Origin of the sequence: Burkholderia sp. BCC0322, assembly GCF_902833045.1 — a bacterium.
In the GTDB taxonomy this organism is placed as follows: Bacteria; Pseudomonadota; Gammaproteobacteria; order Burkholderiales; family Burkholderiaceae; genus Burkholderia.
This window is the reverse complement of record NZ_CADFDU010000007.1, coordinates 228387-313571: the sequence shown is the minus strand read 5'-3', so window position 1 is coordinate 313571 and position 85185 is coordinate 228387. Positions and strand designations below refer to the sequence as shown.

The window sequence follows — 85185 nt, the reverse complement described above, 5'->3', positions numbered from 1 at the left end:
CGCGCCAGACTGCCGCACACCACCAACCCTGCTTCCCTCTCCCGCGCCGCGTTTCCGTTAGCGCGAAAGAGGCGTGATTCTAAGCACCTGCCCCCAACCACGCAAGCCCCTTTGTGAAAATATTTTGAAAAGGCCCCCGTGCGCTGTCGCGCACGGGGGCTCGACGGGCCGCGCGATGCGGCTGACCTCCCGGTCGCCAGCAACACTTCCCTCTATATATAGAAGTGCGTCACTTGCCGCCCACCACTGCCTGCAGTTGCTCGATCGACACCGCATCGGCCATCGCCGTGTAGCCGGCGTCGCTCGGATGAATGCCGTCCCCGCTATCGTATCGACGCTGCAGCACGCTCGGGCGCACCGGATCGCGCAGCACGGCATCGAAGTCGACCACGCCGTCGAACCCGCTACCGCTCCGGATCCACCGGTTCACCTCAAGCCGGATCGCCTCGCGCCCCGCCGGCAGCCCAGCCGGCGTCAGCGTCGCGCCGAAGACCTTCACCCCCTGACGGTGCGCCGCTTCGATCAGCCGGCGGTAGCCGTCGATCAAAGATGCAGCCGTGACCTGCGTATGCGGGTGGTCGCAATCGAGCCCCGCGCGCGGCGGCATCGCCGCAAAGTTGATGTCGTTGATCCCGATCAGCACGATCGCGGCCTTCACACCCGCGCGCGACAGCGCATCGCGTTCGAATCGCGATGCCAGCGACGTGCCGTAGCACGCCGAATCGCTGAGCAGCCGGTTCCCGCTGATACCAAGATTCGCGACGCCGATCGACTCCACGCCGGAGGCGCTCAGCCGACGCGCCAGTGCGTCCGGCCAGCGACGGTTCCGGTTCACGCTCGAGCGCAGCCCGTCAGTGATCGAATCGCCGATCGCCGCTACGCTGGCACGCGCGGAGCCGGCCTCGACCGCGAGCTCGCTCACCCATGCGTATTGGGTAAAACGGGCGCGAAACGCGGCGGCGCCCGGATCACTCACGTGCCCCCCCGGTGCAGACACGTAATTGAACTGGTTCGACACGCGGTGCCAGACCGTCATCCGTTGGTTCGGCCCCATCTGGAGGCTGATCGCATACGGCCGCCCGGCCGCCACGTCGATCGCCACCGGATCGCTTTCGAGTTCCTGGCCCGGCGCCAGCGTCACGGACGCCTTGCCGCCGAACCGGACCGGCACCGCCGCGCCCGCAAGCGCCGCCCCTTCCCCGGCGCGCGCGAAGCTCGCCGCCTCGACGACCAGAGGCGCACGGCCGTATGCGTTGCTGACGCGGATCCGTGCGGCACGCCCCGACACCGTCGGATACACGATCTGGCGCACGGCCCGTCCGGCCACGTCGGGCGCACGATAAAGCGGCGGCGGTGCGGCAAGGTCGGGAATCGGCTGCAACGCGGTCGCCCACGCGGCCACCCACCCGGCCGGCGCGGCCGAGGCCGAGGCCACGAGCGGCGAGACAAAGACGGCCGCACCCAACATGGCCGCGGCGATACTGCTTCGGAATGACATCGGCAAAATCCTCATCGGAAAGCGGGCATTGTGCCGCAGAAGACGCGAACCCCACGCACCAGACCAGCATCACGTCACCCGATCGCGCCCCGACGTGCCTCGTTTACCCGAATCTCGCCGCAAATCCGCAAGAAATTTATTAACCGACCGGTCGGTTGGTTTATACTTCGCACATTCAACCTGACGAGAATCTCGCCATGTACACGCAATCCCTCGACATTCCCGGCAACGTCGCGCCGCTCGACGCCGCAGCCGAGTCGCCCGAGCAGGCGCGGTTCGATGCGGTCATGGCCGCCGACGGCAAGATCGAACCGCAGGACTGGATGCCCGACGCCTATCGCAAGACGCTGGTTCGCCAGATCTCGCAGCACGCGCACTCGGAAGTCGTCGGCATGCTGCCCGAAGGCAACTGGATCTCGCGCGCGCCGAGCCTGAAGCGCAAGGCGATCCTGCTCGCGAAGGTCCAGGACGAAGCCGGCCACGGCCTCTATCTTTATAGCGCGGCCGAAACCCTCGGCGTATCGCGCGATTCGCTGATCGACGCACTGCACGCCGGCAAGGCGAAATATTCGAGCATCTTCAACTACCCGACGCCGACCTGGGCCGACGTCGGCGTGATCGGCTGGCTCGTCGACGGTGCGGCGATCATGAACCAGATCCCGCTGTGCCGCTGCACGTACGGCCCGTATGCGCGCGCGATGATCCGCGTGTGCAAGGAAGAATCGTTCCACCAGCGCCAGGGTTTCGACGCGCTGCTGTCGATGATGAAGGGCACCGACGCGCAACGCGCGATGGTCCAGCAGGCCGTGAACCGCTGGTGGTGGCCGGTGCTGATGATGTTCGGCCCAAGCGACGCCGATTCGGTCCATAGCAATCAGTCCGCGAAATGGGGCATCAAGCGGATCACGAACGACGACCTGCGGCAGAAGTTCGTCGACGCGACGGTCGACCAGGCGAAAGTACTCGGCGTGACCCTGCCCGACCCCGACCTGAAGTGGAACGAGGCGCGCGGCCATCACGACTACGGCACGATCGACTGGGACGAATTCTGGCGCGTGGTCAACGGCGACGGCCCGTGCAACAAGGAACGCCTCGCGACCCGCGTGAAAGCGCACGAGGACGGCGCATGGGTGCGCGAAGCCGCACTCGCCCACGAGGCAAAGCGCCGCGCGCGCGCCGAACAGCACGCCGCCTGAGCGGCGGCACACCATCGAATTCAGGATTCAGGAGAAAGTGATGAACAAGGAATGGCCGATCTGGGAAGTGTTCGTGCGCAGCAAGCAGGGGCTCGACCACAAGCATTGCGGCAGCCTGCACGCCGCCGACGCGTCGATGGCGCTGCGCATGGCGCGCGACGTCTACACGCGCCGCCAGGAAGGCGTGAGCATCTGGGTGGTGCCGTCGTCGGCGATTACCGCGTCGGATCCGAACGAGAAGGCCGAGCTGTTCGAGCCGGCGGGCGACAAGATCTACCGTCACCCGACGTTCTACACGCTGCCCGACGAAGTCAACCACATGTAATGCCCGCGCCATGACGATCACGCCCGAACACCTCTCCTACGTGCTGCGCCTCGCGGACAACACGCTGATCCTCGGTCAGCGCAACGCCGAATGGTGCGGCCACGGCCCGATCCTCGAGGAAGACATCGCGCTCACCAACATGAGCCTCGACCTCATCGGCCAGGCACGCATGCTGTATACGCACGCGGCCGAACTCGAGCGCCAGCTCACCGGCGCAACGAAGACCGAGGACGACTACGCTTACTTCCGCACCGAGCGCGAGTTCGCGAACTTCACGCTCGCCGAGCTGCCGCACTACGGCCCGGTCGCCGGCACCGCGCACGCCGACAAGGACTACGCGGTGACGATCGTGCGCAACTTCCTGTACTCGGTACTGATGCTGCACGTGTGGACCGCGCTCGAAACGTCGACCGACACGCAGCTCGCCGCGATCGCCGCGAAATCGGTAAAGGAAACCCGCTATCACGTGCAGCACGCACGCGAGTGGCTCGTCCGCCTCGGCGACGGCACCGACGAATCGCACCGTCGCGCGCAGGACGCGCTCGACTACCTGACGCCGTACACGCGCGAATTCTTCGCCGCCGATGCGATCGACGACGCGGTCGCGGCCGCGGGCATCGCCCCCGCACCGGCCACGCTCGAAGCGGCATGGCGCGCTGACGTGGACGACGCGCTCGCGGAAGCGACGCTCACGCTGCCGGCCCCCGTTCAGCATGTGACGACCGGCAAGCAGGGCGAGCACTCGGAACACATGGGCTACCTGCTCGCCGAAATGCAAAGCCTCGCACGCCAGCACCCCGGCGCGACCTGGTAATCCCGACGCCACGGAGCCCGACGATGTCCGTCCAGACCGCCCCCGCTCATGTCGCGCCCACCGTGCACCGCGACGATCCGCTGCTCGCCCGTGCATGGGACGTGCTCGAAGCCGTGCCCGATCCCGAGATTCCGGTCGTGTCGATCCGCGAGCTCGGCATCCTGCGCGACGTCCGCCGCGCGGACGACGGCCAGCTCGAGGTCGTGATCACGCCGACCTACTCGGGCTGCCCGGCCATGTCGCAGATCGCCGAGGATATCGCCGCCGCGCTGCAGGCCGCCGACCTCCCGCCGCACCGGATCGAGACGGTGCTCGCGCCCGCGTGGACGACCGACTGGATCACACAGGAAGCGCGCGACAAGCTGCGCGCGTACGGCATCGCGCCGCCGGTCGGCCAGTGCGGCACCGCCGCGCCGCGGGAAAGCGTCGTGCGCTTCGTGCCGCGGCCGGTCGCGGCGCCCGCGTGCCCGCGCTGCGGCTCCGCCCGCACCGAGCGTCTCGCGCAATTCGCTTCCACGGCCTGCAAGGCGCTGTATCGCTGCGTCGACTGCCGCGAACCCTTCGACTACTTCAAACCTTATTAATCGATATGGCGACCCCGCAATTTCATCCGCTGCGTATCCGCGACGTGCGGCCCGAGACCGCCGACGCCGTAACCGTCTCCTTCGACGTGCCGCCCGAGCTGCGCGATGCGTACCGCTTCACGCAGGGCCAGTTCGTCACGCTGAAGACCCACATCGACGGCGAGGAAACGCGACGCTCGTATTCGATCTGCGTCGGCACGACGGACTACGACCGCGACGGCGAACTGCGCATCGGCATCAAGCGCGTGCGCGGCGGCCGCTTCTCGAACTTCGCGTTCGACTCGCTCAAGCCAGGCCACACGATCGACGTGATGACGCCGGACGGCCGTTTCTTCACCCACCTGAACGCCGATCACGGCAAGCAGTACGTCGCGTTTTCCGGCGGTTCCGGGATCACGCCGGTGCTCGCGATCGTGAAGACGACGCTCGAACTCGAGCCGCGCAGCACATTCACGCTGATCTACGGCAACCGCAGCGTCGACGCGATCATGTTCGCGGAGGAGCTCGAGGACCTGAAGAACCGCTACATGGACCGCTTCGTCCTCTATCACGTGCTGTCGGACGACCAGCAGGACGTCGCGCTGTTCAACGGCGTGCTCGACCAGGCGAAATGCGCGGAATTCCTCGACACGCTGACGCCGGCCGACGCGATCGACGAGGCGTTCATCTGCGGCCCCGCGCCGATGATGGATGCGGCCGAAGCCGCGCTGAAGGCAGCCGGCGTGCCGCAGGCGAAGGTGCACGTCGAGCGCTTCGGCACGCCGCTGCCGCAGGCCGGCGCGCCGGTCGTCGAAATCACCGACCAGACGCCGGCCGCCGACCTGGAAATCGTGCTCGACGGCAAGAAGCGCAAGCTGCGGCTGCCGTACGAAGGCGTGAGCCTGCTCGATATCGGCCTGCGTGCGGGCCTCGCGCTGCCGTATGCGTGCAAGGGCGGTGTGTGCTGCACCTGCCGCGCGAAGGTGCTCGAGGGCGAAGTGCGGATGGAAAAGAACTACACGCTCGAAGCGCATGAAGTAAAGGACGGCTTCGTGCTCACGTGCCAGTGCCACCCCATCAGCGACAAGGTCGTCGTGAGCTTCGACGAGCGTTGAGCGACGTCGCGTCGCGGCACCGGACGGTTTCTCGCCGTCACACATCTCGCTTACACTAGGGGCCGCCGGCCGGCTGGACATCGCAACGTCCGCCCGGCCGGCGGTTTTCTTTTGTTGACGACAGGCCGATGAGTACCATTCATGTGATTCAGGGCGGCACCGCCGCCGCGTCGCTGCGCGAGGCCCTCGCGCAAGCCGGACGCGACGAGCGCGTCGTCGGATTGCTCGACGATCTCGGCGTCGGGCCGCTCAAGGGTGCCGACGAGACGCCCGACACGCGCGCCGCCTTCTGGCAGCGCGTGCTAGGCGACCAGATTCCCGACTGGAACGCAGAGATCGAAGGCGAGTTCGCGCGCCTCGACCAGCTCGCGACGGATACGGGCCAGGTGGTCGTGTGGCATGCGCCGAGCGTCGGCGACAAACTGCTGCTGCGCCGCGTCGCCTATCACCTGCGCAACGTCCCGCAACGCCTGAACGAAGTGCGACTGTCGGCCGCCGACCTCGTCTCGGCGCAGCGCGCGGCGCTGTCGCGCACCGACCAGGCGTGTGCGACCGGCATGTTCTCGCCCGCCGAACTGGCGCGGAAGCGCCCGATGGCCGCGCCGATCTCGGTGCTGCGCATCGGCCGCCTCGCGCTCGAATGGCAGGAGGCGAAGCACCAGAACGCCGAGTTGCGCTACTGGGTCAGCAACACGATCAAGAGCGGCCACTATGCGGACCTCGACACGCTGATCGTCGCGCGCGCGGAAGCCGACTGGCGGCCCGCGGGGCGCCTCGTCGGCAGCATCATGGCCGACGCCGACCGCGGCGGGCTGTTCGTCAGCGACTCGATCGCCTGGTGGCGCTGCCGCGAGCTCGCGGCGGCCGGCCGGCTCGAGCTGCAGGACGACGCGCCCGACGCCCTCTCTTCCACGCAGGTGCGCGCAGCCCGCGCGGCCACCACGCACCGCTAATCTTCCGCATTCGACCATGGCCCGTACCCGAGCGCCCGACCACGAATCCCAGCGCGAGCAGATCCTCGATCTGGCCGCCGAGAAATTCGCGCAGACGAGCTACCCGAGCACGTCGATGTCCGATCTCGCAACGGCGAGCGGCACGTCGAAGGCACGCCTCTATCACTATTACGAGAGCAAGGAAGCGATCCTGTTCGACCTGCTCGACCGCTACACGAAGCGGCTGATGCTGATCATCGCCGAGGTCGAAGGGGCGAGCCAACGGCGCGGCCTCAGCGAGCGCGACGCGTTCGCGGAGCTGGTGCGCGCGTTCCTCGCCGAGTACGAAACGTCGCACAGCCGCCACGTCGCGCTGCTCAACGACGTGAAGTACCTCGAGGACGCGCAGCGCGAAATCGTGCTCGACCGTCAGCGCGACATCGTCGCGGCGTTCACGCGGCAGCTCGCACGCGCGTACCCGGATCGCATCTCGAAGGAAAACCAGACATCCGTGACGATGATGGTGTTCGGGATGATCAACTGGACGTTCACGTGGCTGAAGCCCGGCGGCCGCCTCGGCTACCGCGACTTCGCCGAGCAGGTGATCGACCTGATCGAACGCGGACTGTCGACGGCCGCCTGATTGCCGCACAGCAGCAAGCGTTGCAAGACGGGCACACTGTGGTCGCCTGTCGCGCATTTCATATGATGAATTTTAAATCTGTTAAAAATCAAATAGATACAAGATTAACTAAACAGGTTTAGAATTCATCCTCCAGTACAAACAAGGTCAAATACGGGTTTTCCCCAATCCGGGGGCCGACGGTCGGGTAAAATGCTGTTGCGTTGCACAACCCGCTGTACGGTCACACATTGAGGAACCCACGATGAACACGCAATTGAACGGCCCCGCCGATGTCGTCGGCACCGCCGGTAGTGCGCCGGTTCTCGTAAGGGAACTGGCTTCCAAAGACCGTGAGCAGATGCTCACCCACTTTCTCTCGCTCGACGAAGAGGACCGCCTGCTGCGCTTCGGCCAGATGGTGCCCGACCACGTGATCGAGAACTATGTCCGCACGATCGACTTCGGCCGCGACACCGTGTTCGGCGTGTTCGACCACGACCTCGAACTGATCGGCGTCGGCCACCTGGCCTATCTGCCGGCCGACGGCGACAAGCGCACGGCCGAATTCGGCGTGTCGGTGCTCGAAAGCGCACGCGGCCGCGGTGTCGGCTCGAAGCTGTTCGAGCGCGCGGCAATCCGCAGCCGCAATACGCACGTGACGATGCTGTACATGCACTGCCTGTCGCGTAACGCGACGATGATGCACATTGCGAAGAAATCCGGCATGCGGATCGAGTACGCGTACGGCGAAGCCGATGCGTACCTGTCGCTGCCGCCGGCCGACCACTCGACGATCATCGCCGAGATGCTGCAGGAACAGGCCGCGGTGTTCGACTACGCAATGAAGCGCCAGGCGCGCCGCACCACGAAGTTCATCGAATCGCTGATGCCCGCCGCCCTGACGGCGTAATGTCGGCCAGCCGGGCCGCGCCAGCGGCGCGCCCGGCCCCTCCCTTCCCCGCCGCGCACTAGCGCACCGAACGAATCGGCAACGCCGTCGTCTCCTTGAAGCAATCGAGCGAAAAGCTCGTCTTCACGTCGATCACCGACGGGTGATGCAGCAAGTGCTCCTGCACGAAGCGGGAAAAATGCGCCATGTCCTCGACCTGCACGCGCAGCAGGTAATCCATATCGCCCGTCATCGCGTGGCACGCGACCACTTCCGGCCAGGTCTGCACGGCCGCGCGAAACAGCTCCGCATGGGTCGCACCCGCACGCGCCGACGTCTCGTCGGCCCGCGCCGGCGCCAGACCGCCGCGCTTCTCGAGCCGCACGCTCACGTACGCGAGCAGGTCGAGCCCGAGTTTCTGCGGATTCAGCAGCGCGACATAGCCGGTGATCACGCCGATCTCCTCGAGCCGCCGAATTCGCCGCAGGCACGGGCTCGGCGACAGGTTCACACGCTCGGCGATCTCCTGGTTCGACAGGCGCCCGTTCTCCTGAAGAATCGCGAGAATCCGCCGGTCGATGGCATCCAATTCGACTTGCGCCATCTTCTGCCCTCCAATGAGCATACAAAGACTGGAAATTGCGCCATCGTAGGTTTGTGCAATTAAGTTCGCAAGTTTACGCTCGTGGCTGCCCGCTACACTCTGTCGCACGTACCGATTCGTCGCGCACGCCGCCGCGTGTGCCACGTTCGACATCGAACCAGGCCGGACCCGCGCACGTCGCCCCGGCCGATCGCCCCCACAGGAGACACGCCATGCAGATCCCGAACTGGGACAACCCCGTCGGCACCGACGGCTTCGAATTCATCGAATACACGGCACCGGACCCGAAAGCGCTCGGACAACTGTTCGAACGGATGGGTTTCACCGCGATCGCGCGCCACCGCCACAAGGACGTGACGGTGTACCGCCAGGGCGACATCAACTTCATCATCAACGCCGAACCGGATTCGTTCGCACAACGCTTCGCGCGCCTGCACGGCCCGTCGATCTGCGCGATCGCGTTCCGCGTGCAGGATGCCGCGAAGGCGTACCAGCGCGCGCTCGACCTCGGCGCATGGGGCTTCGACAACAAGACCGGCCCGATGGAGCTGAACATCCCGGCGATCAAGGGCATCGGCGATTCGCTGATCTACTTCGTCGACCGCTGGCGCGGCAAGAACGGTGCGCAACCGGGCGCAATCGGCGACATCAGCATCTATGACGTCGACTTCGAGCCGATCGCCGGCGCGAACCCGAACCCGGTCGGCCACGGCCTCACCTATATCGACCACCTGACGCACAACGTGCATCGCGGCCGCATGCAGGAATGGGCCGAGTTCTACGAGCGCCTGTTCAATTTCCGCGAAGTGCGCTACTTCGACATCGAAGGCAAGGTGACGGGCGTGAAGTCGAAGGCGATGACGTCGCCGTGCGGCAAGATCCGCATCCCGATCAACGAGGAAGGCTCGGATACAGCCGGCCAGATCCAGGAATACCTCGACGCGTACCACGGCGAAGGCATCCAGCACATCGCGCTCGGCGCCTCCGACATCTACCAGGCGGTCGATGGCCTGCGCAGCAAGGATGTGAAGTTGCTCGACACGATCGACACGTATTACGAACTGGTCGACCGCCGCGTGCCGAACCACGGCGAATCGCTGGAAGAACTGAAGAAGCGCAAGATCCTGATCGACGGAGCGCGCGACGACCTGCTGCTGCAGATCTTCACCGAGAACCAGATCGGGCCGATCTTCTTCGAGATCATCCAGCGCAAGGGCAACCAGGGCTTCGGCGAAGGCAACTTCAAGGCGCTGTTCGAATCGATCGAACTCGACCAGATCCGCCGCGGCGTCGTGCAGGACAAGGCCTGACGCATCCGGCGGGCGGCTGCCCGGGGCAACCCGGCAGCCCGCACGATCCGGCGGCGAAAAAAAGGGCGGGAATCCTCGGATTCCCGCCCTTTTTGCATTCCGGCGCGACCCGCAGGCCGCGCGACCGGATCAACGCGCGTTCGCCTTCGACTCGACGGCGCGCTCGGCCGACGGCTGCGCGACGGCGTCCTGGGCCGGCACGATCTGCTGCATCTGCGCGCCGGCTGCCGCCAGTGCGCTCGCGCCTCGCGCGTGCACCGGGCCGGTCATCGAGAAAAACGCGGCGGACACGATCAGGAAACTCTGGATATGGCGTGTGTTCATTGCACCTCCTGTAAAACTGCCGGCGCCTCCCCGATTGCGTCGAAACGAACCCACGCGGCCGGGCACCTCCGGCAGGCCGACAAGATTAACGGCATTTGCCCGCAAATGGGGGCAGCTTTACATGCATTTACATGATGTAACGCATGGTCATGCCCTTTTTCACCGGCGCGCCGCCGCATTTTGTCCGATGGGCGGCGGGTTTGCCCCAGTGCTACCATCGCTTGAAACCGGCCAATATGCCGGCCACTGCCGACGCGTCCACAAGATGCCCGAGGCAGTCGAGTTTTGGTGATCCCAAACTGGGTGGAGGAGACAGTTAATGAATGCCCCGCTAGACGCAGGCCAACGCGCATCGCTGGAAGCCGCGCTGAAGTCCGTCACGCTTGACGACAAATACACACTGGAACGCGGTCGCGCGTACATGAGCGGGATCCAGGCCCTCGTGCGCCTGCCGATGCTCCAGCAGGAACGCGATCGCGCCGCAGGCCTCAATACCGCCGGCTTCATCTCCGGCTATCGCGGTTCACCGCTCGGCGGCCTCGATCTGTCGCTCTGGAAAGCCAAGCAGCACCTGGCAGCCCACCAGATCGTCTTCCAGCCCGGCCTCAACGAAGATCTCGCCGCCACCGCCGTGTGGGGCTCGCAGCAAGTGAACCTGTACCCCGGCGCCAAGCACGACGGCGTGTTCGGCATGTGGTACGGCAAGGGCCCGGGCGTCGACCGCACGGGCGACGTATTCAAGCACGCGAACTCGGCCGGCTCGTCGCAGCACGGCGGCGTGCTGGTGCTCGCCGGCGACGACCACGCGGCGAAATCGTCGACGCTCGCGCACCAGTCCGAACACATCTTCAAGGCCTGCGGGCTGCCGGTGCTGTTCCCGTCCAACGTGCAGGAGTATCTCGATTTCGGCCTGCACGGCTGGGCGATGAGCCGCTACTCCGGCCTGTGGGTCGCGCTCAAGTGCGTGACGGACGTCGTCGAATCGTCGGCGTCGGTCGACATCGACCCGCATCGCACCGAGATCGTGCTGCCGACCGACTTCATCCTGCCGGAAGGCGGGCTGAACATCCGCTGGCCCGACCCGCCGCTCGTGCAGGAAGCGCGGCTGCTCGACTACAAGTGGTACGCGGCGCTCGCCTATGTGCGCGCGAACAAGCTCGACCGCATCGAGATCGACTCCCCGCACGCGCGCTTCGGGATCATGACCGGCGGCAAGGCCTACCTCGACGTGCGCCAGGCGCTGACCGACCTCGGCCTCGACGACGAAACCTGCGCGCGGATCGGCATCCGCCTCTACAAGGTCGGCTGCGTGTGGCCGCTCGAAGCGCAGGGCGCGCAGGCGTTCGCGCGCGGCCTCGACGAAATCCTCGTCGTCGAGGAAAAACGCCAGATCCTCGAATACGCGATCAAGGAAGAGCTGTACAACTGGCCCGACGGGCAACGTCCGCGCGTGTTCGGCAAGTTCGACGAGAAGGACGGCGCCGGCGGCGAATGGTCGGTGCCGATGGGCAACTGGCTGCTGCCCGCGCACTACGAGCTGTCGCCCGCGATCATCGCGAAAGCCATCGCGACGCGCCTCGAGAAGTTCGAGTTGCCGTCCGACGTGCGCGCGCGCATCGCCGCGCGGCTCGCGGTGATCAACGCAAAGGAAATGGCGCTCGCGAAGCCACACGTGCAGACCGAGCGCAAGCCGTGGTTCTGCTCGGGCTGCCCGCACAACACGTCGACCAACGTGCCGGAAGGCTCGCGCGCGATCGCCGGCATCGGCTGCCACTACATGACCGTATGGATGGACCGCAGCACGAGCACCTTCAGCCAGATGGGCGGGGAAGGCGTGCCGTGGATCGGCCAGGCGCCGTTCACGGACGAGAAGCACGTGTTCGCGAACCTCGGCGACGGCACCTATTTCCACTCGGGCCTGCTGGCGGTGCGCGCGGCGATCTCGTCGAAGGCGAACATCACCTACAAGATCCTCTACAACGACGCGGTCGCGATGACGGGCGGCCAGCCGGTCGACGGCGTGCTGACGGTGCCGCAGATCACGCACCAGCTCGCGTCCGAAGGCGCGAAGAAGATCGTGATCGTCACCGACGAGCCGGAGAAGTACGACGGCCAGAAGGCGCTGCTGGCGCCTGGCGTGACGATTCACCATCGCGACCAGCTCGACGACGTGCAGCGCGAGCTGCGCGAGATCGAAGGCACGACGATCCTGATCTACGACCAGACCTGCGCCACCGAGAAACGCCGCCGCCGCAAACGCGGCACGTATCCGGACCCGGCGAAGCGCGTCGTGATCAACGACGCGGTGTGCGAAGGCTGCGGCGACTGCTCGGTGCAGTCGAACTGCCTGTCGGTCGAGCCGCTGGAAACCGAATTCGGCACGAAGCGCCAGATCAACCAGTCGAGCTGCAACAAGGACTTCTCGTGCGTGAAGGGCTTCTGCCCGAGCTTCGTCACGGTCGAGGGCGGCCAGTTGAAGAAGCCGAAGGCCGTGTCGGTCGACGGCAACGCACTGCCGCCGATCCCTGAACCGACGCTGCCGGACATCGACCGCGCGTACGGCGTGCTCGTCACGGGCGTCGGCGGCACGGGCGTCGTCACGATCGGCGCGCTGCTCGGGATGGCCGCGCACCTGGAAAACAAGGGCGTGACCGTGCTCGACGTGACCGGCCTCGCGCAGAAGGGCGGCGCCGTGATGAGCCACGTGCAGATCTCGCACGCACCGACCGACATCCACGCCACGCGGATCGCGATGGGCGAAGCCGACCTCGTGATCGGCTGCGACGCGATCGTCACGGCCGGCGACGAGTGCACGTCGCGGATGCGGCACGACACGACGCGCGTGGTCGTCAACAGCGCGCAGACGCCGACCGCCGAGTTCATCAAGAACCCGAACTGGGCGTTCCCCGGCCTGTCCGCCGAGAACGACATCCGCGCGGCTGCCGGCGAAGCCGTCGATTTCATCGACGCGAACCGCTTCGCGGTTGCGCTGCTCGGCGACGCGATCTACACGAACCCGTTCGTGCTCGGTTACGCGTGGCAAAAGGGCTGGCTGCCGCTCACGCTCGCGTCGCTCGTCCGCGCGATCGAACTGAATGCGGTATCGGTCGAGAAGAATCGTGCGGCATTCGACTGGGGCCGCCGCGCTGCGCACGACCTGGCGAGCGTGAAGCAGGCCGCGGCCGGCGACGCGCGCCCCGCGCAAGGCGCCACGGTGATTTCGCTGCACACGAAGAAGGCGGTCGACGCGCTGATCGCGAAGCGCGTGGAATTCCTCACCGCGTACCAGAACGCCGCGTACGCAGCACGCTATGCGGCATTCGTCGACAAGGTGCGCGCGGCCGAGCGCGCGCTGGCGGACGGCGACACGGTGCAGGAACAGCTGACCGAAGCGGTCGCGCGCAACCTGTTCAAGCTGATGGCGTACAAGGACGAATACGAGGTCGCGCGGCTGCAGTCCGATCCCGCGTTCCTCGCGCGCCTGTCCGCGCAGTTCGAAGGCGACTGGAAGCTGAAGTTCCACCTCGCGCCGCCGCTGTTCGCGAAGACGGACGCGCACGGCCATCTCGTGAAAAAGGCATACGGCCCTTGGATGATGTCGGCATTCCGGCTGCTCGCGAAGGCGAAGTTCCTGCGCGGCACGGGGCTCGACCCGTTCGGCCGTACCGAGGAGCGTCGCACCGAGCGTGCGCTGATCGGCGAGTACGAAGCGCTGATCGGCGAGGTGCTCGCCAAGCTGAACGCGGCCAACCGCCCGCTCGCCCTCGAGCTTGCGGCGCTGCCGGACGGCATTCGCGGCTACGGCCACGTGAAGGAGAACAACCTGCGCGCGGTACGCCAGAAGTGGAACACGCTGCTCGCGAAGTGGCGGGCGCCGGCCGGCGGCCAGCCGCACCAGCAGGTCGCGTGACGGCACACGGCGGGCATTCGCGGTCCGGATGCCCGCCGGCGCGCCGCCACCGGTTCGCGTCACGATAAAAAAACGCCACGGAACGCAGGTTCCGTGGCGTTTTCCATTGCGCCGCGCCCGAAGCGCGGCACACACGGGCGTGGACTTACTTCGTGTTCACGTTCGCGGCGGCAACGGCCGTCATGTTGATGATCCGGCGCACGGTCGCAGCCGGCGTCAGGATGTGGACCGGCTTCGCCGCGCCGAGCAGGAACGGGCCGACCGTCACGCCTTCGCCGCCGACCATCTTCAGCAGGTTGTACGCGATGTTCGCCGCTTCGACGTTCGGCATGATCAGCAGGTTCGCTTCACCCGACAGCGTCGTGCCGGGGAATGCCTGCTTGCGGATCATTTCCGACAGCGCCGCGTCGCCGTGCATTTCGCCGTCGACTTCCAGGTTCGGCGCACGTTCGACGATCAGCTTGCGAGCCTCGCCCATCCGGCGCGACGATGCGGACGGCGCGCTGCCGAAGTTCGAGTTCGACAGCAGCGCAGCCTTCGGCACAATGCCGAAGCGCTCGATCTCGGCCGCCGCCTGGATCGTCATGTCGGCGAGCTGTTCGGCGCTCGGCAGCTCGTTCACGTACGTATCGCACACGAACAGGTTGCGGCCCGGCAGCATCAGCAGGTTCATCGCCGCGAAGTGCTCGGCGCCCTTCGCGCGGCCCAGCACCTGCTCGATGAACTTCAGGTGGCTGTGGAACGTGTCGATCATCCCGCAGATCATCCCGTCCGCGTCGCCCCGGTGCACGAGCATCGCGCCGATCAGCGTGTTGAACTTGCGCATCGCGGCCTTCGCGACTTCCGGCGTCACGCCGTCGCGCGCGCCGATCTCCTGATACGCCTGCCAGTAGCGGTGGTAGCGCGCATCGTCTTCCGGATCGACGATCTCGAAATCGGTGCCGGCCTTCAGCTTCGAGCCGATCTTTTGCAGGCGCATGTCGACGACCGACGGACGGCCGACGATGATCGGCTTCGCGATCTTCTCCTGCAGCACGAACTGCGCCGCGCGCAACACGCGCTCGTCCTCGCCCTCGGCGAACACGATGCGGGCCTGCTTCTGCTTCGCGGTCGCGAACACCGGGCGCATCACCATGCCGGTGCGGTAGACGGTCGCGCCGAGCTGCTCGCGGTACGCATCCATGTCCTGGATCGGACGCGTCGCGACGCCCGAATCCATCGCGGCCTGTGCGACGGCCGGCGCGATCTTGATGATCAGGCGCGGGTCGAACGGCTTCGGAATCAGGTAGTCCGGCCCGAATTCGAGCGAGTGGCCTTCATACGCCTTCGCGACTTCTTCGCTCTGGTCGGTTTCCTGCGCCAGCTCGGCGATCGCGCGCACGCACGCGAGCTTCATTTCCTCCGTGATCGTCGTCGCGCCGACGTCGAGCGCGCCGCGGAAGATGAACGGGAAGCACAGCACGTTGTTGACCTGGTTCGGGTAGTCCGAACGGCCGGTCGCGACGATCGCGTCCGGGCGCACGGCCTTCGCGTCTTCCGGGCGGATTTCCGGTTCCGGGTTCGCGAGCGCCAGGATCAGCGGGCGGTCGCCCATCGTCTTGACCATATCCTGCTTCAGCACGCCCGCGCTCGAGCAGCCGAGGAACACGTCGGCGCCGACGATCGCGTCGGCGAGCGTGCGTGCGTCGGTGGTCGCCGCATAGCGCTGCTTCGACGGATCGAGGTTGCCGCGGCCTTCGTAGATCACGCCCTTCGAATCGGCGACGAGGATGTTTGACTTCGTCAGGCCGAGGTTCACCAGCAGGTCCAGACACGCGATCGCCGCGGCGCCGGCGCCCGAGCACACGAGCTTCACTTCGGACAGCTTCTTGCCGACGACCTTCAGGCCGTTCAGGATCGCGGCCGACGCGATGATCGCGGTGCCGTGCTGGTCATCGTGAAAGACGGGGATCTTCATGCGCTCGCGCAGCTTCTGCTCGATATAGAAGCATTCCGGCGCCTTGATGTCCTCGAGGTTGATGCCGCCGAGCGTCGGCTCGAGCATCGCGATCGCCTCGACGAGCTTGTCGGGGTCGGACTCCGACAGTTCGATGTCGAACACGTCGATGCCCGCGAATTTCTTGAAGAGGCAGCCCTTGCCTTCCATCACCGGCTTCGCGGCGAGCGGGCCGATGTTGCCGAGGCCGAGCACGGCGGTGCCGTTCGTGATGACGCCGACGAGGTTGCCGCGCGACGTGTACTTCTGCGCGTCGAGCGGATCGGCGTGGATCGCTTCGCACGCCGCGGCGACGCCCGGCGAATACGCAAGCGACAGATCGAGCTGGTTCGACAGCGGCTTGGTCGGGGTGACCGAAATCTTGCCGGGTTTCGGGTTCAGGTGATAAGCGAGTGCGGCCTGCTTCAGTTGTTCGTCCATGATTGACCTGCGAGAGACATGCGAAATATTGACGGTTCAGTACACAGCACCTTCGGCCGCGTCTGCTTGAATCGAGAGGGTGATCGACTGCGAGACGGCACGCGACGCGCCGGGTCGGCACGCCATCGAACCTTGGCGGGTGGCAAGAGGAAAGTACAAAGTACTGAACGATTTCTAAGGGTCGCCTAGTGTACACCCCGCGCATGGCGCATGTTGGTGCAGCGCCGCATCGTCCGCATCAGCACGCAAGCGGTCAGGCCCCGTTTGTTTCGCCGGTGGCGAGCCGCACGGCGAACCTGCGCGAATTCCGCCGAAAACCGGCCTGAATCGGGTAAAATAGCCGGCTACGCGCGCAGCGATGCGATTGGCCCTCCGATCGCGCCCCGGCCCCCTGGGCAGGTTCCCCTTGCTGCGCCACCGGGCCCGCGCCCGCTCTTCGCTCATCACCCAAGGAATGCCCATGACAGGCTACGATCGTCAGTCGATCTCGGATACGACCGCCAAAATCCTGCTCGAAGTACAGGCAGTGCACTTCAATGCAGAAAAACCGTTCATCTTCACGTCCGGCTGGGCAAGCCCCGTCTACATCGACTGCCGCAAGCTGATTTCGTATCCGCGCGTGCGCCGCGCGCTGATGGAAATGGCTGAAACGACGATCACGCGCGACATCGGCTTCGAGCAGATCGATGCGGTGGCGGGCGGCGAGACGGCCGGCATCCCGTTCGCGGCATGGATCGCGGACCGGATGATGGTGCCGATGCAGTACGTGCGCAAAAAGCCGAAGGGTTTCGGCCGCAACGCGCAGATCGAAGGCCATCTGGAAGAAGGCTCGCGCGTGCTGCTGGTGGAAGACCTGACGACCGACAGCCGCAGCAAGATCAACTTCGTCAACGCGCTGCGCACCGCGGGTGCGACGGTGAACCACTGCTTCGTGCTGTTCCACTACAACATCTTCAAGGAAAGCGTGTCGGTCCTGAAGGACATCGACGTCGACCTGCACGCGCTCGCCACGTGGTGGGACGTGCTGCGCGTCGCGAAGGCATCGGGCTACTTCGAGACGAAGACGCTCGACGAAGTCGAGAAATTCCTGCACGCGCCGGCCGAGTGGTCGGCTGCGCACGGCGGCGCGACGTCCCCGAAGGACTGATGCCGCGTCGGCCCGCTGGCCGGCGTCCTGGCTGAACCAGCCGCCCGCTTCATCGCGGGCGGTTTTTTTTCGCCCGTCGATCCGCGCAGGAAACGATCGCGACCGCGGGTCGCGGCGTGCATCGCTCATCGAACCCTAATGCTAGACTTGATCCATCGCTGCCATCAGCTGCGCAGGCAACGCACTATGCCAACAACGCCGGACGCATCGGTTCGGCCCACGTGACGGGAGAAGCGCCATATGCGTGTGGATCGCCGGATCACTCCGCCTGCGCCATCGGGTCGCCCGTCGCCATTCCTCGCCGCCCTCCTTTACGCCGTCGTCCTCACTGCCCTGCCCGCGCATGCGGAGGGTCCGTTCACCGTGACGAGCGACGACCTGAGCCCGGGCGGGCGCGTCCGCGCCGCGAACGTGTTCGACCGCGGCGACTGCAAGGGCGGCAACCGCTCGCCGCAACTCACCTGGCACAACCCGCCGCCCGGCACGCACGGTTACGCGGTCACGATCTTCGATCCCGATGCACCGGGGCATGGCTGGTGGCACTGGGCCGTGGCGGGCATTCCGGCGACGGTCACGAGCCTGCCCGCCGACGCGAGCGCGTCCGGATTCCTGCGGCGCATCGGCGCAAGCGAGGCGCGCAACGACTTCGGGATCGACGGCTACGGCGGCCCGTGCCCGCCGCCCGGCAAGCCGCACCGCTACGTGATCACCGTCTATGCGCTGAAGGGCGACGACCTGCGCGTCGCGCAGGGCCGCCCCGCACCGATGTTCGAGCACGAGATCGGCACGCTGGCGATCGGCACCGCGCAACTCACGGTCAACTACGGGCAGTAATGCGCATCGGGCATCGGGCATCGGGCACTGCGCACCGCCGCACCGCGACTGCCGGCTGCCGGCTGCCGCGACATGACGGACTCCGCGCCCGCGCGTTTTCCCGTCATTTCGGCTTGCTAGACTTGTCCTCACCGGTCGCGGCGCCACGCCGCGCATCTGTCGCGCCGCCCCGCCGGCGACGCGTGACGCGGCGCGCCTGCGGCCGCCGTTCCCGTTCCTCTCTGGAGAGCGCTTCATGTCGAACATCGTCATCGTCTATCACAGCGGCTACGGTCACACGCAGAAACTGGCCGAGGCCGTGCACACGGGCGCGCAGGAAGCCGGCGCGACCGTTCGCCTGCTCGCCGTCGGCGACGTCGACGACGCGGGCTGGGCCGCGCTCGACGCGGCCGACGCGATCGTCTTCGGTGCGCCGACCTACATGGGCGGCCCGTCGGCGCAGTTCAAGCAATTTGCCGATGCGACGTCGAAAGCGTGGTTCACGCAGAAATGGAAGGACAAGATCGCCGCGGGCTTCACGAACTCCGCGACGATGAACGGCGACAAGTTCTCGACGATTCAATATTTCGTCACGCTGTCGATGCAGCATGGGATGGTGTGGGTCGGCACGAGCCTGATGCCGGCCAATTCGAAGGCGGCCACGCGCAACGACATCAACTACCTGGGCGGCTCGACGGGCCTGCTCGCGCAGTCGCCGGCGGATTCGACGCCCGACGAGGGCCCGCTGCCGGGCGACCTCGAGACCGGCAAGGCATTCGGCCGGCGCGTTGCCGAAGCGACCGCCCGCTGGGTCGCCGGCCGCGGCTGAGCACGCCCCGGCGCCCGCGCCGCCGGGCGCCAAAGGGACACAAGACGGTCCGCCGGCCGTCTTTTTTTCGCCCCGCGCGGTGCAGGCCCGCCGGATGACGTCTTAAAATGGCGGATTCAGGGCGCGGGCCCCCGTTTCATTCAGTGAGAGCGAAATGAGCACCAAAGTTTTTGTCGACGGCCAGGAAGGCACGACCGGCCTCAAGATCTTCGAATACCTGTCGGCACGCAGCGACATCGAGATCCTGCGCATCGATGAAGCGAAGCGCAAGGACGTCGAAGAGCGCCGCCGCCTGATCAACGCGTCGGACGTCACGTTCCTGTGCCTGCCGGACGTTGCATCGCGCGAATCGGCATCGCTCGTCGAGAACCCGAACACGACGCTGATCGACGCGAGCACCGCGTTCCGCACCAGCGCCGACTGGGCGTACGGTCTGCCGGAACTGACCCGCGCGCAGCGCGAGAAGATTCGCACGTCGAAGCGCATCGCGGTGCCCGGCTGCCACGCATCGGCCTTCGTGCTCGCGATGCGTCCGCTCGTCGATGCAGGCATCGTCGCGCCGACGTTCGCCGCGCACAGCTACTCGATCACCGGCTACAGCGGCGGCGGCAAGTCGATGATCGCCGACTACGAAAACGCGGCGCCGGGCGGCAAGCTCGCGAGCCCGCGTCCGTACGCGCTCGGCCTCACGCACAAGCACCTGCCGGAGATGGCCGCGCACACGGGCCTCGCGAACCCGCCGATCTTCACGCCGATCGTCGGCCCGTTCCTGAAGGGGCTCGCGGTGACGACCTACTTCACGCCCGAGCAGCTCGCGAAGCGCACGACGCCGCAGGACATACAGCGCGTGTTCGCCGAGTACTACGCGGACGAAGCATTCGTGCGCGTCGCGCCGTTCGATGCGGACGCGAACCTGGACGGCGGCTTCTTCGACGTGCAGGCGAACAACGACACGAACCGGGTCGACCTGTTCGTGTTCGGCAACGAAGAGCGCTTCGTCACGGTTGCGCGCCTCGACAACCTCGGCAAGGGCGCATCGGGCGCCGCCATCCAGTGCATGAACCTGAGCATCGGCGCGGCCGAGGACGCGGGTCTCAAACGCTGATTCAACATCGCATGCAATGCAAAGCCGGCCACTGGCCGGCTTTTTATTTACTCGTATCAGGCAATATATAAAAAATCCCGGATCGCGCATTTACAAATATTTACAAGCTTTCCATTGCGTGATTACCAGTGAATTAATCCCACCCCTTCCTTATCCAGTCAATCCCGAATAGGGATAAACCGGATACCCGCCGCTTTAAACGCTGCCGTTATACGCAGGAAGGCTCTTCGCCGGCCTGTCAGGCGCCGCACATCCCCCACTCCGGCCACTTCCGGCAGCCTGCCTCACGTTTTAATTCTTACTGAATGCCGTACCAGACAAGGATTCAAAACACGACGCCCGTTTCAATCGCCTTTTTTAGACGGGTTCATCAATTGACAGCAAAAAACAAGACGGCGACATTAGCTCGCACAATTAAACGATTGGAGACAGCGGCATGTCGCACACCTTATCGAAGGGGGTGGCAACGGCCTTTGCCATTGCCCCTTTCCTGGTTGCATGTGGTGGGGGGGACGGCGGCGCACCCGCGCCGATCAACGCGCCCCAATGTTCCGGATCGAGCTGCGGCACGCAAGGGCCGCCGCCGTCACAGCCCGTCAACGGTTCGCTGTGCCCGGCCAACGCCGACATCGTGAAGAGCACGTACCTCGGCGGCGCCGGTAGCGGCGAGATCGTCAGCGTCAACATCGACGCCGTGGCGATGACCTACACGCTCAAGTGGCTCGAATCGCCGATTCCGCTCGCGACCGGCACGGTCACGCCGAGCCGCGCAGGCACGACGATCACCGGTGCGGTCATGCACCCGCCGACCGGCACGCTGCCGACCGCGGAGCAGACGCGCTGCGCGTTCATCCTCACGCCGGGCACGGGCAAGGCGCCGAACGGCACGACCTATTCGACCGCCGCCGACTTCAACCAGGCAAACCCGCCGATGCTGCTGGTCGGCATGGGTGTCGCGGGCGGCGGCATTCCGGGCGCGACGATCCAGTACGACGGGCTGACGATCATCCCGGGCCTCGTGCAAAACGTCGGCCAGGTGCCGAACCGTCACTTCGATTTCTATCCGTTCCTCGGCTTCGCGAACACGACGACGGACCTCTCGAAGCTGCCGGGCACGTACAACGCGCTGATCTACCACCTCGTGCCGTCGGGCAACTACGCGACGAAGGGCACGAACTCGAGCGAGACGTTCGACGCGAACGGCGCCTGCACGTCGACGAGTTCGGGCGGCTGCCAGACGACCGGCAACCCGTGGACCGTGAACACCGCGAACGGCGGCTACTTCGACAGCACGAAGGCGCCGCAGACGCTGCCGCAAACGCAGTTGCCGATCGTCGGCGCGACCGGCAAGTCGGCCACCGCGCACATGGTGATCGGCCAGCTCAACGGCGCGACGGTGCCGGTGATCGTGCGGACAGGCAACGTGAACCTCGGCACGCCGCCGCTGCATACCGATGCGCAGGTCGACGACGAATCGGGCATCGCGGTGCTCGGCGCGGCGACGGCGATCACGTCGGGCGCGATCGACGGCGGCTACGCGGGCGCGGACTCGAACTTCAAGTACACGGCGGCCCTGATCCGCGGCAGCAACGCATCGTTCATCAACCCGAGTACGCAGGACGAGGAAGACGGCTTCACGCTCGACTACGGCCAGGCGACGCCGGGCCTGCTCAACGCGACGACGATTCCGAAGAGCGGTAGCCCCGCCTCGGGCGTGGTGATCGCGACGGGCGGACTGTATGCGGCGCTGATCCAGGGCACGGTGAACGGCGGCGTCGAGTCGACGTCGGCGAATTCGACCACGTCGTCGACACCGTACTTCGGCGTGGGTGCGCAGATCAGCAAGTAGCGAACGAGGGCGCGACGGCGGGCCGACCGCCGTCGCGTAACGCACGTGCACGAGCGCGCGCGGCACAGCGCAGGCAGGACGAGCATAACCAACAGAAGCGGCCGACAGGGAGCTGGCCGCCACACAAGACAAATCTGGAGGAGCAACATGAAGCGCAACCTCATTCTGGCGGCGGCCCTTGCCGCCCCCCTTCTTTCCGCATGCGGCGGCGGCAGCGACAACCCGCCCCCGCTCGTCGAAGACCGGCTCTGTCCTGCGTCGCTCGACTACAGCACCGTGTTTACGGGCGGCGCGGGCAGCGGCGAACTCGCGAAGGTCCAGCTCGACACGACCAAGATGACCTGGCAGGTCACGTACGTCGAATCAGCGGTGCCGCAGACGACCGGCACCGTCGTGCCGACCCGCGCGGGCACCGTCGACAGCGGCACGCTCACGCAGGAAACGCTGCTGCCGACCAACAAGCTGAACCAGTGCGCATTCCGCCTGAACGGCGCGAGCCTCGATCCGTCGCGCCCGGCGCGCATCTTCGTCGGCATGGGCGTCGCGGGCGGCACGATTCCCGGCAAGGAAATCCAGTTCAACGGCGTGCTCGGCCAGGCCGCGGTGCCCGACACGAAATTCCCGTACTACCCGTTCATCGGCTTCTCGTCGATCGAGACCGACATCACGAAGGTTGCGGGCACATACAGTCACGTGGGCTTCGGTGAAGTGCCGTCGCAGAACTTCGCGCCGGCGTCGATCGACGCGAAGGTGACGATCAACGCCGACGGGAGCTGGACCAAGTGCGACACGACCGGCCAGTTCGCCGGCGGGCGTGCACGCAGCAAGGCACGAACTTCGTGTTGTCGGCGGACGGCAGCGGCGCGTTCCAGTCGAACAACTACGCGAGCCAGCTGAAACCGACGCTGTCGGCGACGCCGCAGGGCAAGGGCTTCATGATCGTCGGCAAGCTGCGCAACCAGCTCGTGCCAATCCTCGTGCGTACCGGCGTCGCGAACCCGAACCCGACGCCCGACAGCAACGGTGTGCCGGGTCTCACCGCCGACGACGAATCGAGCATCTCGATCCTCTCACCGCAGACGACGATCGCGGTCGGCTCGCAGAACGGCGAGTACATCGGCGTCGACAGCCAGTTCGACTACCGCACCACCGCGCTGACGAACAACCAGGCGACGCTGCTCGATCCGTTCAACGCATCGCAAGCCTCACTCGCGACCGCGCTCGATCTCGACTACACGCAGAAGGTGCCGGGCACGGTCACGACGATCCACGCGGGCGCCAGCAGCTCGACGCCGACCGGCAAGTTCATCTTCACGGGTGGCGTGTTCGGGTTCCTCGACAACGCCGGATCGACGCCGTATTTCACGATCGGCGCGTTCGTCCAGTAAGCAGAGGGGGAAGCCGTGATGAAGAAAACCCTTCTCCGTGCCGCGGCCGGCGCCGCCGTGCTGGCGCCGCTCGCGGCGCACGCGCAGAGCGCCGGCAGCAACGTCGTCACGCTGGGCTGGTTCCACGTGATGCCGCAGCAGAGCAGCACGCCGATGACGACCAACGTCGCGCCGACGCCGATCAACACGCCGCTGCGGCTGCCGCCGTCGTTCACGTCGCCGGGCACCGGGCTGCACACGAGCGGCGCCGACACCGTCGGCCTGACGGTCAGCCACTTCCTGACCGACCATATCGCGGTGACATCGGTGGCCGGCGTGCCGCCGGTATTCAAGGTGTCGGGCCAGGGCACGATCAAGCCGCCCGGCCCCGCCGGCGCGCTCGGCACGCAAAACATCGGGCTGGCGTCAGTCAACCCGATCGTGAAGAGCGTGCGGCAATGGAGCCCGGCCGTGCTGCTGCAGTACTACTTCGGGCAGGCGACCGCGAAGTTCCGGCCGTTCCTCGGCCTCGGCGTGTCGTACAACTGGTTCAGCGACCTGCAGCTCAACACGAACTTCATCAAGCAGACGCAGGACAACCTCGGCGCGGTTCTCGCCGCGGGCGCGGGCAAGCCGGGTACGACGTCGGTGGAGGCGAAGGCGTCGTCGTCATGGCAGCCGGTGTTCAACGCGGGGCTGCAGTACAACATGACGGAGCATTTCGGGCTGATCGCGTCGGTGACGTACATTCCGCTGAAGACGACGTCGACGGTGACGATCAAGGCAGCCGACGGCACGGTGCTCTCGGAGTCGAAATCGGACCTGAAGGCCGACCCGATCATCAGCTACGTCGGGATGACGTACAAGTTCTGAGCGCGGCGACGGACGACGAATGGAGGGCCGCGACAAAATCGCAGGCAAAAAAAAGCCCGCCTAAGAGGCGGGCTGAATCCATATCAGAGGAGACATGGAGGAGACAGGTGCAACTATAGCGAATCGGTTTCCGCAATGCAACATTTCCGTAGAGAAAATCAGGATTTTCCCTCGAATGTCGCCTCTAGGCTGACTTCACTGCATCTGACCCCACCCTGTTTTCCCGGTCGAGCACTTCGCCCGGCGCATCGCGCAGCAGCGCGACCGGCCGCGCCAGCCGGCCCGGCAGTGCGCCGTGCACGATCCACACGTTGATCCGCGTCTCGAGCCCCACCGTTTCCACCACCCTCAGCGAATTGCGATGCGCGATGCGCGTTGCGCGCCAGCACGTTCGGCGGCGCGGCCGCCGTCTTCGGGCTCCCGGACGGACGCCGTGTCGGCGCAGCGGCGTTGACGCGCCCGCGCGCGCAGGCAAGCGTGACGCAGGCCCGAAAAGCAGAACGCCCCGCCCTCTTGCGAGGGACGGGGCGTTCGGTGCACCGGCGTCAGTGCGAAATCAGTGACGGACCAGCGCCATCATCGCGCCGAAGCCGACGAACAGCCCGCCCGTCAGCCGGTTGAAGATCTTCGCCACGCTCTGGCTCTTCAACGTCGCGCCGATACGCGTGCCGAACGACGCGTAGACGAGATACCAGCTCACCTCGATCACCGCGAACGTGACGACGAGCATGCCGAACTGCGGCAGCGTCGGCTCGGCCGCGTTGATGAACTGCGGCAGCAGCGCGGCCGCGAACAGGATCGCCTTCGGGTTGCTGCCCGCGACGAGGAATCCGTTGCGGAACAGCGTCCCGCGCGATGCCGGCGCGGCCTGGCGCTGCACGGTTTCGACGTCGTCGGCAGGCTGCTCGCCATCGACGCGGGCGCGCCACGCCTTCACGCCGAGGTAGATCAGGTAGGCCGCGCCCGCAAAGCGCAGCGTATTGAACATCGCCGGCCATGCTTCGAGCACCGCGCCGAGGCCCGCCGCCGACACCGACAGCATCAGCACCAGCGCGGTGAGACAACCGGCCATCGTCCACGTCGAACGCCGCAGCCCGTGCCGCGCGCCGTGCGTCATCACCAGCAGCATGTTCGGGCCCGGAATCGCCGACACGACGAACACCGTCGCCACGAAAAGCCACCATGTATGCAAGTTCATGCCCGCCTCTGCCTCGATGTAAGGGAAAACGAAACGTCGATTATGCCGGTGCGCCGGCCTGCTGTCGCGCGACGGATCAGCGGCCCGCGCGACGCAGCGCGACTTCGCCAAGCACCGCGAAATCCTGCTCGCCGCCGCCGTGTGCAAGCGCATCGAGCAGGTTGTCGCGCACGACGCTCGCCACCGGCAGCGGCACCGACACGGCGTCACCGGCTTCCAGCGCGAGGCGAACGTCCTTCAACCCGAGGCGTGCCTTGAAGCGCGCGGGCTCGTAGCGCCGCTCGGCGATCATGCCGCCGTAACCTTCGTAGACGGGGCCCGGAAACACGCTGCCGGTAATGACGTCCAGGAAATCGCGCATCGCGACGCCATGCGCGCCGAGCAACGCAGAGGCCTCGCCGAGCGTCTCGATCGCCGATGCGAGCGTGAAGTTCGCGGCGATCTTCGCGACGTTCGCATGCTGCGGCAGCGACCCGAACCGCCAGGTCTTCTGGCCGATCGCGTCGAACAGCGGCTGCACGCGGTCGATCGCCTCGGCCGGGCCGCCCGCCATGATCGTCAGGCGCGCGGCGGCCGCGACGTCGGGCCGCCCCATCACCGGCGCGGCGACGTAATGGATGCCGCGCGACGCGTGCGCGTGCGCGAGCGATTCGGCCAGCGCGACCGACACCGTCGCCATGTTCACGTGGATCAGGCCGCGCGGCGCCTGTGCGAGCAGCGCATCGTCGAAGATCGCGCGCGCCGCGGCGTCGTCGGCCAGCATCGAGAACACCGCGTCGCCGCGAAACGCATCGGCCGGCGTGTCGACGATCTGCGCGCCGACGGCAACGAGCGGCTCGGCGCGCTCGCGCGACCGGTTCCAGACCCGCACCGTGTGCCCGGCCTTCAGCAGGTTCGTCGCGATTGCCTGCCCCATTTCACCCAACCCGATAAATCCGAGATCCATTTCCCGCTCCTTCGCTCCGTGAAGCGGGGAGTTAAACACAGAAGCGCCGCGGCTGCAGGACACGCAGCCGGCCATGCGCGGTGCCATACTGCGCGCATGCCGACCGCGACCTTCCGCTTCCACGACGAACTGAACGCCTTTCTCCCGCGCGTGCAGCGCGACCGCGCGTTCGGGCACGCGTGCGCGCGCGACGCGACGCTGAAGCACGCGATCGAGGCGCTCGGCGTCCCGCATACGGAAATCGGCCGGCTGTGCGTGAACGACGCGCCGGCCACGCTCGACCGGCCGCTCGACGACGGCGACCGGGTCGAAGCGTTTCCGGAACGCGCGCAGCGGGCGGCAAACGGGGCCGCCGTGCCGCCGCCGGCGCAATGGCGCTTCGTCGCCGACGCGCATCTCGGCGGCCTCGCGCAACTGCTGCGCCTCGCGGGCTTCGACACCTGCTACGACAACCACTACCGCGACGACGCGCTCGCGGCGCTCGCCGCGCGGGAGGGCCGGATCGTGCTGACCCGCGACCGCGAGCTGCTCAAGCGGCGCGCGGTCGAGCGCGGCTGCTACCTGCACGCGCTGCAGCCAGCCGACCAGCTGCGCGAACTGTTCGAGCGGCTCGATCTCGCGCCGCACATGCGACCGTTCCGGCTGTGCCTGCGCTGCAATGCGCCGCTGCATCCGCTCGACGCGGCGGCTGCAGCGCCACGCGTGCCGGCCGGCGTCCGGCAGCGGCACCGGCGCTTCGCCGCGTGCGACGTATGCCGGCGCGTGTTCTGGGAAGGCTCGCACTGGCGGCGCATGCGCACGGTGGTCGACGCGATGCGCGCGCCGCCGGCGGCGCCGCTGCCCGGCGAACCCGGCGCCTGAAAAAACAAAACCCCGCATGCGTGAACATGCGGGGTCTCGCGACGGGTGGCCGGCGGTGCCGGCCCCGGTCGAAGCGCTTAGTTGGCTGCGCCTGCGTCGTTCGTGCCGGCTGCCGATGCGGCTGCGGCCTTCGCCTTGCCCTTGGCCGAACCGTGGTGCTTCAGCATGTGCTTCGGCTTGCTGTGATCCTTCTTCATCGGTGCGGAAGCGGGTGCCATCGCGCCTGCCGGCGCCGATGCCGTCTCCTGTGCGAATGCCGAAACCGATGCGAGTGCGAATGCTGCGGTCATGATCGAAGCGAGCGTCTTCTTCATTGTTCTTCCTTTAGCGGAGAAAAAGTCAAACGTACCGGTAAGTAAGGATGCGAGGCATTCGCATCGGAGCCCCAGGCCACGCGGCCGGCTTTCGCCGTTCCGCCGCAACAAAACCTGACGCACTGGTTCCATAACGCACCGCGTTCGCAGCGAGTTGACACGTTGCCTGCCCCCTCGGGTTTCCCCGGGGGAGCAAACCTGTTCCGTTGCCGGCGACCGGTCCGGCGGCGGCTGCGGTGCCGCCGCCAACCCGCTCGCGCGCCGTCGGGGCGACGCTTATACTGGCGTCCATCCGTCCCTTTCCCCGGAAACCGGATCGCGGCAGGTCGCCAGACCGCCGCCGTCTCGAGGCGCTCAAATTGCCCGATCACAACCTGGACAAACTGAAGATCGACCGGCGTCCGCTCGCACCGGCGCCCCGCCGGCGCCGGTGGCTCCGCTACGCGGTCGCCGCCGCGGCCGTCATCGTCGCGATCGCCGCCGGCCTCGCGCTGACCGGCCGGCCGGCCGTCGAAACCACCGCCGTCACGTCCGCCTACCCGTACCAGAACGACACGCAGCTCAATGCGACCGGCTACGTCGTACCGCAGCGCAAGGCCGCGGTCGCATCGAAGGGCCAGGGGCGCGTCGAATGGCTCGGCGTACTGGAAGGCACGCGCGTAAAGAAGGACGAGATCATCGCGCGCCTCGAAAGCCGCGACGTCGAAGCCTCGCTGGCGCAGGCGCTCGCGCAGGTGAAGGTCGCCCGCGCCAACCTGGGCGTCGAGCAGGCCGAACTGAAGGACGCGGAGATCGCGTTGCGCCGCACCTCGGTGCTCGCGCCGAAGGGCGCCGTGCCGGCCGCCCAGTTCGACACCGACACGGCCCGCGTGAACAAGGCGCGCGCGTCGGTCAACAGCGACCAGGCCGCGATCGCGTCCGCCGAAGCCAACGCGCAGGCCGCGCAGGTCGCGGTCGACCAGACGGTGATCCGCGCCCCGTTCGACGGCATCGTGCTCGCGAAGCACGCGAACGTCGGCGACAACATCACGCCGTTCTCGTCCGCGTCGGACAGCAAGGGCGCCGTCGTGACGATTGCCGACATGGACACGCTCGAGGTCGAGGCCGACGTCGCCGAATCGAACATCGCGAAGATCCGCGCCGAGCAGCCGTGCGAGATCCAGCTCGACGCGCTGCCCGACATGCGCTTCGCGGGCCGCGTGTCGCGCATCGTGCCGACCGTCGACCGCTCGAAAGCCACCGTGCTCGTGAAGGTGCGCTTCGTCGACCGCGACGACCGCGTGCTGCCCGACATGAGCGCGAAGATCGCGTTCCTGTCGAAGCCCGTGTCGGCGCAGGACCGGCGGCCCGAGACGGCCGTGCAGGCGAGCGCGGTCGTGGAACGCGACGGGCGGCCGGTCGTGTTCGTCGTGAAGGACGACGTCGTGCACGCAGTGGCGGTGACGGCCGGCATGCGGATCGGCGAACTCGTCGCGATCCGCGGCGTGAAGCCCGGTGACACGGTCATCCTCGCGCCGGGCCCGAAACTGAAGGACGGCGCGAAAGTGACCGTCGCGAAGAAGTAGCGCACGCGTGAACGACGCCCCGCCGCCCCTCGTCGAAATCAGCCACGTCGCGAAGTCGTACCGGCGCGGCAACCAGATCGTGCCGGTGCTGACCGACATCACGCTCGACATCGGCGAAGGCGACTTCGTCGCGCTGATGGGGCCGTCCGGTTCCGGCAAGAGCACGCTGCTGAACCTGGTGGCCGGCATCGATCGGCCCGACAGCGGCGAGCTGCGCGTGGGCGGGCTCGATATCTCGCTGCTCGCGGAGGCGCAACTGGCCGAATGGCGCGCGGCGAACGTCGGCTTCATCTTCCAGTTCTACAACCTGATGCCGGTGCTCACCGCGTTCGAGAACGTCGAGCTGCCGCTGATGCTCACGCACCTGTCACGCCGCGAGCGGCGCGAACGCGTCGAACTCGTGCTCGACATGGTGAATCTCGGCGACCGGACGAGCCATTACCCGTCCGAGCTGTCGGGCGGCCAGCAGCAGCGCGTCGCGATCGCGCGCGCGCTGATCACCGATCCCGTGCTGATCGTCGCCGACGAGCCGACCGGCGATCTCGACCGCGCGTCGGCCACCGACGTGCTCGCCATGCTGCAGCGGATGAATGCCGAGCTCGGCAAGACGATCATCATGGTGACCCACGACGCGCACGCGGCCGGCGCCGCGCGCTCGCTCGTGCATCTGGAAAAAGGGGAGCTGATCGATGGGCACGCCGGCTGACCGGCCGCGGGAGCGCGCGCGATGTACGTGCTGAAGCTGATCGCGCGCAACGCGCTGCGGCACCGGCTGCGCACGCTGCTGACCGTGCTCGGGCTGACCATCGCCGTGCTCGCGTTCGGGCTGCTGCACACCGTGGTCGATGCGTGGTACGCGGGCGCGGCCGCCGCATCCAGCGGGCGGCTCGTCACGCGCAATGCGATCTCGCTCGTGTTTCCGCTGCCCGTGAGCTACGAGAACCGGATTCGCGGCGTCGAAGGCGTGACGGCCGTGGTCCGCTCGAACTGGTTCGGCGGCATCTACCGCGACCCGAAGAACTTCTTCGCGAGCTTCGCGGTATCGGACAACTATCTCGACCTGTACCCGGAATTCATCGTCCCGGACCCGCAGCGCGCCGACTACGACCGCGACCGGCGCGGCTGCCTGGTCGGGCGCCAGCTCGCGACGCAGTTCGGCTTCAAGATCGGTGACGTGATCCCGCTGAAGGGCACGATCTACCCGGGCACCTGGGATTTCGTCGTGCGCGGGATCTTCGACGGCCGCGACGACTCGACGATCACGCGCCAGTTGGTGTTCCACTGGGACTACCTGAACGAGACGGTGCGCCAGCGCACGCCGAAGCAGGCCGACCAGGTCGGCGTATTCGTGCTCGGCGTCGCGAACCCCGACGACGGCGCATCGATCGCGCGCGACGTCGACGCGGTGTTCAAGAACTCGCTCGCCGAGACGCTGACCGAAACCGAGCAGGCGTTCCAGCTCGGCTTCGTCGCAATGTCGAACCAGATCATCGCGGCGATCCGCGTCGTGTCGTACGTCGTGATCCTGATCATCATGGCCGTGATGGCCAACGCGATGGCGATGAGCGCGCGCGAACGCACGGCCGAATACGCGACGCTGAAAGCGCTCGGCTTCGGCCCCGGCTTCCTCGCGCTGATCGTGTTCGGCGAATCGGTCGTGATCGCGGTGGCCGGCGGCGGGCTCGGGATCCTCGCGACGCCGCCCGCCGCGAGCCTGTTCAAGCAGGCGGCCGGCGGCATCTTCCCGGTGTTCAAGGTGTCGGCCGAGACGGTCATGCTGCAGGCCGCGTGCTCGGTCGCGGTCGGCTTCGCGGCGGCGATCGTGCCGGCGTGGCAAGCGGCGCGCGTGCGCGTGGTCGAAGGCCTGCGGGCGATCGGGTAGAAGCATGGCGATCCCGCTCAACTACATCGCGCGCAACCTGTGGACGCGGCGGCTCACCACCGCGCTGACCGCCGGCGGGATGGCGCTCGTGATCTTCGTGTTCGCGACGGTGCAGATGCTCGACGCGGGGCTCACGAAGACGCTCGTGTCGACCGGCGAACCCGACAACGCGGTGGTGATCCGCAAGGGCGCCGAAACCGAGATCCAGAGTTCGATCGACCACCAGCAGGCCAACGCGCTCGAGATGCACCCGGCCGTCGCGCTCGGCCCCGACGGCCGGCCGCTCGTGTCGAAGGAAGCGGTCGTGCTGATTTCGCTGGTCAAGACGTCGTCCGGCAAGCCGTCGAACGTCGTGATCCGCGGCGTGTCGCCGGCCGGCCTCGCGCTGCGCCCGCACGTGAAGCTCGTCACCGGCCGCATGTTCACGCCCGGCTCGTCGGAGATCATCGTCGGCAGCGCGATCGCGAAGGGGTTCAGCGGCACGCAGCTCGGTGACAGCCTGCATTTCGCGCAGCGCGACTGGACCATCGTCGGCATCTTCGACGCGGGCGGCAGCGGCTTCGACTCGGAGATCTGGGGCGACGTCGACCAGCTGATGCAGTCGTTCCGGCGCACCAGCTACTCGTCGCTGGTGCTGCGCATCCCGGGCGCCGACGGCTTCGCGCGCTTCAAGGCCGACATCGACGTCGACCCGCGCCTCACCGACGAGGCGAAACGCGAGCAGACCTTCTACGGCGACCAGTCGAAGGCGCTGTCGACGTTCATCAACATCCTCGGCATCACGCTGTCGACGATCTTCTCGATCGCCGCGATGATCGGCGCGATGATCACGATGTATGCGTCGGTCGCGAACCGCGTCGCCGAGATCGGCACGCTGCGCGCGCTCGGCTTCAAGCGCATGAGCGTGCTCGCCGCGTTCCTGCTCGAAGCGCTGCTGCTCGGCTTCGTCGGCGGCGTCGCGGGGCTCGCATGCGCGTCGCTGATGCAGTTCGCGTCGTTCTCGACGACCAACTTTCAAACCTTCGCCGACCTGTCGTTCCGCTTCGTGCTGACGCCCGCGATCGTCGTGAAGACGCTGCTGTTCTCGCTCGTGATGGGGCTCGTCGGCGGGTTCCTGCCGGCCCTGCGCGCCGCGCGGCTGAAGATCGTCGACGCGCTGCGCGCGCAGTGACGCGCGGCCCCGCCGCTCAGCGCACGCGCGGCACCCACGCGCCGTGGAACCCGGCCGGCACGCGGCGCGGCAGGTGCACGGTCGCGACCGGCCCGCCGTCGATCGCGCGCGCATCGAGGATCACGACGTCGCTCGTATCCGTCGCCGCGCGGTAGACCACCACCAGCAGCCAGCCGTCGTCCTCGTCGACGCCGCCCGGGCGCGGCACGAACACCGGCTCGCCGTTCTGGTCGCCGGCCGGCACCGCGTATCGGGTCAGCGTGCCGCGCACATGGTCGAAGCGCATCACGCCGCGCATTTCCGCGTTGTTAGGCTGCTCGACCGCATACAGGTAACGATAGGGGCGCCCCGTGCGGCTTTCGTTGATGCGCGGCATCTCGATGCCGCCGTCGGCGAGCGGCCCTTCGTCGATCAGCCCGTTCGCCGTATCGATCACATAGCGCCACAGCTCGCCGACCGGGTTGTCGGCGAAGCGGCCCGTACCCGCATCGAGCCGCAGGAACGACGGATAGCGCACCGCATCGAGCACGATGCACGATTCGTCGCAGTCGTATGCATTCACGACGTGCAAGATGAAGCACGGCTCGACGCCGAACCAGCGCACGGCGCCGCCGTGGCGCGGGATCACGCCGATGCGCGCGGGCCGGTCGTCGTGCCAGCGCAGCGGCATCCGGTGGCCCTGCTTCAGCAGCGAGAAGTCGTAGCCGACGTTCAGGTCGAGCAGCAGGCTGCGGGTTTCCGTGATCGCGAGGTCGTGCATCATCGACGGCGCGCTCAGGTCGATCTCGATATCGACGCGCTGCACGCCCTGCGCGTCGGCAACGCCATAGCGCAGCCACGGTGCGCGCCAGTCCGCGCGAAACGCGATCAGCTCGCCGGTCACCGGATCGACCTTCGGATGCGCGGTCATCCCGCCGCCGAGGCTTGCGTGCCGCGCCGGCACGCCGAGCGAATCGAGCGCAGCCGTGATCGCGAACGGCACGCCGCCCTCCGCCAGCGCGAGCAATTCGCCGGCGTGCTGCAGCACGCTCACGTTCGGATTGATGTCGGGCAGATGCGGCGCCTGCGCGGGCGCATGCACGGCGGCCCAGCGCTGCGTGCGCGCCCAGCGGTTCCGGTAGCCGGTCGCGCGGCCGCCTTCGAACGCGATCGCATGCAGCATTGCGGCTTCCGGCCACCACGACAGCACGTCGTTGCCTTCGAAGCGGCCGCCCGGTGGGTTCGGGCCGTTGCGCAGCAGCGTGCCGTCGAGTTCGCGCGGGATGTCGCCGGTCACACGCAGGTCGACGAGATCGACTTCGTCGGCGACCGGCGCGATCGCGCCGCGGTTCAGATCGAATGCGGTCATGGCGTCGGATGCTCCTTTCAGCAGTCTTCGGTGGACGGCGGCAGCTCGCCGCGCGCCAGCGCGAGCGCATGGTCGCGCACGTCGTCCGGCCAGCCGGCGATCAGCTCGGCGAGCCGCGCCGGGTCGTTCGCATACAGCGCCCGCGCGGCCTCCTCGAACCCGGGCAGGTCGCCCGCCATCGCCGACATGAAGTGGTAGGCGCGCGCCTGCGCGTCGCGTTGCCGGTCGGTTTGCGCGTACGTGCGTCGCGCGTCCTCGACGAGCTTGCGCAACGCGACCGACGCGCCGCCGGGCTGCGTGGCCAGCCATTCCCAGTGACGCGGCAACAGCGTGACCTCGCGCGACACGACGCCGAGCTTGGGCCGGCCGCGGCCGCGCTGTTCACCCGCGCCGGCCGGCTCGCCGGCGACACCCGCGGCGTCGCCCGACGGCGGCGCGTAGCGCACGCGGATTTCGTCCGCCGTGCCGCGCAGGTCGAGATCGATCGAGCGGCCCGTCGCATCGTCGAAGATCAGGATCGTGCCGGGCATCGCATCGCCGGCAGCCTGCCGGACCGCGAGCGCGACCGTCGCGAGCGGGCCCGACGCGAGCCGTCGATGGCCGTCGAAGGCCGTATAGGAAGGGAGAAGTGTGGTGGTGGTCATCGTGGTCGCCCGCGGGCTGGATCGGAATGCCGCTATTTTTATCCGGGTATAAATTGGATGTCAATATTATCCGGGTAAAAAAGTAGCGCCAGCGCGTTCCATCCCTTCGGGCGATCACGACGCCAGTCAGATTGCGCGGGCCGGAATCGCGATGTTGCATGCGCTTGCCAGCGCATCGTCGACCGATACATGTCCTTCGAACGCCGGTGACGCCGGCAGCGGCAGGTTTTCCTCGATCGCCTGCGCGAAGTGCACGCCGGCATCGTCGGCGAGCCGAGCACGCAGTGCGGCGATGCGCGGGAATGCCGCGGGCTCGAACACCGCGTGATAGTCGGCCCAGCGGGCGATCCCGGCGAAGTACGCGTCGGCCAGCGTGCGCCGTGCGCCCAGCAGCCACGGGCCGTCTCCGCGCGCGAGCATCGCCTCGAGCTGCCGGTGCGCCTTCAGCACCTTGCCGCGGCCGTACGCCTGCAACGCCGCTTTCTCGGCGCCTTCGGTGTCGTGTTCGTACACGTACCAGAGCGCGCCAAACGCGTTGAAGAACGTCGTGTTCAGCCACGCCAGCATCCGGTTCAGACGGTCGAATTCCGCGCTGCCCTGGCGGAACGCGAGGCCGCTGTCGAGCGCCTGCGCGCCGATGTGGCCGAGGATCGCGAGGCTTTCGGTCAGTACGTCACCGTTTGCGGTCACGAACGCCGGTGTCTCGGCGACGGGGTTCAGCGCGAGGAATGCGTCGCGCGTCACGATGCCCGGCATCGTGACGCGCGACAGCCGGTACGGGCGGCCGATCCATTCGAGCGCAACGATCGAGCCGAACGAGCAGCCGGCGGGAACGCCGTAGAGAAGGACGGGAGACATGGGAGATTCCGCAGAAGTTGAACGAGCAGTCATGCTCCCATGGCGAACGATGGCGCAGTAGCCGCTAATATTGAAACCCGTTGTTTCTCTTTGTGGACGCTGGAAGTGAATCTGAACGATCTCTACCTGTTCGTGCAGGCGGTGAACGCCGGCAGCATGTCGGCCGCCGCGCGCCGCCTCGACCTGCCGAAATCGACGGTCAGCAAACGCGTTGCCGAGCTCGAGCGCACGCTCGGCGCGCGGCTCGTGCATCGCACGTCGCGCAGCTTCCGGCTCACGCCGGTCGGCACCGAGTTCTTCGAACATGCACGCGCGGCAGTGATCGAGGCCGAAAGCGCGCGCGACGCGGTGCTGCGGCAAGCCGCCGAACCGGCCGGCGTCGTGCGGATCACGGGCTCGGTGCCGGTCGCGCAGCACATCCTCGCGCCGTGCCTGCCAGCGCTGGCGATCGCGCACCCGAAGCTGCTGCTGCAGATTCACGCGAGCGACCGCCTCGTCGACATCGCGCAGGAAGGCTTCGACATCGCGGTGCGCAGCCATTTCACGCCGCTGCCCGATTCCGCGCTCGTGCAACGGCCGCTCGCGGCATCGCCGATCGTCGCCGTGGCGTCACCGGCCTATCTCGCGCGTGCCGGCACACCGGACGCGCCGGCCGATCTCGCGCAGCACGACGGGTTGCACCCGGGCCAGCAGCCGTGGCGGCTGCAATGCGGCGGGGACACCGTCGACGTGACGCCGCGCCTGCGCCTGCAGGCCGACGAATCGACGCTGCTGCTGCAGGCGGCGACGGCCGGCCTCGGCATCGCGTGCCTGCCCGACTGGATCGCCGGCGCCGCGCTCGCGTCCGGTGCCCTCGTGCGCGTGTTACCCGGCTGGCGCGCCGGTACCGTCACGACGACGCTGCTGATGCCGCACCGGCGTGGCCAGTTGCCCGGCGTGCGCGCCGCCGTCGAGTTTCTCGCGCAGCACGTGGCGCGCCATCACGGCACCGCCTCGACCGACGCACGCGTCTGAGCGGTCGCCCGATCGATCGATTCAAATCGTGAATCGATCAAGTCAGCAATTGGCATGAAAGCGCAAATTTCGACATGACAGAATGACCCGGACGCCCTGCCCGCCCGCATCGGCGTCCGGCCTCCGGCCGGCATTACCCACACGAATGGCGCGCACCGACGCGCCTGCCGCACGACGGCACCTTCCGCCCTTCGGAGGAGACAGTCATGAATCCGCTTCAAGCGCTGTCGGCGTCCGCGTCGGCAACGGCCCGGCGCACGCGCGTGCGCTGGCTGGTGCTGGCCGTCCTGTTCGCGGTCACGACGATCAACTACGCGGATCGCGCGGCGATCGCGATCGCGGGCCCGAGTCTCGCCCGCGCGCTGCACCTGAGCCACGTGCAGATCGGCTTCATCTTCTCCGCGTTCGGCTGGTCGTACGTGGTCGCGCAACTGCCCGGCGGCTGGCTGCTCGACCGCTACGGGTCGCGCATCGTCTATGCGTTCAGCATCTTCTTCTGGTCGCTGTTCACGTTGCTGCAGGGCACGATCGGCTTTTTCGGCGGCGCGGCCGCGTTCGCGCTGCTGTTCGGGCTGCGCTTTCTTGTCGGCGCGGCCGAGGCGCCGTCGTTCCCGGCCAACAGCCGGATCGTGTCCGCGTGGTTCCCTGCCGCCGAGCGCGGCACCGCGTCGGCGATCTTCAACGCCGCGCAGTACGCGGCGACCGTCGTGTTCGCGCCGTTGATGGGCTGGCTCGTGCACGCGTTCGGCTGGCAGTCGGTGTTCGCGGTGATGGGCGTGCTCGGCTTCGCATTCGTCCTGGTGTGGAATCGCACGATGTACGACCCGAAGGACCACCCGAGCATCAACCGCGCGGAACTCGACTACCTCGCCGAAGGCGGGGCGCTCGTCAACATCGACCAGGCGACGGGCGCGCGCGGCGGCGGACCGTCGATGCGCCACGTGAAGGCACTGCTGAAGAGCCGGATGCTGATCGGCGTGTACGTCGCGCAGTACTGCATCAACGCGCTCACCTATTTCTTCATCACCTGGTTTCCCGTCTATCTCGTGCAGGCGCGCGGGATGTCGATCCTCAACGCGGGGCTCGTCGCGTCGATCCCGGCCGTGTGCGGGTTCCTCGGCGGGATTCTCGGCGGCGTCGTGTCCGACGGGCTGCTCAAGCAGGGTCGCTCGCTATCGGTCGCGCGCAAGGTGCCGATCGTGTTCGGCATGCTGCTGTCGATGTCGATGATCGTCTGCAACTACACCGATTCGCACGTGCTTGTCGTGCTGTTCATGGCGCTGTCGTTCTTCGGCAAGGGGCTCGGCGCGCTCGGCTGGGCCGTCAACGCGGACACCGCGCCGCGCCAGATCGCGGGCTTGAGCGGCGCGCTGCTCAACACGTGCGGCAATCTGTCGAGCATCACGACGCCGATCGCGATCGGCTATATCGTCGACCGCAGCGGCTCGTTCAACGGCGCGCTCGTCTATGTCGTCGCGCACGCGCTCGTCGCCGTGATCTGCTACCTGTTCGTCGTCGGCGAGATCCGCCGCGTCGAGCTTCAATGAACGGCACGGGCCGCGACGGCGCAGGCGGCGGCCCGTGCGCCACCGGAACCAGGAGCGAACCGATGTCCGAATCCCGCCGTGCCGGCACCCCGCACGTCACGCGCATGCAGGTGATTCCCGTCGCCGGCCGCGACAGCATGCTGCTCAACCTGTGCGGCGCGCACGCGCCGTACTTCACGCGCAACCTCGTGATCCTCGACGACAGCAGCGGACACATGGGCGTCGGCGAAGTGCCGGGCGGCGAAGGCATCCGTCATGCGCTCGAGCGCATGACGGATCTCGTGGTCGGCCAGTCGATCGGACGCTACCAGGCGACGCTCAACACGGTGCGCGCGGCGCTGTCCGGTGCCGGCCCGGGTGCGGGCCGCACGATCAGGCACGAGGTGACGTCGGCCGGTGAAGCAGCGGTGCTGCGCCAGCCACACGAGATCAACCTGCGGCTCGACAACGTGATCACCGCGATCGAGGCGGCGCTGCTCGACCTGCTCGGCCAGCACCTCGACGTGCCGGTCGCGGCGCTGCTCGGCGAAGGCCAGCAGCGCGACGCGGTGCCGATGCTCGCTTATCTGTTCTATATAGGCGATCGCGGCCGCACCGACCTGCCGTATCGTGACGAAGCGCAGGCGCATACCCCGTGGTTCCGGCTACGCAACGAGGAAGCGCTCACGCCGGCCGCGATCGCGCGGCAGGCCGAAGCCGCGGTCGATCGCTACGGTTTCGCAGATTTCAAGCTGAAGGGCGGCGTGATGGCCGGCGCCGACGAGATGGAAGCGATCGCCGCGATCAAGGCGCGTTTCCCGGACGCGCGCGCGACGCTCGACCCGAACGGCGCGTGGTCGCTCGACGAGGCCGTCGCGCTGTGCCGCGGGCAAGGCCACCTGCTCGCCTACGCGGAGGATCCGTGCGGGCCGGAAGGCGGTTATTCGGGCCGCGAGGTGATGGCCGAATTCCGCCGCGCGACCGGTATTCCGACCGCGACCAACATGATCGCGACCGACTGGCGGCAGATGGATCACGCGGTACGGCTGCAGGCGGTCGACATCCCGCTCGCCGATCCGCATTTCTGGACGATGCAGGGGTCGGTGCGGCTCGCGCAGCTGTGCCGCGACTGGGGGCTCACGTGGGGCTCGCACTCGAACAACCACTTCGACGTGTCGCTCGCGATGTTCACGCATGCGGCAGCGGCCGCGCCCGGCACGATCACCGCGATCGACACGCACTGGATCTGGCAGGAAGGCGACGCGCGGCTCACGCGCGAGCCGCTGAAGATCGTCGGCGGCCAAGTGGCCGTGCCGGAGCGGCCGGGGCTCGGGATCGAGCTCGACATGGCGCAGGTCGAGGCCGCGCATGCGCTGTACAAGGAGGTGGGCGGCACCGCGCGCGACGACGCGGTCGCGATGCGCTATCTCGTGCCGGGGTGGACGTACGATCCGAAGCGGCCGAGTTTCGGGCGGGGGTGAGAGTGGCATTACCGCGCGGCAAAGCGCGCGCCGGCCGCCCCGGCACGCGATCGCGACGCGGCCGAGTAGGAACGGGCCGCGTCGAAGGCAATACTCGATGCGAGCGCGTTACGCACGGCATGCTGGAAAATAAAAAGGCTCGATCTTGCTGAGACAGGGAGCAAATCCTTGCACGCACTCGGACTCATCTCTTTGCACTCCAACCGCAGAAATCAAAGGCCTCTGTAAAACGAATGTCGAGCAGGTGGAAGCAATTCTCTGCACTTTGTCCTAGCTGCACTGATTTCGTTGCACTTTGTGCACTTGGCGTGGTGGTGGATATGGCGCGCTTCTGATGCAGGTCCCACTCGATACAGGTATGGTTACGTGGAATGGCAATCAGTCGACACGGGCTGCAGATGTGCATGCAGCGTACCTCTAGGCCAACCGCCATGGATCCCGATACCGCTCACGTCTCAACGCCGCCTAGTAGCGTCGATCAATTCATCTCGTCCTTGAATGATCGGGGAGGCGCGAATCCACTGATCTCAGCACGATGCTTCGCCCTCGCCTTGCATATCGACATGCCAACGCTCGCGCAATTGGCCGGCGTAGACTGCAATGCCGTTAGATCTGAGCGTATGCAGAGATTTCTTCAGGACGCGATCAAAGTCATCCAAGCTGCGGCCGACGTCTCCGGAGACGTACAGCGCGCGCTCTTTTGGTATCGCAACGAGCCGCTCTCTCCCTTCGACGATAAGACAGCTGAACAGCTCGTGTCAGATGGGCGCACCGGCGATTTACTCCGCTACATCTCAGCGCTTAGGGAAGGAGCCGCCGGGTAGTACGTTGCGCGTCCGCACCTAGCAACCACTCTCACACTAGCGCGGATCCACGCCTAGTGACAGAAAACAGGGAACGGGGCATATCGGTCTGGACGTTGTTCCGCGGTATGTTTCCGTCCCACCTCTTCAGTGCCCTGGCGATAAGTCGGCATTTTCCTTTCCACCATCACACCGATGGTCGATCACGGGAAGCTTGCCTGCGCGAGTTGGGTAAGCAATGCCGCTCGACTATGGATGGACCCATTCGCCGCTTAGATCGCCGGTCTCTCGAATCGTCCCCCCAGCTTGCTCTCGAGACCGGGTGCTGCAGTTGTCACTCACGACTACCACCCGCTCTTCTAGGTGGCTCCGCAAGCCCCGCCAAATTATCCTATAGCACACATTATTCAATACAATCAATGACTTAATTTGACGTCACGAGGTTCTGCACGCTATCGTCTCATCTTCGTGCCTCCTACAACAGCACGACGGCGCAGTCCACGCTACAGCCTGCGCAAGACTCAATTCAATCGGATCCCTAATCAACCAGGAGGAAGCCCAAAGTGGACATTTGACCTCGTGCGGAAACACAAAGGGCCCAGCCGTTGACGCGGCTGAGCCCTTCGAAAAACTGTGCATCCATGAACGGTGGATAGGCACATTCTAGCGGCCGACAGCATGCTGTCAAGGCCACCGGGAGTGTTTTTCTCGTCGTTTCCGCCCCCTTTATTTCATCGAGCCCCTCGCCTTGCATTTCGGCAGGCGAGGAGGGGCAACGCGTCCTCTTCACAGGAGGTTTTCGTGTTCAACGACGACGAACTACAACCGCTGTTTGACGAACTGGGTACGCCGGTTCAAGGACAGAAAGCAATCCGCTGGATCCGTTCCAACTCCCCGGTTCGAAGGACAGATGGCGGGAGCATCAGTAATTCGGTGAGATATTGCAGCTTGAAGATGGGAACAACGGTGGACTGCGAGGCATATCACACCGAATATGCTGCCGCGGTGACGTGGGATCACGACGATGAAACCATCGAATTCTATGGGCAACCCTACCACCTAACCATCGTACAAACCGCACCGAGCGGACGGCGGTCCAGTTTTCAGTATGTCCCTGATTTTTTGCGCATCACTCGCGCCGGTTTCCAGTTCGTCGAATGCAAGCTCGAGGAAGATCTGGTCAAGCTGGCACGAGAAAAACCTCACATGTACACGGTTGATCAGTCTGGCGAGTGGCGCCGGATTGCGGCCGAGCAAGCAGCGGCGGACCTCGGTGCGACCTTCGTTATCCGTTCATCTCGCGAAAACGCATGGGCGCTCATCGAGAACCTTGAGTTTTTGCGCGACTACAAAGCGTGGAAGCCTCAGAACGACGTGACGCAAATTGCCGGCCTCCACGAACGGATCGCGTCTCGTCCGTGGAGCACTATCGCGTCAGTACTCAACGACCTCCCTGATATCGCGGACACGTTGTACTCCGAGATCTCATCTGGGCGGGTTGTGTTCGATTTGCCCAGCGATCGCCTAACGAATCCTCAGGAAGCGCTGGTTTTCCGGGACAGACATGCTGCCGTCGCGTACCGCTCATTCGCCAAGTCCGAAACTAAATCGCCCCGTCAATCGGTCACGCTCTCGATCGGCCCCGGCGCTCGCTTCCAGTGGGATGGCCGGCTTTGGGAAGTCCTAAACCGTGGTGATTCATCGATAGCATGTCGCAGTATCGATGAGAAGGCAGGCTGCCACTCAAACTTCATTGAGCTCACCCCTGCCGTTCTCGACGAACTTGCTCAGCAGGGAAAGGTCATCCCTGTCGTCGACAAACTCGTCGCCGATCGGGGAGACGCGTTAGCAATCCTCGAACGCGTCAGTGTTCAAAAGCTGGAAATCGCGGTCGAACGTTATCGCGTCCTATTCGAGCCTGATGCTGCCACCACCCTGGCTCATTGCACGCTCCGCACACAGAAATACTGGCTCGCCGACTATCGACGAGCCGAACATCGCTACGGATACGGGTTCATTGGCCTAGTTCCAAACGTCATGCAAAGCCAGGGCAATCACTGTCGGAAGGTCGCGCAACCAGTCATCGATGTCATGCAGCACGTATACCAAGAGAAGTGGACGAAGCCGCAACGGAAAACAATGACCGCAATGTATGGCCTGGTCATAAGCCTATGCAACCAGCAGGGATTTCGACCACCGAGCCGCAAAACGTTCGCAGCCGAAATAAGAAAACTCAAGACGCCCAAAGATGTAGTCAAGCGACTCGGCGCCCGCGTCGCCTATAAGTTGGATCCCATCGTCCCGTATTGGTGGATTGGGCCGACAACACCGCCACACGGGACGCATCCCTTCCACATTGCGCACATCGATCATACCCCGCTGCCAATTAGATTTCGGGCGCGACTCGATGGCCGTGTTCTGAAGACAATCTGGCTGACGTTGATGGTGTGCACATTCACGCGGCGAATACTGGCGTACTACCTTACGTTCGACCCACCTTCCTATCGCTCATGCATGATGGTGATTCGAGAGTGTGTCAGGCGACACGGAAGAGTTCCTCAGTTTATCGTCACAGACAGAGGACGGGACTTCGAATCAACTTACTTCGAACAGCTCCTCGCGGCCCTCAAGTGCAACAAGAAACGACGTAAAACGGCTCGCCCCCACGATGGGTCGGTGATCGAATCACTATTTGGCACAACCCAAGAGGCGTTCATTCACAACCTGCTTGGCAACACGCAGGCAGAAAGCCAATACAGAAAAGTCACAAAGGAGATATCCCCGTCGCGTCTGGCCATCTGGACCTACGAAACGTTCAGTCGAAAGTTCGAGGAATACCTTAACAAGGTATACGACAAAAATCACCACACTGCGCTCGGGTGCAGTCCACTCGAGGCATACAACGCTGGCATCGAGTTAACGGGACGTCGGCACCATGTTCGGGTCACATACAACGACGCATTCATGTTGATGACCATGCCATCGACGGCCAAGGGGACCGCAAAAGTGACTGTTCGCGGCATCAAGGTTAACTACTGCTACTACTCATCGCCAGCGCTGCGAATCCTTTCAAGGATCGGCGAACGAGTGCCTGTTCGGTTCGATCCTTTCGACATGGGCATCGCCTATGCATACATCGAGAACAAGTGGCACGAATGTCACTCCGAGCACTACGTCGTGTTCCGTGGACGCTCACAACGCGAAGTCCAACTGGCCAGCGAACGGTTACGTGAAAAATTTCGGCTCGCCGGCGCACAAGAATCCGTCAATGCACAGCGCTTGGCCGACTTCCTTACTACCGCGGAAGCTGAAGAAGCCGTCGCACTTCAAAGGCTCCATGAACTCGAGATGGAGACCTCAGAACCAGCTGTAGCGAAGAGCCCGTCCAGTGAAACCACGTCGCCGAAAGACTTGGTCCATCTGGACACATCAGAGTACGTGCCCTACCAACCGAAGATCCTGGAGGAATTCTGATGTTCACCTTCGCAGAAAACTCTCCAGAGTATGCCGAGTTGCTGAAATTCAAGTCGAGACGTGTCATGCATCTCAAGTTGAAAGAGGCCCTTGACTCGCTGTGCAACGCTGGCAATCCGTCCCGCGCTGATTCGTTCATGGTTCTCGTTGGCCCATCTGGCGTCGGCAAGTCTGTCGCCATTGAGGAGTTCATCAAGCGAGTAAACATGTCGTACGCCACCCAGCTCGAGTCCGATCCGTCATTCGTGCCAGCCGTATTGGTCTGCCTTCCAGCTCCAATCCGCGGGGATTTCAATTGGAAAGATGCGCTCGTCCGTACGCTCGAATGCTTCTACGAACCGCTCATTCGACGAAAGGTTATCCAACGCATGCTGGTCGAACTCGACGGAGAGATTGTTGGAAATCTTCCCGCACTGGTGGCGGAAGAACTCCGAAGAGCACTGAGAAGCTGCGTCATCCACCGAGGGACAAAGATCATCGCCTTCGACGAAGCGAGTCACCTGTTCATCATTCGTTCAAGGTCGCAGCTCTCGCTGCAGTTGAAGCTAGTTAAATCTCTCAAGAACGACATCGAAATACCGATGATCCTTGCCGCCACCTATGAACTCATCAAGCCGGAGAACTTCGATTCGCAACTGCTCAGGCGCTCAGATATTGTTCATTTCGGACGATACACGGCCGAAGACCTCCTGATCGGAAACTCATACGGCGACTCGTTCCGCGACACCATACACACGATGCTTCATGCGCTGCCGGTTGAGTGGGATAAGGATCTCGTGAATCACGCCGACTATTTCCTCATGCGATCCGTGGGATGCGTCGGTATCCTCAAAACATGGTTGCAGCGCGCGCTTGAACGGGCCTTGACCCACGGCATCCCGGTAGATAGCACCCTACTCGAGGCAACGGCCTTCTCGAACTATAAGCTGATGGCGATGCTGAAGGAGGCGATAGCAGGAGAAGCCCTTCTGATTGACATCAAGGAAGACGATCTCGCACACGAACTCGGATTCGATTACATCCCCACAATTCCATCTCGGAAGCAAGCTGCCGCCCCGGAGTCACGTCGCCCTGTCAAGAAGCGCCGACCGGGGACAAGAAAGCCGGGGCGAGATCCTGTCGGAGGAGCCTCAAATGACTTCTGATGACGATCTGTGGCAAACGTCGAATTGGCAGATGCCGGAACGAAGCCGCCTGTATCGGATCGCTCCGCTAGGCAACGATTCGATCATGCGGGAAGCATTGCATAGCGTCTTGATTCGCCTCGCTCTGGCCCATACCGTGAGCCCTCTTGTTTTGATGAGGCGCGAGATCGTTCCGGAGACAAGGATTCGACATACCAAACATAGTTCGAGTTTCACGGAGTCTCACCTGAAGACCATGAACGGTGTGGGCAAGTACGCAGCAGAATTCACTCGAAAGCTGGAAGACCTGACCAGCCAACAAAAGCTAAGCGAATGCTCCTTCATGCTGTGGTCCGGCCTACTCGACCCGCGAGCACTGGGGTTACTGTCTACGCATCCGAGATGGTGCCCACTATGCTTCCTCGAATGGCGTGACGCGGGACACGAACCCTATTTGCCGTTGATCTGGCAAGCCGCCCCCATTTTGGTGTGCCCAGTCCATAGCATGGCGCTGCAGTATGAATGCCCAACCTGCCGGCGGGTTCAGCCATTTGTGCCGCGCCACGCGCATGTGGACTTTTGTTCTCGGTGCGGCAGTTGGCTCGCGGCGAACCATAAAGAGCTCAGAGGAATCGTCAAAGCAAGCCGAATCAGCCCGCGTCAGCGGTACAACATCGATGCAATCGGCGAAATGATTCTCCATGGGCCGGAAATCAGCGAATCGCTCACAGCTCAGCATCTGCAGACTCGCATTGCCGAGATCGCTGAGCGTCACTTCGATGGCACCGTCGCGAACATCGAAAGAGCGCTTGGATTCACAAAGCGGGTCATCAGCCAATGGCGTTACCGAAACGTGCAGCCATCGCTGCCGGCCCTTCTTCTGATGACACAAGGGTTACGCACCACGCCCGTCGCATTCCTGCGCGACGGTCTCGACGACTCGTTTACGGCTCCTCCGCAAAGGCAGTTCCGGCCACCTACGCGCCGCACTTTAGATCTGTCCGTCAAGCAGCGCAATGCTTTGACCGAGGCGCTCCAAACCATCATCGCCCAAGGGTACTCCGAGAGTCCCATGAAAGACATCGCGGAGAAATTGGGCTACAAGTACACGTACCTTCGATATTGGTTCGAGGACGAGTGTCGACAGATCTCGAGACTTCATCGGCACTGGGTACTGGCCCAACGCAAGGAGAAGGAGGTTCGTGACGCTGAGCTTGCAACTCAACTCGTCCGGGCTGTGTATTCGACATACGCACATGTTACTCGGCGCCACATCGAAAAGTGCTTGCGGGAAGCCGGCTTATCTCTCGCCAATCCGGTTGTACGCCATGCGGCAAATCACGTGAAGGTCGACCATTTTTCTGCCAGTCGACCAATTCAGCATAGCAGTCCAAGCGAAGTATCCGCCCCTGCCGAACACTGGTCCGAAGATCCCACTCCGCCAGACTGAAGCAGCGTCGTGAGCTGGTTGAGGGCATTGTAGTAGGTCATCGCCTGCGTCGTCGTGCTGCGTAGATAGCGTCGATGGCTGCGCGTCACGATCGAGCGATCGCGAATCTCAGCCAACATTGGAGACTTGGTGCCGGCTCTCGAAGTCGACACCCAGTTCACAGCGCATCTGGCTGCAACACGTTGCCGGCGCCACCAAGCTGAGCGACGGTACCAATCAGCCGCGCATCCTACTACTTCACATTATTTGCGCCTCCCAAGCGCTCAACGTCTTTACGCAACTCTTCCGCACATGTATTCGTGCGCTGGCATTTGTTGACTGGAACCCATGGGCCATCAGGCATCTTCTTGTCTAGCCAATACAACGACACGATCCCTGCGTAATAGCTCCCCGGCACACCGGTAAATGCAATCTGCTCACCGTCCTTTGGGATCCCGTCGTATATCGTTACGGCAGACCCACTCTCGGGAGTGAGCGTGACCAACGTCCTACCGGACGCTCGGCATGAAACACCTACGATCGCATTGGTATACGAATCTCGCTCGCCATCTCCATATGCCTTCTTGATGGAAACGCCGCCCGGGCGCTTGCAACGCTCGGGCCAGAGAGTAACGCTCACGCCTTCGGCCGATCGTCCTTTGTCAACATTCTGAGGTATGTAAAACGTCAAACCAACCCCGATAAGTTTGTCGTCGGCCATCGGGGCTACGCGGTCCTGAGTCCATGCCCATGCGTTGGCCAAGCCGGGCTTGATAAAAGTGGTTAGCGCATCGTTGTAGGTTGCAGCCAGGACGCCGCCAGTCGAGGCCACAATGGCTACCACGGCCTTACTCGACATCTCTCGCCACCAAGCGCGTTTGGGCTGAATCTCAGTTGCCGGATCTTCATGGCTCACGCTCCTTTTTGTTCGAGTCATAGAATTCCCTCTTCGGTTGCGATCTGGTCAACAATCATGTCAGAAGCTGTCCGCAGATCGCGCGTCTCGCTCCTGTCCGAGCGACGCCGACAGTTTGATCGCTCGAAACCGCTCACGCAGCCGGTACGACTGCAGCTTGCACCCGAGGTATCCACCCGGACGCCGCCCGAGCGCACCGATTTCCACCAACTCGCGGGCGGCCAGCATTGCTTGCCGGGTCGACAGTCCTACACGATCGGCCAGATCGCCGATCGACAATGGCCGCCATACTGTAAAGCTGAGCAACGGGACTGCCAACAGGGCCAACTTAAACGCAGCGTCGGACGCGCCGCTCCGGCTCACTTCAGTCAGGAAGGCCTGCTCGAGCGGGGACAGTTGGGCGAGGGAACCGCTTTCGAGATCGATTCGCGATCGCATCTTCATTGGATCCGTTATCTATCCAGTGGACCGGACGCACCACCGCGGTCTCATTGTCAGACCTTGCCAAGCTGACTGCCTGGCAGCGGCGACTGCCTTTCCGAGGCCACGAATCGACACAGGCGGTCCCACGCTTCCTGATAACGGTACTTCGGCGCATAGCTGATCAAGCGGTCAAAGCCGAGCAGTACCTGCTCGATCGCCGACACGATCTCGTCCGGCAGTTGCCAACCGAGTCCCTGAGCCGCTGCTTCGATGCTGGTTTCCAGCGACGACTCGACGTCGAGCAACGTGGCGACATCCGTCACCGGTTCAGTTCTTTCCGACAGGAACCACGTCATGTACAGCACGCGCAGGAGCGAGACCATCGCGTCCTTGTTCCCTTGGCCCGACTTGAGCACGGCCAGCATCAGATGATTTTCCAACGAGAGCTTGCGTACGGCGCTCGCCGACATCGGCAACAGCATCTCCTTGGTCAGCGGCGTGCGGCCTCGGTTCTTTCGCGACATGATGTGTGGGCACGCAGTCGTGTTTCGAAGTTCGATGATTCGATCTATGGTGATCGGGCTACAGCGCACCAGCATGCGTCTGCAACTCCTGCGCGATGAACGCCGCAGCCGTCTGGTTGTACGCGTAAGGTGTCCCTGCAACCAAGCTCAGGCCCGTAGCCTGATTTGCGCCGGTGTAGTTCGCCAGATAGACGCTCCCGCCCAGCTGCGCATAGGCCAGTGCCGGCGCGCCGGTCATGCCGGTCAGATAGGTCGCGTCGCCGAGCGTCGCGATCGTACCGCCGTACTGCTGCTGCAGTTGGGCGAGTGTTTGACTGAGCGGATTACCCGATTGCACCATAAGTAGCGGCTGCAGCGCAGCCACCTGCGTCGTATAGCGAACCGAGCCGGCCGGCATCGCTGCCGTATCCGCCGCGAGCGTGTGCGCGACGCCACCATTAGCATCGATCGCGACGGCAGACACAGCCTGGCCCGACACATCCGTCGATGTCAGTGTCGCCTGCAGAATCGCCGGTGAACCGCCCACCCCGTACGTAAAGGCGTTCGCACTTTGCTGATCAATCTGGATGTCGTTGCCGAGACCCAGCGTACTGTAATCGCCTTGCGTGGTCACGAGCGTCATGCGCGTCGTCGTCATGCTGTACTGGCCGATCACGTTGCTCGTCTGCTCGCTGAACACCGAACTCGACGCGCTTGTCGTATAAAGCTGCGCTCTCGCGACGCCCGTGTATTGTGACGACGCGTTCAAGCTGCTGGCGAAACTGAAGTAACCGCTGCCACCCGATTGCAGGAATACGCTCGAGACGACACCACCGTTCGTCGCGGACGAACCCGAACCGGAGGAGCCGGTATTTGACGAAGGCGCCGGCCCGTTGCCTGTGTCACCGCCGCCACCACATCCGGTGAGCACGAGCCCCACGAGCACCAAAGCGACGGCGAGGAGATTTTGCTTGGAATGAAACATCGTCTTGTTCTCCGATGGTGTTCAGTACTGGTACGTCAATTGGAAACCCACGGTCGCACGGGCCGTCGGGTAGTGCGCAGGGGCATACAGTGGTGTGCCGATGAATAGGTCGTAGCTGAGAGCACCTGCGACGCCCGATTTGCCGCCGCGCACGCCGAGCGCGATCCCGGCCAACTGGTTGCCGAGCAACGCGGCGACGCTCGGACCCCACACATGACCGTAGTCGAGACCGAGGTACACCGCCTGACCGGTCGCGCCGATCGGCAGCTCAAGATCGTTCCGCCAATAGAAACCCTTCTCGGCTGAGAGCAGGTATTCGCCGTCGAAACCGCGTACGCTATAGAAACTTCCCAGTGACAGGTCGTCGATATAGAACAGGTGATCGGGCGTGTACTGGCCGTGGAACGTACTCGCATAACGCAGCGGCACCGATCCGATCTGGAACGGCATCGACAGCGACGCATCGAGCACGGCCATCTTGTACAGGTATGTCTGGTCGAACTGCGCGCCCATGAACGGATCGTGAAGTTCTCCCTGCGCACCGAACCATGGCACGCCTTGCCGATACGCAAGCGTCGCGTCCAGCTGTGCCTGACCGAGATACTGTCGACGGACTAGCCCCAGTTCGAGGAACGTATTGTTGCGGTGCTGGCCCGAGATCTCGGTGTCTTCAATGAAGCTTCGGCCAAAGCGGCGCGAAAGCTGCACTTCGACGCTTGTCTTGCTGAACTGATCCCGATACAGCAGGCGGTCGGCGCGCAAAGAGAGTGTTCGTGTCTGACCGCTCGCCAGGAATGTCTGGTTGGCGCCGGCGATGTGCTGAAAATAGTTGCTCGTATTGCCCGACACCGAGAAGGTCCAGTTGCCCCACGGGACCGAGTAGTACGCGTTGAACCCGTGTGTGCCCATGTTCTTGTCGGTGAACAGCATGTCGTTCGACACGCCGACACTGAACAGGTCATTCAGGCCCAGTGGATTGTCGTAGCCGAAAGTCGCAGAACCTTGCAGCTTGCCCGTCTCATGCGTTCCGGAGTTATCGAGGCCAAGTACAAATTTCCAGGGCCGCGATCGTTTGACTGCGATGACGACGTCGCTTTCTCCGACTTGTGCGGCCGGCTCGATCTTCATGTCGGCGTCCTGGCTCGGCACGCGCTTCATCTGCTCGAGGCCTTGTTCGAGATCGCGCAGGTTCAGCAGGTCGCCGGCGCGATTCGGGAATGCCGATTTCCACGTACCGCGCGTCGACGGATCGGCGAAGCGAATGTCGTGCACCGTGCCGGGCAGCAGTTCGAAGCGCAGCATGCCCGTGGAAAGGTCTTGATCAGGGACCAGCACGCGGGTCGTGATGTAACCTCGCGACAGGATCTGCGCGAGCACGCCCTTGCGAAGCAGTTCGACGCCGCGCTGGCCGGCGCATTGTCCGACGTAGCGATTCAGCCACCGGCGCGCGAACGCAAACTGGTCGGACCGAGAGGTCGGATCATTCAGCGCCCGCGCCGCTGACGGCAGCGACGTCGGCACATTCAGTTCGATGCGCTGAAGCGCGAAACACGGAGTCTCGCTCGGCAGCGTATCTGGAATTGCCTCTTCCTTCTGCTGCAGTCGCACCGATGGCGCACTCAATGCACGCTCACGCTCTTGCGCCTGCTCGCGCTGCTGCTGCAGTTGTTCTTGAACGGCACCGGCGCGATTGACAGCGACTCCGGCGCCTTCAGGTGCAGTCTGTGCAAGGCACGCAAGCGGCAACATCAGGCCAGCATAGGCCAGCGGCCAAAGAGTCGAGCGTATGGTCATTTTTTGTTAGAGATCCTTCGCGGTTCGGCGCATATCGATTTGTTCAAGCTCTCGCGTTACCAGCAAATGCTCGATAGATGTCGTTGGACAGACTTCCAAAGCCGAACTGAATAGACGTTCGGCAATTTTTTCGGAATGGCGCGCAACGTACGACTCGCCAATCGACGTCAGTGCCTCGCATTGTCGATCCTTGAGTTTGGCGGGATCTCCAGATGCCGTTGCTGCCCTCAACTGCGTTTCGTTTATCTCGCCGAGCGCGAACTGGATCAGTGGATAAGGCCACTCGTTTCGGCCCAGCTTGTCCTTGGCGCTCTCCAAGGCATCACGGTCGTCGACGTTGAGGCGTTTCGCCGCCATGTGTCTCCACAACAGCACATACGCGATGTATGGACCATCGCTGGTACTGCGCTTCAGGGAGAGCCACCTATCCGCGTCGCTAATTACCGCCTCGAATTTGCCCTGATAAAACCAGAATTGCATGCGTAAATGCAGGAGACCTGGATCGTCAGGCTCGATGCGACTGGCAGCTTCATATTCACTGAGCGCGTCACCATCGCGCCCCACCTTCGTTAATACATCTGCGCGGAATATGTGTGCCTCAACCGAGTTGGGGGCAATGCGTAGAATCTCACCGTATTCGTCGAGGGACGCTTGAGGCTGCCCGGCATTTTCCAGAACCAATGCAAGTGACCAACGGGCGTCAAGCCTCTCGGGCGCAAGCTGAACCGCAGTTGCGAAATCCACGAGTGCCTTGCCGATATTGCCCTCGTGCCGGTAGGCGATGCCGCGCATCCGGTAAATGTCGGCGCGTTGGGGGGCGAGATAAATCGATCGAGAAAAGGCCAAAATCGCCTGCTCGTTCTTGCCCGCCAACGTGTAGGAAATCCCCGCAAGATTGTAGAGAATCGGATTCGTTGAAATTTTTCGAGCTGCTTCAAGGTACGCGTCCCCCGCCTTTCCATGCTCATCTGCCGTGCTCCATGCGTCCGCTCGGCGAACGAGAGCCGACACTTCATCGCGCTCACGCGCTTGAGCTTGTTCGCGTTGCTGTTGCGTTTTATCCTGAACCGCTCCCGCTCGACTCACGGCGTGATCAAGAGACGACGTTTGGGCGAAGCATGCTAATGGCAGCATCAACCCCATGCATGCCAGCTTAGAGAATGTCGTGCGTGTAATCATTTTCTTGTTATGGCGGCTCGAAATTAAAGCTGCGGCGCCAAGTGCCCTTTGATCCAGACCCACTGCGTCCCGTCCCAGTGCCAATACCCACCGATCCAAACGAAACCTGGCAGATGCGTGGGCTGGGGTTCGTCCAGCGGCACGGGTTTCGGCGGAGCACCAGGTGGTGCCGCCTCGCATCCGCTCAAGATGATCGCAACGCAGCAGCAGATAAACGCACGGCAGGCCGTATTCCAACGAAAATTGCACGCGAGATTGACGAAACTCCCCTCACGTGGACTAGCAATCTCCGAAGCTGAGTGACGGGTTCTGGTCATAGATCGAGGTTTCGATGAATACGTCCGTTTCAACGGGTCGGCAACAGGCTTTCGTCAAAGGTGGACGTTGCTTCCCGATGGATGATGGTCTGCGCGTCGAATGGACGTCACGTCGGCGCGCTTCGCGAAGTCTGCTCAATCACAACTGAGCTGAAGTCCGTGTCCTCAATCCACTACGTACTCAAGAAAACGCCCGCGACCAACGCAGCCAATCCCGCGTACCATGCCCGCATCAAGGCACGCCCGACCGAGTGTCGTTTTGCGTAGACCAAAACATAGAAGGGCATGACGAAACACATGATTCCGCTAACCGGGTTGCCTGCAAAAGCATGTATCCCGATCAAGATCTGGGAAAGCAAGACCACCGCCATGCCACCAATGATCAGAATCGCTCCGATTGAATGTGCCATCCTAGTAACCGCTTTTCAGCGCCTCCAACGAAACAATTCGATCGAACTCGGGCCAGTCTTCGCGCACGCGCGCAAGCGTGCCACGCACGTACTCGTCCGGAACATACGGCGCTTGCGATTCAGGTAGCCGGTCAAATGGCACTTCCATCAACGGGTGATCGAGCACCGGGTTTTGCAAGCCAATCAGTTCTCGCAAACGAAACAGGAACAGGATTTCGAGCGGTGTGCGCGGGAACGCCGAGCAATCGTATTGCTTGTTTTCGCTATCCCGCTTCGATTCATGGGTATGCCGATCACAAGCGGCCAGGAGCCATGGCGTCAGCACCTCGGGATTGGGATCACGCCATCGTTCAAGAATGCCCTCGTAGATCGGCTCATCGTGAGCATACGGCGGCCACGTATGACTCACGTCACCGCGCCAGTCCGCGAAAAGCCGAAGCATGAACGCCTGAACGCGACGATGGTGTTCCTCGTACGACAGTTGCAGCTGGTATGTTCGATTCAGGACCGCGTGTGTGAGATAGCCCTGGTAGATACCTTCCTCGATACGCCCGAGCATGAAGTACATCGCCATCATTTCCGTCGTCAGTTTCCAGTCCATCATTCGCAATGGCCGCGGATGATCGGCAAATACCGTTCGGAATTTGACGTGCCAAAAAAAATCCAGACGGACGCCCAAGTCAACATAACCTAGCGCGTCGATCGTGGCGTTTTCCCACGGTTCGTCTTGAAGTGCTTGCGCCTCGGCTTTCGCAAGCGACCGGACACCCACGCCGATATATGGCGTACTAGGCGGAATTTTGTTCGCATTCTTTACATCAGCGCGTGCGTTGTATTCAATCGCTGGCTCGAATGACCATGGTGTGGTCTTCTCGTTCCATCCGATCACAGCCTTTCGGCTGGTCCAGCGCGGGGCTATGCCCAACGGGGTGAGATTTTTCAATTCGGTCATACGATCACTTTGCCCATGGCTGAATGGAAATCTGCGTCGCGCCTGTGGCGCCAGGAGCCGGCACCCCAACCTGAACCTGGATACCCTTGACTTGATAACCGTCGAGAAGGGCATCTCGAATGCTCTGTGCCAAGGCTCCATTGCTTCCTGGTTGGGCGGCCCATGGGGTTCCGTTTGGATTGAGCGCGGAGTTTACCCAGCCGTCCAGCTTCGTTACGGGATCACCTTGCGCCGTCGCGGCAGAACCGACACCGTTCTGCGACGATTTTACTTCGGCAACCCAAATGGTCTTGCTCCCTGAGTCGATGGCCACGCCGTCTGCGCCGTGGCCGCTATTGTTCTGCAGTGCCTTGAACGACAGATTGGTCTCATTTTTCAGCGCCTGCAATCCGATGGATTCGCCGAGCGTCCCATCCTGGATACCCACCGTATGCGTCACGATCGGGCCGTCCAACGTCTGTCCGAACAGATTGTTGACGGGCTTGACCGGTACCGGAGCGCTCGGCTTCGATACGGCCGCTGCAACGGTCTCGGCCGTGTCGCCAAAAATCGCACCCAGCGCACCGGCTACGACCTTGCCCGCCATATTCCCAAGCACGACCGTTTCGAGAGGATAGGCGGGTGTGGCGGCACCATTGGGCGTGCCTGCCTGCTGAACGAGATCGTTCGTGAATGCCGACAACTGCTGGTTGGTCGGACCGTTCGGAGCGACGTAGTACTGGGACCCGACACCGGCCGACGACGGCGTCTCGCCGATTGCCAGACCGGTCTTCGTACCGCCCGGCGTACCGAACAGCGACGAGTCGTTGAATTGCGAACCCGTCGCCTGGAACGTCTTGAGCACACCGTCGTCGGCCACGATTGGCCCACCGGCACCGGTGATCGTCTGGCCCGACATCCCCTTGATGATCTGCTGGGCAGTCGTCAGGTTTTGCTGGAACGTCAGCAGCGCCTGATAGTTACCAGACGCTTGAGCTGCCTGCGTCAGCTGCGCGATGGTCTGGTTCAGTTGCTGCTGGCCCTGCGCGTCGACGTCTGCATTGGCGACCAACGTCAACATATCGGTCCAATACTGCGCGATCTTCGCCTGGTCGGCCGCCGTTTTCCCCTGTGACGTCGCAATCGTATTGGCCGCACTCGAGATCAGCTTCCGCTCGTCGGGGTGCAGTTGTCGGTTGTAGACATCATTGTTCGCGGCTGCACCCGCGCCTGCGATCGCGCCCTGCGAACCGCCTCCGGCAAGAGCACCACCCGCCGCACCACCTGCAGTCGCCACCACACTGTTCAGGATCGTACGTGCGGCGTCCTGTGCGCCCGCCGGCAGCGACGCCACCGCCTGATCGATAATCGGTGCGGCGAGCGCCTGCAATGCATCGCCCGCGATCGACCCGCCGACAGCCCCGGCGACATTCCCGCCGGACAACGCAGCACCAATCGCCGCGACCGCTGCATGAAGCGCATCCCGGCCAGCGCCGCCTTCACCGAACAACGCCTTCAACTGCGGGTTGTTGCTGTTGTTCACCAACTGCGTTGTCGCTTCGGCCACAGCGAACGTCGCTGTTTTCCCGAACGTCTGCGCAAAGGCAAGGTTGTTCTGCACCTCTTGCAGATTGAAGGTGTTCTGGACGGTCTGGTTCGCGTTCGCCGTATCGCGTGACAGGCCGGCCGTACTGTCCTTGCCGGTCTGCTGGTCCGATTTCACCGTGATGGTCGCCGCACTCACCGCCGCGGACGTCGTGCCGCTCGCGTTGTCTCCGGTCTGCGACAACTGCGGGCCGCCGGTTACGCCAATGGGACCTCCCGTGCCGACCGAAACACCAGTCGACGAGCCAGAATACGACATCACATTCTGGATGTTCGTGTATCCCAAGCTGCCGGTCGTCAGGCTGTTTTTGTCCGCAGGCGCCGCGCTTGCGATTTCGGCGCCGTTGAGTTGGGTGTGCCCGGCGACATTCACGTCAAAACCGCCGCTGCCCGTGACGATTCCCGTCTGCTGATTGACGGACGCGTAGTTACTGTTGATCTTCGTCTGGTTCGCGGACAGGCTTCCCGAGAAACCGCCGGCGCCAAACGTGTAGCTAGCCCCGCCGCTGATACTGTTCTGCTTGGAATCGTAAGTCGACGTGTCTTGCAGACTCGTCATCGTCAGATTACCGCCGACATCGGCCTTCACCGTATCGCCCGAAATCTGCGCGCCCGACAACGTCGTGTCGCCACCTGACTTGATCGTCAGATTCTTGCTGGCGGTCACGGTCGTATTTTCCTGGGTCACGCTCGAACCATTGCCGTTGCCATGCGATGCTGAGCCACCGGCAAAGACACTAATGCCTGCGCCGCCCTTGCTGTTCACACCGATCCCGACACCCGCATTCCAGCCGCTCGAACTATTCGAGCTCGTGTCCTGTTCCGTGCTTTGCGCGGCCTGCAGTGTGATGTTGTTATTGGCGCCGAGCGAGACGTTCTTGCCCTGAACGGTCGCGCCGGTCATCACGATGTCACCTGTGCCAGCTTGGGCCTTGCCATCCGCGCCGGGTGCACCGGTTGCGGTAATCGACACGTTTCCATTGCCGATGATCGACGAGCCCCTCGCGGTGGAGATCGATGTGCTGGATGAACTGTTGCTTTGGCTGGAGCCGACGCTGATCTGCAATTGGATACCAGACGCGTTCGCTGCCTGACTGCCATTGCCGTTCGCCAATGCACTCGCCGTGCTTCCGATCGCGCCTCGGTTCTGATAAGCCGATTCCGCCGCAGCCAGCCCCTGTACAGCCATTAAACGCGAATCGCCGGAAGCCGCGCCGGACCGCACGTCGTTCACCATCGTCTGACCGGTTTGCAGCACACCACCGCCCAGGCCGACCGTCAGGCCGGCCTGACGAGCTTGCTGGGTCTGCACGTCGGTATAGGTGTCATACGCGGAATTGACGGTCACGTTTTGCCCGGTCATCGCCACATTGCCGCCTGCCACGATTTGGCTGCCGGTAACGCCCAGGTTGCGACCAGCATTGATCGTGACGTTCCCGTTGGATGCGCCGATCGTACTTGCATTGTTGGTCGCGGAGGATGATTTGTCCGTCTGCGCAAGCGACTGGCTGCCAATCGTCACGCCAACTCCGCCACTGCTCATCAAGCCCGACTTGCTGGTGTGGTAGTAGCTGCTCGAATCGACGGTGTCCTGCGACGTCGTAATGTTGACGTCGTTCTTCGCGCCGAGCGTCACCGCGTTCGTGCCAACCACAGCGCTGCCTTGGACGTTCAAATCGTGCCCCGCCGTTACCGCCACCGTATCCCCTGACACGAGCGAACCCGTCGAATGGGTCGCGGTGAACTGCTGACTCGTATCAGTCGTTGAGTGCGAGAGGAAATGGCTCGCGGACGAATGGCTCGCGCTATTAAATGTCGTGGTGTCCTGGGCGGCGCCGATGTTCACGTCACCCGTCGCGCCGAGTGTCGCGACGCTCATCCCTTGTCCGTTATTGCCTGCGACGACACTCGATCCCTGCAGCGTGAGATTCTTCGCCGGAGCACCACCGTCGGTCGCAAGCACCAGATTGCCGTTCGTGTCCTGTCGTGCGCCTGCCAGCACGGTGGCGTTGCCGCCCGCCGACAACGCGCTTCCGACGTTCGACTGCGTGGACAGATCGAAACTGTTCCAGCCCTTTGAATTCGCGCCATGTCGCGAATCGGACGTGCTGTTGCTTGGGCTGGTGATATTGACGTTCCCGGAACTCGCAACTGTCAAATCGCCGGTCGACGTGAGATTGCTGCCAGTGATGCCGATGTCTCCGCCACCGACCAAGCCCAGATTGCCGCCCGCCGAGAGGGTGCTACCTACCTGATTCGTGGTCTTGAACGTGCTGGTATTCTGCGAGTCGAGTCGCGCACCGACGCTCGAGCCGGTCTGCACCGTGCCGACGTCAATGCCGTTGCCGGCCGACAGCCCAAGATTTCCGCCCGCAGCGACCTGCGCGCCTTCGACCCGGATCGAGTTACCCGCCATCAGCACTGCGTTGTTCGTCGCCTGAATCTGGCCTACCGCCCCAATCGACGTATGGCTCGACGTACTGTTCGCAAATTTCGCCGTTTCGGTATTCGTGAGCGACTGATTGACGATGTCGTGCCCGGCCTGCAGGCCTACGTTACCGCCCGAAATCAGGCCGCCCAGGTTCTGGATGTCGTTGTCCGCGACGACGAGTGCGTTCTTGGTCGCCGCGATCGTGCCTGCGGCGTTTGTCACATCGGTCCCATGAATGGCTACCGTATTGCCCGCGATCAGCGCGCCGGTCGGCGACAGCGACGCGTCGTCCGTCTTCGCCAGATAGACCTGCGGTACCAGCGCGGTCTGCTTCGAGCCGTCCGGCAACGTCACGGTCTCACTAACAAGCCACACGATGTCATGCGTCAACGCCGCCATCTGCGCATCGGTGAGCGCAACGCCTGGTTCCAGATTGAATTGCTTGGCAGTGGCGACGCCACTTGCCATCAGTTTTTGGTATTCGTCTTCGTCGCTCGCGTAGCCGGGCAAGTAGCGCCGACCCGTCAGGCTCGTGATCTGCTGCTGTACTAGCTGCGTTTCGTAGAAACCATCTCCGAGGCGCTTTTGCGTCTGCATCGGATTGATTCCGAGCAGGTTCAGCATGTAGTCGCTGGAGATGAAATTCGAGTAGCTCGTGAAGCGCGGATCGGTCTGCACGAAGTAATTGACGCCCGGCGAATTCGCCACCTTGTAAAGGCCACTCGAGGGCAACACCGGGTTCAACACGGAGGAGCGCGCGCCGTCCACATTACGGACCGCGCCGGACACTGTGGTCGCGGTCGTCTTGCCGGTCACGCTGCTCGTCGTGGTGACCGACGTACCGCCGCTGACCGCACCATTGCCGGCGGAACCCGTCAACGAGACACTTCCCAGACCGAGCGATTGGGCGCTCGCGCCCGTAACGCCGCCGGTTGCCAACACGCTGGTATTCGAGATCTGGCCGCCGTTGATCGTGACTGCCTGATTGCTGGTAATCGTGCCGCCCGCCACGCTGGTATTGAGCGTGATCGTCGGATTCGTCCACGTCACCCACGTCGAGGGCACCTGCGGACCGCCGACTGAACCGTATCCCGATCGGTTCGAGAACGAATAGGTGGTCGCAAGCTGCGTCGACGTGTTTGCGATCTTCGCATTGCTGCCGTTGCTCGCCTGCCCGTCGATGTTCAGGTTGCCACCGGCTGCAATCGTGCCATTGTTGTTGTTCAACTGCGTGCCGATCGTCAGGTTCATCGCACCGCCCGACGTCATCAACGCGGGCGCGCCACTGCCCGGAGCGAGCGTGGTCGCCGTCGTCGTGGTCGTCGCATCACGCTCGGCCTCGACCAGATTCGAGCCCGAAAGGTTCGGGCTGCCGCCTTTCAGAAACTGACTATTCGGATCGATGTATTGCGACTGCACCTCCAGTCGCACGCAGTTCGTCGTGCAATCGCCGTACTGGCTCGAGTAGCTGATGGAGCCGTAGACGTTTGCCACCGTATCGAGGCTATGGTCCGGCCACGCCGTCCCACCGGCCTGATCGGGATTCGACTGACCGTTTTGGACCGTCTGGACGTACAGGACCTGCTGACCGGATGTGGTCGAGAGGCGCTGTTGCTGCCCATCGGTCCAGGCCGTGCCGCCGTTCGATTGCGGTCGTGCGTAGCTGCCCCAGGCGGACTGGAATGCCGACGCGTTGGCCGGCATGTTCACGACGACCTTCTGGATTAGGACGCCGTCGGGTGACACCATCGGCGTGATCGACACGATGTCCGCCGGGTTCAAGTAGTACGCGCTCTGAATCAGAGTATTCACATCCTGGAACGGCGCAGATGCCCCAGCCCAACCTGTGTGCAGCCACGGCAGCGGCAGCAGCTTGGCCGTCTGCGTCGATGTGGTGGTGGTCGTCTGGATGTTCTGCCGGACGTTGTTGATCTGGTTTGCGGCAACGTTCAGATTGCCGTTCGCCTCGATCGTCGACGACAGATTGTTCACGGTGCCTGTCTGGTTGACCAGATTGCCGTTTGCGTCCTTCGCTCCGTTCGCTGCGATGTTGACGTCACCGAGGCTGTAGATCGTCGCGCCGTTCTGGTTGTTGACCGTACCCGGCACCCACAGATTGACGCCATTCGTACCGGCGATGATCGCTGCGACACCGTCGTTCGTCAGCGTATTTGCGTTCGCGGAGACCGTTCCGCCGATCATCGAGCCGCTGTTTTCCAGCGTATTGCTGGCCGTCGTGACGGTGTTGCCTTCGATCCGGCCCGCGTTATTGATATCGCCGCCGGCCGCATTGATCGTCGTCGCGCCGGAAGTCGGATCCGCCGCATTGCCCGACGCGATGTCGGCGCCAGCCTGGTTGACAACATTCGCGGCGTTCAGCGTCAGATTGCCGGCCGATGAGAGCGTACCGGCGTTCGTGAATGTACCCGTTGTCGAAAACGTCAGGTTGCGGTTCGCCGTGATCTGGGTTGCAGCATCGTAGGTATAGTTGCCTTGCAGGCTGATCGTCGCATCGCGACCGCCAACGATTTTCCCGTCGCCGACCAGCGAATTGGCGGTCACTGACAGATCCTGCGTGCTGCCGATCGATCCGTTCGTGTTCGTCAGCGTGCCCGTTTGGATGGCCACGTTGCCTACGCTGCCGGCCGGATTTGCAATGGCGCCACGGGTGTTGTCGAGCGCTGCGGTGGTCAACGCGACATTACCGCCGGACACCGAACCGCCGACATTCGAAAAAGTCGCGCCGGGCTGATTGACTATCAGGTTCCCGCCTGCAGCGAGCGTGCCGCCGTCGTTGACCACACTCGACGGTGTGTTGAGCGTCAGGTCGCCTGCGGCCGACACATTACCGCCCTGCGTATTCGACAAGCTCGCGGCGTTGAGCGTGACCGCGCCATTGCCGGCGATCAACCCCGACGATACCGTACCCGTCGGATTGGCGTTCGTGATCGTGCTGGCTGCCGTGAGCGTCGTCGCGCCGGTCCCGGCGTTCGTGATTGCGCCGCTCGAGTTGTCGATGCTGCTGCCGGACAGCGTCAGCGCGCTATTTGCGCCGACCGCCTTGATCTTGCCGCTTTGGTTCGAGATCGCGCCAGCTGCGTTTGCATTGATGTTGCCCTGTGCCTCGACGAGGCCACTGGCATTTGACAGCGTGCTTGCCGACGTCGCATTCAGGTCGCCGAGTGCGGCCAAGGTGCCCGACGTATTGTCGATCGATGCGCCAGACACCGAGACGTTGCGATTGCCACCGATCGAACCGCCTCGGTTCGACAGTGCGCCGACCGCCGTTACGGTCACGGGTGCTGCGCCGAGCGCGCGAATCACACCGGCATCGTTTGTGACAGTCTGTCCGTTGACGCTCGCCGAGCCGGTCGCAGCTTCTATCAGGCTGCCGGTATTGTTCACCGCTCCTTGAGAGCCGACCGCGACTGAAGCTCCGCCGATATAACCGCTCTTGCCCGACAGCGCGCTGTTGTCGACCCCGTTCGTCCCCGTGACGGATGTGCTCCCGACCGCCGAAAGCGTGCCGCCACGATTCGACACCGTGCTGGCGTTGATCTTCGTCGCACCGTTGGAGCCGAGGAACCCGCCGTCGTTCGTGACCGTGCCAGATTGCACCGTTAGCACGCCATTCCCCGCGTGGGCAATGGTGCCGCCCGAATTGTTCAGAATTTGCGGCGTCAGGCTGAGGTTGGTGGCCGCGACCTGAATCGAGCCACCGTTGCTGTTGTCGAGCGTGTTCGCAACGTTGAGCGCCGCGCTGCCATTCGAGTTCGACTGAACGATGGAACCGCCGTGGTTCGTCAGGTTCGTCGCATTCAGCGACACCGATCCGGCACCGAGCGCCCCTTGGCTGTTGTCGATCTCGGTAGCTGTAACCGACAGGGCGGTCGGTGCAGTTGACGTGCCCGCCAGGATTTTCCCGCCGGCATTCGCGAGCTGCGCGCCTGCGTTCACCGACAGCGCTCCGACGGATTCGACAGCGCCACTATTGGTCAGCGACGACGAAGTCAGCTGCAGCGTTTTCTGAGCCTCGATCGTGCCGCTGTTGGTCGCTGAGCCGGTGGCGAGCGTCGCATCGCCATTCGTCGCGATCGTCCCCTGCTGGTTCGAGAACGCACCGGTCTGGATGTCCAGTTTCCCTGAACCCGCATGCGAAATCGCGCCCTGATCGTTCGTGAGCGCCCCGGAACTAATCGTCGCGTTCGGGCCGTTGGCCGCGATGACGCCACCGGAATTGTCCACGGCGCCCGTTGCTGCGATCGTCGCGCCGGCGGCGGTGCCGGTCTGCGAGATCGTGCCGCCATTATTCTTGATCGAGCCCGCTCGGATCGCGATGCCATCTGCGGCGAGCACTCCCGCGGAATTGTCGACGGCCTGGGTCGCCGTCACATCGAGCTGCTGCGCGCTGCTGATGGTCCCGCTGTTTGTGATCGCACCCGCGCTGACCTGCGTGTTGCCGTTCGCGCCAATCAACCCACCCGAAGTCGTGCCGGGTGCATGGGCATTCGTCAACTGGCCCGCGATCTGGAGCGTCATACCCGACGCGTCATCTGACTGGATGCGTCCGCCGGTGTTGTTCGCCGAGCCCGCCGTAACGGCCAATCCCTGCGACGATTCGATTGCACCATTGACATTCGTCAGCGCACCAGTCGACGCCACGGTAGCGGTGCCCATCGACGTGAGGACGCCGCTGGTGTTGTCAATGCTTGCGGCATTGATGCCGAGTGCACCGTTGCTGCCGATCGACCCTGCCTGGTTGCCGAGCGCGCCGGCAGCGACGCTCAGCTTACCGTTACCGGCCAGGTGGATCTGGCCGCCGGCGTTCGCAATCGATCCCGCGTGAATCGCGAGATCAGTCGCATTGGTCGTAATCGTGCCGCCGGTATTGTCGAGCACGCCGGCGATCTGAATTGCCGTGTTGTTCGTGCCCGTCTGCTGGATGGACCCGCCGCGGTTCGACAAGGCGGCTGCGTTGATAGTGATCTGCTGCGCGGTGATCTGCGCGATCTGCGTGGCCGACAACGCATCGTTACGCACCGTGCCGCCCGGGGCTGCGATGTTTGCCTGCTGACCGGCCTGTGTTGTGGCGCCCGTGAGATTCACATCGCCGGTCGTTGCCGAAATCGCCAGACTGCCGTTCGCCGCGGTCTTCGAGCCGGACAGATCTACTGTTGCTGCTTGCAACGTCGCATTACCACCGGCGAGATTCTGACCGGTCGCCGTCAGTCGATTCCCAGCCACGACCGTAAGATCGCCGCTCGTCCCGATCTGCCCGTTGGCGTTCACACCGGCCGCGAGCGTTCCCGTCGAAGAAACGTTCTGACCGTTGACGAATACTTGATTCTGTCCCGCAATGGTGCCGCTGTTGCCGATGTCGCCAACCGAGTTCACTGTGGTCGATTGCAGGCCATAAATCGCTCCGCTGTTCGACACGCCCGAGCGAGCAGCGATATTCAGGTTGCCGGCTGCATTGACGTTGCCCGACACTGTGAGTTGCCCCTGCGTCGACAGGCTCAGGTCACCGGTCTGCGCGGCGATCGTGCCGCCATCGTTCACGCCGACGCCCGCTTCAGTGCCCACCAACAGGATGCGTTGGGCATACATCCCGCCCAACTGACTCACGTCGAGTCCGAACGAAGGCGCGACACTCGTGCCGGCGATCGGCGTCGCAGCGAGCGTGTTGGCGTCGATCTGATTCGTGCCAGTCACGACGTTGAGTTGGTTCGCGTAGAGCGCCGCATTCAGCTGCACGGCGCGTGCGAGCACGTCGACCCGATCAACGTTCGATGCGTTCATGCCCGCGCCGGTAAACGTTACCGTGCCACCCGTGACCCGGAATGCCGACAGGTTGCCATTCTGATCAAGGATCGGCGTACCGGTCGTCAAGACTGCCTTGTTCGTGTTGATGAATCCGCAACCCGAACAGGTGATGCCATTTCCGTTTGCGATCACAACCTGCGCCCTGGCACCTGCCACCTCCAGGGGGCCGCCCAGCATGCTGGGCGATGTGCCCGTCACCTGGTTGAGAATAATCTTGGCACCCGACGTCAGATTCGCGTTGCCGGGCACCCAACCAGCGAGTTGGGTTTGAGCCGATGTCGGCGAGTTGTTGAGGATGGCCCCAGCGGATCCTGTCGAGAATTGTGAGTAGTGGTTGTCAGATACGCCTGCAGCGGACGGCCGATTGATCTGGACGAGGGGAACGCCTGATGGGGTAGTCGAGACCGACGGCCCCTTGCCGTCGGCGGCCGGATTAATCTGTGCCGCGGCGGGTATGGACATGGTGGCGAGGACGACTGCCAAGACGAAGGCCGTCATACGCATCCACAGTGGCCGCGAACGCTTCGCGAGCAGCGGCACGGCTGAATCGTAACGCATCCAATATTCAGGGCGCACGATTACGCCCAGGACGTCGCGCGTGGCCGACGTCCGTCGTGTGGTCTTCACTCGCATTCTTATTCGCTTGGTATTCTTTTCGGGATTTTCTAGCGCGGACGGCAGGAATAATTCTCGAAAGATCGCGGCTAGAAAAACGTTTGCGACGACGTTAGCATGACGCAACTTCGTTGCGACACCACGTTGATGAAATTTGACAATAGTTGATAGTAGTCAGATGCAAAAGTCCGACGTTTCGCCGACCATTCATACAAATGTCTTTCTATTTTTATGGAAGGCCACCCATTCATCCTGACATAATTGACAGGCCCATCTCCGCCCGCACAACGTGAATCGCTATCGCGAGGCCGTGTCAAACTGATTGAAGCCACGCACTAGCCGCGATTTGCTATCGCCATGAGCATGACCAGGGGACCAAGAATTACATGCGCATGTTTGCCACTCACGCACGTTCAATAGCAGCACCCCGCAAAACGGCGGGCGCCTTCGTACCTCGACCCCAATCAAGAACTTATTTGATCAGTAATCGTTCCAAAAAGGCGAAACGCGCTTGAAGTTCGGTGTTTTCAATGGCAATATCAGTGACGACATAGTTCTGAAATCCGGACCTATTTCTGCAGGGTCGGCGAGGTTGTTCGAACGCACAAGCTTCGATTTCTTCTGCTGCGCTGCCTCGTGAGGCAACACCCGAAGGAGACCAGATTTAACCCTGAGGATCAATTCCTTCAAGGTTAAAATCACTTAAAAAAAACTAATGGCCAAATAAAGAAATGCCCAAAAATACGCTTCTATGCAATCACAGTCAGCAGGAAGTGGAGTTTGAGATATCCAGCGGCTTTAATATTGCCCATGTATTCCAAGCGGATCACGAATGGGGGCAAGAAAAGGCCAAGATTATTCAAGAACTTCTAGCCAACAATCCTGGGGTTCAGAACGACGTAGCCAAGCTGCAAGGATTATTTAAGCAATATAATCTGGAAGACTGGCACTGGGAGTGGTCAAGAAAAGCGTTTCAGTGCAAAGGCCCGCAATATGAATGGTTTTACATGATTGCCGAGGGTCGAGTTCAGGGAATAGCAATTATCTATCACCCCGAGCCGAGCAGGATGAGTGGAAATGATATATTCTACATTGACTACTTGGCCACGGCACGCTGGAACCGAAATCGACCGGGTTATACCAAGCAATTTGGTCAAGTTGGATCATTGCTCCTCTCACATTGCATAGATTATTCCGTAAATGATCTTGGATACCAACCCGGATTCTGCCTTCACTCCTTACCGAATGCAGAAGCCTATTATATTAAGATCGGCATGACCGATCTTGGTCTGGATCCTGAGAAAGAGAATTTGCGATTTTTCGAAGCTCAAGAGGATGCCGCCAACGCATTGATGGGGGTAGCAAATGGATGACATCTCCGACTTCATGGCACTATCTTTTTCCTTGGAAAAAGAGCGCCGCATTGAAAACGCACTGCGCATCCTCGTTGATCAAAGCAGCAACCTCCCCTGGAAGGAGCTAAGAAAACGCACTTCCGGCGAGTCAGATATCTTGGTTTTGATGAATGCCGCCGCCGAGCTAGCCTCGATAGATTCACCAGTTTTTTTTAGAAAACGCGAGGACGCAAGCGAAGCATTGACATTGGTTTGGCTCAGCAATGTTCTAAAAAAAGCGCGCACACAATCGCTTTCCAACCTCGATATCGAATATAAAGGCATAACACAAGCCGACCTCAGAGCCATAGCAACACGAAGCTCGGACACTACAGCCATTACAAGCCTTTCGAATTTCATTTTCGCGAACTATGGAATTTCAGTCGTATTTGAGCAAGCATTTCCATCCATGAAACTCGACGGCGTCACAGCGAAGCTGCAAAATGGAGTCCCAGTAATCGGACTAAGCTTGAGATACGCACGCTACGACCATCTTTGGTTTACGTTGCTGCACGAATTGGCGCATATATCAATGCACTACGATCAACTAGAAAACCCAATTTTTGACGATCTCGACGAGGACGATAACGCCACCGATATCGAAATTGAGGCCAACAGATTGGCCGCCGATTCATTGATTCCTAGGCGAATTTGGAATAAGGCGGCTGTACATCGATCGATGAATCAAGAAGATCTCTATGAGATGGCAAAAGCAGCGGGAGTTCATCCTGCCATCGCGGCTGGCATGGTGAGGAAACGGAACGGGAATTACAAAATATTCTCCGAATTGGTAAATTCAATCGATGTTCGAAATATCCTGGAGATTGAGTGATGCCAGAATATACGCCGTTCTTGAAATTCAAAAAGAACGAGATATCTGCCTTGGCGGAATTCGAGGGCTATAGAAAAAAGGGAGTAGTTCCATTTTTTGACGTACCAAGACCAAAAGATATCTCCGAAAGCGAGATTTTAGATCGAATCAGAATTGGCGTTGATCATATTGAAAGACATCTGCCAGAGGTGAATTTCTATATCGACAATTTCGATCTTGATGACTCGATTAAACTGAATGGAAAAACTCAATATGCTTATATCCTTCAAGCCGTCTCCCATTTGAACGCAATTCCTGTTGTGGCATTGAATCGCGATGGAAGTCACAATCCTGCAGCTCTCGCCACTGTGCAAAAAACTGGATGCGATGTTGCGATTAGACTCACTCTTGAAGATATCGAGAGCTACAAGCTCACAAAACCCGATCTGGCAGCAATCTGGCCTCTGTTGGTGGATGCGAAACCAAGAGAAATTCACGTGGTCATTGATTTTCGCGTTGTCGCATCGGATCTCGATAAATTGAAGGATGTCGCAGTAAATTTCGTCAATTCTCTTTGCGCGGATTTTTACATTGATAGAATCGTATTTACCGGATCCTCGATTCCACCCGTGATCACTGCGATACTTTCGACAAACAGCAACACCTCAATTGAGCGCCAGGAGTGGCATCTTTGGAAAAAGATTGAGGCATCGCTATCGAAATCGATTTTATCGAAATCACATTTCGGAGACTACGGACTGGTCAGCCCAGAATACTCTGATCTGGATTTGGAGATATGGATGGTTCAAGGCGTAGCAGCACCGAAGGTTTTTTATACCTACGACACACGCTATTTTGTTGTACGAGGTGGAGCTTTCAAGACACATCCGAACGGATATGGACAGTATTTCGATATAGCAGACGTAATTGTAGCAAAGCCATTCTACCGAAAGCCAGCCTATTCATTTGGAGACAAATACATCTACGATCGAAGTGCGCTGACTACGAAGCGAGCCAAACGCGGGGGAAGCCCGAGCTCATGGCTTAAGGCGACACTTTCATCGCATATCACCTTTATTGTGGATGTCGTTTAGCTTGCTGACGGATCTCAATCGATTCCGCGAGCAGAGTTGCGATCTGACCCTTTGTAAGTTTCGATGCAATTTTAGACGCTAACTCCGCTCGCGTATCACTCTTTTTGGTTTTAATTGATTCATTTTTATTTGTCAAATTCAACAATTCGTCCCTCCAAAGCATTAACAATGATGTTTCCTTGCAAAAATCAGGGTTATTTCGAGCAGCCCTGATATAACTTAGAATCACTCCCGATGAAGCACATTTGGCCAAAATAATCCCCCAAAAGCTCGGAAGATTTTTTGTAGCCCACGCGAGGTGATTCGATGTAGTCACCAAGGTTAACTTTGGGAAGGAAAGATTGTAATATTTTGACTGCTTGGCTACGCGAGAAACACTATCACCCTCACCCTTAATCTCAAATCCATGAAGCTCTGAATAAATAGCGGCGATGTCGACAATAGCGTTACTGTTGTGCACACCCAGTTCATGAACAAGCAATTTCGGCTTCGGGCTTCGTGCATTCAACAACGAAATTAGAGCTTTTCTTATCGCCTTGTCATCTAGCATGTGCATCAAAAAAAATGAAGAAGGGTTAAGAACATGTCTGAGATAATGTCAGCGCCACTTACCAGCGATATTTTGGTGGCACAAGAGATGATTCGACTCGGAGCGCCGCATTCGCGCGGGGAAGATTGACGCTCTCCATCAACCCCTCTTTCTACACTTGGCACGAAAACGCTCTCGCCCGGAATAGAACTCCCTGCTTTCGCTCAACTTGGGAAGCATCGATCCTGCGAGAGTATGGGCGATTCTACAGGTCTTGACCAGATTAGCCCGCAGCCGTCCCAGTCTGTCTGGGCGCCCCACTACCCGCATGCCTCCAACCGCGAGGCTTTGAGCGTACCGGCACAATTTCAACAGGCAATGAATTTCATAAGCGAGCGCACACTAACTGCCCGCGTCTCCTCGCGCAAGTGCTTCGGTTGCCGAGACAGCCGAGTGCTATCCAGCTACCCGCCCCTGAAGTGCATCCATATGACCCGCGGACGGGTTGTAAGCGGCGTACGTCGGAGCGGCGCTGCCGGACATCGCATCGAACGCCGCCGGAGCACCGGGCGAACTGGTTGGCCAAGGCTGGTGCTGCCAACCGCCGGCCGCACCGTTCTCCAGAGTCCAGTACCATTGCGTACCGCCCATCGCGCGATACTTCTTCACCCCGAGCTCATCCGACGCACGACGAATCGTGGCCCACGAGAGGCCCGCTTGCTTGCCCCCTGGACCACGGCCAATGCTTTTCCTGTGACCACATACTGATTGACACGTTTCGCGTGTGCTAACGGGGCTGTGCGAACGCATGCGAAAAGTGGATTGTTCAAGGGCGCAATGATGGACATTAGCCAGCTCGCCCGCGTGGGCGACATGATTAAAACCCATGTCAGGCATCCGCAGCCTGGCCGTATTCGGCTGCAGTTACTCACGCCAGAGCAGTCGCGTATGCGAATCAGCTGCTGATGGATCCGACGAGCGGCTGGATACTGGACTGCGGCTCAAAGACAGACAATGAATAGGAAATCAGATGACCGGCAACCTCAATGAACCGAATGACAGGATCAAAGAAGAATTGACCGCGGCAATCCATGCACGCTACAAAACGCATTTCGAAGACTGGAACGTTCATCCGATTCCCATGTCGATTGTGGCGTACCGTATGGATAAAGGGGAGTGGATCGCTGAGGTCAATTTGAACTGGCAGAGCAAGCCGGATTTCAAGTTTGGGACCAATGTCGCCCTGTTCAGGTATGGACTGGTACGTCAACCGCCCAACGGACATGAGAGACGCTGGTATGGATATTCGGATATGAATGACTGATGCAGTCGTGACCCCGGCAAATCTATTCTCTACTAATATGCGCATGATCGATATTTACCTCGTCTCCTGCGTCGGAGAGAAGCACGATCGCGCCATGCCGGCGAAGGATCTTTACGCCTCGCAATGGTTCCGCAAAGCCCGTGAGTACGTTGAGCGTCGCGGCGGAATCTGGTACATCCTCTCGGCCAAGCATGGCCTGATCTCCGCCGATCAGGTCATCGAGCCATACGAGCAGACACTGAATCGCATGCCAATCGCCGGCCGTCGTCACTGGGCGCAACGCGTACGCGAGCAGTTGGACGTTCAGCTGTGGGCAGACCTGAATCGGGATCCGTGGCAGAGCGGTCGATGCGTCGTGCTCGTCGGCAACCGGTATCGCGAGTTCCTGATGGACTACCTCACCGGCCGCTTCACGGTTGAGATTCCGATGGATGGTCTTACCATCGGCAAACAACTCCAGTGGCTCAAGAATCACCGATAATTCCAACACCATAAAGCCACACCGCTGCCTTCACGCATACGGGGATAGCATGGATATCAACCAAGATCGCGTAACCGCCCAGCACGTCAGAAAAGCCGCCGCATTCTGGCGCAAGAATCCGGGATACCACGGGTTCCAGAATGCCCGGCATTACGAGGTCGAGATTGACGGGGAACGTTACCCGATCAAGGCCATTACGGCGATCGCGCTAGAACTGGCTGGCCAACCCGTCTTGATGCCGAGCGATTTCCCGGGTAGGTTAGACGGCCGCTGGCATAACATGCTGAAGAATCTGGATTTCAAGATCCACGGCAAGAATGGCCAGGCTGACAAAACTCCCCTGCACCCGAGTGTGTCATCCGCCGAGCTGTACGAGATGCTCATCGAGCTGCATGCGCCTGTCATCATCACGAAAAACAAGCACCCGGATTCCAAGGATAACTTCCACGTCGCCCCCTCGAACAAGCGTCGCTGGCTCAACGGCGAGTGGAAAGGCACGCCGCAAAACGTCGAGCCGAAAGAAGCCTACGTGCTTCACTGGGTCGCCCACCAGTCCATCGTGTGTGTCGGGCGGTATCTCGGTACGACGCCGTCGGATTTGGACGAGGGCCGGTATTTCCTGGTCATGGACGAGACGCACTTCTACCGCCTCGTGGATCTGCCGGAAGCCGGCGATCAACTGCACGCCATCCTGATGCAGAAAGGCCCGTCGACGTACTCGTACTATCGGCCGGCGACACCAGCCAAACTCGAAACACCGAAACAGCGGGAGGAGCGGTACCGCCTTGCACAGCTCCGCTTGGAACAGCCCGCCTTCCGTAGAGCGGTGATCGCGCATCACGATGGCAAATGCGTCGTCACGGAATGCGCTGTCGAAGCTCTGCTTGATGCCGCACATCTGCCTGGTCGAGACTGGCGCTTGGGCCACAACAAGGCGACCGACGGTATCCCGCTGCGCGCGGATTTGCATCGGGCGCTGGACCGTGGGCTTATCGAGCTCAATGCCAATCACGAACTTCGCTGGGTCAGTCCCGAGCTGAAAGGCGAATACGACAAATATCTTGTCGAGAGCGATCCCGGCGCACGCAAACAGTCAAAGGCGGGTGCATGAAGATCGATTGGCACCGGTGTATGTCGTACGACGATGCGAAAAACTTCACACGCGTGATTTACCTACATGAGTGGGACGGGAAGCCGTTCTATTGGGGGATGGTGAACAAAAGCTACTTCGGTGGGCACAAACGCAAGCGCGGTGACGTCGAGATTTCTGGGCGATATGCGAACGGGTATCGCCACTGGATTGAGGGATGTCTGAGGCACGGCGCTCGCCTCTATGTCGGAGTTCTCGATGCAGAACTGGCGGGCCGCATCAAAGACGTCGAGACCTACCTAATTTGGGCCTATCCCAGCGTGATGAATTCTGGAAAACCAGTAGTTATCGGCCAATTCGACCTTTCGCACGCTGGCGACGTGCCGATCAGCCTGCGTCCTGTTGTCGTATAGATTTAGCGTCGCAAGTTCAGTGTCCGCGTTCGCCATGCGCCACGTCATCTGACTAAACCGCTGAGCAAAGATCGGCGGCTCATTTACATCGTCCGTGCTTGCGCGCGGATTCTGAGGTCAAAGCGTATCCCTTCACCCCGATCTCCTCCCTATTTTCCGCGACAGCCCCGCAATCCCCGTGTGTGCGCACGTGGAAGAAAGATGCTTGATGGACATGAAGATTAGGATGGTGACGATCTGCATAGACCGGACCTTCGAGCCTCTACTAATTCGTCAATCTTCACCCCAAGGGTCGGCAGCAGGGACGTGATACTCAACATCATCCGGCCGCGCCTCGTCCTCATTGAACCCAACGATGGACCCATCGTCCTTACGCTCTTGATCGCGGTTCGCGAAGGGCCGCGCAAACCCGTTTCCTCCTCGCGGCTGCTGGCGAGGAGGACCGGGAGAGAGACGGGACGCAACGCCGAGCCGCACAGTGTGTGTGACGCAATTCGGGCTACGTGGAGTACGTCGCGCGCTCCTTTGAGGCCCTTGCGACGTCGGGGTCCTCAACCGTTTCAACCATCGCGATGTGTTCATCGAGGTAGTCCTGCGGGAGGCCATGTTCCTGAGCGCCAGCCAAGACATGATCCTTGTACCAACTGTAAGGCCGCAGGCTTTCGTCGATGGCGTCGTTCGAGGCGATATATGTCAGGACCTTCCGCCTGCGGCCCTTGTCATTGACGACCGTCACTATGGCGGCGTCATAACCCTTACCGGTACCCTCAGCAGCGTCGAGCTTTCTACGTTCTGATGGATCAAAACAGAAAAGAACACCGACCACAGTGCTCTCATTGTCATCCGTCGCGAACGCGTTGCACTTCCCCGAACCGTCCTTGCTACGCTTGTGAAACCGCAGTTCATGCCCAGGGAGGGTGGCGACCCCCAGCGGCTTGGCGCTCGGAATTCGTTGCCGCAGCCGCGCAGTGGCCATGTTCGATCCATAAGCGAAATATTCGGCGGGCTCCGGCGGCCCGGTCACTGCGCCTTGTAATGCTTCGACCGCCGGATCGCCTGGCTTCTGGATGGCACGCAACGGCACGGTCATGATGCTGTGGTCATGGGTCTCTTTGCCTTCGCGGGTTATGAGTGGTCGCACGTTCTCGGCATCAAAGATTGGAACAGGTCTGCCGGCCCATCCGCAGTCGGCGCATCGCGGTCGTTCCCAGACCACGGCCGGAGCCGCAGTGTTTTCGCCCTTTTCGGGCACAAGATCGGGCGATCCACAATTCGGACAAGCCTCTGGCACGCCGCGTAGCTCACGAAGGATCAGGGAGGTGGCCATACCGATGGCATGCTGAATCAACGTGTGCGCCAAGTCGGCATCGAGCCAGGTAGCTGATTTTGCATGCGTCAGCCAATTGGAGAACGTCCAAGCGCTATCGAGCGCACCTTTCAATGCACCGCGTCGCTCCCGATTGCTATTGCCGGGCACGAGAGCGTTGCAGATGATTTCCGACCACTCGCGGAAATTGGCGCGCTGAGGTGGCGTTTCCGTCCAGACCGCGGCGTCTTGGGCGACGCCGATCAACTCAAGCAAAGTCTCTCGGCAACGAACACCAACCGCCTGGTAGTCCGCGAGATTGTGGGCGTGGCTGACTGCATCGCCGGCCTCTTCCATCATTTCGAAGACTGGCCCGAACGGAAGGAGGCGCATGTCGTCGCCTTGGTCCTGCTCGGTGCGGGGGATACGCAGAATCAGACCGATGTGGAAGGTCAGCGCCAGATCCATATTAGGGAACTGTTGCTGGGAATAGAGGTTGGTGCCGCCAGTGATGACCCACCATCGATCTTTGTTGGTGTGTATGTCCCACACGTCGTGGCACGTGTTCAGCACCGATTCGGAGTAGACCTTTTGCATGAAGGTTACTTCTAGGTCGGGGGCTTGCCATTCGAAGTATTCCCGGATGGATTCGATCTCCTCTTCGCTGGCCTTCAGCATGCTGGCTCCCATTTGAGGCGGGCGGCCTCAAGCAACAATTTCGTTCGTGGCCACTATAACTCTGCGCAAACAACAGCGGAGATGCAAACGGGCGAACCAGGCGTCGCTCTCGGCGTCCTTCGGAGTCATGTATCCCTTTTGTTCATGCCCCATGCTATCGTCCATCGCTGTGGTTGAAGGTAGGTTCGCAAGATGATCCGCGATGACATGAACGCTCTCTATGCTCCGGTCGAGCAACGGGATAACCGAACACTGCAGGGTAAGCCGGTGGCTGTCGGCCACGGGGCGAGCCTCGCGCTGATCAGTTCGGTCTACCCGCTGCAGAAAGGCATTCGGCTGGTCGGCGTCACGCTGTCGAACTTCGCGGCCATGACCGAGCCCCCCGCGTTGGACAACGCTGAGGGCGCGCTCCTATGATTCCGGGCGACAATCTTCCAAGGGTGTTCCAAGCCAACACCGACCGTCTCTTTCAGCGGTTGATCAGGCCTGGCTTAAACGCGCTGCCGATCCACGCCGAGCTTCGATTCGGCGAAGCCGCATCGATGAACGAGTTCCTCAATCGTGCGGCGGCGCAGGTCGATAACCATACCGCGAACGAAGCTGCTAAGGCATTTACCCTCACTCTAGCCGGCCTCTTTGAACGTCAGCTGCGCATATGGGGGCGCAGCCTCGGCGTGGCCGGCAAAAAGCCCGGTCGGGAGCTGTTTCGCGAGCACCTTCCCGAATGCGCCGCAAAAGGCGGTGTCGATCTCAGCGGCATCTGCGACAGTCTTGTAGAGATGTTCCTCGTCGCGAACGTCTATCGCCATGGCGATGGGACTTCGCTGAACGATCTACGCGCTCACGCACCGGAACGTTGGACCCACCATCCCTCGCGATACATTGACATTCTTCCGTCGAACTCCGAGGAGAGTGAGCAGCTCCTTATCCGACCCGAGGACGTCATCCGCTATGCCGGCGCCTGTGCAAGATTTTGGGGTCGAGCCGACAAGCTGCCCGGTGCGGTATCCGAGCCTGGCTACGGCTGATGCGATCATGCCTTTGACAATGACGATCGATGAGACTGGAACGCATCGCCGACCGCCTACGATAGACAGACACTTATGAATCCGTTCGACGAACTACCGCGCCGTGATAAGAACCACGAAATAGAGGACCAAGCTCTTGCAGCCTTCCAAAAGCGGCTGGCCGACAGCGGTTGTTTTATCCTTCAGGCGTCGGACCGCAAGGACTACGGCACAGACTGCCAGATTGAGGTCGTCGCGGGCGGTCTGGCGACAAACGTCCGCGTGCATGTTCAGGTGAAAGGTACAGCCCGGAACCTGAATGTCGACGGGTCGCTCAGTGTCTCCGTCGAGCGCGCGAACCTGAACTACCTGCTGATGCAGCCGTACAGCTTCTACGCCTGCTACCACGTCCCGACGGGTACGTTGCGCATCTGCCTAGCCGACGCTGTCCTGCAGCAATACGAGCACGGCGGGCGTTCATGGACGGACCAAAGCTCGGTCACCGTCACCTTCACGCGCGAGATGACGATCGATCAATTGTGTAAGGTGGCCGCGCTCGCGCGGTCCGGCGCCAAGTCTTCGCGGGACCGTCGGGTCGCTCAAACCTCCGCCGGTCCTAAAGACTTACCCAACGCCGTCCTGGACGCCGTACCGGTGGTCCATGTCCCGGAGGATCAGCTCCAAGCGGCGACACTGCTGCAGCAGCTTTATGACCAGAATGCAGACGACGTGATCAGCGCAAGCTTCGAGCGGTTCGCCGCAGCGCTCGGTGCTGATCACGACTTCATTGGCATCCTCTATATGTCGGAGATCAATCTCGGCATGGCGCGCCGAACTCTTCATCCAGAGCGGATTGTCGAGGGCATCGCGTTTTTCCAGCGGCAACTCGCAAGTGGCCGCTTTCAGGCTGCCAGCCTGCATTACACCATTGGAAACGCATACTCGGCGATTCCCGACGATGAGCAGGCCAAGTTGGCCTATCAAACCGCCCTTGCAGATCCAGGACTTATAGGCGCCTCCGAGTTGGCGGCCCAGATCCACAAGAATCTAGGCACGAGCTTCGAGCAACTCGGCGATCAAGATTCAGCCGTTGAGCACTATCGTGAGGCGCTGCGGCTGGATTCGAATCTGGCCGAGGCCCACAATGCTATGGGCAACCATCTCGTTCGGATCGGCCGTTACAAGGAAGCTCTGAATCACTTCGACCAAGTCGCATTCGTAGATCGCAACCAGGGAAAGATGACGGCGGTGTCCGGGTGGCGCGTCAACGTCTTGTTCAACCTCGACCAGGGCTCAGCTGCATTCCGCGAGATCAATGCTCTAATCAGTCAGGCCGACCGCTACGAATGGATTTGGCCGTGGTGCCTACGACTAGTGGCGAGTTTCGGCCGCACCACGATCGACAACGCAGTGCACGCTCGGGCCTTCTGGCAGCGCTACGTCCAAGCCCATCCTGACGACTCGCAAGGGCGATGGGAGTTGCTAATGAGTATTTTCTACTTGCGAGGACAGGGTTATGACCTCAAGAAAACCTACGCCGAATTCAGGGATGAATTCGACCGCCATATCGCTCACGTCAGCGCGGATGGCGCCGCATTGCCGTGGGATCGCCTCGGCCATTGGGCACAGGAGAACGGGGACTGGGTGGAGGCTGAACGCTGCTTTCGCAAGGCCTACGATCTCGAAGGCGGCCACTATGGCTATTGCCTTGGAACGGCGCTGAACTTTTTAGACCGCTTTGACGAAAGTGTACCGATCCTCTTGGAGCAGGCTAAAGCGCTTCAGCCAGACGCAATGAGTTGGTTTCAGGTCGGCGTGGCATACGCGCATCTTGGGCAGGTCGAACAGGCGATCGACGCCTTCCATCGGGCGGTCACCCTAGATCCTGAATATGCTGCTGCAATGTTCGAGCTCGGCGGAGTGCACTGGAACAGCGGCGACCATGCAAAGGCGAAGCAGGTTTGGTCAGTGGCCTGTGAGCGCTTTCCTGACCACGAGCTCGTCTCTCAAGTGAACGCACTTTTGCAGTGAGCAAACTCTATCGCTCGCGAACAACTGGCGAAAAGCGACGTTTTTGATAACGGGATTCACAGCAGGATCTGGCGTTATGTAACGGAACACCATGCCCCGGCGTACGGACCGGAGTCAAAGCATCTGCATAGCGGTCGCTACATCGGATCGGCGTCGGGAACGCTCCTCCCGGCAAGCGCGGGAGCAATACCAGCCTCAGCGCACAGGCTCATCCAGCGCTGACGCCGACACACCATCATTTGTCAGGTTCAGAGGCTCGCTGCCAACGGCCGTTTGGCTCCAGAAAGCGGTCACATCTACATCCGTGGCGAGGGACCGCTTCGGGTCGTCAAGCGACGTCCATGGAAACCCACCAAGAACGCTTTTTGAGCCGCGCTCCGGCTTGAGCCGGCACCCAAAACTCAAACTGAGGTTCGCATACACTCGCCCGCGCCATTCCCTGAAGCGCCACGGCGCCCCATCTAGTCGCACCCAAACAACAAAGCCGGCACAAGGCCGGCTTTGTTGTTCGAGAAGCATAACGTTGCACTTTGTCAGGGAAGCATATCTTTGCACTTGGGGCAAAAATATGCTCCCTGTCTCATTGCGATCGAGCCTTTCGGATCTATTGGTGGAGCGGAGGAGGATCGAACTCCCGACCTTCGCATTGCGAACGCGACGCTCTCCCAGCTGAGCTACCGCCCCAACAGTCAACCATCATACACACGCATTTCTGCGCTTGGCAATAGGGGTTGAATCGCCCCTGAAACCTTATTTTGACGGCGCGCCAGCCAGCACCCATTCGACCACCGAACGCACGTCGGCGTCGCTCATGCGCGGGTGCGCGGGCATCGGAATGGCGCCCCAGACGCCCGAACCGCCCTCCTTCACCTTCTTCGACAGCTTGGCCACGGCCTGCGGATCGGCCTTGTAGCGGGCGGCGATATCCTTGAACGACGGGCCGACGAGCTTGCGGTCGACCGCGTGGCAGCCCATGCAGGCGTTGCCGCGCGCGACCTTCAGGCCGTCGCCGACATCCGCGTGCGCGGCGCCCAGCGTCCCCACCACGAGCGCCGCGGCCGCGACGCCCTGCACCATCCACTGTTTCATCTGCTTCATCTGCATGCTCTTCATTGCGACGGGGCCTTCGGGTTGCCCGGATGCACGTTCGACGAATTCGAGATCGGCGCGGGCGGCTGCAACGGCGTGGATTGCACCGACGCGTCGGGCACGGCGCCCACCGTCGCGGTATCCGCCGGCGCGGCGGCAGCCTGCGCGCCGGATGCGCCGCTCGCGGGCGATGCGTTCTGCAGCGCCTGCGCATCCTGCGGCTTCACGTACTGGAACACCTTCACGACCTTCTCGACGCCCGGCACCTGGCTGGCCGCTTCCGCGCCGCGATTGCCCTCGTCTACCGTCACGAGCCCCATCAGGTAAAGGTTGCCGCGTTCGCTGACGACCTTGTAGTAGTTCGCCGAGATGCCCTTCGTCGCGATCAGTTCGGACTTCACGCGCCCTTCGAGGTACGAGTCGTTCGCGCGCGACGACAGCGACGACGCCGGCTCGACCGACAGCTCGTTGACGATGCCGTTCACGTTGTTGATGGCGCGCACGATTTCCTCGGCGCGCTGCTTCGACGCATCGTTCGGCACTTCGCCCGTCAGCAGCACGCGGCGGTTGAACACCGTCACGTTCACGTGCGACTGGTCGGGCAGCCCGCTGTTGATCTGCGAGAGCGCCTTGACCTGGATCTCGCGATCCTCCGTCTGCGCGCCGAGCGTACGGCGATCGGTCGCGATCAGCGCGCCGCCGCCGGCCGCTGCGCCCACGACCCCGAGCACACAACCCTGCAGCGACACGGCGAGGCCCGCCGTCAGCGCAGCCAGCAGCGTGGTTCTGACGAGCGTCTGTTTGACGCGGCTTTGATTCATCGACGGCTCTCCTTCGTTCAATCCTCACCCAGCAGCATCGCGTCGATGCCGTCGCACAGGCAGTGGATGGTCAGCAGATGGACTTCGTGGACGCGCGCCGCGCGAACGGCGGGCACGCTGATCGGAATATCGGTATCACGCAGCGCAGCCGCGACCGCATGGCCGTCGCCGCCCGTCAGCGCGACGACGGTCATCTCGCGCTCGTGCGCTTCGTCGATCGCCGCCAGCACGCGCGGCGACGCGCCGGCCGGATCGAGCACCAGCAGGATGTCGCCGGTCTGGCCGAGCACGCGTACCTGCTGCGCGAACAGTTGTTCGGCGGACACCGCGCCCGCGAGGCCGCCCTGCGACGCGTCGGTGGCCAGCGCGATCGCGGGCAGGCCCGGGCGCTCGCGCTCGAAGCCGCCGACGAGCGACACGGCGAGGTAGTGCGCGGCGGCGGCCGACGGGCCGTCACCGCAGGCGACGATCTTGTTGCCGTTCGCCAGCGCGGCGAACATCGCATCGACCGCGGCTGCGATCGGCAGCGACAGCGCGTCGGCCGCTTCGGCGTGAAGCGCGGCACTGTCGCGGAAATGTTGCTGAATACGTTCGACTGACATCGATTCCTGGTGAACTGGGCGCGTGGCACGCATCGCGCGTCATCGTGGGTGCGGCGAGTTTACCGTACTCCGGCGCCCTCTCCGGGGGTCCGGCAAGAACTCTTTACATCTCGTCACAGCTCGCCGCTACGCATCGTCGGCACGAAATGCGTCGCGCAGCCACGCGAGCCGGCCGGCCTCGAAAGCGACGACGTCGAAGCGGCACGCGGCGCCGGCGCCGTGCCGCGCCCAGAACTGGAGCGCAGCCGCAACCAGACGCCGCCGCTTGCGCCAGTCGACGCTCGCGGCCGCGCCGCCATGCCGGGTGCTGCGCCGCGCGCGCACCTCGACGAACACGAGCATGCCGTCGGGCTCGCGCATCACGAGATCGAGCTCGCCGCCGCGCATCGTCACATTCGCCGCGACGAACACGAGGCCACGGCGTTCGAGAAACTGCCGCGCGCGCTGCTCGAATGCCGCGCCGACCGGTTTGGATCGTGCCGCACCGGAAAAGTTGTCGCCCGCGCGCGGCAAACCGCGCCCGTCATCCGGCCGCGCCGCCTCCGCGTGGCACAATGCCGTCCTTGTTCCGCCTGCGCCGCGATTGCGCGCATTGCCTGCCATGACTGCCCTCCTCGAACTCGCGCAAACGCAGCACTACCCGAGCGCCGCGCTCTACGTGGTCGCCACGCCGATCGGCAACACCGCCGACATCACGCTGCGCGCACTGCACGTGCTCGGCCTCGCCGATCGCATCGCGGCCGAAGACACCCGCAACACGGGCCAGCTGCTCGCCCGCTACGGGATCTCGAAGCCGCTCGTCGCCGTGCACGAGCACAACGAACGCGAAGCCGCGCAACGCGTGATCGAACTGCTGCGCGCCGGCGAACGCGTGGCCTACGTATCCGACGCCGGCACGCCCGGCATCTCGGACCCCGGCGCGCGGCTCGTCGACGCGGTGCGCGCCGCCGGCTTCGCGGTGATCCCGCTGCCGGGCGCCAGCGCGGCGGTGACCGCGCTGAGCGTGGCCGGCGGCTGGGCCGGCGCATTCACGTTCGCGGGCTTCCTGCCGCCGAAGGCCAAGCAGCGCGCGACCGCGCTGCAGGCGCTGGTATCGCATCCGTATGCACTGGTGTTTTACGAGGCGCCCCACCGGATCGCCGAAACCGTCGCCGCGCTCGCCGATGTGTTCGGCCCCGCGCGCCGGCTGCTGATCGCGCGCGAACTCACCAAGCTACACGAGCAGTTGTTCCAGGGCACCCTGGCCGAAGGACAGACCTGGCTCGCCGGCGATGCGAACCGGCAGCGCGGCGAGTTCGTGCTGGTCGTCGAAGGCGCGCCGGCGACGAGCGGCAAAGCCGACGTCACCGCGCACGACGCGCTGCTCAAGCTGCTGCTGGAAGAGGTGCCGGTGAAGAGCGCGGCCAAGCTCGCGGCCGCGCTGACGGGCGCGTCGCGCAACACACTGTATGCGCGAGCGCTTGCGCTGAAGGATGAGCACTGACGCGCGCGACGGCCAGCACCGGGAAACCGGCGCCGGCATCGCGCGGCGGCGGAAAGACAAAGGGCTGCCCTCGGGCAGCCCTTTTGCATGAGCGGACGGATCCGCCGCGTTACTTCGTCGAGACCGACGCGAGCATCTCGTCGCGTGCCTCGCGCGCTTCCTGCGGCGACAGCCCTTCGATCTTCACGCGGCCCGTGCCGGCGTGCACGAGGCCGATCAACTTGGCGGCCGCATACGACAGGTCGAGCACGCGGCCGCGCTTGAACGGCCCGCGATCGTTGACCTTCACGACGACCCACTTGCCGGTCGACGCGTTCGTCACCTTGATGTACGACGAAAGCGGCAGCGTGCGGTGCGCGGCAGTGAGCGCGTTCATGTTGAAACGCTCGCCGTTCGCAGTGCGGCGACCGTGGAAATCCCGCCCGTACCAGGAGGCGCGACCCGTCTGACGGAAGTCGGACACATCCTTGCCGTCGATCGGCTCGGCGTCGGCCAGCAACGGCTTCTTCGCGTCCTTGCTGTCGGCAGCCGGCATCGATGCCAGCGCGGAATCGAAATTCAGTTGCTGCTTGTCGTTGTCCGCCTTGGCGGCAGCGGCCGTCTTGTCGACCGCGTTCTTCTGGTTCGCGCTACCGGTGGTCTGGCTGGGTGGCACCGCACAGCCCGTCAACGCAAAAAATAATGCAATGGTCCCGAATCGACTCGGAAATCGTACGTTCATCGACGTGTCGCCTTCTGGTTCGGGCCGCTCCTTCACGACGCTGCTTCACAGCGCACATACGCGGCCCGGACGGCAAATGCGTGCACGCCCCGCTCGAATTCGAGCAGGCGGCTAGCATGGGCGCGGCTTTCGTCTATGCCGCAACCGTCCTGATTAGCTTTCACGTCTGGCGCAACCTGTCCCCAACAGCCTGACCAGACCCCACATGCCGCCATCGAACATGGCTTCACGTTCGCGCGCGTCGATACGACCAACGCACGGGAACGGCGGCACAGGCCTCATCCGGCGGCGCGGCAGCAGGGCCGCAGGCGGGCGCGCAGCACCCGGCCGGACAAGACGTGAGCACCGAATGCTCGGTGCTGGATACACCGCCGGACTCCCCGGCGGCTGATGCTTGACGGTGATTTCGACGCCCCTTTTAACGGGGCCGAAACACCAGCGAATTGCGTGAAATTCACGCGCAATGGGGCGCATTATACATAAATCAAAACGCCATCTCGAAAAGCGGCCCGGCCGGACCATTGATTCTCTCTATGGCGGTAACAATCGACATGCTCCGGGATTGCCCGGAGACACGCGTCGCGCGATGCACCACGCGGGCGGCAGGCAGCACGCGCGACCGGTACAATCGCTCCTTTTAGCCGCCGGTGCCTCCATGAAAGTCACGCTCATTCCGGTCACGCCGTTCCAGCAGAACTGCTCGCTGCTCGTCTGCGAGAAGACGGGCCGCGCCGCCGTCGTCGATCCGGGCGGCGACCTCGACCGGATCGAACAGGAAGTCGCGCGACAGAACGTGCAGGTCGAGAAGGTACTGCTCACACACGGGCACATCGATCACTGCGCGGGCGCGAAGACGCTTGCGACGCATTACGGCGTACCGATCGAGGGGCCGCAGGAAGAAGAGCGCTTCTGGATCGAGAAGCTGCCGATGCAGAGCGAACGCTTCGGCTTTCCGGCCGCCGACACCTTCGAGCCCGACCGCTGGCTGAACGACGGCGACACCGTGCGGTTCGGCGACGAGACGCTCGAGGTCTATCACTGCCCGGGCCACACGCCGGGCCATGTCGTGTTCTTCAGCCGCGCGCATCGCGTCGCGATCGTCGGCGACGTGCTGTTCGCCGGCTCGATCGGCCGTACCGATTTCCCGCGCGGCAATCACGAGGATCTCGTCCGGTCGATCAAGGAGAAGCTGTGGCCGCTCGGCGACGACGTGACGTTCGTGCCGGGCCACGGCCCGGTGTCGACGTTCGGCGACGAGCGCCGCACGAACCCGTTCGTGTCCGACAAGGTGTTCGGATGAACCAGACCGCCATCCAGGAAATCTACGTCAGCACCGACGTCGAGGCCGACGGCCCGATTCCCGGCCCGCACTCGATGCTGAGCTTCGCGTCGGCCGCCTACACCGAGGACAAGCAGCTGATCGCGACGTTCTCGGCCAACCTCGAAACGCTGCCGGACGCGCAGGCGCACCCGGTGCAGGAAGCGTGGTGGAAGACCGAGCCCGAAGCATGGGCCGCGTGCCGGAAGGATTTGCAAGCGCCCGAAGCGGCGCTGATCGCGTACGTCGACTGGGTCGAGGCGCTGCCCGGCAAGCCGGTGTTCGTCGCGATGCCGGCCGGCTTCGATTTCACGTTCATGTTCTGGTACATGATGCGCTTCGCCGGGCGCTGCCCGTTCTCGTGGTCGGCGCTCGACATCAAGACGCTCGCGTTCGCGATGACTGGCCTGCCGTACCGCAAGGCGATCAAGCCGCGTTTTCCGAAGCACTGGTTCGACGACCATCCGCACACGCACGTCGCGCTCGACGACGCGATCGAGCAAGGCGCGCTGTTCTGCAACATGCTGGCCGACCTGCGCCGCCAGCAGGCCGCGATCGCGGGCCTCGCGGTATCGGACACCGATCGATCGGAAAACGCAGCGGCGGGACAAAACCCCACTGATCCGCGAGCAAATTAGCGAATCTTGCTCAACAACGCGACGCCTGATTGCCTTTCCTTTCCCGGCCCTCTAACATTCAGCGTGTTGTAGTTGCCGCATGGAGGCGCAGGTGACGCTCGATTCCTTTTCGCAAAAAATCCTTCGCCTGTTGCAGCTCGACGCGCGCCGTTCGGTCCAGGAAATCTCGGACCAGGTCGGCCTGTCGAGCACGCCGTGCTGGCGCCGCATCAAGGACATGGAACAGTCGGGCGTGATCCAGCGCTACACGGCGCTGCTCGATCGCGAGAAGCTCGGCCTGCACGTCTGCGCGCTCGCGCACGTGCACCTGACCCGCCACAACGAAGGCGGCGTCGAGCAGTTCGAGCGCGAGATCGCGACCTGCCCGGAAGTCACCGAGTGCTACAGCACGACCGGCGAAGCCGATTACATCCTCAAGATCGTCGCGCCGGACATCAAGGCCTACGACGTGTTCCTGCACGAGCGCATCTTCAAGATCCCTGCCGTGTCGCAGGTGCGCACGAGCGTCGTGCTGCGCGAAATCAAGTTCGACACGCAACTGCCGCTGTAACGCACCGGCACGCGCCGGCGGCCGGACGTCGCGCGTGCCCGCGGCGGGTCACGCCTGCGCCGGCATCGTGCGCGTGAAGCCGATCCGGCGCACGCCGAACTCGCGCTTCAACGCGTCGGCGTCGAGCCGGCCGGCCAGCGCCGCGTCGGTGTCGTGCGGATCGCAGGCAAGCGTCACGTCGATCTCGAGCCCCGTACTCAGGTAATGCAGGTTGATTGCCGCCGCACGCAGCCCGCGCTGCGCGAGCGCCGCCTCGAGCCGTGCCGCGATCTCGCCGCGCGGCGGCAGCGCGAGCGCCGGACGGCGCGCCGCGTCGTTCTCCGGGTCGACGTGGATCAGCGCATCGAGCACGCGCGAGTCGGTCAGCACGCGCGCACGCGCGGTCTCGGCGATGTAGTGCCCTTCGGAGACGGAGATTTTCGGGTCGACCAGGATGTGCGCGTCGACGAGCGCGGCATCGCCCATCTTGCGCGTGCGCAGGTCGTGCACGTCGCGCACGCCGGGCGTCGCCGCGAGCAGCGCGCGGATCTCGGCCGTATCGGTCGTATCGAGCGCACGGTCGGAGAGGTCCTGCAACGCGTCATAGCCGAACGTCCAGCCCATGCGCGCGACCATGAAGCCGACGATCGCCGCTGCGATCGGGTCGAGCAGCTTCACGCCGGCCAGGCTGCCGACGATGCCGATCGCGACGACGAGCGACGATGCGGCATCCGAGCGCGCATGCCACGCGTTCGCGACGAGCATCGCCGAGCGAACGCGCCGCGCTTCGCGCAGCATGTAGCGAAACAGCGCCTCTTTCGACACGAGCACCGTCAGCGCGACGAGCAGCGCGGAAAAATGTATCGCCGGAATGTTTTCGAGATTAACGAGACGGTCGCCGGCCCGCCAGAGCATGCCGACGCCGACCGCAATCAGGATCGCGCCGAGAAACAGCGATGCGACGGTCTCGTAGCGGCTGTGTCCGTAATTGTGGTCGGCATCCGGCGATGCGCCACTATGCCGATTCGCAACCAGCACGACAAAATCCGAGATCAAATCGGAAACCGAATGCACCCCGTCGGCAATCAATGCCTGCGAATGCGCAATCACGCCAACGACGATCTGAAATGTCGCAAGCACGACATTCAGCACAATACTGACGAACGTGCTCTTGCGTGCAACCGCGTGCTTATCTGCGCTCTGCGCGTCGCCGGAAAACGTGGACATGAAATATGGGATATCGGTGTGCGATACCCAATTCTATCAAGGGCGCCCCGTGAGCCGCGCCAATACCCACAAATTTCTTATTTAAATCAACCGCTTATGCGAACGGGTCGCATTTCCATTCGCACCGGATCATTACATTTTCATGACGACGCGATGCGCGTGGCGACCGCTGAAAACAAAAAAGCCGCGCTCCTCAACGGACACGCGGCTCTTTTGAAGAGCAGGCTATTTAAACAAACGTTTAAATTGCGAACTGTTCACGGTTCTTGCCCGCGATCCAGCGCGGCGGCTTGCCGCGGCCCGACCACGTCGCGCCCGTTTCCGGATCGCGGTATTTCGCGGCAACGCCTGCACGCGGACGGCCAACCTTGCCTGCCTTCGCGCGGCTGAGACCGAGTTCAGCGAGCGAAAAGCCGTAGTCGGCAATTTTCTGCTTCACGTCATTCAGCACTTCAGCGTATTCACGCGACTTCGCTTCTTCGATTTGCTTCTCCAGCTTCTCCCGCTGGGCCAGCAGGTCCTTGT

General features: G+C 63.0%; 70 protein-coding genes, 1 tRNA gene and 2 pseudogenes (1 of these 73 cut by a window edge). 43 read left to right on the top strand and 30 right to left on the bottom strand.

The features are described 5' to 3' along the window. Positions 1 to 229 precede the first annotated feature (229 nt). Positions 230 to 1498, bottom strand: coding sequence for an SGNH/GDSL hydrolase family protein (locus HWX39_RS22010; RefSeq protein WP_175969958.1), 1269 nt, complete (start codon positions 1496 to 1498; stop codon positions 230 to 232). 197 nt (positions 1499 to 1695) lie between these two features. Here HWX39_RS22010 and paaA point away from each other — a divergent pair, with 197 nt between their 5' ends. The 8 genes from paaA (at position 1696) to HWX39_RS21970 (ending at position 7978) form a co-directional block, all read left to right on the top strand. After that, positions 1696 to 2694, top strand: coding sequence for a 1,2-phenylacetyl-CoA epoxidase subunit PaaA (gene paaA / locus HWX39_RS22005; protein ID WP_039366897.1), 999 nt, complete (start codon positions 1696 to 1698; stop codon positions 2692 to 2694). A 40-nt stretch (positions 2695 to 2734) separates the two neighbouring features. Beyond that, on the top strand, positions 2735 to 3019 hold the full coding sequence (gene paaB / locus HWX39_RS22000) for a 1,2-phenylacetyl-CoA epoxidase subunit PaaB (protein ID WP_010092957.1): 285 nt from the start codon (positions 2735 to 2737) through the stop codon (positions 3017 to 3019). Positions 3020 to 3029: 10 nt separating this feature from the next. Beyond that, entirely contained in the window at positions 3030 to 3833 is an 804-nt protein-coding gene (paaC, locus tag HWX39_RS21995; RefSeq protein ID WP_175969957.1) for a 1,2-phenylacetyl-CoA epoxidase subunit PaaC, read from the top strand. Between the two features lie 23 nt (positions 3834 to 3856). Next, entirely contained in the window at positions 3857 to 4417 is a 561-nt protein-coding gene (paaD, locus tag HWX39_RS21990) for a 1,2-phenylacetyl-CoA epoxidase subunit PaaD (RefSeq protein WP_175969956.1), read from the top strand. Between the two features lie 5 nt (positions 4418 to 4422). Beyond that, positions 4423 to 5511 carry a 1,2-phenylacetyl-CoA epoxidase subunit PaaE gene (gene paaE, locus HWX39_RS21985; RefSeq protein WP_175969955.1) on the top strand — a complete coding sequence of 363 codons (1089 nt, stop codon included), beginning with the start codon at positions 4423 to 4425 and terminating at the stop codon, positions 5509 to 5511. 128 nt (positions 5512 to 5639) lie between these two features. Continuing rightward, positions 5640 to 6464 (top strand): DUF1835 domain-containing protein, encoded by an 825-nt coding sequence (locus HWX39_RS21980; protein WP_175969954.1) that lies wholly within the window; start codon positions 5640 to 5642, stop codon positions 6462 to 6464. Positions 6465 to 6480: 16 nt separating this feature from the next. Beyond that, positions 6481 to 7086 (top strand): TetR/AcrR family transcriptional regulator, encoded by a 606-nt coding sequence (locus tag HWX39_RS21975; RefSeq protein WP_006482923.1) that lies wholly within the window; start codon positions 6481 to 6483, stop codon positions 7084 to 7086. A gap of 244 nt (positions 7087 to 7330) precedes the next feature. Continuing rightward, on the top strand, positions 7331 to 7978 hold the full coding sequence (locus HWX39_RS21970) for a GNAT family N-acetyltransferase (protein ID WP_175958320.1): 648 nt from the start codon (positions 7331 to 7333) through the stop codon (positions 7976 to 7978). Between the two features lie 58 nt (positions 7979 to 8036). Here HWX39_RS21970 and HWX39_RS21965 read toward each other — a convergent pair whose 3' ends face one another. Beyond that, positions 8037 to 8561 carry an Lrp/AsnC family transcriptional regulator gene (locus tag HWX39_RS21965; protein ID WP_175969953.1) on the bottom strand — a complete coding sequence of 175 codons (525 nt, stop codon included), beginning with the start codon at positions 8559 to 8561 and terminating at the stop codon, positions 8037 to 8039. Positions 8562 to 8773: 212 nt separating this feature from the next. Between HWX39_RS21965 and hppD the strand changes: the two genes are divergently transcribed. Next, complete coding sequence (hppD, locus tag HWX39_RS21960) at positions 8774 to 9871, top strand: 4-hydroxyphenylpyruvate dioxygenase (RefSeq protein ID WP_175969952.1); 1098 nt, start codon at positions 8774 to 8776, stop codon at positions 9869 to 9871. Between the two features lie 129 nt (positions 9872 to 10000). On the opposite strand, the gene HWX39_RS21955 is transcribed toward hppD, so the two are convergent. After that, on the bottom strand, positions 10001 to 10195 hold the full coding sequence (locus tag HWX39_RS21955) for a hypothetical protein (protein ID WP_046547411.1): 195 nt from the start codon (positions 10193 to 10195) through the stop codon (positions 10001 to 10003). A 319-nt stretch (positions 10196 to 10514) separates the two neighbouring features. On the opposite strand from HWX39_RS21955, the gene HWX39_RS21950 reads away from it, so the two are divergent. Then, a complete protein-coding gene (locus tag HWX39_RS21950) occupies positions 10515 to 14105 on the top strand; it encodes an indolepyruvate ferredoxin oxidoreductase family protein (RefSeq protein ID WP_175969951.1) in 3591 nt (1196 codons plus the stop codon). A 145-nt stretch (positions 14106 to 14250) separates the two neighbouring features. Here the strand turns inward: HWX39_RS21950 and HWX39_RS21945 are convergent, their stop codons facing one another. Next, positions 14251 to 16521, bottom strand: a complete 2271-nt coding sequence (locus HWX39_RS21945; RefSeq protein ID WP_175969950.1) for an NADP-dependent malic enzyme — start codon at positions 16519 to 16521, stop codon at positions 14251 to 14253. A gap of 460 nt (positions 16522 to 16981) precedes the next feature. Here HWX39_RS21945 and HWX39_RS21940 point away from each other — a divergent pair, with 460 nt between their 5' ends. The 7 genes and pseudogenes from HWX39_RS21940 to HWX39_RS21910 all read left to right on the top strand — a co-directional run bounded on the left by HWX39_RS21940 (position 16982) and on the right by HWX39_RS21910 (position 24504). Beyond that, entirely contained in the window at positions 16982 to 17668 is a 687-nt protein-coding gene (locus HWX39_RS21940; protein WP_011350651.1) for an orotate phosphoribosyltransferase, read from the top strand. A gap of 240 nt (positions 17669 to 17908) precedes the next feature. Then, positions 17909 to 18502, top strand: coding sequence for a YbhB/YbcL family Raf kinase inhibitor-like protein (locus tag HWX39_RS21935; protein ID WP_175969949.1), 594 nt, complete (start codon positions 17909 to 17911; stop codon positions 18500 to 18502). Positions 18503 to 18737: 235 nt separating this feature from the next. Next, positions 18738 to 19310, top strand: coding sequence for a flavodoxin family protein (locus tag HWX39_RS21930; RefSeq protein ID WP_175969948.1), 573 nt, complete (start codon positions 18738 to 18740; stop codon positions 19308 to 19310). Positions 19311 to 19464: 154 nt separating this feature from the next. Then, positions 19465 to 20415, top strand: coding sequence for an N-acetyl-gamma-glutamyl-phosphate reductase (argC, locus tag HWX39_RS21925; protein WP_175969947.1), 951 nt, complete (start codon positions 19465 to 19467; stop codon positions 20413 to 20415). 436 nt (positions 20416 to 20851) lie between these two features. Further along, complete coding sequence (locus tag HWX39_RS21920; protein ID WP_175969946.1) at positions 20852 to 22264, top strand: DUF2957 domain-containing protein; 1413 nt, start codon at positions 20852 to 20854, stop codon at positions 22262 to 22264. Between the two features lie 147 nt (positions 22265 to 22411). Next, positions 22412 to 23652, top strand: a pseudogene (locus HWX39_RS21915) (DUF2957 domain-containing protein). A gap of 18 nt (positions 23653 to 23670) precedes the next feature. After that, on the top strand, positions 23671 to 24504 hold the full coding sequence (locus HWX39_RS21910) for an OmpW family protein (RefSeq protein ID WP_175969945.1): 834 nt from the start codon (positions 23671 to 23673) through the stop codon (positions 24502 to 24504). Between the two features lie 184 nt (positions 24505 to 24688). Here the strand turns inward: HWX39_RS21910 and HWX39_RS21905 are convergent. From HWX39_RS21905 to HWX39_RS21895, 3 genes and pseudogenes are all read right to left on the bottom strand, one after another. Then, positions 24689 to 24905: pseudogene (locus tag HWX39_RS21905) on the bottom strand (LysR family transcriptional regulator); the annotation flags it as partial. Positions 24906 to 25060: 155 nt separating this feature from the next. Next, on the bottom strand, positions 25061 to 25702 hold the full coding sequence (locus tag HWX39_RS21900) for a LysE family translocator (protein WP_175969944.1): 642 nt from the start codon (positions 25700 to 25702) through the stop codon (positions 25061 to 25063). A gap of 76 nt (positions 25703 to 25778) precedes the next feature. Beyond that, positions 25779 to 26723: an NAD(P)-dependent oxidoreductase gene (locus HWX39_RS21895; protein ID WP_279613102.1), complete on the bottom strand. Its 945-nt coding sequence runs from the start codon at positions 26721 to 26723 to the stop codon at positions 25779 to 25781. 21 nt (positions 26724 to 26744) lie between these two features. Here HWX39_RS21895 and HWX39_RS21890 point away from each other — a divergent pair, with 21 nt between their 5' ends. Continuing rightward, complete coding sequence (locus HWX39_RS21890; RefSeq protein ID WP_175969942.1) at positions 26745 to 27509, top strand: Mut7-C RNAse domain-containing protein; 765 nt, start codon at positions 26745 to 26747, stop codon at positions 27507 to 27509. Between the two features lie 77 nt (positions 27510 to 27586). On the opposite strand, the gene HWX39_RS21885 is transcribed toward HWX39_RS21890, so the two are convergent. Beyond that, entirely contained in the window at positions 27587 to 27823 is a 237-nt protein-coding gene (locus HWX39_RS21885; RefSeq protein ID WP_175969941.1) for a hypothetical protein, read from the bottom strand. Positions 27824 to 28182: 359 nt separating this feature from the next. On the opposite strand from HWX39_RS21885, the gene HWX39_RS21880 reads away from it, so the two are divergent. The 4 genes from HWX39_RS21880 to HWX39_RS21865 are packed head-to-tail and all read left to right on the top strand — an operon-like array spanning position 28183 to position 32441. After that, the gene (locus HWX39_RS21880) at positions 28183 to 29388 is read left to right on the top strand and encodes an efflux RND transporter periplasmic adaptor subunit (RefSeq protein WP_175969940.1); all 1206 of its coding nucleotides are present in this window, start codon (positions 28183 to 28185) and stop codon (positions 29386 to 29388) included. Between the two features lie 7 nt (positions 29389 to 29395). Further along, the gene (locus HWX39_RS21875) at positions 29396 to 30094 is read left to right on the top strand and encodes an ABC transporter ATP-binding protein (RefSeq protein WP_011350637.1); all 699 of its coding nucleotides are present in this window, start codon (positions 29396 to 29398) and stop codon (positions 30092 to 30094) included. Between the two features lie 21 nt (positions 30095 to 30115). Beyond that, positions 30116 to 31270: an ABC transporter permease gene (locus HWX39_RS21870; protein ID WP_175969939.1), complete on the top strand. Its 1155-nt coding sequence runs from the start codon at positions 30116 to 30118 to the stop codon at positions 31268 to 31270. A gap of 4 nt (positions 31271 to 31274) precedes the next feature. Then, positions 31275 to 32441 (top strand): ABC transporter permease, encoded by a 1167-nt coding sequence (locus HWX39_RS21865; RefSeq protein ID WP_175969938.1) that lies wholly within the window; start codon positions 31275 to 31277, stop codon positions 32439 to 32441. A 16-nt stretch (positions 32442 to 32457) separates the two neighbouring features. Here HWX39_RS21865 and HWX39_RS21860 read toward each other — a convergent pair whose 3' ends face one another. The 3 genes from HWX39_RS21860 to HWX39_RS21850 form a co-directional block, all read right to left on the bottom strand. After that, the gene (locus HWX39_RS21860; protein WP_175969937.1) at positions 32458 to 33789 is read right to left on the bottom strand and encodes a carotenoid oxygenase family protein; all 1332 of its coding nucleotides are present in this window, start codon (positions 33787 to 33789) and stop codon (positions 32458 to 32460) included. 17 nt (positions 33790 to 33806) lie between these two features. Next, positions 33807 to 34433, bottom strand: a complete 627-nt coding sequence (locus HWX39_RS21855; RefSeq protein ID WP_175969936.1) for a DUF2239 family protein — start codon at positions 34431 to 34433, stop codon at positions 33807 to 33809. A 126-nt stretch (positions 34434 to 34559) separates the two neighbouring features. Further along, entirely contained in the window at positions 34560 to 35291 is a 732-nt protein-coding gene (locus HWX39_RS21850; RefSeq protein ID WP_175969935.1) for a glutathione S-transferase family protein, read from the bottom strand. 39 nt (positions 35292 to 35330) lie between these two features. Between HWX39_RS21850 and HWX39_RS21845 the strand changes: the two genes are divergently transcribed. The 7 genes from HWX39_RS21845 to HWX39_RS21815 all read left to right on the top strand — a co-directional run bounded on the left by HWX39_RS21845 (position 35331) and on the right by HWX39_RS21815 (position 46163). Continuing rightward, complete coding sequence (locus tag HWX39_RS21845; protein WP_175969934.1) at positions 35331 to 36305, top strand: LysR substrate-binding domain-containing protein; 975 nt, start codon at positions 35331 to 35333, stop codon at positions 36303 to 36305. A gap of 206 nt (positions 36306 to 36511) precedes the next feature. Next, positions 36512 to 37852: an MFS transporter gene (locus HWX39_RS21840; RefSeq protein ID WP_175969933.1), complete on the top strand. Its 1341-nt coding sequence runs from the start codon at positions 36512 to 36514 to the stop codon at positions 37850 to 37852. A 62-nt stretch (positions 37853 to 37914) separates the two neighbouring features. After that, positions 37915 to 39312 (top strand): enolase C-terminal domain-like protein, encoded by a 1398-nt coding sequence (locus tag HWX39_RS21835; protein ID WP_175969932.1) that lies wholly within the window; start codon positions 37915 to 37917, stop codon positions 39310 to 39312. 431 nt (positions 39313 to 39743) lie between these two features. After that, entirely contained in the window at positions 39744 to 40136 is a 393-nt protein-coding gene (locus HWX39_RS21830) for a hypothetical protein (protein WP_175969931.1), read from the top strand. 780 nt (positions 40137 to 40916) lie between these two features. Beyond that, positions 40917 to 43589 (top strand): DDE-type integrase/transposase/recombinase, encoded by a 2673-nt coding sequence (locus HWX39_RS21825; protein ID WP_175969930.1) that lies wholly within the window; start codon positions 40917 to 40919, stop codon positions 43587 to 43589. Further along, entirely contained in the window at positions 43589 to 44734 is a 1146-nt protein-coding gene (locus tag HWX39_RS21820) for a TniB family NTP-binding protein (RefSeq protein ID WP_175969929.1), read from the top strand. Before HWX39_RS21825 ends, HWX39_RS21820 begins: the two co-directional genes overlap by 1 nt. Further along, positions 44724 to 46163 (top strand): TniQ family protein, encoded by a 1440-nt coding sequence (locus HWX39_RS21815; protein ID WP_175969928.1) that lies wholly within the window; start codon positions 44724 to 44726, stop codon positions 46161 to 46163. The genes HWX39_RS21820 and HWX39_RS21815 overlap by 11 nt, the downstream gene beginning before the upstream one ends. Before the next feature lie 232 nt (positions 46164 to 46395). On the opposite strand, the gene HWX39_RS21810 is transcribed toward HWX39_RS21815, so the two are convergent. The 9 genes from HWX39_RS21810 to HWX39_RS21770 all read right to left on the bottom strand — a co-directional run bounded on the left by HWX39_RS21810 (position 46396) and on the right by HWX39_RS21770 (position 64086). After that, the gene (locus tag HWX39_RS21810; RefSeq protein WP_175969927.1) at positions 46396 to 47058 is read right to left on the bottom strand and encodes a hypothetical protein; all 663 of its coding nucleotides are present in this window, start codon (positions 47056 to 47058) and stop codon (positions 46396 to 46398) included. A gap of 60 nt (positions 47059 to 47118) precedes the next feature. Next, positions 47119 to 47502 (bottom strand): hypothetical protein, encoded by a 384-nt coding sequence (locus HWX39_RS21805; protein ID WP_175969926.1) that lies wholly within the window; start codon positions 47500 to 47502, stop codon positions 47119 to 47121. 50 nt (positions 47503 to 47552) lie between these two features. Then, positions 47553 to 48005: a hypothetical protein gene (locus HWX39_RS21800; RefSeq protein WP_208458849.1), complete on the bottom strand. Its 453-nt coding sequence runs from the start codon at positions 48003 to 48005 to the stop codon at positions 47553 to 47555. A 58-nt stretch (positions 48006 to 48063) separates the two neighbouring features. Next, on the bottom strand, positions 48064 to 48969 hold the full coding sequence (locus HWX39_RS21795; RefSeq protein WP_175969924.1) for a hypothetical protein: 906 nt from the start codon (positions 48967 to 48969) through the stop codon (positions 48064 to 48066). Between the two features lie 21 nt (positions 48970 to 48990). Further along, positions 48991 to 50763 carry a ShlB/FhaC/HecB family hemolysin secretion/activation protein gene (locus HWX39_RS21790; protein ID WP_175969923.1) on the bottom strand — a complete coding sequence of 591 codons (1773 nt, stop codon included), beginning with the start codon at positions 50761 to 50763 and terminating at the stop codon, positions 48991 to 48993. Between the two features lie 6 nt (positions 50764 to 50769). Continuing rightward, on the bottom strand, positions 50770 to 51555 hold the full coding sequence (locus HWX39_RS36355) for a tetratricopeptide repeat protein (protein WP_244135067.1): 786 nt from the start codon (positions 51553 to 51555) through the stop codon (positions 50770 to 50772). A gap of 410 nt (positions 51556 to 51965) precedes the next feature. After that, positions 51966 to 52259 carry a YXWGXW repeat-containing protein gene (locus HWX39_RS21780; RefSeq protein ID WP_175969921.1) on the bottom strand — a complete coding sequence of 98 codons (294 nt, stop codon included), beginning with the start codon at positions 52257 to 52259 and terminating at the stop codon, positions 51966 to 51968. 411 nt (positions 52260 to 52670) lie between these two features. Then, positions 52671 to 53621: a hypothetical protein gene (locus HWX39_RS21775; protein WP_175969920.1), complete on the bottom strand. Its 951-nt coding sequence runs from the start codon at positions 53619 to 53621 to the stop codon at positions 52671 to 52673. A 4-nt stretch (positions 53622 to 53625) separates the two neighbouring features. Then, positions 53626 to 64086, bottom strand: coding sequence for a hemagglutinin repeat-containing protein (locus tag HWX39_RS21770; RefSeq protein WP_175969919.1), 10461 nt, complete (start codon positions 64084 to 64086; stop codon positions 53626 to 53628). 719 nt (positions 64087 to 64805) lie between these two features. Between HWX39_RS21770 and HWX39_RS21765 the strand changes: the two genes are divergently transcribed. The 3 genes from HWX39_RS21765 to HWX39_RS21755 are packed head-to-tail and all read left to right on the top strand — an operon-like array spanning position 64806 to position 67373. Next, positions 64806 to 65447, top strand: a complete 642-nt coding sequence (locus tag HWX39_RS21765; RefSeq protein WP_175969918.1) for a hypothetical protein — start codon at positions 64806 to 64808, stop codon at positions 65445 to 65447. Further along, on the top strand, positions 65440 to 66300 hold the full coding sequence (locus tag HWX39_RS21760) for an ImmA/IrrE family metallo-endopeptidase (protein ID WP_175969917.1): 861 nt from the start codon (positions 65440 to 65442) through the stop codon (positions 66298 to 66300). Before HWX39_RS21765 ends, HWX39_RS21760 begins: the two co-directional genes overlap by 8 nt. Then, positions 66300 to 67373 (top strand): beta family protein, encoded by a 1074-nt coding sequence (locus tag HWX39_RS21755; RefSeq protein ID WP_175969916.1) that lies wholly within the window; start codon positions 66300 to 66302, stop codon positions 67371 to 67373. Before HWX39_RS21760 ends, HWX39_RS21755 begins: the two co-directional genes overlap by 1 nt. Here the strand turns inward: HWX39_RS21755 and HWX39_RS21750 are convergent. Beyond that, positions 67354 to 67923, bottom strand: coding sequence for a sce7726 family protein (locus HWX39_RS21750; RefSeq protein WP_175969915.1), 570 nt, complete (start codon positions 67921 to 67923; stop codon positions 67354 to 67356). The two genes, HWX39_RS21755 and HWX39_RS21750, sit on opposite strands and share 20 nt — an antisense overlap. 1009 nt (positions 67924 to 68932) lie before the next feature. Here HWX39_RS21750 and HWX39_RS21745 point away from each other — a divergent pair. Genes HWX39_RS21745 through HWX39_RS21730 form a run of 4 tightly spaced genes read left to right on the top strand, consistent with a single transcriptional unit; the run spans position 68933 to position 71210 of the window. Further along, positions 68933 to 69226 carry a hypothetical protein gene (locus HWX39_RS21745; protein WP_175969914.1) on the top strand — a complete coding sequence of 98 codons (294 nt, stop codon included), beginning with the start codon at positions 68933 to 68935 and terminating at the stop codon, positions 69224 to 69226. Next, entirely contained in the window at positions 69219 to 69707 is a 489-nt protein-coding gene (locus HWX39_RS21740; protein WP_244135063.1) for a DUF6884 domain-containing protein, read from the top strand. The genes HWX39_RS21745 and HWX39_RS21740 overlap by 8 nt, the downstream gene beginning before the upstream one ends. Positions 69708 to 69756: 49 nt before the next feature. Beyond that, a complete protein-coding gene (locus tag HWX39_RS21735) occupies positions 69757 to 70818 on the top strand; it encodes an HNH endonuclease (RefSeq protein WP_175969913.1) in 1062 nt (353 codons plus the stop codon). Next, positions 70815 to 71210 (top strand): hypothetical protein, encoded by a 396-nt coding sequence (locus tag HWX39_RS21730; protein WP_175969912.1) that lies wholly within the window; start codon positions 70815 to 70817, stop codon positions 71208 to 71210. Before HWX39_RS21735 ends, HWX39_RS21730 begins: the two co-directional genes overlap by 4 nt. A gap of 499 nt (positions 71211 to 71709) precedes the next feature. Here the strand turns inward: HWX39_RS21730 and HWX39_RS21725 are convergent, their stop codons facing one another. Then, on the bottom strand, positions 71710 to 73194 hold the full coding sequence (locus HWX39_RS21725; RefSeq protein ID WP_175969911.1) for a gamma-glutamylcyclotransferase family protein: 1485 nt from the start codon (positions 73192 to 73194) through the stop codon (positions 71710 to 71712). Between the two features lie 192 nt (positions 73195 to 73386). Between HWX39_RS21725 and HWX39_RS21720 the strand changes: the two genes are divergently transcribed. The 3 genes from HWX39_RS21720 (at position 73387) to HWX39_RS21710 (ending at position 76232) form a co-directional block, all read left to right on the top strand. Continuing rightward, positions 73387 to 73611, top strand: coding sequence for a hypothetical protein (locus HWX39_RS21720; RefSeq protein ID WP_175969910.1), 225 nt, complete (start codon positions 73387 to 73389; stop codon positions 73609 to 73611). Beyond that, complete coding sequence (locus tag HWX39_RS21715; RefSeq protein ID WP_175969909.1) at positions 73608 to 74222, top strand: hypothetical protein; 615 nt, start codon at positions 73608 to 73610, stop codon at positions 74220 to 74222. The genes HWX39_RS21720 and HWX39_RS21715 overlap by 4 nt, the downstream gene beginning before the upstream one ends. Before the next feature lie 75 nt (positions 74223 to 74297). Continuing rightward, positions 74298 to 76232 carry a tetratricopeptide repeat protein gene (locus HWX39_RS21710; RefSeq protein ID WP_175969908.1) on the top strand — a complete coding sequence of 645 codons (1935 nt, stop codon included), beginning with the start codon at positions 74298 to 74300 and terminating at the stop codon, positions 76230 to 76232. Positions 76233 to 76840: 608 nt separating this feature from the next. Here the strand turns inward: HWX39_RS21710 and HWX39_RS21705 are convergent. From HWX39_RS21705 to HWX39_RS21685, 5 genes are all read right to left on the bottom strand, one after another. Beyond that, positions 76841 to 76916: transfer RNA gene (locus HWX39_RS21705), tRNA-Ala, on the bottom strand. Positions 76917 to 76982: 66 nt separating this feature from the next. Next, the gene (locus HWX39_RS21700) at positions 76983 to 77345 is read right to left on the bottom strand and encodes a c-type cytochrome (protein WP_175958246.1); all 363 of its coding nucleotides are present in this window, start codon (positions 77343 to 77345) and stop codon (positions 76983 to 76985) included. Continuing rightward, on the bottom strand, positions 77342 to 78142 hold the full coding sequence (locus tag HWX39_RS21695) for a BON domain-containing protein (protein WP_175969907.1): 801 nt from the start codon (positions 78140 to 78142) through the stop codon (positions 77342 to 77344). Before HWX39_RS21695 ends, HWX39_RS21700 begins: the two co-directional genes overlap by 4 nt. 17 nt (positions 78143 to 78159) lie before the next feature. Next, entirely contained in the window at positions 78160 to 78744 is a 585-nt protein-coding gene (locus tag HWX39_RS21690) for an SIS domain-containing protein (protein WP_175969906.1), read from the bottom strand. Positions 78745 to 78870: 126 nt separating this feature from the next. Next, positions 78871 to 79299, bottom strand: a complete 429-nt coding sequence (locus HWX39_RS21685; protein ID WP_175969964.1) for a YraN family protein — start codon at positions 79297 to 79299, stop codon at positions 78871 to 78873. Between the two features lie 46 nt (positions 79300 to 79345). On the opposite strand from HWX39_RS21685, the gene rsmI reads away from it, so the two are divergent. Then, complete coding sequence (rsmI, locus tag HWX39_RS21680) at positions 79346 to 80227, top strand: 16S rRNA (cytidine(1402)-2'-O)-methyltransferase (protein ID WP_175969905.1); 882 nt, start codon at positions 79346 to 79348, stop codon at positions 80225 to 80227. Positions 80228 to 80336: 109 nt separating this feature from the next. On the opposite strand, the gene HWX39_RS21675 is transcribed toward rsmI, so the two are convergent. Continuing rightward, entirely contained in the window at positions 80337 to 80948 is a 612-nt protein-coding gene (locus HWX39_RS21675) for a septal ring lytic transglycosylase RlpA family protein (RefSeq protein WP_175969904.1), read from the bottom strand. A 655-nt stretch (positions 80949 to 81603) separates the two neighbouring features. Between HWX39_RS21675 and HWX39_RS21670 the strand changes: the two genes are divergently transcribed. The 3 genes from HWX39_RS21670 to HWX39_RS21660 all read left to right on the top strand — a co-directional run bounded on the left by HWX39_RS21670 (position 81604) and on the right by HWX39_RS21660 (position 83454). Then, complete coding sequence (locus HWX39_RS21670; RefSeq protein WP_175958251.1) at positions 81604 to 82248, top strand: MBL fold metallo-hydrolase; 645 nt, start codon at positions 81604 to 81606, stop codon at positions 82246 to 82248. Continuing rightward, the gene (locus HWX39_RS21665) at positions 82245 to 82904 is read left to right on the top strand and encodes an exonuclease (protein WP_175969903.1); all 660 of its coding nucleotides are present in this window, start codon (positions 82245 to 82247) and stop codon (positions 82902 to 82904) included. The genes HWX39_RS21670 and HWX39_RS21665 overlap by 4 nt, the downstream gene beginning before the upstream one ends. A gap of 79 nt (positions 82905 to 82983) precedes the next feature. Further along, the gene (locus HWX39_RS21660; RefSeq protein WP_006477376.1) at positions 82984 to 83454 is read left to right on the top strand and encodes an Lrp/AsnC family transcriptional regulator; all 471 of its coding nucleotides are present in this window, start codon (positions 82984 to 82986) and stop codon (positions 83452 to 83454) included. Between the two features lie 48 nt (positions 83455 to 83502). Here HWX39_RS21660 and HWX39_RS21655 read toward each other — a convergent pair whose 3' ends face one another. Beyond that, positions 83503 to 84660, bottom strand: coding sequence for a cation diffusion facilitator family transporter (locus HWX39_RS21655; protein WP_175969902.1), 1158 nt, complete (start codon positions 84658 to 84660; stop codon positions 83503 to 83505). 241 nt (positions 84661 to 84901) lie between these two features. Next, positions 84902 to 85185 carry the 3' portion of an H-NS histone family protein gene (locus tag HWX39_RS21650; RefSeq protein ID WP_006491875.1) on the bottom strand. It continues 10 nt past the right edge of the window, so the window shows 284 of its 294 coding nt (coding positions 11-294); the start codon falls outside the window, past its right edge; it ends in the stop codon at positions 84902 to 84904.

Bases quoted from the DNA above. Each gene is read 5' to 3' on its own strand.
- HWX39_RS21935 (WP_175969949.1), top strand. From the start codon at position 17,909: ATGCGTGTGGATCGCCGGATCACTCCGCCTGCGCCATCGGGTCGCCCG.
- HWX39_RS21855 (WP_175969936.1), bottom strand. From the start codon at position 34,433: ATGACCACCACCACACTTCTCCCTTCCTATACGGCCTTCGACGGCCAT.
- HWX39_RS21805 (WP_175969926.1), bottom strand. From the start codon at position 47,502: ATGAAGATGCGATCGCGAATCGATCTCGAAAGCGGTTCCCTCGCCCAA.
- HWX39_RS21755 (WP_175969916.1), top strand. From the start codon at position 66,300: ATGCCAGAATATACGCCGTTCTTGAAATTCAAAAAGAACGAGATATCT.
- HWX39_RS21670 (WP_175958251.1), top strand. From the start codon at position 81,604: ATGAAAGTCACGCTCATTCCGGTCACGCCGTTCCAGCAGAACTGCTCG.
- paaB (WP_010092957.1), top strand. From the start codon at position 2,735: ATGAACAAGGAATGGCCGATCTGGGAAGTGTTCGTGCGCAGCAAGCAG.
- HWX39_RS21775 (WP_175969920.1), bottom strand. From the start codon at position 53,621: ATGACCGAATTGAAAAATCTCACCCCGTTGGGCATAGCCCCGCGCTGG.
- HWX39_RS21715 (WP_175969909.1), top strand. From the start codon at position 73,608: ATGATTCCGGGCGACAATCTTCCAAGGGTGTTCCAAGCCAACACCGAC.
- HWX39_RS21950 (WP_175969951.1), top strand. From the start codon at position 10,515: ATGAATGCCCCGCTAGACGCAGGCCAACGCGCATCGCTGGAAGCCGCG.
- HWX39_RS21845 (WP_175969934.1), top strand. From the start codon at position 35,331: ATGGCGAACGATGGCGCAGTAGCCGCTAATATTGAAACCCGTTGTTTC.
- rsmI (WP_175969905.1), top strand. From the start codon at position 79,346: ATGACTGCCCTCCTCGAACTCGCGCAAACGCAGCACTACCCGAGCGCC.
- HWX39_RS21695 (WP_175969907.1), bottom strand. From the start codon at position 78,142: ATGAATCAAAGCCGCGTCAAACAGACGCTCGTCAGAACCACGCTGCTG.
- HWX39_RS21900 (WP_175969944.1), bottom strand. From the start codon at position 25,702: ATGAACTTGCATACATGGTGGCTTTTCGTGGCGACGGTGTTCGTCGTG.
- HWX39_RS21710 (WP_175969908.1), top strand. From the start codon at position 74,298: ATGAATCCGTTCGACGAACTACCGCGCCGTGATAAGAACCACGAAATA.
- HWX39_RS21700 (WP_175958246.1), bottom strand. From the start codon at position 77,345: ATGAAGAGCATGCAGATGAAGCAGATGAAACAGTGGATGGTGCAGGGC.
- HWX39_RS21790 (WP_175969923.1), bottom strand. From the start codon at position 50,763: ATGACCATACGCTCGACTCTTTGGCCGCTGGCCTATGCTGGCCTGATG.
- HWX39_RS21820 (WP_175969929.1), top strand. From the start codon at position 43,589: ATGTTCACCTTCGCAGAAAACTCTCCAGAGTATGCCGAGTTGCTGAAA.
- HWX39_RS21965 (WP_175969953.1), bottom strand. From the start codon at position 8,561: ATGGCGCAAGTCGAATTGGATGCCATCGACCGGCGGATTCTCGCGATT.
- HWX39_RS21835 (WP_175969932.1), top strand. From the start codon at position 37,915: ATGTCCGAATCCCGCCGTGCCGGCACCCCGCACGTCACGCGCATGCAG.
- HWX39_RS21865 (WP_175969938.1), top strand. From the start codon at position 31,275: ATGGCGATCCCGCTCAACTACATCGCGCGCAACCTGTGGACGCGGCGG.
- HWX39_RS21780 (WP_175969921.1), bottom strand. From the start codon at position 52,259: ATGACCAGAACCCGTCACTCAGCTTCGGAGATTGCTAGTCCACGTGAG.
- HWX39_RS21870 (WP_175969939.1), top strand. From the start codon at position 30,116: ATGTACGTGCTGAAGCTGATCGCGCGCAACGCGCTGCGGCACCGGCTG.
- paaA (WP_039366897.1), top strand. From the start codon at position 1,696: ATGTACACGCAATCCCTCGACATTCCCGGCAACGTCGCGCCGCTCGAC.
- HWX39_RS21830 (WP_175969931.1), top strand. From the start codon at position 39,744: ATGGATCCCGATACCGCTCACGTCTCAACGCCGCCTAGTAGCGTCGAT.
- HWX39_RS21850 (WP_175969935.1), bottom strand. From the start codon at position 35,291: ATGTCTCCCGTCCTTCTCTACGGCGTTCCCGCCGGCTGCTCGTTCGGC.
- HWX39_RS21735 (WP_175969913.1), top strand. From the start codon at position 69,757: ATGGATATCAACCAAGATCGCGTAACCGCCCAGCACGTCAGAAAAGCC.
- hppD (WP_175969952.1), top strand. From the start codon at position 8,774: ATGCAGATCCCGAACTGGGACAACCCCGTCGGCACCGACGGCTTCGAA.
- HWX39_RS21665 (WP_175969903.1), top strand. From the start codon at position 82,245: ATGAACCAGACCGCCATCCAGGAAATCTACGTCAGCACCGACGTCGAG.
- HWX39_RS22010 (WP_175969958.1), bottom strand. From the start codon at position 1,498: ATGTCATTCCGAAGCAGTATCGCCGCGGCCATGTTGGGTGCGGCCGTC.
- paaE (WP_175969955.1), top strand. From the start codon at position 4,423: ATGGCGACCCCGCAATTTCATCCGCTGCGTATCCGCGACGTGCGGCCC.
- HWX39_RS21795 (WP_175969924.1), bottom strand. From the start codon at position 48,969: ATGTTTCATTCCAAGCAAAATCTCCTCGCCGTCGCTTTGGTGCTCGTG.
- HWX39_RS21675 (WP_175969904.1), bottom strand. From the start codon at position 80,948: ATGAACGTACGATTTCCGAGTCGATTCGGGACCATTGCATTATTTTTT.
- HWX39_RS21920 (WP_175969946.1), top strand. From the start codon at position 20,852: ATGTCGCACACCTTATCGAAGGGGGTGGCAACGGCCTTTGCCATTGCC.
- HWX39_RS21750 (WP_175969915.1), bottom strand. From the start codon at position 67,923: ATGCTAGATGACAAGGCGATAAGAAAAGCTCTAATTTCGTTGTTGAAT.
- HWX39_RS21720 (WP_175969910.1), top strand. From the start codon at position 73,387: ATGATCCGCGATGACATGAACGCTCTCTATGCTCCGGTCGAGCAACGG.
- paaD (WP_175969956.1), top strand. From the start codon at position 3,857: ATGTCCGTCCAGACCGCCCCCGCTCATGTCGCGCCCACCGTGCACCGC.
- HWX39_RS21970 (WP_175958320.1), top strand. From the start codon at position 7,331: ATGAACACGCAATTGAACGGCCCCGCCGATGTCGTCGGCACCGCCGGT.
- HWX39_RS21980 (WP_175969954.1), top strand. From the start codon at position 5,640: ATGAGTACCATTCATGTGATTCAGGGCGGCACCGCCGCCGCGTCGCTG.
- HWX39_RS21760 (WP_175969917.1), top strand. From the start codon at position 65,440: ATGGATGACATCTCCGACTTCATGGCACTATCTTTTTCCTTGGAAAAA.
- paaC (WP_175969957.1), top strand. From the start codon at position 3,030: ATGACGATCACGCCCGAACACCTCTCCTACGTGCTGCGCCTCGCGGAC.
- HWX39_RS21895 (WP_279613102.1), bottom strand. From the start codon at position 26,723: ATGGCCGGCTGCGTGTCCTGCAGCCGCGGCGCTTCTGTGTTTAACTCC.
- argC (WP_175969947.1), top strand. From the start codon at position 19,465: ATGAGCACCAAAGTTTTTGTCGACGGCCAGGAAGGCACGACCGGCCTC.
- HWX39_RS21840 (WP_175969933.1), top strand. From the start codon at position 36,512: ATGAATCCGCTTCAAGCGCTGTCGGCGTCCGCGTCGGCAACGGCCCGG.
- HWX39_RS21765 (WP_175969918.1), top strand. From the start codon at position 64,806: ATGCCCAAAAATACGCTTCTATGCAATCACAGTCAGCAGGAAGTGGAG.
- HWX39_RS21940 (WP_011350651.1), top strand. From the start codon at position 16,982: ATGACAGGCTACGATCGTCAGTCGATCTCGGATACGACCGCCAAAATC.
- HWX39_RS21890 (WP_175969942.1), top strand. From the start codon at position 26,745: ATGCCGACCGCGACCTTCCGCTTCCACGACGAACTGAACGCCTTTCTC.
- HWX39_RS21740 (WP_244135063.1), top strand. From the start codon at position 69,219: ATGACTGATGCAGTCGTGACCCCGGCAAATCTATTCTCTACTAATATG.
- HWX39_RS21690 (WP_175969906.1), bottom strand. From the start codon at position 78,744: ATGTCAGTCGAACGTATTCAGCAACATTTCCGCGACAGTGCCGCGCTT.
- HWX39_RS21725 (WP_175969911.1), bottom strand. From the start codon at position 73,194: ATGCTGAAGGCCAGCGAAGAGGAGATCGAATCCATCCGGGAATACTTC.
- HWX39_RS21860 (WP_175969937.1), bottom strand. From the start codon at position 33,789: ATGACCGCATTCGATCTGAACCGCGGCGCGATCGCGCCGGTCGCCGAC.
- HWX39_RS21930 (WP_175969948.1), top strand. From the start codon at position 18,738: ATGTCGAACATCGTCATCGTCTATCACAGCGGCTACGGTCACACGCAG.
- HWX39_RS21955 (WP_046547411.1), bottom strand. From the start codon at position 10,195: ATGAACACACGCCATATCCAGAGTTTCCTGATCGTGTCCGCCGCGTTT.
- HWX39_RS21885 (WP_175969941.1), bottom strand. From the start codon at position 27,823: ATGAAGAAGACGCTCGCTTCGATCATGACCGCAGCATTCGCACTCGCA.
- HWX39_RS21730 (WP_175969912.1), top strand. From the start codon at position 70,815: ATGAAGATCGATTGGCACCGGTGTATGTCGTACGACGATGCGAAAAAC.
- HWX39_RS21945 (WP_175969950.1), bottom strand. From the start codon at position 16,521: ATGGACGAACAACTGAAGCAGGCCGCACTCGCTTATCACCTGAACCCG.
- HWX39_RS21975 (WP_006482923.1), top strand. From the start codon at position 6,481: ATGGCCCGTACCCGAGCGCCCGACCACGAATCCCAGCGCGAGCAGATC.
- HWX39_RS21660 (WP_006477376.1), top strand. From the start codon at position 82,984: ATGGAGGCGCAGGTGACGCTCGATTCCTTTTCGCAAAAAATCCTTCGC.
- HWX39_RS21745 (WP_175969914.1), top strand. From the start codon at position 68,933: ATGACCGGCAACCTCAATGAACCGAATGACAGGATCAAAGAAGAATTG.
- HWX39_RS21655 (WP_175969902.1), bottom strand. From the start codon at position 84,660: ATGTCCACGTTTTCCGGCGACGCGCAGAGCGCAGATAAGCACGCGGTT.
- HWX39_RS21800 (WP_208458849.1), bottom strand. From the start codon at position 48,005: ATGTCGCGAAAGAACCGAGGCCGCACGCCGCTGACCAAGGAGATGCTG.
- HWX39_RS21815 (WP_175969928.1), top strand. From the start codon at position 44,724: ATGACTTCTGATGACGATCTGTGGCAAACGTCGAATTGGCAGATGCCG.
- HWX39_RS21910 (WP_175969945.1), top strand. From the start codon at position 23,671: ATGAAGAAAACCCTTCTCCGTGCCGCGGCCGGCGCCGCCGTGCTGGCG.
- HWX39_RS36355 (WP_244135067.1), bottom strand. From the start codon at position 51,555: ATGCGCGGCATCGCCTACCGGCACGAGGGCAATATCGGCAAGGCACTC.